This window comes from Bordetella genomosp. 8, assembly GCF_002119685.1.
In the GTDB taxonomy this organism is placed as follows: domain Bacteria; phylum Pseudomonadota; class Gammaproteobacteria; order Burkholderiales; family Burkholderiaceae_B; genus Bordetella_C.
Window position 1 is genome coordinate 2,506,986 of the sequence record NZ_CP021108.1, and the last position, 115,343, is coordinate 2,622,328.

A 115,343-nucleotide genomic window follows, 5' to 3' on the forward strand; every position below is an offset into this window, starting at 1 on the left:
TCCACGATAGGCGCGCAGGCCCGCGAGACCAACCTGTTGTCGCAGCTCTCGCTGATGGAACAGACGCTGCGCGGCCTGCCCATGCCGGTGACTTTCCTGCGCGCCGGCTGGTTCATGGAGAACGCCGTGTGGGACGTCGCAGCGGCGCGCGACCAGGGTGTGATCCCCAGCTATTTGCAGCCCCTGGACCGCGCGGTGCCCATGGTCGCGACCGAGGACGTGGGGCGTACCGCCGCCGCGCTGCTGCGGGACACCTGGACAGGCGCGCGCGTGGTCGAGCTGGAAGGGCCGCGCCGCGTCAGTCCCAATGACATCGCCGCCGCTTTCGCCAGGATACTGGGCCGCCCCGTGCGTGCCGAGGTCGTCGAGCGCGAGGACTGGGAATCCCTGTTCCAGGCCCAGGGCATGAACAACCCCACGCCGCGCATGCGCATGCTCGACGGGTTCAACGAAGGCTGGATCTGCTTTGAAGGCCCCGACGACCAAATCGTCCGTGGCCGTGTCGGCCTGGACAGCGTCCTCGGTGATCTCGTCGCGCGGGCTCAGTAGCCGCTCGCCAGCTGCACGCTGGATCGATGGCGCGCGACCGCTCGGTCATGGATTGCCTCGATCACCATGGGCTCGAGTTCGGGCGGAATGTCGTGGCCCATGCCTTCGACCGGAAGGTAGATTGCATCCGGGATCGCGAGCGCCGTGTCATGGCCGCACGCCGGCGGGATCAACGGGTCGTCCGTCCCGTGAATGACGAGGGTCGGCGCTGTAATCGTCGACAGACGTGCACGCCGATCGCCGGCTACCGCCATGGCCGCGATCTGGCGCGCCGTCCCGCCGGGATTGTGGCAACGCCGCGCTTCCTCCAGCAAGATGGCGCGATGGCGAGTTTCGTCGAACGGATAAGCAGTCCCGGCAATGCGACGCGCGAAAGCCATGCGTGCCGCCAGAAAGCCTTCCGTATCGGTGGCGGGATGTGGCGTGGGACGGACCATCATCGCCATGACGTCGGCCGCTGCCTGTGGCAGCGCCGGATTGCCCGTGCTCGACATGATCGAGGTGAGGGAAACCACCCGATCGGCGTGTTCGCTTGCCAGGACCTGCGCGATCATTCCTCCCATCGACCGCCCGGCGACGTGTGCACGCGCGATGCCAAGCGCATCGAGCAGGGCGATCGCGTCGGCCGCCATGTCGTACAGCGTGTACGGAACGCCAGGCCGGCGCCCGGCCATCATCTCGGCTGCCAGTGCGCCAAAGTCCGGTGGGGCCAGGGCGTTGAGATGCGTCGAGCAGCCGGCGTCGCGGTTATCGAAGCGGATGACGCGATAACCCTTGGCGGCCAAGCCCTTACAAAAGGGTTCGCTCCATCGGATCATCTGCGTTCCCAGGCCGGAAATCAGCAGCATCGCCTCTGCATCGACATGTCCGAAGCTATCCCAGGCGAGCTCGATACCATTTTGCTGGCGAATGATCTGCATATCGCGCCTATCATTTGAAGGCGCCATATTGCCCGGGTAAAAATACGGTGTCAATTTTGGCCGGGTAATAATAGCCTGCAGGCCGTCGCGAAGGCTCCCGGTGGCCGAAACGAAAACAGCGCCGCAAGGCGCTGTCTAAAACAAAAACAGCGCCTTGCGGCGCTGTCTTGTGACTTGCGGGAAGTCGATCGAATCTGGTTGGTGGAGCGGAGGAGGATCGAACTCCCGACCTTCGCATTGCGAACGCGACGCTCTCCCAGCTGAGCTACCGCCCCACATCAAGCAAGTCCGCAACTATACCAGAAAAGTTTTGGATTGGGCCGCTCGCGGCGAGTCGTATGGTCCCTGGCCTGTTGCCGCCCCATTTTTGAAAATTCCCGGCAAGGGCGAAAGTTTTGTATGTATCAATAGATGTTGTTACATTGCCACGATGTGGCGCGAGGCCAACAGCGTTACATATTACTTTTGCGGCGTCCATCGAAGTTACACACATAATGGAGCGATTCGGTGGAGTAATTCGGCGATTTTAGGAGAGATTGTCGACAATAAGCAGAATTTGATACGGCTGAGCATCCTATCGGCCAAAAGCCTTTACAACTGCGCTATCCACCTCAGCCTTTTCCTAACCATAATATTTACATTCGGTTGATAGGCAATGAAATAAATCGCGTTTTTTCGGAGTTGATCGGGCGTTGAACGCCACTGACAATGCCGGCCGCAGTTTCTTCATAGCTGTTTCGTCGACCGTTCCTCTTATAAAAATACCTGTATGCGGAGCGGCACGTGCTGAGCGCGAAGTATTACAGCCGGGAAATCAGCTGTTACTCAACCACGAATACGCATTACGGGAATGCCATGCAATCGTTTCGTTTGAAGCATTTAGTTGCCGTCCTGGCAACTTTTGCCACCGCCGCCGCCGTCGCTCAACCGACGCAGTCCGCTCAGCCAAATAGCCAGCTCGCGAAGCCGCCGGTCGCCCCCGCGGCTGGCGCGCCCGTGTCGCAGGCGACGAACGTCAAGGGTTCCGCCTCCCTGAATCAAGTGGTCGAGCAGACGCTGCTGACGAACCCGGAAATCCAGGCCCGCTACAACGACTTCCGTTCCTCGCTGGAAGGCCAGAATGTCGCCAAGGGCGGCTGGCTGCCGCAGGTCAACGCGCAGGGTTGGGTCGGCCACGAGTGGCAGAGCAACCTTCCGGGTGAAGGGTCCGCCAGCTGGAATCGCCCGGGTTATACCCTGGAACTGCGCCAGCTGCTGTTCGATGGCTTCAAGACGAACAACGATGTGAAGCAGGCCGGCTTCGAAAAGCTGTCGCGCTATTACGATCTGCTGGCCACCAGCGATGAAATGGCGTTCAACGCGACCCAGGCCTACCTGGACGTCGAGCGTTATCGGGATCTGGAGCTGCTCGCTCGCCAGAACTACAGCCTGCACGACGAAACGATGAAGCAGATCCGCGAGCGCGCCGATTCCGGCGTGGGCCGTCGCGTGGATCTGGAGCAGGCGGGTGGCCGCCTGGCGCTGGCCCAGACCAACCTGATGACGGAAAGCGCGAACCTGAATGACGTGACGCAGCGCTTCCGCCGTGTGACGGGCCTGGACGTGCCGGCCACGCTGGCACCGCCGCCACGCCTGGACGACAAGCTGCCCAAGGATCCGAAGAATTTCAACGATTCGCTGCGCGGCAACCCGTCCTTCCTTTCCAAGCAGGCGCTGCTGCAGGCCGCCGATGCCGGCGTGCAGTCGTCGAAGGGCGCGTTCTCGCCCAAGTTCGAATTCGTCGCGTCGACCGGCACGGATACGTCGCAGCCCGGCCCTGACTACAAGAACACCCGCAGCACCAACGTGCAGCTGGTCATGTCGTACAACCTGTACCGCGGTGGCGCGGATTCGGCGCGCTTCCGCCAGACGTCGGCGCAAAGCTACGCGGCGCGCGACGTACGCAACTACACTTGCCGCAATATCCAGCAGGATCTGGCGATCGCGTGGAACAACGTCGTTCACCTGCGCCAGGCGCTGCCTTTTCTGCGTGACCACGAAGTGGCGACGACCAAGGTGCGCGATGCCTACCGCCAACAGTTCCAGATCGGCCAGCGCACGCTGCTGGACTTGCTGGACACCGAAAACGAACTGTTCGAATCGCGCCGCGCGCTGACCAACGCCCTGTACGACCTGCAGGTTGCCCAGTATCGCTGGCTGACCCTGTCGCACAAGCTGCTGCCGACGCTGGGCCTGCGTCCCGCGAACGACGAAACGCCGGAAGAGAAGTCCAAGCTGGAAGTCAGCGACGACGTCATCAAGCTGTGCAATTCGACGGTGCCGGACGCGACGCGCCTGGAGCCGGTCAAGGTAATCTACAACAACGGCACCACGCCGCCGGACTTTGTCCCCTCGGGCAGGTCCCCTCAACCCAGCCCGGCACAGCCGGGTTTCACCCCGAAGTGGTGATCTGCCATGGCGAATCAAGGCGACAATCATCGAGACGACGGCTTTTCCAGGCTGGACCTGGATTTCGTACGGGTACTCGAAGACCTCATCGACGCCTTGATCGCCAATGGCACGCTGCGGCTGACCGATTTGCCGCCGCACGCGCAGCGCAAGCTCAACGAGCGCAAGCAGCACCGGGCCAGGTTATCCGAACATCTGGATTTGTTGGACGATGAAGACGGACAAGTTATTTGACCGCTCGGTGGACTCGTGGCGCGTTGACCCGCGCTCGACCCATGACGATCCCCTGCTGGAATGCCTGGTCGAGCTGACTCGGGTGCATGGTGTGCCGGCGACGGCGCAGGCGCTGTCGGCGGGCTTGCCGCTCGTCGACCAACGCCTGACGCCGGCCCTGCTGCCGCGCGCCGCGGCTCGCGCCCGCCTGTCCGCGCGCCTGGTCAAGCGCGACGTGGCCGAAATACCCACCGACATCCTGCCGGCCATCCTGCTGCTGCATGGCGAACGCGCCTGCCTGCTGTTGGAAGCGCGTCAGGGCAGCTACCTGATCAGCCATCCCGAGCTGGGAGCCGGCGCGGTGGAAATCAGCGCGGAAGAGCTCGCGCAGGACTACACCGGCATGGCCTGTTTCGTGCGGCCGCAGTTCCGTTTCGACGCGCGCTCGCCGGAAGTCAACAAGGTACGCGGCCGCCATTGGTTCTGGTCGGCGATATTCGAGAATCGCCGCCTGTACCGAGACGCCATCGTGGCGGCGGTGCTGATCAATATATTCGCCATGGCGATGCCGTTGTTCACGATGAACGTGTACGACCGCGTCGTGCCCAACAATGCGTTGGAAACGTTGTGGGTACTGGTGGTCGGCATCGCCGTCGTGGTCATTTTCAATACCATCCTGACCACGGCGCGGGCCCATGTCATCGATAGCGCCAGCAAGCGTGTCGATATCAAGCTGTCCGCGCTGATCATGGAGCGCGTGCTGGACCTGCGCATGGAAGGCCGGCCGGTCTCGGTCGGCTCCTTCGCCGCCAACCTGCGGTCCTTCGAGTCCATCCGCGATTTCATCGCCTCGGCCAGTATCACCACGCTGGTGGACTTGCCCTTCGTCATCATGTTCCTGCTGGTGCTGGCCTGGATCTCGCCGTGGATGGTGATACCGCCGGTCGTCGCCATCGTATTGATCGTGCTGGTGTCGCTGGCGGCGCAGTTCCGCATGGAAACGATGACCATGGCCTCCTACCAGGCGTCGTCGCAGCGCAATGCGACCCTGGTGGAAGCGCTCACCGGTTTCGAGACCGTGAAGACGCTGAACGCCCAGGGCGCCATGCAGCGCAACTGGGAACGTTCGACCGAATACATCGCCAACATCAGCAGCAAGCTGAAGCTGATGTCCAGCACCACCGTCGGCTTCGTCGGCGCCATGTCTCAACTGGTGTCGGTCGCGGTCGTGGCGATCGGTGTCTATCTGGCGCACGACTCGGCCGTGTCCATGGGCGGCATCATCGCGGCGTCGATGATCTCCGGCCGTTGCCTGATGCCGCTGGGCCAGATCGCCGGGCTGCTGATGCAATACCAGAATGCCCGCACGTCGCTCGGCTCCATCGACAACTATATGCAGCTGCCCGTCGAACGGCCCGAGACCGCCGAGTTCCTGCATCGCCCGGTATTCCATGGATCGGTGGAATTCCGCGACGTCACTTTCTCCTATCCCGGCTCGGCGCAGCCCGTACTGCAGAACGTGTCGTTCAAGCTGAATCCCGGCGAAAAAATCGGCATCATCGGCCGCATCGGATCGGGCAAGACCACGCTGGAGAAGCTGATCCTGGGCCTGTACCAGCCCAGCGAAGGCACGGTGCTGCTGGACGGCGTCGATGTGCGGCAGATCGATCCGGCCGACCTGCGCCGTGCCATCGGCTATGTGCCGCAGGATCCGGTGCTGTTCTACGGCAGCCTGAAGCACAACATCGCCATGGGCGCGCCCTACGCGGACGACGCCAGCATCCTGGCGGCGGCGGAAGTCGCGGGCGTCAGCGACTTCGCCAATGTCCACCCGGACGGTTTCGACATGCTGATCGGCGAGCGCGGCGAGTCGCTGTCCGGCGGCCAGCGCCAGTCGGTGGCGATTTCACGCGCGCTGATCAACGATCCCCCGGTGCTGCTGCTGGATGAACCCAGCAGCAATATGGACCACCAGAGCGAGACGCGCCTGCGCAAGCAGCTGGCGGCGGCCAGCGCCAACAAGACCATGTTCCTGATCACCCACCGCACCGCGCTGCTGGAACTGGTCACCCGCCTGATCGTCATCGACGGCGGCCGGGTGGTGGCCGACGGTCCTAAAGAGCAGGTCGTGGAAGCGCTGCGAACTGGCCGGGTGGGACGGGGAGCCTGAGCATGAATACGCATGTTGCCAACTCGAACGGCTCGTTCCTGGGCGCGATCGTGCGCCTGCCGCGCACGATCTTCGTGAAGCTGTTCGACGTCCTGCTGGACGGCGAAGAGCGCGGCAAGCCCAAGCTCAGCACAGACTACACCGGCAATGCCGAATGGGCGATCTACCATTCCGACGCGCGAGGCGCGCGGGTGCTGCTGTGGACGTCGCTGCTGGTCGTCGGCATCCTGCTGGTCTGGGCCGGCTTCAGCCCCATCGATGAAGTCGTGCGCGGCGAAGGCAAGGTCGTGCCGTCGCGCCAGGTGCAGGTGGTGCAGAGCCTGGACGGCGGCGTCGTCAAGGAAATCCTGGTCAGGCCGGGCCAGACGGTGGAGCCCGGCCAGATCCTGCTGAAGATAGACCCGACGCGTTTCAATTCGTCCCTGGGCGAAAACCAGGTGGAGTACCTGTCGCTGGAAGCGAAGGCCGCGCGCCTGCATGCCTTGGCGACGGGCGATCCCTTCCAGGTGCCGGACGAGGTGCAGCAACAGCTGCCGGCGGCGGTGGAAGCCGAACGCAATGCCTGGATCCAGCGCACCAACGAATTGAACGCGACGGTCAACGTCGCCAAGGAGCAGGTCAAGCAGCGCCAGGAAGAACTGCGCGAAACGCAGGCCAAGCGCGATCAGGCCTCGACCACCTGCGCCTTGACGTCCCGGGAGCTGTCCGTGACCCGGCCGCTGCTGGCCAGCGGCGCCGTGTCGGAAGTCGATCTGCTGCGCCTGCAGCGCGACGTCGCGAAGAGCTGCGGCGACCAGAAGGCGGCGGAAGCGCAGATCGACCGCATCCAGGCGTCCATCCAGGAAGCCTTGAGCAAGACCAAGGAAGCGGAGCTGAACATCCGCAACCAGGCGCGCAACGACCTGTCCGACGTCAACACCAAGCTGCGCACGCTGCGCGAAGGCAAGCTGGCCCTGGCCGACAAGGTCAAGCTGGCGGAGATCCGTTCGCCGGTGCGCGGCACGGTCAAGACGCTGCTGGCGAATACGGTGGGCGGCGTGGTGCAGCCCGGCAAGGACATCATCGAGATCGTGCCGACCGACGACACGCTGCTGCTGGAGGTCCGTATCCAGCCGCGCGACATCGGTTTCCTGCATGCGCAGCAGAAGGCCGAGGTGAAATTCACCGCGTATGACTACTCCATCTATGGCGGCCTGGAAGGCGTCGTGGAGCAGATCAACGCCGATACGACGACCGACGAACGCGGAAATTCCTTCTATATCGTGCGGGTGCGCACGGAAAAAGGCTCGGTTGGCGACCAGCATCTGGCCATCATCCCGGGCATGGTCGCTGAAGTGCATATCCTGACCGGCAAGCGGACGGTACTGCAGTACCTGTTGAAGCCGATCCTGCGCGCCAAGGAAAACGCCTTCACGGAACGGTAGGCCGCGCGGCTGGTCCCGCAAGCCCCCTCCGTTCTCCTGGATCCGCATCCGCACACCTGCCGCGACGCGTCACGTCGCGCCGCGGCAGGCCACTAGAGAGGTATCGATGCACGTGGCACCGGTTCTGTTCGTCACCCATGACGATCTGCTGTGGAAACACTGGTCAGGCCTGGATGCGCGCCGCTGGTTGCCGGCGCGAGGCCGGGCGCTGACCGACCTGGCGCGCTGGCGCGAGCAGGGGCGGTCGCTGGTCGTGGTGGATGCGGACCTGCCCAAGCTGCCGGCCTGGACGTCCGAGCAGTGGACCGGCGCCATCGTCGGCTTGCGCACCGTCGTCGCCAGCGCCAAGCCGCATGACGAGCAGGGGACCAAGGTGCTGGCGTCCGGCGCCGTCGGTTATTGCCATGCCTACGCGCCGGCGTCGCTCATGAACCAGGTGCTGGAAGTGGTCGACGCCGGAGAAATCTGGATGGGCCGGTCCCTGGTGACCCGGCTGCTGCGCCTGGTGGAAAACAGGGCAGGAGGGGGGAAGGAGGAGTGGCACGCCAACGCCCTGACCGAGCGCGAGGGCGTGGTGGCGCGCCGGGCCGCGGTGGGCGAGGCCAACGTCGAGATCGCCGCGGCGCTGGGAATCACCGAGCGGACGGTCAAGGCGCACCTGTCGTCTGTCTTCGAGAAGCTGGGCGTCAGCGACCGCCTGCAGCTGGCGCTGAAAGTCCACGGCATCAGCCGTTGATCGTCGGGATACTCATCTAGTCCCTGAACCTGTCCTCCAGGACAATATCGGCCACTCGGCCCGGTCTATAGGATTACGCCATCCTAAACCGGAGCTAAACAAATGGCCTTCTCCACCCCCGCCGTAGTTACGCAAGTCGTCGGACGCGCCTGGATTCGCAGCAGCGATGGTTCGCTGGTCGAGCTGCACGCTGGCAGCCGGATCCCGCCCGACACTGAAATCGTGACCGCTTCGGGCGCCACCGTGGCCTTGCAGACCGAAGGCGGCATGCCGCTGACCATCGGCGAGAACCGCGACGTGGCCTTCAACGCCGACATGGCGGGGCAGCCGGTCGACCGCTCCGAAGCCGCCGTGGCCGCGCCCACCGGTACCGATTCCGACCGCCTGCTGGCCGCCCTGCAGAATGGCCAGGATCCGTTCGACAACCTGGATCCGACGGCCGCCCTGGTGGCGGGTGGCGGCGATGCCGGCGGCAGCAGCTTCGTGCGCCTGGCCCGCGTCGTCGAATCCACCACCCCCCTGGACCTGGCCTACCCCGGCGCCGGCACGCCCGCGATCAATCTGTTGACGCCGGCCGGCCTGGCGACGAACAACAACGCGCCGGCCAACGATCCCCCGAATGCCGGCAACGACACCAGCACGACGACCGAGAAGTCGTTCGTGACCGGCAACATCCTGACCAACGACACCGATCCCAACGGCGACGCGGTGTTCATTCAGACCGTGGGCGGCAGGCCCATGGCGACGGGCGGCGTGCAAGTGGCCGGCTCGACCGGCGGCACGTTCACCGTGTTTCCGGATGGCAGCTACATCTTCAACCCGGGTGATGCGTACCACAACCTGGGCGTCGGCCAGACCGCGACCAGCACGCTGACCTATACGATTTCCGATCCGTTCGGCAATACGTCCACCGCGACCGTCACCGTGACGGTGAACGGCCTGAACGACGCGCCGACCGCCACCGCGATCGACAACGTCAATGGCGTGGACGCCCAGCAGAACATCAGTGTGGACGTGTCCAGCCACTTCGCCGACATCGACAACGGCGACAAGCTGACCTACACGGCCAACGGCCTGCCTCCCGGCCTGACGATCAACCCGGAAACGGGCGTGATCACCGGCACGATCGACCATTCCGCTTCGCAAGGCGGCAATAACGGCGTGTACCAGGTCACGATCACGGCCACCGACGCCAGCGGCGCGACGGTTACCGAGACCTTCAACTGGAACGTCGCCAACCCGGCGCCGACCGCCGTCAACGACAACGGTGCGACCGACCAGGACCACGCCGTCACCGGCAACGTGCTGACGGGCGACACCCAGGGCGTGGGCCGCGACAGCGATCCCGATGGCGACGCGCTGACCGTCGTGCACGCCGGCGACAAGGACATGACCGCCGCGGGCATCGCCGTGGCCGGTTCGGGCGGCGGTGTCTTCACCATCCGCGCCGACGGTTCGTATTCCTTCGAGCCGGGCAAGGACTTCCAGAGCCTGGCCGCGGGCGAAACCAAGACCACGACGGTTTCCTACACGATTTCCGACGGCGAAGGCGGCACGTCCACCGCGACCCTGACCCTGACCGTCACCGGCACCAACGATCTGCCCGTCATCACGCCGGTGGAAGGCGGTCCGGATGCCAACCACGTCAAGGAAGACGAAGTCCTGACGACGGAAGGCAAGCTGAACATCGTCGATGCCGACCACGACCAGTCCTTCTTCCAGGCCCAGACCAATACGGCAGGACAGCACGGCACGTTCTCCATCGACGCCGATGGCCGCTGGACCTACCAGCTCACGAACGACGATCCGCAGGTTCAGCAACTGGCCGTGGGCGAGAAGCTGACCGAGACCTTCACGGTGAAGGCGGCCGACGGTACCGAAACCACCGTGACCGTCACGATCGATGGCACGAACGACATCCCGACGATCAGCGGCACCAGCGCCGGCGCCGCGACCGAGGACGTCGAGCAGACGGTGTCCGGCCAACTGGCGGTGTCCGACACGGACAAGAGCGACACCCACAGCTGGTCCGTCTCGGGCGAGCCCAAGGGCCAGTACGGCACCATCAGCGTCGATCAGACCGGCAAGTGGACGTACACCGTCGACCAGCAGGCGACGCAGGCGCTGGCCAAGGACCAGCAGGTCCAGGAAACCTTCCATATCCTGGTCGACGACGGCCATGGCGGCACGGCCGTCCAGGACGTCACCATCACCATCACGGGCACCAACGACGTGCCGGTGCTGAGCAGCGGCACGGGCGAAGTCACGGAAGACCAGAACGTCGGCAACGACGGCAACCTGGTGACCGGCGGCCAGCTGACGATCACCGACGTGGACACCGGCGAAAGCAGCTTCAAGCCGGGCGCGCATTTCGACGGTAGCACGGGCAACGGCAATGCGCCGCTGGGCACGCTGGCGTTCAATGCGGATGGTACTTACACCTACACGGTGGCCAACAACAATCCGACGGTGCAGGGCCTGCGCAGCGGCGAGAGCATCGTCGAGACGTACACGGTGACCAGCGCCGACGGTTCGGCCACGAGCACGATCACCATCACCATCAACGGCACCGACGACGTGCCGGTGATCACCCCGCACTCGCCGGACAGCGACAAGGGCACGGTGAAGGAAGACACGACGCTGTCGACCAGCGGCAAGCTGGACATCTTCGACGCCGACCATGACCAGTCGTTCTTCCAGGCGCAGGACAATGTCGAGCAGCAGCATGGCACGTTCAGCATCGACGCGAACGGCAACTGGACGTACAACCTGAACAACGCCGATCCGACGGTGCAGGCACTGGGCGTGGGCCAAAGCCTGACCGAGACGATCACGGTGCTGACTGCCGATGGCACGACGACCGAAGTGGTCGTGACGATCAACGGCACCAATGACATTCCGGTGATCAGCGGCGAAGCAACGGGCGCGATCAAGGAAGACGCCGCGCCGTCGGTGTCGGGCCAGCTGACGGTATCCGACGTGGACGTCGACGACGGCCACACCTGGTCGGTGCAGGGCAATCCGAAGGGCGTGTACGGCACGCTGTCGGTCGACCAGACCGGCAAGTGGACCTACACGGTCGACAGCAAGGCGATCCAGGCGCTGGCCGAAGGCCAGGTCAAGACCGAGACCTTCAGCGTCGTGGTCGATGACGGCCATGGCGGCACGGACGTGCAGCAGGTCACGGTCACCCTGACCGGCACCAACGACGTCCCGGTCGTGACCGGCTCGGCCCACGGCACGGTCTACGAGGATGTCCTGCCGATCACTGGCGGCGATCTGGATATCAAGGATGCGGATGCGGGTCAGGCGCACTTCCAGGCCGAGAAGGTCACCGGCGACCATGGCACGTTCGCCATCGGCACGAACGGCAATTGGGGCTATCTGCTCAACAACAGCGATCCCGCGGTGCAGGCGCTGGCCGTGGGCGAGAAGCTGACCGAGACCTTCACGGTCAAGACCGCCGACGGCACGCCGACCACGGTCACGGTCACCATCGTCGGTACCAACGACCTGCCGCATATCAGCGGCGTGAGCACCGGCGCGCTGAAGGAAGACGCGGCGACGACCGTCAATGGCCAACTGAAGGTCAGCGACGTCGACGCGACCGACACCCACAGCTGGTCCGTCGTCGGCGGCAGCCACGGCCAGTACGGCTCCATCGTGGTCGACCAGACCGGCAAGTGGACCTTCACGGCGAACCAGAACGTGCAGGCGCTGGGCGAAGGCGATACGGCGCAGCAGAAGTTCGTCGTCCAGGTCAGCGACGGCCATGGCGGCTTTGACTGGCAGACGATCACCATCACGCTGACGGGCACCAACGATGTGCCGGTGATCACCCCGCACGATCCAGGCACCCCGGGCCAACCGGGCACGGCCAGCGACCACGGCACGGTGGTGGAAGACGCCACGCCCGACACCACCGGCGGCAAGCTGGATATCAAGGACGCTGACGCGGGCGAAAGCAAGTTCACCCCGCAGAACAACCAGGCCGGCGACCATGGATCGTTCTCCATCGACCAGAACGGCAACTGGACCTATCACCTGAACAATGCCGATCCCGCCGTGCAGGCCCTGGCGGCCGGCGCGACGCTGACCGAGCAGTTCACGGTGACATCGGCCGACGGCAGCGCCACGCACCAGGTCACGGTGACCATCATCGGCACCAACGACGTGCCGGTGCTGAGCAGCGGCGCGTCCGCCGTGACGGAAGACTTGAACGTCGGCAACGACGGCAACCTGGTGACGGGCGGCCAGCTGACGATCACCGACGTGGACACCGGCGAAAGCAGCTTCAAGCCGGGCGCGCACTTCGACGGCAGCACGGGCAACGGCAATGCGCCGCTGGGCGCGCTGGCGTTCAACGCCGATGGTTCGTACACCTACACGGTGGCCAATAACAATCCGGCGGTGCAAAGCCTGCGCAGCGGCGAGAGCATCGTCGAGACCTACACGGTGACCAGCGCCGACGGTACTGCCACCAGCACGATCACCATCACCATCAACGGCACCGATGACAAGCCGGTGATCACCCCGCACTCGCCGGACAGCGACAAGGGCACGGTGAAGGAAGACACGACGCTGTCGACGAGCGGCAAGCTGGACATCGTCGACGCCGACCATGACCAGTCGTTCTTCCAGGCGCAGGACAACGTGGCCCAGGCGCACGGCACGTTCAGCATCGACGCCGACGGCAACTGGACGTACAACCTGAACAACGCCGACCCCAAGGTCCAGGCGTTGGGCGTGGGCGAAAGCCTGACCGAGACGGTCACGGTACTGACGGCCGACGGCACGACGACCGAAGTGGTCGTGACGATCAACGGCACCAACGACGTTCCGGTCATCAGCGGCCAGGCGACTGGCGCGATCAAGGAAGACGCGGCGCCGTCGGTATCGGGCCAGCTGTCCGTGGCGGACGTGGACGTCAACGACGGCCACACCTGGTCGGTGCAGGGCAATCCGAAGGGCGTGTACGGCACGCTGTCGGTCGACCAGACCGGCAAGTGGACCTACACGGTCGACAGCAAGGCGATCCAGGCGCTGGCCGAAGGCCAGGTCAAGACCGAGACCTTCAATGTCCTGGTCGATGACGGCCACGGCGGCAAGGACGTGCAGCAGGTCACGGTCACCCTGACCGGCACCAATGACGTCCCGGTCGTGACCGGCGACGATTCCGGCACGGTGAAGGAAGACGCGCCCTTCCAGCAGTGGACTGGCGGCGACCTGAACATCAGCGACGCCGACGCGCAGCAGTCGTACTTCCAGCCCAATATCATCAACACGCCCCACGGGACTTTCGCGGTCGCCAGCAATGGCAACTGGATTTTCACGCTGAACAACAGCAATGCCGATGTGCAGGCGCTGGGCGCCGGCGAGAAGCTGGTCGAGACCTTCACGGTCAAGACCGCCGACGGCACGCCGGAAACCGTGACGGTCACCATCCTGGGCACCAATGACGCGCCGCATATCAGCGGCGTGACCAGCGGCGCCATCAAGGAAGATGCCGCGACGGCGGTCAGCGGCCAGCTGAACGTCAGCGACGTGGACGTGCACGACAGCCACAGCTGGTCCATCTTCGGCAGCAACAAGGGCGACTACGGTACGCTCACGGTCGACCAGACCGGCAAGTGGACCTTCACGGCCAACCAGAACGTGCAGACGCTGGGCGAAGGCGCTAAGGCGCAGGACCAGTTCGTCGTCCAGGTCAGCGATGGCCATGGCGGCTTCGACCTGCAGACCGTGACGATCAACATCACCGGCACCAACGACGCGGCGGTGATCACCCCGCATCACCCTGGCGACGACCGCGGCACGGTGCAGGAAGACCGCGTCCTGACGGTGTCGGGCAATCTGGACGTGACGGACATCGACCGGAACGAAGCGTCCTTCCAGACCCAGAGCAAGACGCCGGGCGACTACGGCCAGTTCTCGATCAATTCGCAGGGCACCTGGACGTACCAGCTGAACAACAGCGATCCGCGCGTGCAGGCGCTGGGCGCGGGCGAGCACCTGAGCGAGACGTTCACGGTCAAGAGCGTCGACGGTACCCAGGCGACGGTGACCATCACCATCAACGGCACCAACGACATCCCCGTGATCAGCGGCGAGCACACCGGCGCGGTGACCGAGGACGGCGCGCCTTCGGTGCAAGGCCAGTTGACGGTTGCCGACGTGGACACGAACGACGGCCACACCTGGTCCGTGGTCAACGGTTCCAAGGGCGACTACGGCTCGATCAGCGTGGATGCCACCGGCAAGTGGACCTATACGGTCGACCAGCAGGCCGCGCAGGCCCTGAAGGAAGGCGAGAAGCAGACCGACACCTTCACCATCAAGGTGGATGACGGCCATGGCGGCACCGACACGCAGACCGTGACGGTGACGATCACGGGCACGAACGATGTGCCGGTCATCACGCCGCACGACCCGGGTACGCCGGGCCAGCCGGGCACGGCCAGCGACCACGGCACCGTGGTCGAGGACGCCACCCCCGACACCACCGGCGGCAAGCTGGACATCGTCGACGCCGACGCGGGCCAGAGCAAGTTCGCGCCGCAGGTCAACCAGCCTGGCGACCATGGCACGTTCTCGGTGGACCAGGACGGCAACTGGACCTACAAGCTGAACAACGGCGATCCCGCTGTGCAGGCGCTGGGCGCTGGCCAGACGCTGACCGAGACCTTCACGGTGAGCTCGGCGGACGGCAGCGGCACGCACGACGTGACGGTGACCATCGTCGGCACGAACGACGTGCCGGTGCTGAGCAGCGGCACGGGCGCGGTCACGGAAGACCAGAACGTCGGCAACGACGGCAACCTGGTGACCGGCGGCCAGCTGACGATCACCGATGTGGATACCGGCGAAAGCAGCTTCAAGCCGGGCGCGCACTTCGACGGCAGCACCGGCAATGGCGGCGCCGCGCTGGGCACGCTGACCTTCAACGCCGATGGCTCGTACAGCTACTCGGTGGCCAACGACAACGCGGTGGTGCAGGGCCTGAAGACGGGCCAGAGCATCGTCGAAACCTACACGGTGACCAGCGCCGACGGCTCGGCCACCAGCACCATCACCATCACCATCAACGGTACGGACGACGGCGCGACGATCACCCCGCACGATCCGGGCACCCCGGGCCAACCGGGCACGGCCAGCGACCACGGCACGGTGGTGGAAGACGCCACCCCCGACACGACCGGCGGCAAGCTGGACGTGCAGGACGCGGACGCCGGCGACGCGAAGTTCTCGACCACGCCGGATCACGCCGGCGAGCATGGCGCCTTCACGATCGACGAGAACGGCAACTGGTCGTACAAGCTGAACAACGGCGATCCCGCGGTGCAGGCCCTGGGCGCCGGCAAGACGCTGACCGAGACCTTCACGGTGAGCTCGGCCGACGGCAGCGCCGCGCACCAGGTCGTGGTGACCATCGTCGGCACGAACGACGTGCCGGTGCTGAGCAGCGGCACGGGGTCCGTGACGGAAGACCAGAACGTCGGCGGCGACGGCATGCTGAAGACCGGCGGCCAGCTGACCATCAACGATGTGGATACCGGCGAAAGCAGCTTCAAGCCGGGCGCCCACTTCGACGGCAGCACCGGCAACGGCGGCGCCGCGCTGGGCACGCTGACCTTCAATGCCGATGGTTCCTACAGCTACAAGGTTCCCAACTTCGACCCGGTGGTGCAAGGCCTGAAGACAGGCCAGAGCATCGTCGAGACGTACACGGTGACCAGCGCCGACGGTACGGCCACCAGCACGATCACCATCACCATCAACGGCACGAACGATGCGCCGACGGTGGTTGGCCACATCGATACCCAGATCGGCAAGGACGCCGACAAGGGCATCAACGTGGACACGGCCAGCCATTTCAAGGACGTGGACGCCGGCGACACGCTGACCTACACGGCCAGCGGCCTGCCCAAGGGCCTGACGATCGACCCGAACACCGGCAAGATCACAGGTACCATCGACCACTCCGCCTCGCAGGGTGGCGACAACCACGACGGCAAGTACACCGTCAGCGTCACGGCGACCGATCCCGACGGCAAGACCGCCACGCAGACGTTCGAATGGGACGTCACCAACCCGGCGCCGACGGCGGTCAACGATGTCGCCACGGCGGACAGCAACGGCCAGGCCGGCGGCAACGTCATCCTGGGCAATGCGGGCGCCGGCAAGGACACGGATCCTGACGGCGACACCCTGAAGGTCATCAGCGTCAAGGGCAATGGCAACGCGCAGTCCGTGGTCGACGGCCACGGCACGCAGGTCACGGGCGACCACGGCGGTACGTTCACCCTGAACGCCGACGGTACGTACAGCTTCAATGCCGGCCACGACTTCGACGGCCTGGGTTCCGGCCAGAGCAAGACGACCTCGGTCACCTACACCATTTCCGATGGCGAAGGCGGCACCAGCACGGCCCTGTTGACGGTTACCGTCGTGGGCAGCAACGTGCCCCCGGTGGCGAACGACGACAGCACCTCGACCCACCAGGGTATTGCGCTGCCGTTCGACGCCTCGCACAACGTGCTGGCCAACGATACGGACGCCAACTCCTCTGACAAGCTGGTGGTCAGCGCCGTCAACGGCCAGGCCGGCAATGTCGGCAAGACCATCCAGGGCGACCACGGCGGCAGCTTCGTCCTGAACGCGGACGGCACGTACTCGTTCAACCCGGGCAGCACCTTCGACTACCTGCCCCAGGGCCAGACCGCGACCAGCTCCATCACCTACACGGTCTCGGACGGCCATGGCGGCACGGATACGGCCACGCTGACGGTCACCATCAAGGGCACCAACGACGTGCCGGTGATCTCGGTGGGCCAGAACGGTTCGGACCAGGGCACGGTCTACGAAGACGGCGCCGCGCTGAACGGTACCCTGACCATCTCGGACAAGGACACCGGCGAAAGCAGCTTCCAGGCGAAAACCGTCCAGGACCAGTATGGCACCTTCACCATCGATGCCAACGGCAAGTGGACCTACACGCTGGATAACACCAATCCCGCGGTGCAGGCCCTTTCCGGGAACGACAGCCTGGGTACCCGTACCTTCACCGTGGTCTCGGCTGACGGCTCCGCCACGCACGACGTCACGGTGACCATCAAGGGCACCAACGACGCGCCGACCGCGGTGGACAATTCCGCCAACGTCGACCTGGGCGGCAAGCACACCTTCACGACTGGCGAATTCAACTTCGCCGACAGCAAGGGTGAGCATGACAGCCTGCAGAACGTCATCATCACCCGCGTGCCGGACAGCGGTTCGCTGACCCTGAACGGCAACGCGGTGACTGCGGGCCAGGTGATTTCGGCCGCCGACATCGCGGCCGGCAAGCTGGTCTACACCCCGGGCGCCGACGGCAAGGACACGTCCTTCGGCTTCAAGGTGCAGGACAATGGCGGGACGGCGCACGGCGGCCAGGACACGTCGACGGAGCACAACTTCGGCCTGTCGACCAACAACCTGATCCAGGGCGACAACACCGGCACGGGCGACAACAACGGCCACGGCGGCACGACCCCGCCGCTGAACGGCGGCTCGGGCAACGACATCATCCTGGGCGATACGGGCGGCACGGTCACCACGACCACGCCGGGCCAGAACTACAACATCGCCCTGATCGTCGACCACTCGGGCAGTATGGACGACAAGATCGGCAACCAGACCCGCATGGACCTGGTGAAGAGCTCGCTGACGCAGTTCGTCAAGCAGCTGGCCGGCCATGACGGCATCGTCAACATCACGCTGATCGGCTTCGGTAGCACCGCGGACAAGGCCATCACCATCCAGAACCTGAACCCGAACGATGTGGATCAGACGACGGACACGCTGATCAAGGCGATCAATGCCTTGAAGGCCAGCGGTACGACCAATTACGAAGATGCGTTCGATTCCGCGGTGGATTGGTTCAATGCCCAGGCGGCTTCGGGCAAGGGCCAGGCGAACGGTTACGACAACCTGAGCTTCTTCCTGACCGACGGCGATCCCACGGTGTACAACGGCGGCGGTAACGGCTCGTCCACCACGACGCCGGTCCTGCAGCACTCGGTCGACGCGTTCGCGGCGCTTAGCGCCATGAGCACGGTGCACGGCATCGGTATCGGGTCGGGCGTGAACGCCGACATCCTGAAGTTCTTCGACAACACGGACACGACGGGTACCGGCGTCGTCAGCGACACCACCAACACGACCAATCTGTCGACGTCCAGCACCTACAACCTGGATGCCAGCAGCTCGTGGACCACGGGCCAGAACGGCGGTGGCAGCGTAAGCGGCAACTACAGCTACATCAACATCACCGACAAGTACGGCAGCAATGGCACCAACGCCAAGTCGATGATCGTGGACACCAAGAACCCGATCACGATCGCCGCCGGCCATACCGGGCACTTCGAGTTCGACCTGAGCACGTCGAGCTGGAAGAACGGGTCGGACACGTTCACCTGGAAGCTGCAAATGCTGGTGGCCGATACCCAGCATCCCGGCCAGTACATCTGGTCGGATGTGCAGACGGGCAGCAGCACCGGCCACATCGTGACGAACGATGTCGCGGCGGGCCAGTACCGGTTCGAGTTCGAGGTCAAGGACAGCAGCGACAACGGCACGTGGCTGAACGACAACAACGCGACGCTGACGGTCGAGGACGTCACGCTGTACGATCACGTCGTCACCACCGCCCCCACCGGCGAGGTCGACATCGTCCTGCAGCCTAACGACCTGAGCACGGCGCTGAACGGCGGCGGATCGCACTCCGATCCCAACCCGGTGGGTGGCGATACGATCAACGGCGGTGATGGCAACGACATCATCTTCGGCGATACGATCAACACCGACGCGTTGAACTCCACGCAGCATCCGGCGGGCACGCACAACGGCCAGGGTCTGCAAGGCCTGTTGGACTACCTGACCGATACGCTGGGACATGCTCCGACGTCCAGCGATGTCTACAACTACGTCAGCCAGCATAGCGATACGCTGAACGTAGGCGGCGACACGCGTGGCGGCAACGACACGATCCACGGCGGCAACGGCAACGACATCATTTACGGCCAGGGCGGCAACGACACCCTGTACGGCGATGCCGGCAACGATATCCTGGTGGGCGGCGCGGGCAACGACACGTTGTACGGCGGCGACGGCAGCGACACCTTCAAGTGGTCGCTGCACGACGGCGGCACAACGGCCAATCCCGCGGTCGACACCATCATGGACTTCGATACCCGGGCGGCTTCGGCCGGCGGCGATGTCCTGGACCTGCACGAGCTGCTGAACAACCCGGCCGACTCCGACCTGACCAAGTACCTGCACTTCTCGAAGAGCGGTACGGACACGGTCATCAACGTCAGCACCACGGGCGGCGCCGCGCAACAGGCCTTCGACCAGAAGATCGTGCTGCATGGCGTGGATCTGAGCAACAACGGAGCGTTGCAGAACGATCAGGCCATCATCAATGACCTGATCCAGAAGGGCAAACTGCATGGCCACAGCTAAGCCCTAGTCGGGTCGTCCCGGCGCGCCAAACGATGGGCGGCGCGCCGGGCTGGCCTTACAATATGTTTCATGGCTAATTTCCACCCTTCGCGCGCCGTCCTGGCCCTGGCCAGGGCGGCTTTCTTCTGCCTGCTGTTCGGGTGGGGAATCAGCGGTGCGCTGGAGCTGGATACGGCCAGGCTGGAGCAGGTGGCGGCCAGCCGCTACGGCAGCAAGGGCGCTCATGCGGTCGCGACCTGGCTGCAACTACTGCAGGCCGATACGGCGCTGTCGGAAGCCGACCAGCTCACCAGCATCAACAATTTCTGGAATCGCAGCCTGCTGCAGGCCGAGGACCAGGCGGTCTGGGGCCAGGCCGATTACTGGGCCACGCCGCTGGAAGCGCTGGGCAAGGGCGCAGGCGACTGCGAGGATTTCGTCATCGGCAAGTATTTTTCCCTGATCAAGCTGGGCGTGCCCACCAGCAAACTGCGTTTCGTTTATGTGCGGGCACGCATCGGCGGCCCCGAAAGCAGCGAACAGATCGCGCACATGGTGCTGGCCTACTACCCCACGGCCAATTCCGTGCCGCTGGTACTCGACAGCCTGATATCCGATATCCTGCCAGCCAGCCAGCGTCGCGATCTGACACCTGTGTTCAGTTTCAATGCCGAGGGCGTGTACGTCGACGGCAAACACGCCGCCCCGGTCGACCGCATCGGCCGCTGGCGGGATCTGCTGCAGCGCATGGCGCGTGAAGGCATCCGGCAATAGGCGTTGAAGGAAATCCCATCCATGTCCATACTCCGACAACTACTGCTCAGTATCACCCTGGCGATCGCGATCATCCTGCTTGGCACGCTGGCGCTGAGCGTGAGCGCGGCGCGCGACTACCTGGCGGGCCAACTGCAGGTGCAGAGCAGCGATGCCGCCGTTTCGCTGGCGTTGTCCCTGTCCCAACCGGCCAACAGTTCGCGCGTCACCCAGGAGCTGCTGGTGTCGGCCTTGTACGACGGCGGGCATTTTTCGCTGGTGCGCCTGACCGATCCGCAGGGGCAGGTGATCATCGAACGCAGCGGCCAGACGCAAAGCAGCGTGCCCGGCTGGTTCCAGCGCCTGGTTCCGCTGTCGGCCAAATCGGCCAGCCACGTGGTCACCGACGGCTGGCGCCAGATCGGCGAGGTCACGCTGACGTCCAATGACGTCTATGCCTGGGAAACGCTGTGGGAAAGCAGCGTACAGATGATCCTGGTGATCATCGCGGCGGGGCTGGTGTGGGCCTTGTTCGCCTTCGCCTTGGTGCGCTGGATCGAGAAACGCCTGCTGGCCGAGGTGGGCGAGCACATGCTTGCCATCGGGCGCGGCCAGTTCGGCGGGCCCCTGACGGCGCGCGTGCCGGAACTGTCGGGGATCACGCAGGCCTTGAACCAGACGCGCGAACAGCTGCGCGCGACCGCCGAGGAACAGACTGCCCGTATCGAATCCCTGGAGATCGAGGTCAACCAGGATCCGGTCACGGGCCTGGCCAATCGCAAATACTTCATCAACGAATTCCTGCGAGCGCTCGACGTGGAGGCCGGCAAGCCCAGGGACGGCCAGACGCCGCCCGAGAGCGGCCACGTCATGGTTTTCCGCCAACGCGACCTGGCCGCCATCAACCGCCATATGCCGCGCGAGTTCGTGGATCAGTGGCTGGCCGGGCTGGGCAGCCGGGTGACCGCCTTGCTGGAGCAATTCCAGCTGAACGGGACCCTAGTGGCCCGGCTGAACGGTTCGGATTTCGCCGTGCTGATGCCTGGCTGCCCCGCGCCGACCGCCATGCTGGTCGCCGAGCGCCTGCGCACGGAATTGCGCGAGGCGCGCATCCCCGTCGGCGAAGGCGGCCTGTGCCGTTGGGCGCTGGGCATGACGGACTACCAGCGCGGCGCCATGGTGGGCGACCTCCTGGGACGCCTGGATTTCGCCCTGATGCGCGGCGAAAGCGCGGGCGACGACCACGTCCAGCTGGCGACCGACGATGCCCAGGCCTTGTCCGCGCATGGCGAATCGGCCTGGCGCCAGGCGATTACGGACGGCATCGAGCGGCAGCGTTTCACGCTGGCGCTGGAGCCGCTGCGCGGCCTGGACGGGGCGGTCATCCGCCAGGAAGCCACCCTGATGCTGCATAGCCAGGACGCGCCCGAGCCCATCCCCGCCAAGCTGTTCATTCCCGCGGCGACACGCCTGGACCTGACGGCGGAGTGCGATATCCAGGCGGTTCGCCTGGCCGTCAGCTGGCTGATGATGAACGAGGGCGATCTGACGGTGCGCATCGCGATGCCGTCCCTGTCGCACCCGAATTTCCTGCTGCAGGTGGAACGCATGCTGACAGAGCGCAAGGCGCTGGCGGCGCGGCTCTATCTGGAAGTGGATGCGCATGCGGTGGCGGAGCGGCGGGATGCCGTCGCCGAGCTGTGCCGCATCGCGCGCGACTGCGGCGCCCATGTGGGCGTACGGCGGCTGGCGCAGCAGCTCAGCGCCGTCAGCCAGCTGCACAGCCTGTCGCTGGCCTATGTCAAGCTGGGCGGTGGTTTCGTGACCGGCATGGCGCGCAGCCTGGGCAGCCAGCAGCTGGCGGTGTCCGTGCTGGAGACGGCCCGTTCGCTGGGGATCCAGGTTTATGCCGAGGACGTTCCGGACGAGGCGACGCGCGGCATACTCGGGAAACTGGGTGTGTCCGTGATGCGCGGCCCGGGCATCGTCCTGGCGAACCCGGCAGCCTGAGCGGCCGGGGCTGGGTCCGCCAGGGACCGCTACGCCAACTGCCGCAGCGCGATACGGGACGCCGCGGCGATCAGGTCTTCATCCGCCTTTGCCTTGCTGTCGCGGGCGGTCGTATAGATCGCCAGCACGATCGGCCGCCGGCCCGGCGGCCAGAGGACGCCGATGTCGCTGGCGCTGGCGTAATCGCCGGTGCCCGTCTTGTCGGCCACTTTCCAATCCGCCGGCGTGGCGGCCCGTATGCGACGGTCGCCGGTCCTGTTGCCCAGCATCCAGTCGGCCAGCGTGGCCTGCGCCCGCGCGGGCAGGGCGTCGCCCAGCATGAGCGCGCGCAGCAGCACGCCCATGTCGCGCGGCGTCGACGTGTCGCGCGGGTCGCCCGGGATGGCGGTGTTCAACGCCGTCTCGTAACGGTCCAGCCGGAAACTGGCGTTGCCGGCGGCGCGCGCGAAAGCGGTCAGGGCGGGCGGCCCGCCGATCAGGTGCAGCAGGAGATTCGCGGCGGTGTTGTCGCTGTACCGCAGCGTGGCGGCGCACAGGTCGGCGACACGCATGTCGTCGCCCGCATGGTTCTGCGTGACAGGCGAATAGGGCGCCAGGTCGTGCCTCGTATAACTGATGCGACGATCCAGCACACCGGGCTGCCGGGCATCCCTTGCCAATACCGCCGCCGCCAGCACGGCCTTGAAACTGCTGCAGAAGGGGAAGCGCTCGCCCGCCCTGTACGCGATTTCCTTCCCGCTGGCGGTGTCGACCGCGTGGAGTCCCAGCCGCCTGTCATGCGCGCGTTCCAGGTCGGCGAATTCGGTATTGCAAGCACTGTCCTTAGCGTTCGAGCCGGTATCGGCCACGGCCAAGGCCGGCCGCGTCAACAGGAAGGGCGCGGCGGCCGTCCATGCCAGCGCCTGTCGGCGGGTAATCAGGGTAGGGTGGTGTCGAATCATTGATGAACCGTTGAATTGCTGTGGTGATGTGATGAAGCGATAGCGACCCGCGGTGCTCGGCCGTTCGATAATTTCACAGGAAATTACGTGGCACCCCATCGCCGCCGGGAAAAAATAGGTCCCGGGGTAATGTCTTGAACCAGGAGTATTCATCATGCCCACCCACCGCGTCGGCCGACTGGAAATGCACTATGAGATACACGGCGCGGGCGACCCCATCGTTCTGATCGCCGGCTATACCTGCGACAGCACCTTCTGGGATGCGGTGGTGCCAGGCCTTGCGAGCCGGCATCAGCTTATCGTTTTCGACAACCGGGCGGTGGGCCGCACGCGCGATGACGGCCGTCCGTTCACTGTCGATACCATGGCGGCGGATACCGTTGGCCTGATCCGCCACCTGGGGCTGTCGCGGCCCGGACTGGTGGGGCAGTCGATGGGCGGCGCCATCGTGCAGGCCATGCTGAACGCCTATCCCGATGCCTGCGGTGCATGCGCCATGGTCGATTCCACGCACGCTTTCAGCAGGACGACGCTGCTGGCGCTGGAAACCCTGCTGGCCTTGCGCAAAGCCGGCGCCGACCTGGGCTTGCTGGTGGATACGGCTCTGCCGTGGTTTGCTGGCAAGGATTGGTTGGCAGTCCCGGAAAACGTCGTCCAGCTCAAGACCGCGCTCGCGCGGCATCCCGCGCCGCAATCGTTGGCGGACCAGGAAAGACAGCTGCAAGCCTTGCGCACTTTCCACGCCGGCGCGCGCGACGCGCCGTGGCGATATCCCGCCCTGGTCGTGTCCGCCACGGAAGACGTGATCACCACGCCCGTCGAAGGCCAGGCCCTGGCCGCCAGCCTGGGCGGCACCTACGTCGAGGTCCCGGGCGGCCATCAAACGCGCGTGGAGCAGCCGGCACGGCTGGCGGCGCTGCTGGATTCCTTCTTCACCTGCGGAAAGCCGTGACAGGTTCGGTGGGGGCGAACGAGGGCTGGCGCTCCCGCCCTCGCGGCGCAGCCTAGGTAAAACCCGCAGGCGCCGCCTTTTCCGTTGACGCGTGGCGGGGGCGGCCTCTACCATGATGTGCATACGTAGTCACATCGGCGGTCAAATCGGCAGGCACGACGCGCGCCGATGCGGCCGCGGGCAGGGGTAAACGAGCAAATGAGCGTAGTCACGCAACCGGCGCCGTCGCGGCCTGCCGGCATGATCGAGGGCGAATGGGAAATCCGCTGCGACATGGCGGCCATCTTCCGGGCCATGAACCGCCTGGGCATGAACGAGCAGATCGCCAACCACTGCAGCATGATGCTGCCGGGCAGCGACAACCTGTTCCTGATCAATGCCCGCGGCTATCACTACAGTGAGATCACCGCCAGCAGCCTGATCGTCTGCGACCTGGACGGTAATGTGCTGCGCGGCGACGGCGAGCTGCGCAAGGTGGCTTTTCACATCCATGCGCGCCTGCACCTGAGGCATCCGCAGGCGCGCTGCATCCTGCACGTCCATCCGCAATACCTGACGGCGCTGTCCCTGCTGGAAGAGGGCAGGCTGGAGCTCGTGCATCAGAACAGCGCCATGCTGTACGACCGCGTCGCCTATGACGAAGTCCACAACGGCGTGGTGCTGTGGGACGAGGAAGGCGACCGCATCGCCGACGTGCTGGGCGACCGCACCATCCTGATCATGAAGAACCACGGCGTGACGGTGGTCGGCCCCAGCGTGGCCGAAGCTTTCGACGAGTTGTATATCGCCGAGCGCACCTGCATGTACCAGATGACCGCCATGAACACCGGCATGAAGCTGAAGAGCATCGGCGACCAGCTGCGGGACCGCTACAACGGGCCCTGGGGCGAACGCTTCGACGCGCGCCTGCACCTGGACGCCTGGCGCCGCATGCTGGACAAGCAGGAACCGGACTACGCGACCTGAGGCGGTCCGGGCCGCCGCCCGGCGAGCAGGACCAAGATCAAGATCAGTCTAAGGGGAAGTGAACATGAAGCGATTCTTTCCGTCCGCGGGCTTGCTCGCCGCGGCTTGCATGGCGGCCTTCACGCTCGCGGCTACGCCCGCCCAGGCGCAGAAGCGTGGCGGCGACGTGGTGGTGGCGCAGCAGGCGCAGCCGCCCAGCCTGGACGCGCAGATCACCTTCGCGCAGGCCGCACGCAACATCAACCTGCATATCTACGAAGCCTTGTTCGCCCGCAACGACAAGGGCGAAACCATACCGGAACTGGCGGAAAGCTATACGACCGCGCCGGACAGCCTGTCGTACGAGATCAAGCTGCGCAAGGGCGTCCTGTTCCACAACATGAAGGAAATGAAGGCGGCCGATGTGAAGGCCTCGCTGGAGCGCTATGCCCGCTACGGCGGCAGCGCGCAGAACATGACGCTGGTCGACCACATCGACGTCGTCGACGACTACACCATCAAGATATCGATGAAGAAGCCATTCCAGGGCTTCATCGAATTCCTGGGCTCGCCGCGCGCGCCGGTGGCCATCTATCCCGCCGAGGAAGCCGCCAAGGGACCGAACCAGATCAACGTCATCGGCACCGGACCGTTCCAGCTGGTCGAGTACAAGCCGGACAGCTACGTGAAGCTCAAGCGCTTCGACGCCTATTCCGCCAATCCGAACTACAAGGGACGCGACGGGCTGGGTGGGCGCAAGACCGCGTATTTCGACACGGTGACCTTCCGCTTCATGCCCGAGGCGGGGGCGCGTGAATCGGCCCTGCAGACCAACGAAGTGCAGGTGCTGGAGGCGATTTCGCCCACCGCGGCCAAGCGCCTGAAGAACGACAGCAACATCAAGGTTTACGAGATGATGCCGTGGGCCTTCCAGACCATCATCCTGAACGCCGGTGCGCCGCCCACCGACAATCTGAAAGTGCGGCAGGCCATCCAGGCGGCGCTGGACGACGAGGAAATCATGGCGATTTCCACTGACGGCCTGTATCGCATGACGCACGGCTGGCAGCATCCCGGCACGCCTTACTATGCCGGCGACGTCGGCAAGAGCCTGTACAACCAGCACAATGTGGAACTGGCCAAGAAGCTGCTCAAGGAATCCGGCTACAAGGGCGAGGAAATCACCTTCATCGCCGACAACGGCTTCAAGAACCACAACGATACGGCGGTCATCGCCACGCAGCAGCTGCAGGCGATAGGCATGAACGTCAAGCTGCGGATCGCCGACTGGCCCACCACGCTGGCGGCCCGCGACAAGCCCACGGGCTGGAACCTGTTCCCCATCATGGTTGGTATCGAGCCGTACGAAGGACCGAACGGGGTGGCGGTGCTGTTCACGGGCGACCAGAACTGGCAGCATCACAAGGACGCCGGCCTGGAAGCCGCCGTGGCCAAGCTCAACAGCGCGCCGGACTTCAACGATCGCAAGGCCGCCTTCGCCACCATCCAGCAGATCGTGTACGAACAGGTCTATGCCATCAAGGTGGGCGACATCGGCGTGCTGGAAGCCGCGCGGTCTAACCTGAAGAACTTCGTGCCGCATCGCGTTCCGCGCATGTGGGATGTCTGGTACGAATAAGCGCGGAAGGCGAGCGGTCGCGGCGCCTGGCATGCCGCGACGCCGCCTGAGGAGTTCGCATGTTGATGTATCTGCTGCGCCGTTTGTTGAGCGCCGTTCCGGTATTGCTGCTGGTGTCGCTGTTGACGCTCAGCCTGATCTGGCTGGTGCCCGGCGACGCGGCGGCCGAGCTGGCGGGTCCGGGCGCCAGCGCGCAGGAACTGGCGCGCCTGCGCGGTGAACTCGGCCTGGACCAGCCGGCCTATGTGCAGGCCTGGCGTTGGTACGTCAATGTCCTGCATGGCGACCTGGGGCGCTCCTTGCTGCTGAATCGTGGCGTGACCGAGGCCATCCTCGAACGGTTGCCGGTCACCGCGTCGCTGACTTTCCTGGCGCTGGTGATGACGATCGCGGTGGGCATGAGCGCGGGCGTGCTGGCGGCGGTGCGCCGCAACACCTGGGTGGACCAACTGGCCATGACCCTGTCGATGCTGGGCCTGTCGCTGCCGGACTTCTGGCTGGGACTGGTCGGCATCTATCTGTTTTCCGTGCAGCTGGGCTGGTTTCCGACGGGCGGCTACGTGCCCTTCATGCAAAGCCCGCTGGGCTGGCTGCACAGCCTGTTCCTGCCCGCGGCGGCGCTGGCCGCCACGCAGCTGGGCCTGCTCGCGCGCATGACGCGATCGAGCATGCTGGAAGTATTGAGCCAGGACTATATTCGTACCGCCCGTGCCAAGGGCGTACCGCCGCGCACCGTGGTGGGCCGGCACGCGCTGGTGAACATCGCGGTGCCGACCCTGACGGTGATCGGGGTCAACGTGGGCATCCTGATAGGCGGCGCGGTGATCGTCGAATCCGTTTTCTCCATTCCGGGCGTCGGTCGCCTGGTGATAGGCGCCATCCAGCGGCGCGATCTGCCGGTGATCCAGGGCGGCCTGTTGATGATCGCCTGTGCGATGGTGATCGTGAACCTGGTGGTCGACCTGCTGTACGCCGTTTTCGATCCTCGGGTGCGATATGGACGTTGATCTCGCGGCGGGCGGGGCGGCCGGGGCCGCGTCGGGCTGGCGCCAGCGCATCGCGCGGTCCCGCATGCTGGCGCGCCTGCGCGGACACCGCCTGTTCATGACGGGCCTGGTCCTGTTGACGGTGATCGTGCTGATGTCCCTGCTGGCGGGATGGCTGGCGCCGTATTCGCCGGTGGCCAACGATTACCGCTATCGGCTCGGCGCGCCGAATGCCGTGCACTGGATGGGCACGGACAGCTTCGGCCGCGATGTCTTCAGCCGGATGCTGTACGGCAGCCGGGTGTCGCTGCGGATAGGTTTCCTGGTGACGCTGTTCACAGGCCTGCTCGGGACGGTCATCGGCTTGTGCGCGGGCTACTTCCGCCGCCTGGAAAATCCGATCATGCGCGTGATGGATGCGCTGATGGCCTTCCCGGGGATACTGCTGGCCATCGCGCTGTCGTCGGTGCTGGGACCGTCGGAAATGAATGTCGTGATCGCCCTGGTGATCACCTACACGCCGCGCACGGCGCGCATCATGCGCGCGGCGGCGCTGGTCCTGTCGCAGATGGAGTTCGTGCAGGCCGCCAAGGTGGCGGGAGCGGGACACCTGCGTATCCTGGTTCGCCATATCGCGGCGAACAGCCTGGCGCCCCTGATCGTGCAGATGACGTTCATCTTCGCGATCTCGATACTCGCGGAAGCGGTGCTCAGCTTCATCGGCGTGGGGCCGCCGCCGCCGACGCCGACCTGGGGCAACATCATCGCCGATGGGCGCGACTTCATTCCCGACGCGCCGTGGATCTGCCTGTTTCCGGGGTTCGTCCTGGCCATGACCGTGCTGGGACTGAATCTTATCGGCGACGGCTTGCGGGATGTACTCGACCCGCGCATCCGGGTCGACGGCCGCTAGGTTCGGTTGAAGGCCGCGGAACAATAGCCGCGGGACAATAGAGCGGACCAGGGGCTGTCAGAACGACGACCGCCGCACGAGCTCGCCCTGCAGCACCTCGCGCACGGGCGGCTGGTCGGTCGGACCGTCCAGCAGATCCAGCGCCGCTTCTATCATGCGATCCAGCGGATTGCTGTACGTGGTGAGCATATAGGGCGGCCAGCTGGCATTGGGAATGTCGTCGAATCCCACGATGGACGGCGCCGCGGCCAGGCCGCCCGGCAAGCCCCGGTAGCCGTCGAGCATGCCGATGGCCACCATGTCGTCGCCGCAGAACACCGCGTCCACCGGAGGACGCCGCCGGTTCAGCAGGCCGGCCGCTTCGTAGCCCCATGCGTGGGTAAACGCGCCTTCCAGCACGACATCCGGGGTGACCCCTTGCTCGCGCAGCGCCTGCAGGAAAGCGTCCCGGCGGACCACGTTGGTCGGCGATCCGGGCAGCCCGCCGATATAGGCGATGCGCTGCTTGCCGGCCGCGATGAAATCCCGCGCGACCAGGCGGCTGCCGTGCACGTTGTCGCAGGACACGCCATGCACGGCTTTTTCTTCGACGTAGCGGTTCACCATGACGATGGGTGTGCCGCTCTGCCGTACCTGGCGCGCGGCGCGGCCGCCGATGCTGACGTTGGCGATCAGGATGCCCTTGACCCGGTAGCGCAAGGCCAGCGGCAATTGCCGATCGATGTCCTGGCCCGGCGGAGAATTGAGCAACAGCACTTCCTGCCCGCGCCGCTGTATGGCCAGCGTCATCTTTTCGAGCATCTGCGGCACGAAGGGATGGGTGATGTTGCTGGTGACCACGGCAACGATGTTCGAGCGGCCCTTGACCAGCGAGCGCGCCGCCATGTCCGGCAGGTAGCCCAGCTTGCGCGCGGCCTTTTCGATCTGTTGGCGGACATCGGCGGCGACATAGCCGCGGCCGGCGAATACGCGGGATACCGCGCTCTGCGATACGCCGGCTTCGCGAGCGACGTCCTTCTGCGTGTAGCCGTTTTTCCGGGTGCGTGGGCTGCGCGACTTCGGCAGGGCGGGGATGGGTCGCTGCGTGGACAAGTGGGCGTTCCGGGGTTGGCGGGCCGTCGGGCAGTATAGCGAGCTATGTGGCCTGCCGGTAGGGCAGGTCGCCGGCGGCTTCGTCCCAGTGGGGATTGCTTTCGATCAGGTCCGTCAGGAAGTCGACGAAAGCGCGCACCTTGGGAGACAGGTTCTTGCTGGGCAGGTACACCGCCGACACCTGCGGGCCCAGGGCGACGTAGTCGGTCAGGATGGTCCGCAGGCGGCCGTCGCGCAAGGCGTCGGCCGCGATGAAATTGCTGATCATCGCCACGCCCAGGCCGGCGGTGGCCGCTTCCAGCAGCGATTCGGCGTTGTTGATGTTCAGTCGGCCGGACACCGTCTTGCCGAAGGTAAGGCCGTCCTTGACGAACTGCCATTCGCGGTAGCGTCCGGTGTGCATCAGGACATAGGCCAGGCAGTGGTGGTGGTCCAGCTCCTCGATCGTCGCGGGCTCGCCGTGGCGCGCCAGGTACTCGGGCGCCGCGCAGGCGACGAAGCGCAGATTGCACAGGCGACGCGCGATGAGCCGCGCGTCGGCCAGTTCACCGATGTGCACGGCCACGTCGATGCCCTCGTAGGCCAGGTCCACCATGCGGTCGCTGAGCTCCGCATCCACGACCAGGTCGGGAAAGCGTTCGATGAAACCGCTCAGGTGCGGCACGATCACGCGCCGGCCGAAGCCCACGGGCATATGCACGCGCAGGCGTCCGTGCGGCGCGGCGCGGGAACGATTCAGCGCGTTCTCGGCGTCCTGGACGTCCGCCAGGATCTGCTGGCAACGCTCGAAGAAGCTGGCGCCGTCGTTGGTCAGTCCCACCGACCGCGTGGTTCGATGCAGCAACCGCAGTCCCAGCTCCTGTTCCAGGCGCGTGATGGCCTTGCTGACCGCCGAGGAGGTCAGGCCCAGGTGCTTGGCGGCGTCGGTGAAGCTGCGCGTTTCCGCGACCTTGGCGAAGACGCGCAAGGCGTTGAGGTTTTCCATGGTGTGACGGCAATAGCGGAACAGGGCAACCGGGTTAACTGTGCGATATGCAATTGCTGAATCTGATTCAGGAGTGTTTGTAATTCTACCTAATTGATCGATCTGAATGCGGAAATTAGACTGCTCGACATCACAAGAGCGCATTCATTGCAGCCGCGGCCACCACCAACCGTCGGCCGCGGCGATGCGCCGCCAAGGAGACGATCCCGATGCAGCAGCCGCACGCCGCCAGCCACGTCGCCGCGCCCCCGCAGGCGCTTTCCGCGCTTCGGGACGACCTGCCCACTTACCAGGTCTACGCCGTCAGGTACGCGACGCGCCCGGCCCGACGAACCGCGAATTTCCTGGGGGGCGATCCGCACGACGCCCCGATGCCCATGGACTACTACGTCTGGGTCATACGCGATGGGAGCCGCGTCGTGCTGGTGGATACCGGCTTCGCCCAGGACATGGCCGACAAGCGGCATCGCACCTTGCTGCGCCACCCCGCCGCGGCCTTGGAGCTGTTGGGCATCCAGGTAGCGGACGTCGGCGACATCGTCATCACCCATCTGCACAACGACCATGCCGGCACGCTGGGCGACTATCCCAACGCCCGATTCCATCTGCAGGACGGCGAGATGGCTTTCGCCACGGGCAGGCATATGTGCTGCGGCATGTTGAACCGCGCCTATGAACCCGATCATGTGTGCGGGATGGTGCGCCTGGTCTATGGCGATCGCGTGGTCTTTCACGACGGCGACGACGCCATCGCGCCAGGTATCAGCGTGCACCGGATCGGCGGCCATACCGACGGCCTGCAGGCGGTGCGGGTGCATACGTCGCGCGGCTGGGTGGTGCTGGCGTCGGACGCCAGCCATTACTACGAGCACTTCGAACAGGATCGCGTGTTTCCGCTGGTGTTCGACGTGGGCGACGTGCTGCAGGGGTATCGCCGCCTGAAGGCGCTGGCGGCCTCGCCCGAACACGTGGTGCCCGGCCACGATCCGCTGGTCATGCAGCGCTATCCCAGCGCCGGCCCCGGACTGGATGGCATCGCCGTGAGGCTGGACGCGACACCCGAACGCTGAGTAACGAAAAAGAAAAGGAGACTCGCCGATGCTGCTGCAACAGCCTGGGCTGATAGGGGGGCTGCGCCTGAAGAATCGCGTGGTGATGGCGCCCATGGGCACCAATTACAGCACCACGGACGGCCTGTCGACGGAGCGCGACAAGCAGTACTACGAGGAGCGGGCGCGCGGCGGGGTGGGCATGATCATGACCGAGGCCATGGTCGTGACGGAGCAGGCGCGCCCGCACAACAACTCCCTGTGCTGCTATCACGACCGCTTCATCCCCGGCCTGGCCAGCATCGTCGAAGCGATCAAGCGCCATGACTGCGCGGTATTCGGCCAGTTGAACCATCGCGGCGCGCTGCTGCGCCGTTCCGTGCTGAACATGGAACCGGTCGGACCGTCGTCGTGGGCCAATCCCAACACGGGCGACACCGTGCGCCCGCTGTCCGTGGCCGAGATCGCGGAGATCCAGAAATTGTTCGTGGCGGCCGCCCGGCGGCTGTGGCTGGCCGGCTATGACGGTGTGGAGATCCATGCGGCGAACGGCTATCTCTTCCAGCAGTTCTTCAGCCCGCGCATCAACCATCGCGACGACGCCTACGGCGGATCCATCGACAACCGCATGCGCTTCCTGCTGGAAACGATAGACCGCGTGCGCGTCGCGCTGCCCGAACTGCGGCTGGTCATACGCCTGAGCGCCAGCGAGTTCGCCGAAGGCGGTTACGGACAGGACGAGATCATCGCGCTGGCGCGGGCTGTGCAGGGCGCCGGCGCGGACGCCATCGACCTGTCCGGCGGCAGCAACGAAAGCCCCCAATTGTCCAAGTTCTGTATCCAGCCGCCGTCCTTTCCGCGAGGCTGCCTGGCGGACACGGCGCGGCCCATCAGGCAGGCTGTGGGGATACCGGTATTCGTGGCGGGCCGCATGGTGCAAGCGGAGGACGCGGAACAGGTGCTGGCCAGCGGCGCGGCCGACTTCGTTTCCATCGGCCGCGCGCTGTATGCGGACCCGCACTGGGCCGCCAAGGCCTTCGGCCAGATCGACGCGCCCATCCGTGCCTGTATCGCCTGCAACGTCTGCTTCGAAAGGCTGACGCTGGAAAAAGACGTCGCCTGCGTGCAGAACCCCATGATGGGAACGGAGTTCGAGCGCCTGGAATACGCCGAGCCGCAATTGTTCGCGCCCCCGGCGGGGCCGCGTGCCCGCGTGCTGGTGCTGGGCGCGGGCGTCGCGGGCATCGAGGCGGCGCGGGTGTTGAAGGGGCGTGGCCACGAGGTGGAAATCTGGGAGAACCGCGAGTATCCCGGCGGCCAGATGCCGCTGGCCACCGCGTCGCCGGACAAGCACGAGGTCGAGCCGGTCTGGAGCTATCGGTGGCAAACCGTGCAGCGCATGGAGATCCCGGTAAGGCTGGGCGTTTCCACCGATGAACAGGCCATCCGCGACTATGCGCCCGACTACATCGTCGTCGCCACGGGGTCGCGTCCGGCCGCGCCGCCCATGGACGTCGGTGGGCTGGCGCCTTCCGTGCAGGTCAGGCACGCCTGGGACGTGCTGGCGGACCTGGATGCCTTGCCCGCCGGCGCGCGCATCACGATCGTGGGCGGCGGCATGGTGGGCGCGGAAACCGCGGATGCGCTGCGGGTGCGGGGCGCGCGGGTCACCGTACTGGAGATCCAGTCCGCCATCGCCAATGGAATGGCGCGCAACAACAAGTTCGAACTGGTGGAGCGGCTGGCCGCGGACGGTGTCGCGCTGCTGACGCGTTGCCGCATCCTCAAGGCGCACGGCGTATCCCTGGATATCCAGGTGGCCGACGAAGCGCCGCGCACCATATCCGTGGGCGACATGCTGGTGTTCGCCACGGGACCGCGCCCGAATCTGGACGTGCTGCCGGCGGTCGAAGCCAGCGGCATTCCCTACGCGCGTATCGGCGATTGCAATGCGCCGGGCGATTTCCTGGCGGCGCTGCGCGATGCCTGGATGGTGGCCTTGAGCGTGGACGAGCGCAAAGCACGAATCACAACCACAGGGGGAAGACAAAGATGAAGAAGCTGACGCGTATCGCGACGGCCTTGCCCGCCGCGCTGGCGGTGGTGGCCGCCGCCTTGCTCGGGGTGCCGGCTGGCGCCGTGGGTGCATCGCCCGATGGCGCGCCTGGGAGCGCGGCCGGCAAGGGGGATGGCGCCGCGAATTTCCCTGATCGCCCCGTCAAGCTGATCGTGCCGTTTCCCCCGGGGGGCGGCACCGACATCCTGGCGCGGCCGCTGGCGCAGAAGCTGGGCGAAAAGTGGAAGCAGCCGGTGATCATCGAAAACCGCGCCGGCGCGGGCGGCAATATCGGCACCGAAGCCGCGGCGCGCGCGCCGGCCGATGGCTACACCATCGTGCTGGGCACGGTGGGCACGCACGCCATCAACCAGAGCCTGTATCGCAACCTGTCCTATGACGCCACGCGCGATTTCACCGCCATCACGATGGTGGCGAATACGCCCAATGTGCTGGTGCTCAATCCAGGCGTACCCGCGCGCTCCGTGCAGGCGTTGATTGCCATGGCCAAGGCCAGGCCAGGCACGCTGAACTACGCATCGCCGGGCAATGGCACGCCGCCGCATCTGGCGGCGGAAATCTTCAAGAGCATGGCGGACGTGTCGATCACCCACGTGCCGTACAAGGGCAGCGCGCCGGCCATGACGGACCTGCTGGGTGGCCAGGTGCAGATGATGATCGCCAACGCGCCCGTGGTGCTGCCTTACATCAAATCCGGCAAGCTCGTCGGCCTGGCGTCGACCAGCGCGACGCGTCCGGCCATGCTGCGCGACATTCCGACGCTGTCGGAAAGCGGGCTGAAGGGCTACGAGGCCGATACCTGGTATGGCCTGTTCGCGCCGGTGGGAACGCCGCCGGCGGTCGTCGCCAAGCTCAATGCCGATGTCGTCGCGGCCTTGAAATCGCCGGATATCCAGGCGTTCTTCGCCGAGCAGGGCGCCGAGGTCATCGGCGACAGCTCCGCCGACGCCAACGCCAAGGTCCGTTCGGAAGTTGAAAAATGGCGCGGCGTCATCCAGTCCATCGGCCTGAAGATGGACTGAGGAGCGCACCATGGGCCTGGACAGTACCGAAACCTTGGCGAGCCGGCTTGGCGGCTTCATCGCGCGCACGGACTACGACGCACTGCCCGCGCACGTGGCGGATGCGGTCAAGCTGCGCATGCTGGATCTGCTGGCCGCGTCCTGCGCGGGCGTGCTGGCCGGCAATCATGACGGGCCGTTGCGCCTGTTGCCGGATCCCGGTGCATGCGCGATCTGGGGCACGCCGCTGGGGCGTTCGCTGCGCGACGCGGTGATCATCAACAGTGCGGTGTCGCATTCGACTTACTTCGAGGACGGCTCGCGCTATACCGGCGGGCACCCCTCGTCCGCCGTGATCCCCGCCGCGCTGACCCTGGCCGCCGCGCGTGGCGCCAGCGGCCGCATGGTAGTGGCGGCCATCGCCAATGGCTACGAGGTGTTCCTGAGGCTGGGACGCGCGATCTATCCGGCCACGGTCCGGCGGGGCTTCCAGAGTACCGCTATCCTGGCCGCGCCCGCCACGGCCGCGGCGGTGGCGACCTTGCTCGATCTGTCCGCGCAGCAATCGGCGCACGCCGTCGCCATCGCTTGCAGCCATGGGGCAGGGCTCAAGGCGGCGCTGAAGAGCGCCGACAGCCAGCCTTTGCAGGTCGGCCGCAGCAGCGAAGGCGGCCTGCTGGCGGCGCTGTATGCAGCGCAGGGCGCGACTGGCGCGGCCGATATCTTCGAGACCGGCTTCCTGCCGGCCTTTGGCGGCGAGACGGCGGCGGCCGCGCAGGGTTTGGGCGACCGCTGGAGTATCGACGAAACCTACCTGAAGGCCCACGGCGGCTGCCGGGGCAATCATGCGCCCATCGACGCGGCCGCCGCCGCCATGCGCGGCGTGGATCCGTCCCGGGTCGCGCGCATCGACGTCAAGGTCGACACCGTGACGCGGGCAGCCGCGATCGAACCCCCGCGTGACGCCGACCAGGCGCAGTTTTCCATCGCGTTCTCCATCGCCGTGATGCTGGTGACGGGCGACGCGACGCCTGTCCGCTACACCGGCACCATGCTCGCCGATGAGCGTGTACGGCGCTTGATGGCCCTGACGACGGTCGCCGCCGACCCGGCGCTGGACGTCGGCTATCCGGAGCGCCGTCCGGCGCTGGTCACCGTCACCCTGGCGGACGGCCGCGAATTGCACCATGCCCTGGATCACGCCAGGGGCGAACCCGAAAACCCGATGTCCGGCGACGACATCGCGCGCAAGTTCGACACGATGGCCGCACCCATCTTCGGTTCCGGCAGCGCCCGCATCCGGGATGCCGTGCTGTCCATCGACGCCGGCACGACGCCCGCCACGCTGGCCGCCATGCTGGCTGCTCCGCTCGGGTGGGATGGCGACCATTCCGATTCTTCCACATGAACGCCGCACAGCCATGACCACGACGCACTCCGCAAGCCCCGCATATCTGCCCGACTACGAGGTCTACGCCATCCGCTACGCCACCCGCGATGCGCGGCGGCAGAACAACTTCGTCGGCGGCGATCCGCACGACGGCCCCATGCCCATGGACTATTACGTGTGGCTGGTGCGCGGCGACGGCCGCGAGTTCGTCGTCGATACCGGCTTCGGCCCCGAAGTCGCGGCCAGGCGCGGGCGCCAGCTGCTGCGCACGCCGGCCGAAGGCCTGGCGATGCTGGGCGTGGATGCCGCGCAGGTGCGCGACGTCATCATCACGCACCTGCACTACGACCACGTCGGCACCTTCGATACGTTCACGTCGGCACGCTTTCATCTGCAGGACGCGGAAATGGCCTATGCCACCGGCCGCCACATGCGCCACCGCCAGTTCAATCACGGCTATGAGGTCGATGAGGTCACCGGCATGGTGCGCATGGTCTACAAGGACCGCGTGGCCTTCCACGCCGGCGATGCCGAGCTGGCGCCCGGACTGAGCGTGCACCACATCGGCGGCCATACCCACGGCCTGCAATGCGTACGCGTGCATACGCGGCGCGGCTGGGTGGTGCTGGCCTCCGACACCAGCCACTACTACGAACATTTCGAGAAGCGCCGGGTGTTCACCACGGTGTTCCACGTCGGCCAGGCAGTCGAAGGCTACGAGACGCTGGAGCGTCTGGCCGACTCGCGCGCGCACATCGTGCCCGGCCACGATCCGCTGGTGATGCGCCGCTATCCCGCGGTGTCGCCTGAACTGGACGGCATCGCCGTGAGGCTGGACGTGGCGCCATCCGAATAGCGAGGCGGGCACAGCGCCCGCGTCGGACCATACGCTGCGCGGTAAGCAACGAGGACACAACGAGGAGACAATAATGACACCGATAAAGACCCTGGCGGCCGTCGCCGTGCTGGCCGTTGCCATGGCGCCCGGCGCCCACGCGGATACCTATCCGTCGCGGCCGATACGCACGCTGGTGGCTTTTCCCGCCGGCGGCAGCGCCGACATCGTCGCCCGCCTGGTCACGCAGAAGGTCGGCGAGATGTCCGGCTTCAGTTTCGTCGTCGAGAACCGCCCCGGCGCGGGGGGTAACCTGGCCTTCGATGCGACCGCCTCCGCCGCGCCGGACGGTTATACGCTGCTGTTCAGTACGCCCGGCATCGCCATCAACCCCAGCCTGTACCGCAAGGTGGAATACAAGCTGAGCGATTTCAAGCCGATCGCGCTGGTGGGCGAAGCCCCGCTGGTCCTGATGACGCGGCCCGACCTGCCCATCCACGACATCAACGATCTGGTCGCGGCGGGCAAGGAGAAGCCCGACGCGGTGCGCTTCGCCAGCTCCGGCAACGGCAGTTCGTCGCACCTGGCCATGGAGGTTTTGAAGTCCATGGCCGGCCTGCAATACCTGCATGTGCCGTACAAAGGCGGCGGCGCCGCAATGGCCGATATGCTGGGCAAGCGCGTCGACGTGACCATGCTGCCGATATCGGAAAGCATGCCGTATATCCGCGATAACCGCCTGCGCGCGCTGGGACAGACCGGCGCCAGGCGGTCACCCATCGCGCCCGACATTCCGACTTTCGCGGAAGAGGGCGTCAAGGGCTATTCCGTGACGACCTGGTACATGCTGCTGGGCCCGGCCAAGCTGCCGGACGCCGTCGTCGACACCCTGGCCCGGAAGTTCGACGAGGCCTTGAAGTCTCCGGACCTGCAGCAGAAGCTGCGCAACGCCGGCGTCAGCATCATCAACGAAGGCCCCGCCCAGACCAAGGCTTTCCTGGACCAGCAGGCAGCGAGCTGGTCCAAGGCCATCGCCGCGTCGGGCACGCGCATCGATTAACAAGCAGGAGTATGCATCCATGAGCAGTTCAAAACCGCCCTTGCTGGCGAACGCGACACGGGATCTGGCGGCGTTCGCCGCGTCGATCCGCTACGAGGATCTGCCGGCCGACGTGATCCAGCGCATCAAGACCAGCGCCCTGGACAGCATCGCCTGCTGCCTGTACGGCGCCACCTTGCCGTGGACGCGTAAAGTCGCCGACATGGTGCAGGAAGAGGGCGCCGCGCCGGTGGCGTCGGTGATGGGCACGGGACAACGCAGTTCGGTGGCCAACGCCGTGCTGGTCAACGCCACGGCGGGGCATGCCTTCGAGCTGGACGATATCCACAAGGAATCGATCCTGCACCCTGGCTCCATCGCGCTGCCGATCGCCATCGCCTACGCGGAACGCGACGGCGACTGGACCGGCCGCGACCTGATCACCGCCATGGCCACCGGCTATGAGATCGGCATCCGCGTCGGCAATGCGGCGACCATGGGCCTGTTCTTCCGCGGGTTCCATCCCCAGGGATCGTCCGGTGTCTTCGTGGGCGCGGCCTGCGCGGGCAAGAGCCTGGAACTGGACGCATCGCGCATGCAGCACGCCCTGGGCATCGTCGGCTCGCAAGCCGGCGGCCTGATGGCGGCGCAGGAAGGCGCGATGGTCAAGCGCTTCCACGCCGGGCGGGCGGCGCAGAGCGGCGTGTACTCGGCGCAACTGGCGGCGCGCGACTTCACCGGGATTACCGACGTGCTGGAAGCCAGCTACGGCGGCTACCTGGTGGCCTACTCGGATGCGCCCAACGCCGCGCGCCTGACCGACGGCCTGGGCAGCGTTTGGGAGACCGCCAAGGTGGGCTACAAGCCGCACGCCAGCGTCACGAGCATCCATTCCGCCCTGGATGGCCTGGCGCAGATCATGCGGGAGCATCGGCTGTCCCCCGACGATATCGGAGCGCTGGATGTCGGCGTCAGCGAAATGACCTTCGTGCACTGCGCCTGGGACTACAAGGCGCAGGGCGTGACGGCGGCGCAGATGAACCTGTACTACGGCCTGGCCGTCATCGCCCATGACGGCATGGCCTTCGTCAACCAGTATCGCGAGGACAGGCTGGCGGACCCGCGGCTGCTGGATTTCATCAAGCGCATCCATGCGCGCTCGGACGAATCGATCAACGCCATGGGACCGGCATTCCGCCACGCCGCCAACGTCAGCGTGCGTACCCGGGATGGCCGCACGCTGGACCAGCAGGTCCTCAATCGCCGCGGTAGCCCGGAAAACCCGTTGCAGCCGCAAGACGTCGAATTCAAGTTCCGCAACGTGGTCGAGTCCTGCCTTTCCCCGGCCGACGTCGACGCGGTCGTACGCATGTGCGACACGCTGCACGCCATGGAAGACCTGAGCCCCTTGATCGCCATGTTGGCCAAGCCCGGCAGGTCGGCCGCGTAACGCGAAGATTCCCATACCTATCGTTCAACGACAGACATCCAGGACCATCATGCCCCAGACGCTTTCCGAACAACTCGCCGATCATTTCACCGCCTTCGCCAGGAAAGAGCTCCCCGACGCCAACCGCAAGGCCGTCAAGCGGCTGCTGCTGGATTACCTCGGCGTGGCCGTCGCGGGTAGCCAGACCGGCAGCGGCGAAGTCGCCCGCCGTTTCGCGCAGTCCAGCGGCGGCCATGAAGAAGCCACGCTGATCGGCGAAGGCACGCGCGTACCCGCCATGCAGGCGGCCCTGGCCAACGCCATTTCATCGCACAGCGTGGAGCTCGACGATATCGACGTGCTCGCGCTCTTTCACTTCAGCCCGCCGGTGTACTCCGCCGCGCTGGCCACGGCCGAGCGCGAGAAGACCGATGGGAAATCGCTGCTGGCGGCCCTGGCCGCCGGTTGCGAAATGATGGAGCGGGTAAGCAAGGCCGCCAACAACTCGCTGCGCAACCGTGGCTATCACACCACGCCCACCTGCGGCATTTTCGGCGCCACGGTGGCGTCGGCCTGCCTGCTCGGATTGTCGGCCGAGCAGATGGTATCGGCCCTGGGCCTGGCCGGCGCGCAGTCCGGCGGCCTGATGGAAATGTACGGCCCGTCCATGCAGAAGCGCTTCAATCCCGGGCCGGCGTCGCGCAGCGGCGTGACGTCGTCGCTGATGGCGCAGCTGGGCTTCACCGGCGCGGCCACGATCTTCGAAGGCGAACGTGGCTTCCTGAAGGCCTTCACCGACAGCAACGATCCCGCGCAGCTGGTCAAGGACCTGGATCGGCCCTATCAGCTCGACATCGAATTCAAGCCGTATTCCTGCGCGCGGCCCATCCACAACGCCATCGATTGCGCGCTGGAGATCCGGCGCAAGCACCAGCCCGATTTGCAGCGCATCAAGCGCATCCGCATGGCCCGCCATCCGGACTGGGCCCTGTACCACCAGAATGCCCACCCGACGACTTACCACGAGGCCCAGGTCAGCCTGCCTTATTCGGTGGCCGTGGCGCTGACCGATGGCCAGGCCCTGTTCCCGCAGTACAACAATGCGCGCCTGAAGGAGCCCATGCTGAAGAAGCTGTCGGAGATGGTGGAGATCACCGTGGACGAGAGCTTGCCGCGCGGCGTGTCATGCCTGATGACGATGGAAATGGATGACGGCGCGAGCTACCGTTCGCAGGTGGATTATCCGAAGGGATCGATCCAGAACCCGATGTCCGACGACGAATTGCGCGCCAAGTTCGACAGCCTGGCCACCCCCGTGCTGGGCGCCGAGCGCGCGGCGCAGGTGGCCGAACAGGTGGCGAACATCGAGGCTTGCGCCGACGTGGGCGCCTTGATGCGCCTGCTGGCGCCGGCGCGCTGACGCCCGGGCGCGGGAAAACAAGAACGAGCCGCGCGGCGCGGCGCCGGACCGCCCTATGCGACCCGGCCCGCCCTCGCCGCACACCAAAGGAGACCGATATGCTGCAATCCCTGAAACCTCTGGCCGGCCTGTTCGCCACGGCGGCCCTGGCCCTGGCCGCCATGCCCGCGCTTGCGCAGGATAAATACCCGTCGCGGCCCATCCACCTTGTCGTCGGCTTCCCGCCCGGCGGCTCCAACGATATCGTCGCCCGCATCCTGGCGCCCAAGCTCGGCGAGTTCATCGGCGCCAGCGTGGTGGTCGAAAACCGCCCGGGCGCCAATGCCATCATAGGCACCGATTACGTCGCGCGCGCGGCGCCGGACGGCTATACCATCACGCTGGGCAGCGCCAGCCCATTGGCCATCAGCCCGCATACCTACAGCAATATGCCCTTCGATCCGCTGAAGGATCTGGTCGGCATCACCACGGTCGCGCAGACGCCCGAGCTGATCGCCGTCAATCCCAAGGTGCCCGCGAAAACCCTGCAGGAGCTGGTCGCGCTGTCCAAGACGCGCGACGTGACGTTCTCGTCCTCGGGCAATGGCGGACTGCCGCACCTGGCCATCGAGCTGCTGAAGATCGCTTCCAAGGGCCGTATCGTGCACGTGCCGTACAAGGGCGCCGGGCCGGCCATTACCGATGCCGTGGGCGGCCACGTCGACGGCATCATCGTCGACCTGCCGGCCCTGTACACCATGGTGAACGAAGGCAAGCTGCGCGCCATCGCCGTCACCAATACCCATCGCGCCGACGTCATGAAGGACGTCCCGACCTCGGCGGAAGGCGGGCTGCCCAGCGTGCTGGCCTTCAACTGGTTCGCCGTCATGGCGCCTGCCAAGACGCCCAAGCCCATCGTCGACAAGCTCTACAAGGCGCTCGTGCAGACGGTCCAGTCGCCCGACGTCAAGGCCAGCCTGGAAAAGCTGGGCATCGAACCCTACGCGCAATCGTCGCCCGAAGCATTCGCGAAGTTCATGCAGACGGAACTGGTGCGGTGGGGCGACGTGGCGCGGGCGTCGGGCGCCAGGGCCGACTGAATCCTTCCAGGGAGGCAACCGTGGACGATCTGAAATCATGGAAAGCACTGGCGAGCGAACATCGCGGCATCACGATGGCGCTGGCGGAATTCATCGCCGGCCTGAAGCCCGCCGACGTGCCGGCGGCGACGCGCGAAGTCCTGGAAAAGGCGCTGGTCGATGGCCTGGGCTGCGCCTTGTACGGCCTTGCCACGCCCTGGGGCCGCATCATGCGCGAGTACGCGCTCGACCGGCAGGGGCCGGCGGAAGCCGCGTTGTGGGGCGGGCAGGCGCGCGTGAGCGTGGGCAACAGCGTCCTGGCGGCGGGCACCGCCATACACAGCTTCGACTTCGATGACCACAGCCGCGCCAAGATCCATCCCGGCGCCGTCGTGCTGCCCGTGGTGCTGGCATTGGGCGAGCGCGAAGGCGTGGACGGCGCGACGCTGATGGCCGCCATGGCGGCAGGCTACGAAACCATGAACCGCGTCAGCCAGGCCGCCAACCCCGGGCGTACCCGCATGCGCGGCTGGCACCTGACCGGCACCACGGGCACCTTCGCCGCCGCCGCCGCTGCCAGCGTCATCCTGGGCCTGGACGCCTCCACCACGGCCAGCGCGCTGGGCCTGGCGGGCACGCAATCGGCCGGCCTGTGGGCTTTCACCGCCGATGGCGGCATGAGCAAGCGGATGCATCCCGGACGCTCGGCGGAAGCCGGCGTCACCGCCGCGCTCCTGGCCGCGCGCGGTTTCGCCGGGCCGCGCTACATCCTGGAGGCCGAGGACGGCAGCTTCCTGTTCGGCATGTCCGACAGCCCGCGTCCCGGCATGATCACGCAGGGCCTGGGCACGACCTGGCATACCGACGTCACCTGCTTCAAGCCGCATTCCTGCTGCGGCAGCAACCACGCCTGCGTGGACGCGGCCCTGGCATTGATGCGCGAACATCGCATCGACCTGGAGGATATCGACCGCATCGTGGCAGGCATCCCGTCGGTGGTGAACACGCAGACCGGTTTCGAGTATCGCGCCGATTCGGTGTTGAACGCGCAGATGAGCCTGCGCTACAACATCGCCGTGGCGCTGATGGATGGCCAGGCCTATCTGGAGCAGTTCACGCCCGCGCGCATCGTCGAGCCGCGCGTCGTCGCCCTGTCCCGCCGCGTCGATATCGAGATCGATCCGGAGATCGATCGCGCCTATCCCGACATCTACGGCGGCCGTGTCACCCTGCATCTGCGCGACGGGCGCACGCTTGCGCAGCGCGTGGACTATTCCCTGGGCATGCCGGAGAATCCCATGCCGCGGGCGGAGATCGAACGCAAGTACATGTCGCTGGGCACCGCGTCGGTAGGCGAGGAGACGGCGGGGCGCATATTGCGCCTGGCGAACGGCCTGTTCGATGGGCCGGGCGCTGCGGCGCTGGGCCGGGCGTTGGAGCAGGCCACGCCCGCGATGCAGGATCCGCCGGCAGCCGGCTAGCGGCCGTGGGTGGCCATGGCCGCGGGCTGCATGCCGCCCGCGTGCCGACGGCCCGTCGCGGCTTGTCCATCGATCCGCGGTTTCAACAACCGCAGGCCGTTGGCCACCACCAGCAGGCTGGTGCCGACGTCGGCGAAAACCGCCATCCACAGCGTGGCCAGGCCTGAGAGCGCCAGGACCAGGAACACCGCCTTGATACCCAGGGCCAGCACGATGTTCTGCACCAGCACGCGATGCGTGGCGCGCGACAAGGCGACGAACTCGGCGATCTTGCGCGGATCGTCATCCATCAAGGCCACGTCCGCGGTTTCGATGGCCGTGCCGGTACCCGCCGCGCCCATGGCGAAGCCGATATCCGCCCGCGCCAGGGCGGGCGCGTCGTTGATGCCGTCGCCCGCCATGCCGACCAGTCCGTCGCGCATATGGCTTTCCAGCGCGGCCAGCTTGTCCTCGGGCAGCTGATCGCCGCGCGCATCGCTGATGCCCAATTCGCCGGCGATGGCGCGCACGGCGGCCGCGTTGTCACCGCTCAGCATCAAGGTACGCACGCCCTGCGCATGCAGCTGGTCGATCGCCGCGCGGCTTTCGCCCCGCACCGTATCGGCAACGGCCGCCACCGCGATGGCGCCGCCGGCGTCGCACAGCACGACGGCGGTCTTGCCTTGGGCTTCCAGGGCATCCAGCGCCGCCGTCACCGCCGGCGTGTCCCATCCCTGTTCCCGCATCAGCCGGCGATTGCCCAGGTGATACAGCTTGCCGTCGATGCTGCCGCGCACGCCGCGGCCGGGCAGGGCGGTGAAGTCCTCCACCTGCCGCAGCGGGCCGCCGCCATAACCCGCCGCGATGGCCCGCGAGACAGGATGGTCCGAGCGCGCGGCCAGGCTCGCGGCCAGGCCCGCGTCCACGTCCTGCCCATCGATGCCGCGCAGTTCGGTCAGCACGGGCTTGCCGTGCGTCAGCGTGCCCGTCTTGTCGAAGGCCACCCAACGCAGCTTGCGGCCGTTCTCCAGATAGACGCCGCCCTTTATCAGGATGCCGCGCCGCGACGCCGCCGTCAGCCCGCTGACGATGCTGACCGGCGTGGAGATGACCAGGGCGCAGGGGCAGGCGATGATCAGCAAGGCCAGGGCGCGATACACGGCTTCGGCCCAGGGCTGCGCCCACAACAGCGGCGGCACGCAGGCCGCGAGGATGGCGACGATGACGACCGTGGGCGTGTAGATGCGGGAGAATCGGTCGATGAACCGCTGCATCGGCGCGCGCGATGCCGCCGCCTGTTCCACCGCGTGGATGATGCGCGCCAGCGTGGTGTCCTGCGCCGCCGCGGTCACGCGGTATTCGAAAGAGCCTTCGGCGTTGACGGTGGCGGCGTAGACCTGGTCGCCCGCCGTCTTGTCGGCCGGCATGCTTTCACCCGTGATGGCCGATTGGTCGACCGACGATCGGCCGTTCAAGACCACGCCATCCGCGGCGATCCGTTCGCCGGGACGCACGCGCACGATGTCGTCCGCGGCGAGCTCGGCCGCGGGAACTTCGCTCCATGTGCCATCGGGCTGCTGCCGCGTGGCATTGGGCGGCGCCAGGTCGAGCAGGCCGCGCACAGCGTTGCGCGCGCGATCCAGCGAACGCGCTTCGATCTGTTCCGCGACATTGAACAGGAACATCACCATGGCGGCTTCGGGCCATTGCCCGATTACCGCGGCGCCGGTGACGGCGATACTCATCAGCGCATTGATGTTCAGGTTGCCGTTGCGCACCGCGATCCAGCCCTTGCGGTAGGTGTTCAGGCCGCAGGCCAGCACGGAAGCCAGGGCCAGGACCGCGGAGGCCGCCGGGGGCATGCCGGCGAAGTGCGCGATCTCGGCCAGCGCGGCCAGGACGCCGGCCATCGCCAGCAGCTTCCAACGCGGTTTTTCGGCGGGCGGCGTCGACACGGGCGCCCGGCCGGCCAGGACTTCCGGCGTCATGCCGACGGCGCGCACGCCGGCCAATACCTGGTCCTGGCCGCCTTCCGCGTGGACCACGGACAGTACGCGGCGCATGAGGTCGAAATGCAGGTCGCCCACGCCGGGCAGCGTGCCGAGTTTCTTGCGCAGCAGCGCTTCTTCGGTCGGGCAGTCCATCTGGCCGATGCGCATACGGGTCAGCGTCATGCCGGCCGGGACGTTCAGGGTCGATTCGGCGCCGGCCGGCTGCGCCGGGGCGCCGTGGCAGCAGTCCGCGCCGTGGGCGTGCCCGTGTCCGTGATCGTGCCCATGATGATGCGCATGCGCATGTCCGTGCGCATGTCCGTGCGTATGGTCGTGCGTCTGCGGACGATCCTGCTCATGATCGTGTCCATGATCATGAGCATGCCCTTCCGAATGAGCGTGTGCATGATCGTGGCAGCAGCCGTCCCCGTGCCGATGCGCCGACGGCTGGATGGCGATGATTTTCTTGTCCATGGGGCGTATTGCACACCCTGGGGTTACTATAGGGTCAAGCCCAACCCAGGAGCATCTCCATGAAAATCGGAGAATTGGCCAAAGCCGCCGGTACGACGGTCGAGACCGTCCGCTACTACGAAAAGGAAGGCCTGCTGCCCGCGCCGGATCGCGGCGCCAACAACTATCGCAGTTATGGCCCCGTGCACGCCGAACGCCTGCGGCTCATCCGCAATTGCCGGGCATTGGATATGACGCAGGACGAAATCCGCGCCATCCTGACGCTCGCGGACAGGCAGGCCGCCGACTGCGGCCCCATTAACGAGATCTTCCAGGACCACATCCGGCACGTCGACGAACGCATCGCCGAGCTCATGCACCTGAAAACGCAATTGTCTGCGCTGCGCCAGCGCTGCATGTCGGCCCGACCCCACGCGGAGGACTGTGGGATCCTCCACGGCCTGGCGGAAATGCAGGTCGAGGAGCGCCCCGAACGCCATACCCACCTAGGCTGACCTCTTACCGACACCATGACTTCGACACTGAATTCGGCACCCATACACGCGCTGCATACGCGTCGTTCGATGAAATTCCTGCGCGCGCCGGCCCCTCGGCCGGAAGAACTGGAGCAGATGCTGCAGGCCGCCATGGCGGCGCCCGACCACGGCGCCCTGCGGCCCTGGCGGTTCAAGATCATCCGAGGCGAGGCCATCGGCCGCCTGGCGGACCTGGCCCTGGACGAGGTCAAGCGCAGCGGCGACAAGCGCATGACCCCGGAGAAGGAAAAATCCGTCCGCGAATGGCTGGCGGGCGTGCCGGTGCTGATCGCGCTGGCGCAGAAAATCAATCACGACAACCGGAAGGTGCCCGAGCAGGAGCAACTGCTGGCCACCGGCGCATCGGTCATGAACATCCTGAACGCCGCGCACATGCTGGGCTACGGCGCGTTCTGGAGCACCGGGCTGGGCACCTACCTGGAGCCGGTGCAGGAGGCCCTGGGTTTCGACGCGCTGGACTACCGGTTCCTGGGGTTCCTGGCCATCGGCACGCCGGCCTGCGCCGTGCCGCCCGCCAACCGGCCGGACTTCCATGAGTTCGTGTCGGAATGGACGGGCCCGACCGCCGCCTAGCCGGGGGGCGCCTAGCCGGGGGTGCCCAGCCGGGGGCCTGGCTGGAAGCGCCTAATCCTTCGCCAGCTCTTCCATGATGGGACATTCCGGCCGATCGTCGCCATGGCAATGGTCGGCCAGATGATGCAAGGTGTCGGCCATCTGCTGCAGCGCCTGCGCCTTGCTCTCCAATTCGGCCACGTGCCTCATGGCGATCCGCTTGACGTCGGCGCTGGCGCGGCTGCGGTCGCGCCACAAAGCGAGCAGGTCGCGCATCTGCTCCACCGAAAAACCCAGGTCGCGCGCCCGGCGCAGGAAGCGCAGCGTGTGCACGTCGTTGTGGCTGTAGATGCGGTAGCCCGCGTCGGTGCGTTCCGGCGACCGCGTCAAGCCTATGCTTTCGTAGTAGCGGATCATCTTGGCCGTAATGCCGGACGCCGCCGCTGCCTGGCCGATATTCATGACGCACCGCCCCCTGCGATAAGTGTGGATGTCCCGTGGCCGGATCGATCGGCGGCGGCCGGCGTCGCCGATACCGGCGCCCGGAACGTCCGCAGCCGCAATGCGTTGCCGACCACGAAGAGACTGGACAGGGCCATCGCCGCGGCCGCGAAGACGGGCGACAGCGACGGACCATGCAGCAGCGCCAGGGCGCCCGCCGCCAGCGGTATCAATGCCACGTTGTACACGAAGGCCCAGAACAGGTTCTGGCGGATATTGGCCAGGGTCGCCCGGCTGATGGCGATGGCGCGCGGCACGCCGGCCGGGTCGCCGGCCATCAGCACGACCGACGCTGCGTCGATCGCGACATCGGTACCCGTTCCGATGGCGATGCCCACGTCCGCCGCGGCCAGCGCCGGCGCATCGTTGATGCCGTCGCCGACGAACGCCAGCAGAGGACGTTCCGCGGCGCCCGTCGCATCGCCTTCCCGCAGTTCGCGGACCGCCCGCACCTTGCCTTCGGGCAGTACTTCCGCGCGCACGTCGTCGATGCCCAGGATCCGCGCGACCGCCTGCGCGGTGTGGCGGTTGTCGCCGGTGATCATCACCGTACGGATGCCCGCCGCGCGCAGGGCTGCGATGGCGGCGGCCGAGGTCGGGCGAACGGGATCTTCCACCGCCATGACCGCGGCGGCAACGCCGTCGATGGCCACGTAGATGGCCGTCTTGCCGGCACGGGCCCAGTTCTCCGCCCGATCCCGCAGCCCGGCCACGTCCACGCCATGCTCGCTCATCAGGCGCTCCGCGCCGACCAGCAGTTGCCGGCCTTGCGCCTCGCCCCGTACGCCGGCGCCCGAAATCGCCTGGAAGCCGCTGACGGCCGTGGCCTGCACGCCGTCCGCGCGCGCCGCCGCCACGATGGCCGAGGCGATCGGATGTTCAGAAGCGGCCTGCACCGACGCCGTCCACGCCAGGACATCTTCGCGCTGAAAACCGGCGGCCAGCGCCATGTCGGTCATGGCGGGCTTGCCCTGCGTCAACGTGCCGGTCTTGTCGAAGGCCACCGTTCCGACGTCTCGCAGGCTTTGCAGCGCATCGCCCTGGCGGAACAGCACGCCCATGTCGGCGGCCCGGCCGGTGCCCACCATGATGGACATCGGCGTGGCCAGCCCCATCGCGCAGGGGCAGGCCACGATCAGCACGGCCACCGCGTGCACCAGCGCCTGGGGCAGGGCGGGCGACGCCCCCCACGCCAGCCACGCAAAGAACGTCACGGCCGCGATTGCCATGATGGCCGGCACGAAGCGATAGGTGATACGGTCCACCAGGCTCTGTATGGGCAGCTTCGCGCCCTGTGCGTCCTGCACCATGCGGGCGATGCGCGCCAAGGCCGTGTCCGCGCCGGTGTGCGTGACCTGCACGGTCAATGTGCCTTGCGTATTGAGCGTGCCGCCCGTCACGGTGTCGCCGGCGGCTTTCTCCACCGGTACGGGCTCGCCCGTGATCATGGATTCGTCCACGAAGGACGCACCGTCGCGCACCACGCCGTCGACCGGAATTTTTTCGCCGGGCCGGATGCGCACCACATCGCCCGACCGGACCTCTTCGATGGGCAGGTCCACGGTGTCTTCGCCACGCAGCACACGGGCGCGCCGCGGTTGCAGCGAGGCCAGCCGCGCGATCGCGGCGCCCGTGCGGCCCTTGGCGCGCGCTTCCAGCAGGCGGCCCAGCAGGATCAGCGTGACGATGACGGCGGCCGCTTCGAAATAGACGTGGCGGGCTTCCGGCGGCAGCCAGTCCGGCATGAACGTCGCGACCGTCGAATACAGCCACGCGCTGCCCGCGCCCACGGCCACCAGGGAGTTCATGTCCGGGCCGCCACGCGCCAGGGCCGCGCCGCCTTTCAGGAAGAAGTCCCTGCCGGGACCCGCCAGTACCAGGCTGGTCAGCAGCCATTGCAGCAGCCACAAGCGCTCGGGTCCCACATGCGCGTCCAGGGCGTGGTGCAGGGCAGGCACCAGGTGGCCGCCCATCTCCAGCAGGAAAACCGGCAGGCTCAAGGCCAGCGCGATGGCGAAGCGGCGGCCCAGGCGGCGCGCTTCCTGTTCGCGCGCGGCTGCGTGGCGCGCCGTTTCGTCGTTTTCCGGCACGATGGGATGGGCGCCATAACCGGCCTTGGCGACGGCGGCCACCAGGGCGTCCGCCGTCGCCACGCCCGCCTGGTCCCACGTCACGCGGGCGCGTTCGGTCGCCAGGTTCACGCTGGCGCCGCGCACGCCGGGGACGGCGGCCAGGGCGTTTTCGACGCGCTTGACGCAGGAGGCGCAGCTCATTCCTTCTATGGCGAGCTCGACAGGGGAGGTTTGCGGTTCGGTTTTCATAGTCGCTGCTGCGGTATGGGCAATGACCACAGTCTGATCCTTCCCATCATGGTAAGGTCAAGCGGCTCGAGGTCAAGTGCGCCAGATCAAATATTGACCTTGCCATGATGGGAAGGTGTACTGTTCCAGGCATCGGGCGGCATGCCGTTCGCCCAGCGCTACAAGGAGTCATCATGACCATGCAATATCAGGTCCCGGACATGTCGTGCCAGCACTGCGTCCAGAGCATTACCCGCGCCGTCGCCCAGGCCGTGCCGGGAACATCGGTTCAGGTGGATCTGTCCAACCATCGGGTTACCGTCACCGGTACGGAAGACCAGGCGCGGGTCGAAGGCGCCATCCGCGAAGCCGGGTACACCGCCATACCCGCTTAAGCGTATCGTGGTTGGCAGGGCAGCGTGGGGGCATCGACAGGGGCCTCATTGAGGAAGACTATCGATTAATAAGAATAATTAAATTTGATGTATTGATAGCTGATATTTATTATTCGTCCATGGCGTTTCGCCTTTGAACCGAACAGGAGATATACCCATGCTGCAAGCCCGCGAAGGACAACGCGTCCCGAACGTGACTTTCCCCGTCCGCGAAGACAACGCCTGGAAGCAGGTCACCACGGACGACATTTTCAAGAATAAGACGGTGGTGGTTTTCTCCCTGCCGGGCGCCTTCACGCCTACCTGCTCGTCCACGCACCTGCCGCGCTACAACGAACTGGCGCCGGCCTTCCGCGCGAACGGCGTCGACAGCATCGTCTGCGTCTCGGTCAACGATACCTTCGTCATGAACGAATGGGCCAAGGACCAGGAGTCGGCCAACGTGACGCTGCTGCCCGACGGCAACGGCGATTTCACCGAAGGCATGGGCATGCTGGTCGACAAACGCAACCTGGGCTTCGGCAAGCGCAGCTGGCGCTATTCGATGCTGGTGCGCGATGGCGTCGTCGAAAAGATGTTCATCGAACCGGAGAAGGACGGCGACCCGTTCGAGGTTTCCGATGCCGACACCATGCTGAACTACATCGCCCCGGCCGCGCGCAAGCCTGACCAGGTGGTGGTGTTCTCCAAGCCGGGCTGCCCATTCTGCATCGAAGCCAAGTCGCTGCTGGACAGCAAGGGCTATGACACGATCGACATCCCCCTGGAAAACAAGGTGCGCGGCCGCGTGATCGGCGCCGTTTCCGGCAAGGCCACCGCGCCGCAGGTGTTCATCAACGGTTCGCTGATCGGCGGCCTGGATGAACTGAAGGCGCACTTCGCCTGAGCCGCGCCGACGCGTGCATGACCTCGCCATTCATATCCGAGCATCATAAGGATTACACATGAAAACCTTGCAAACCGATGTGGCCGTGATCGGCGCCGGCACGGCCGGCCTGGGCGCCTATCGTGCGGCGGTTGCCGCGGGCAAGCGCGCGCTGATCATCGAAGGCGGGCAGTACGGAACGACTTGCGCCCGCGTTGGCTGCATGCCGTCCAAGCTGCTGATCGCCGCCGCCGAGGCCGCGCATGCCGCCGGACACGGTGCGCCCTTCGGCATCCACGTCGACGGCAAGGTGCGTGTGGATGGGCGCGAGGTCATGGACCGCGTCAAGCGCGAGCGTGACCGTTTCGTCGGGTTCGTCGTGGAAGGCGTGGAGAGCATCCCCGCCCAGGACAAGCTGCGCGGCTTTGCGCGGTTCGTGTCCGACACGGTGCTGCGCGTCGACGACCATACGGAAATCCATGCGCGCACCGTGGTGATCGCCACCGGCTCCACGCCGGCGGTGCCGCCGCCGTTCCAGGCGCTGGGCGACCGTCTGGTCGTCAATGACGACGTGTTCTATTGGGACGACCTCCCTTCCAGCGTCGCCGTCTTCGGCCCCGGCGTGATAGGCCTGGAGCTGGGCCAGTCACTGGCGCGGCTGGGCGTGCGCGTAAGGGTGTTCGGTGTCAGCGGCAGCGTGGGCGGCATCACCGATCCGGCGGTGCGGCAAAGCGCCAAAAAGGCCTTCCAGGAAGAGTTCTACCTGGATCCGGATGCGCGCGTGCTGGAAACCACGCGTGACGGCGACCGCGTACGTGTGCGCTACGTCGCGCTGGACAACACGGAACGGGTGGAGCATTTCGACTACGCGCTGGTGGCGACCGGCCGCCGTGCGCACCTGGGCGGCCTGGCGCTGCAGAACACCAGCCTGAAGCTGAATCCGTCCGGCGTGCCGGAGTACGACCGCTACACCTTGCAGGCGGGCGATGCGCCGATCTTCATCGCGGGTGACGCGAATGGCGATCTGCCCTTGCTGCACGAAGCCGCGGACGAAGGGCGCATCGCGGGAGAAAACGCGGCGCATTTCCCCAACGTCAAGGCGGGAACCCGCCGCGCGCCGATGGCGGTGGTGTTCTCCGATCCGCAGCTTGCGGTGGTGGGCACGCCCTACAACCGCCTGCCGGAAGGCACTTACGTGACCGGTGAAGTGGACTTCGGCAACCAGGGGCGCTCACGCGTCATGCTGAAGAACAAGGGCCGCCTGCACGTCTATGCCGATCGGGCCACGGGTCGCTTCCTGGGCGCCGAAATGGCGGGCCCCAGCGTCGAGCATCTGGCGCATCTGCTCGCCTGGTCCTTGCAGCAGGGTATGACGGTGGGCCGCATGCTGGAGATGCCTTTCTACCATCCGGTGGTGGAAGAGGGCTTGCGCACGGCTTTGCGCGACGCCGACGCGCAGGTGCGGGAGCATGGCCTGAAGTTGGCCAACGCGGCGTAAGCGATATACAAAGGCCCCGCCTGTGAGCTGACCCCCGAAAGTTGGACCTCGATCCAGCCTTCGGGGGTTTTGCGTTTATCGCGCGGCGCGCGTTTCCAGCGCGCGGGACAGGGCCTGCAAGGCGGGCACCGCGCGGGCGGTGTCGTCCAGCGCCGACAGCAGGTGCCTGGCTTGCCGCGCCGGCGGCGCCAGGCGGTCGAGCGCTTTCGCGCACAGCATGCTGGCGGTGCCCGCATCGGGCGCGTACGTATCCAGGCACGCCGCCAACGCGGCAATTGCCGCCGGCAGTTCGGCTTCCCGGCGCCGGTTGCCGGCCAAGGTCTCCATGACCTTGCCGACGGCTCGCGTCGCATGCCTGATCGCGGGCTCCCGGCCCAGTACGGTTTCCATCGCCCGCAGATGCCGCAGTTGTTCGACCATGTCCGCGGCCGGTGCGCCAGCAGGTTCGAGCAGCCATTGGTAGCTGTCCACCACATGATTCAGGCTGACGCATTCCGCGGGCGATAGCGTGCGCACGCAGGCTTCCACCACGTCTTCATAGCGCGCTGGAGCCGCTTGCAGGCGCGCGATGTCCTTGATCGCCGATTCCAGCAGCTTCCATTGCGAGCGGGTCAGTGGCCGGGACGCCGCTGCCTGCTGTTTCAGGGATACGGCGACCTGCCGGTGAGCCCGCGCCAGCCGCGCGGATCGGGACGCCGATGCCGGCCACCACGTGCGGCCGGATATCGTGCGCGCGCGGCGCCAGATATCCCGGGCGATCGTGCCGGCCAGCGGCTGCTGCACGGCCGGCATATCGCGCAGCGCATCCAGCGTGCGTACCGCCGCGATCTCGGGCGCGGGGTCGTTGGCCGCCCCGCGTGGCGGCATGGCGCGCGCACCCGTGCCGTGTTCCGGTGGCGCCGCCTTGCGCACAATGGCGGCCAGCCCGCGCAGCGCGGGCATCAGCCTCAACGCTTCGTTCCGGCGCTGGGCATGCCCACGGAACAGCGGGATCATGTCGCGCTCGCGTTCGTCCAGGGCGGCGCGGTCGTGGATGCGTGCCAGGGCCGCTTGCACATCCTGCCGCGGCAGGTCCAGCCGATGGACGGCGAGTTCGCAGAAGGCGAAGGCTACGCCGACACTGCCGGCGGATTGCATTTCGTATGTGAGGCTATCGAGCGCGTCGGCCAGGACGCGTGGGCTCGCACCGTCGCGCAAGGCCACCAGGACGTCCTTGACGGCAGGCATGTAGTCATTGCGCAACGCGAATTCACGCGTCACGGCGGCGTCGATGGCCCGCAGCCGGCGTGCATCGGCGTCGTCGATCTTCACGACATCCGGAACCTGGGTCATGCGGTGCAGCGCGCGCAGATCGGCGGGCCGCAACGTGCGGACATAGGCTTGCGCGGCATCGGCGTAGGCTTGCGGTGCGTCCTGTGCGCCGAGCCGGTTCCCGGTCGGGGCCTTCATCGTGCGAGCGATGGCCCTTTGCGCGCGTTCCAGCGACGATGGGCGGACCGCCGTGCGCAGCGCGCGCCTGATGCGGCCGGCGACGGTATCGCGGCGCGGCACCCGGGTCGCGGGTGCGAGGGGTGGCGGCGTATCGGCAGGCGCGGCTTCCGGCGCCGCGTCCATGGCGGACGACGATGAAGTGGTGCGATAGGGCATGACGTTGGCGTCGTCGCCGCGCAGGATGGCCGCTGTGGTGAACAGGTCGGTGATCAGGCGCCGTTGGTCATAGCGCAGTCCTTCGCTCATATAGCCGCCGGGAAGGGTGTTCGCACGACTGGATTCGAGATAGGCATGGATGCCGCGGGTAGGCGTGCCGCGCGCCGCGTCCCTGTCCATTGGCATGAAGGTGTCCATGAACTGCTGGCGGACGGCTGGCGGCAATAGCCTGACGAGCAATACGTGGCGATCGAGGTCGGACGCGTCATCCGGGGCGGAAGACCGGTACATGCCATATAGATGCTCGATCGCCCCATGCATGCCGCCGATGTCGTGGCGTTCGCTTGCCATCAGCAAGGCGGACATGGCACGACGGGGGTAGGCTTCATGGGCGATTTCCGCCATGACGTCGACGATGCGCCGGGCAATCCGGCGGACTCGCGGCGCGGCCTGCAGCGCCGGGTCGGCATCCAGGGCGGCGTCCAACCGTTGCCGCGCGTCGTGATCCAAGGCACGCAGCCGTCCCGCCCTGTCCAGGGCGGGGAATTGCGCGATGGTCGCGTTGTCCGTATGAAAGGCCAGGGCGAGTTGCACGAAGGCCATGTCGATATCGGTGGGTGCGGCGCCACGCGCCAGCCGCGTCGCCGCGCTGGCGATGGCCGGGCTCGCATTGCGCGGCCAGTCCTTGTCGTCGGCCAGCATGGCGGCGTGCACCCCGCGGCCTAGCGCGTACAGCTCGGCGGCGTCGGCGACTGCCTTTGCGGCCGCGTCCCGATATGACAGCGTGTCGTCCTGCATCGAGCCGGCATCCCGCGCATCGACGCAATCCTCGATCAAGGCATCGACCGCGCCGCGTATGGCCGCGGTGCTGGTGCGGAAGCGCGCTGCCGCCGGCAAGCCGGGGGTGGATGCCGGTGGGGTTGGAACGGGGCTGGCCCTGTCGAAGACGTTATCGGAGACGTTATCGAAGACGTTATGGGAGACGTCATGGGAGACGTTGCCGAAGGCATGGTCGGAGACGTTGTCGCTGCCGTTATCACCGCTGTGGTAGCCGCTGTGATAGCCGCTGGATGTGGCACTGTAGCCGCTGTCCTGGCTGGCGACGGAATGGTTGCGCCTGGGTTGATGGGCGTCTGGGCTGGCAGCGCTGCTGTCGCTGGGCGAGCATGGTCGCATGAAGGCCGCGACGACGGACAGCTTGATACCGCCGGGCCGTGCGGGCGCGTGCCGCAACAGGGCCGGGGCGTTCAACGCCAGCGTCAGCCGCGGCTGTGGGCGTGACGCCGGCAGGAAGATGGATGCCGTGGACGCGTAGCCGGGCGCCCGGCTGCGGGAAGCGCGGGTGTGGGATCCGGCTTCCGCCCTGAAAGCGGCCGGCGCATGTTCGCCGTCGGTAGCCTCGGGCGGAATCGCGTAGCTTGCGGTCAGGGGAATATTGAAGATGGTGTTCTCAGGCATCGAAAGCTTCCAGGGAATTGAGGGACGAGCGGACGAAAATCCGGGGATCGCCAGCTGCAGTGGGACGCCGCCGTCTCCAACGCGCATGCGTGCGATTCCCCGTCCGTTGATTCCTTTGCCGGCCAACAGGATTGACGGGCGATTTTGCGCCTGGCCGGGCGCGATGGCGTGCCGCCGCCTGCCCGCATGCATGTGGACATCAAGACGCGAGGGAAATCGGACCCTTCGCCGCGAACGGCGCGACGCTGGTTTCCAACCTACCCGCGCATCGCTGTTGATGCGTGTTCAGGAGCACACCCATGTCTGTTGCCGCAATTCATTCGGCCCCGGCCCCGGCCCTTTTCCCCGTCGTGAACGCGAGCCCGCCTGCTTCGCCCTTCGGACAAGGCGCGGCGGCCGAAAGCTTCGCTTCATACGCCACTGGGTCGACGCAGCCGGAGCGCGCGGGGTGCACGCTGGCGGACGCACAGTCCGCCGCCACGCAGCGGGAATTGAACACGCGCGTGCTCGCGCATCTGCACGACACCATCGGGTTGCAGAACAATGTGAAGCTGCTGAAGCGAGCTTCCGCCGAACTGGCCGAATCCATCCGACGCGTGCTGGACGACCGCGGCTCGGGCACGACGCCGGGCGCCACTCAGCCGGTGGCAGGGCGCCAAGCCGCGTTCGACTTCATCGTCGCCGACGCCAAGCGGACCGGCTTGTTCGATGAACTGAAGTCGGCCGGCATCCAGCGCCTGAAAGACTCCGGCAATCATGAAGCCATGATCGAACAGGTCATGGCGCGCGAAGCGGACGCGGGTCGTCCGCGCGATCGCGCGTGGGCCGAAAGCTGGATCGAGCGACAGTTCGATCCCAGCGGCATCGACGCGGCATACCGGGCCGGCGAGCCTTATATGGACCTGTCGGCCATGTACGAAGGCGCGTGGGCGTATGGCGGAAACAAGGGCTGTGCCGCCGTGTATGGCGACAGGACCGACGTCCAGGCGGCGGGCCCCTACAAGGTCAGATTCATCGCAAGCCGGAGCGCCAGCGACAACAGGTCGGCGATGTCCTATATCGTCGAAAACCAGCTGACCGGTGAGACGACGGCGCCGCGTCCCTACGATGAGCGCGGCACCATCATCGAAGTGCAAGGCTTGCGTGCCCGCATGTTCGGCGCGCCCGCGGATGGCGATATGTTCAGCTTCGACACGCCGGCACGCTACCGCCTGCGCTATCCGGACGGCAACAACAGGATCCTCAGCCTGGATGACCAGAAGGCGCTATACAAGTCCCTGGTGTTCAACCGGCTGTTCGAGCCGGTCGTGCGAGGCCCCAACATGGAGACCCCGGAAGAGACGGTGGACGAGGCCTTCCGCCAGCCTGTGGCCGCGGTCGATCGCTCGCGATAGGGGCGCCGAAGGCCGCGACAGGACGCAGCAGGGCGCGATGGCACACGCCCAAAAAAACACCCCCAAGGGGCGATTCCCCTGGGGGTGTCTGGTTCGCCGCTTGTCCGCCTGAGCGCGGACTTTTTTCACGGCGAGACTGGCTGGGCGCGCTACGCTCGGCGACGGGTGAACATGCCCACCACGAACAACACGATGATCGCGCCGACGACGGAAGCGATCCATCCCGCCGGCTCTCCAGCGGCATACCAACCCAGCGTCCGTCCCAGGAAGCCCGCCACGACGGCGCCGACGATACCCAGGATGGTCGTCAGGATGATGCCCATGGATTGGTCGCCAGGCATGAGCGCACGCGCGATCAGGCCGACGATGAAACCCACGATGATCATGATAATGATGTCCATACGTGCTCCTTCCGTTGTGATACGCGTCTAAGGGAAACCGCAACACGGGCATGATAGCGGCGGCCGCAGGGCGGATCCGTCGATGTCATGTAACAACAAATTGCCCTGTTGTTTTAACGCCGCGCGTCGTCGATCAGCTTCCGCAGTGCATCAACCATCTGGTCGCTGGAGCTGCTGTCCGACACCAGGAGCCTGGCTGCTCCGGTGCCATCGAACACATAAACGCCGCGGCTGTGCGTGACGTTGTAGGTCTCCGGGTCGGCGCCAGGCTTGGGCTTGTCGATCTGGTACGAGACGCGATAGCGGCGCGCCACGTCCGCGATCTGCCGCTCCGTGCCGGTCAGCCCGATGGCATTGTTGTTGAAAGCGTTCACATAAGCTTGCAATCCGTCCGGGGTGTCGCGATGCGGATCGACGCTGACGAACAGGATGCGTACGGCATCCGCGTCCTTGCCGAGCCGGCCCATCACGTCCGCCAACTGCGCCATGGTGGTCGGGCAGACGTCGGGGCAGCTGGCATAGCCGAAGAACAGCAGGACCGTCTTGCCTTTCACGTCGTCCTGGCTGACGGTACGCCCCTGCGCGCCGGACAAGACGAACTTCAGGTCGGGCAGGTGGCCATGGATATCGTAGATGGGCGGTGGGGCGGCGGCGTGGGCCGCGGCGGGAACGGCCGCGCCCACCAGCATGGCGAAGGCGAGCAGGATACGGGCGGCGGCCGCTGGCATGGGTTTAGTCCTGTTGGGCGATCATGCCGCTGTGGCGCAGCAAGGCGTCGATGCGGGGCTCGCGGCCACGGAAGGCCTTGAACGATTCGGCGGCCGGGCGGGCGCCGCCCACGGCCAGGATCTCGCGCCGGAACCGCGCGCCGGTGGCGGCGTCCAGCGTCCCGTGCGGGGCGCCGCGGGCGGCTTCCTCGAAGGCTTCGTAGGCATCCGCCGACAGCACTTCGGCCCATTTGTAGCTGTAGTAGCCCGCGCCGTAGCCGCCTGCGAACAGGTGCGAAAAACTGTGCGGCATGCGATGCCAGGCTGGTGGCGTCAGCACCGCGACTTCGCCGCGGACCTGGTTGAGCAGGTCCAGCACGGACTGGATGTCGGCGCCTTCCGGCCGGTCGTGCAGCAGCATGTCGAACAGCGCGAATTCGATTTGCCGGACGGTTTGCATGCCGCTCTGGAAATTGCGCGCGGCCAGCAGCTTGTCGAAAAGCGCGCGTGGCAGCGGCTCGCCGCTGTCCACGTGGGCCGACAGGCGCTGCACCACCGGCCACTCCCAGCAGAAGTTCTCCATGAACTGCGACGGCAGTTCGATGGCGTCCCATTCCACCGCGGCGAAGGCGGCGGCGCCCGGTTCGTCCACTTCGGACAGCAGGGCGTGCAGGGCATGGCCGGTTTCGTGGAACAGCGTGATGACGTCATCGTGTGTCAGCAGCGCCGCCTTGCCACCATTCGGCCGCGAGAAATTGCAGGTCAGGTAGACCACCGGCGTATGCAGGGTGCCCGAAGCCAGGCGGCGGCTGCGCTCGCTATCCACCCAGGCGCCGCCTTGCTTGCCGGCGCGCGCGTACAGGTCCAGGTAGAGATAGCCGACCAGTTCGCCGTCCGCGCGCTCAACGCGCACGCCACGCACGTCGGAATGCCAGGCGGATACCGGGAATTCCTTCAGGCGCACCGTGAACAGGGTCTCGATGACCTCGAACAGCCCAGCCAGTACACGCGGTTCGGTGAAGTATTGCTTGATGTTGTCTTCCGAATAGGCATAGCGCGATTCGCGCAGGCGTTCGGAAGCGTAGGGCACGTCCCAGGGCTGCAGCTCATCCATGCCCAGTTCCTGGCGCGCGTATTCGCGCAACTGGGCCAGGTCGCGTTCCGCGTAGGGCCGTGCGCGGCCGGCGAGGTCGCGCAGGAAGCCGATCACCTGTTCGGCATCGCGCGCCATGCGGGTCTGCAGGCGCAGCTCGGCGAAGTTGCGGAAGCCCAGCAGGCGCGACTCTTCCGCCCGCAGGGAGAGGAGTTCTTCGATCAGCGGCGAGTTGTCGAACTTGCCTTCGCCGTGTTCCGACGCCACCGTTCCATAGGCGCGGTATAGCGTTTCGCGCAGGGATCGGTCGCGGGCATATTGCATGATGGGCAGGTAGCAGGGCATTTTCAGCGTCAGCTTCCAGCCCGTCTTGCCATCGGCCTCAGCGGCTTGCCGAGCGGCCTGTTTGACGTCGGCGGGCACGCCGTCCAGGCGGGCTTCGTCGTCGACCAGCAGCGACCAGGCGTCGATGGCGTCCAGCACATTTTCGGAGAACTTCTGCGACGTCTGGGCTTCGCGGTCCGAGATTTCGGCGTAGCGCTCGCGGTCCGCGCCCTGCAGTTCGACGCCGCTGAGCCGGAAATCGCGCAAGGCCAGGTCGATGACGCGCTGGCGCACCGGGCTCCATGACGCGAAACCCGGGGCGGCGAGCAGCCGCTGGTACTGCTTGTACAGGCCTTCGTGCAGGCCTACCCAGGTGGAGAACTCGGTGACCTTGGGCAGCGCGGCGTTGTACGCCTCGCGCAGTTCAGGCGTATTGACGACCGCGTTCAGGTGCCCGGCTACCGACCAGGCGCGCCACAGCCGCTCGGAAGTCGAATCCAGCGGCTCCAGTATGGCTTCCCACGTCGCGGGCAGGGCGGGGTCCGCGGCCTGGTCCACCGCTTGCCGCGCGGCGGCCAGCAAGGTATCCACCGCCGGCACGATATGCTCGGGCTTGACGGCGGCATAGTCCACCAGGTCTTCGACAGGGGCGAGTAGCGGGTTGGCGCTCATAGACGGGCTCGATCCAGGATAAACAACGATGCAGTTTAGATGGAGACGAACCGCCCAGGTTGCAAGGCCTTGCCCTAGCCTAGCCTAGCCTTTCCGCCGCTTCGACGGTATTGACCAGCAGCATCGCGATGGTCATGGGACCGACGCCACCCGGCACGGGCGTGATCGCGCCGGCGACCTGCACCGCGCTATCGAATTCCACGTCACCGCGCAGCTTGCCGTCTTCGCCGCGGTTGATGCCGACGTCGATGACCACGGCGCCGGGCTTGATCATGTCACCCTTGACGATGCCGGCCTTGCCGGTGGCGACGACCAGAACATCCGCGCGCCGCGTGTGCGCCGCCAGGTCCCGCGTCTTGGAGTTGCACAGCGTCACGGTGGCACCCGCGGCCAGCAGAAGCATGGCCATCGGCTTGCCGACGATATTGCTGGCGCCCACGATGACGGCTTCGGCGCCGCGCAGCGCCACGCCTTCGCTCTCCAGCATTTTCATCACGCCGTAGGGTGTACACGGGCGGAACAGCGGCTGGCCCGTCATCAGCAGGCCCGCGTTGCTGATGTGGAAACCGTCCACGTCCTTTTCCGGGGCGATCGCTTCGATCACCTTGTGCGCATCCATGTGCGGCGGCAGTGGCAGTTGCACCAGGATGCCGTGTATCGTCGGATCGCCATTCAGCACGGCGATCCGCTGCAGCAGTTCGGCTTCGCTCATGGTCGCCGGATACTGTTCTTTCACCGAGTGCAGGCCGGCTTTCTCGCAGGCCAGCACTTTATTGCGCACGTAAACCTGCGAAGCCGGATTTTCGCCGACCAGCACCACGGCCAGGCCGGGTTGGACTCCCTGTTTCGCCAGTTCGGTGACGCGATGCGCGACTTCGTCGCGTATGCGCTGGGAAAGCGCCGAACCGTCGATGATCCTTGCCGTCATGCGTGCGCCTCGGGTTTGGCCAGGGCCACCTTCATCAGGTCGGCCACGGTGGTGACTTCCAGTTTTTCCATGATGTTGGCGCGATGCGCCTCCACGGTCTTGATGCTGATTCCGAGGTCGTCGGCGATCTGCTTGTTCAGGCGGCCCGCCACGATCCGTTCCAGCACCTGCTGCTCGCGCGCCGTCAGGCGGGCCAGCATGGCTTCGTGATCGCGCTGCGCCTGGAACTTGGACACGCGCTGCGTGGCCTGTTCCAGCATGCGCGCGACGATTTCGCGCAGGTCCGATTCGTTGAAGGGCTTTTCCAGGAAGTCGATCGCGCCTTTCTTCATGGTCGTCACCGCCATGGGCACGTCGCCGTGGCCGGTGATGAACACGATGGGCAGCGGCGCCTTGCGGGCGATCAGCTGTTCCTGCAGTTCCAGGCCGCTCATGCCCGGCATGCGGACATCCGCGATCAGCACGCCCACCTGGTTGGGGTCGTAGTCTTCCAGGAAGCTTTCCGCGCTGCTGTACGCGCGCACACGATAGCCGTTGGCTTCCAGCAGCCAGCGCAGCGAATCGCGTACCGCTTCGTCGTCGTCGACGATGAATACCGTGCTGGACGGATTGGGGGTGTTCATGCGTGAAGCTCCTCGGACTGGTCATTCTGCGACTGCGCTTGCGGCGCCGCGCAGGGCAGGGTGAAGCGGAAGATCGTGCCGCCCGCGGGATTGGGATCCGCCCAGAGGCGGCCGTGGTGCGACTCGATAATGGTACGGCAGATATTCAGTCCCATGCCCAGGCCCTGGGCCTTGGTGCTGAAAAACGGTTCGAACAGCCTTTCCGGATCGGCCAACCCATGGCCGCGGTCCACCACGGCGACTTCGATGTGCTGTTCGTGCAGGATGACGGCGACCTTCAGTTCATCGGAATCGCTGTTCTCCATGGCTTCCAGGCCGTTCTTCAGGAGATTCAGCAGCACCTGTTCGATCAGGATCGGATCGGCCAGCACGTCCGGCGCGTTCGACGGCACGAAACGTTCGATGCGGATGCGCCGCTTGCGGGCGTCGATTTCGGCGAAGCCGATGGCGTTGTCGACAATCCCGGCGATGGCGACGCGCTGGCGGCGCGGTTCGCTGCGCTTCACGAACTCGCGGATGCGGCTGATGATCTTGCCGGCGCGCTCGGCCTGCGCGGCCGCCTTTTCCAGCGCCGGCAGCAGCATGCGCGGATTGGTGTGGCCCGCCTTGACCAGGGCGACCGCCCCCATGCTGTAGTTGGTGATCGCGGTCAGCGGCTGATTCAGTTCGTGCGCCAGCGACGAAGCCATTTCACCCATCGTGGTCAGGCGGCTGGTGAGCTGGATCTTTTCCTGCTGGACGCGCGACGCTTCTTCGTGCTGGCGGCGTTCGGTGATGTCGCGCGCCACCTGCAGGCGCACGCGGCGGCCGTCGGTCCAGGCCAGCATGCGGTGGTGCACTTCGAACCAGCGCTGCACCGACGGCGCGAAGACTTCCACCGACTCATCCGTGAAGCGGCCACGGCGGCCCGCCAGCAGTTCGTCATGGCCGCCGGTCTGCGCGCCGAACACGCGCCGATAGGTGCGATTGGCGAACAGCAGCTCCAGGCCATCGTGGGTATCGGCCGTGACCGAGATCGCGTCGTCCAGGCCTTCCAGCACCGTCATGAAGCGCTCGTGCGCCGCCGTCAGGGCCTCGCGGATGCGCTTGGGCTCGGTGATGTCCGTCATCGACGTCATCCAACCGATCTGGTTGCCGTTGGGGTCCAGCAGTGGCGACACATACATGCGCGCCGTGAAGCGCGAGCCGTCGCGCCGCTGGGCTTCCACTTCCAGGCCGCTGCTGGGCGTCTTGCCCGACAGCAGGATGTCCAGGGTGTGCTGGTGCTGATCGTGGCGCCCGGGGACCCAATAAGGGAAGGGCGGGCTGCGGCCGATCAGGTCGGCTTCGTTCCAGCCTATCATCCGGCAGAAGGCCGGATTGACGTAGGAGATGCGGCCTTCCATGTCGAGCACGCGCATGCCGGTGGACATGGAGTTTTCCATGGCCCGCCGGAAGCCGGTCTCGGCGATCAGGGCGGCCTCCGCATGCGAGCGGAAGCGGGTATAGCGCCACAGCATGAGCAGGCTGATGACGATCACGCAGGACAGCGCGAGCACGATCCACAGCAGGCGCTGCTGCCGCATCTCCTGGTCTATGGTCACGAACATGACGCTGTCGTCATGGATGCGCTGCAGCCAGAAGAACACACCCATCACACATATATAGAGTATGAGTACGACGACGGGCGTCAGCCAATAGAGGCCGCGCCTGCGCAATCGGGCATGGTCGTGAAACGGCGTGGGTATATTCGACTTGGGGACGCTGGCCATGGCTATGTCGCGGGAACTTGAGACATTTTAGTCGCTTGTTTCGCTAGTCGAGATTTTCATATTATGAAATGCCGTACCGCAACATGAAATTTCTCTTGCGTCACGGTAATCTTGTTTCCTAGAATGCGCCGCATAAGTTGCCCTGGGCTAGCGGTCTGGCGCGGAAACGCGCGGCAGGCCGGTTATCTGCGGGCGTTTTCAGTGCCCCTCGCGCCGGCACAGGCGCACGGCTACAACCCTCTCTGCTCGGAGACACACGATGTCCTCTAACGCCCTGGCTGGCGCCCAAACGGCTGCCAATGACGAAGACACCCTGGAAACCCAGGAGTGGCTCGAAGCGCTGGCGGCGGTGCTCGACCGCGAAGGTCCGGAACGCGCCCACTACCTGCTGGAACGCCTGATCGACGAGGCTCGCCGTTCGGGTGCGCATATTCCGTATTCGCCCAACACCGCTTATGTGAACACGATACCGCCGGGCCTGGAGCCCGCGCATCCGGGCAACCTGGAGCTGGAATCGCGCATCCGCGCCTACGTGCGCTGGAACGCCATGGCGATGGTTGTGCGGGCCAACCGCCACTCGCCCCCGGACGGCGGCGACCTGGGCGGCCACATCGCGTCGTTCGCCTCGCTGGCCACCATGATAGGCACCGGCCAGAATCACTTCTGGCATGCGGAAAGCGAAGACCACGGTGGCGACCTCGTGTACTTCCAGGGCCACTCGTCGCCCGGCGTGTACGCGCGCGCCTTCCTGGAAGGCCGGCTGACCGAAGAACAATTGAACCATTTCCGCCAGGAAGTGGACGGCAAGGGCCTGTCGTCGTATCCGCATCCCAAGCTGATGCCGGAATTCTGGCAGTTCCCGACGGTGTCGATGGGCCTGGGCCCCATCACCGCCATCTACCAGGCGCGTTTCCTGAAGTACCTGCACGCGCGCGGCCTGGCCAACACCGCCAACCGCAAGGTCTGGGTCTTCTGCGGCGACGGTGAAATGGACGAACCGGAATCGCTGGGCGCGATCGCCCTGGCGGCCCGCGAAAAGCTGGACAACCTGATCTTCGTCATCAACTGCAACCTGCAGCGCCTGGACGGTCCGGTGCGCGGCAACGGCAAGATCATCCAGGAACTGGAAGGCGATTTCCGCGGCAGCGGCTGGAACGTCATCAAGCTGATCTGGGGCGGCTATTGGGATCCGCTGCTGGCGCATGACAAGGAAGGCATCCTGCGCCGCGTGATGGAAGAAACCGTCGACGGCGAATACCAGGCCTACAAGGCCAACGACGGCAAGTTCGTGCGCGAGAAGTTCTTCGGCAAGCACCCCAAGCTGCTGGAGATGGTCGCCCGCATGAGCGACGAAGACGTGTGGCGCCTGAATCGTGGCGGCCATGATCCGCACAAGGTGTACGCGGCGTTCGAGTCGGCCTCCAACCACAAGGGCCAGCCCACGGTCATCCTGGCCAAGACCATCAAGGGCTACGGGATGGGCCAGGTCGGCCAGGCCAAGAACCCCACCCACCAGCAGAAGAAGCTGGACGTCGCGGCGGTGCGCGAGTTCCGCGACCGCTTCGGCATTCCCATCCCCGACGACAAGCTGGAAGAACTGCCGTTCTTCAAGCCCGCCGAGGATTCGCCGGAAATGAAGTACCTGCACGAACGCCGCAAGGCGCTGGGCGGCTATCTGCCCAAGCGCCGGGTCAAGGCCGACGAGCAACTGAAGGCGCCCAAGCTGGAAGCCTTCAAGCCGGTGCTGGAGCCCACTGGCGAAGGCCGTGAGATCTCCACCACACAGGCCTTCGTGCGTTCGCTGAACCAGATCCTGCGCGACAAGGAACTGGCGCCGCGCGTCGTGCCCATCCTGGCCGACGAATCGCGCACCTTCGGCATGGAAGGCCTGTTCCGCCAGATCGGTATCTATGCGCCGGAAGGGCAGAAGTACATCCCGGTCGATAAGGACCAGGTGATGTACTACAAGGAAGCGGCCGACGGCCAGCTGCTGCAGGAAGGCATCAACGAAGCGGGCGCGATGAGCTCCTGGATCGCCGCGGCGACGTCGTACTCGACGAACAACCGCGTCATGATCCCGTTCTACGTGTACTACTCGATGTTCGGTTTCCAGCGCATCGGCGACCTGGCCTGGCTGGCCGGCGACATGCAGGCGCGCGGCTTCCTGATCGGCGGCACCGCGGGCCGCACCACGCTGAACGGCGAAGGCCTGCAGCACGAGGACGGCCACAGCCACCTGATGGCGGCCACCATCCCGAACTGCCTGCCCTACGACCCGACGTACGCGCATGAAGTGGCGGTCATCATCCAGGACGGCCTGCGCCGCATGGTCGAGAACCAGGAAAACGTCTATTACTACCTGACCGTGATGAACGAGAACTACCCGCACCCGGGCTTGAAGCCGGGTGACGAGGAAGGCATCGTGCGCGGCATGTACAAGCTGAAGACGGTGGGCAAGGGCAAGCAGCGTGTGCAACTGATGGGCTCCGGCACCATCCTGCGCGAAGTCGAGGCCGCCGCCGACCTGCTGGACAAGGACTGGGGTGTTGCGGCCGACATCTGGAGCGTGACCAGCTTCACGCTGCTGCGTCGCGAAGGCCAGGACGTCGATCGCCACAACATGCTGCATCCGGCGGAAAAGAAGCCGAAGGTGGCCTATGTCACCGAGCAACTGGCGAAGACGGAAGGCCCGATCATCGCGTCGACCGACTATATGAAGCTGTACGCCGACCAGATCCGCCCGTTCGTCCCGAAGGGCCGCGAATACCGCGTGCTGGGCACGGATGGATTCGGCCGTTCCGATTTCCGCTACAAGCTGCGCGAGCATTTCGAGGTGGATCGCCACTTCGTGGCCGTCGCTGCCTTGAAGGCGCTTGCGGACGAAGGCGCCATTCCGGCTTCCAAGGTGGCCGAGGCCATCAAGAAGTACGGCATCAACCCCGAAAAAGCCAACCCGCAATACGCCTGAGGCCCGAACGACATGAGCAATACGGTGGAAATCAAGGTACCTGACATCGGCGACTTCAAGGAAGTCGAAGTCATCGAAGTACTGGTGGCGGCCGGCGACACGATCAAGGCCGAACAGAGCCTGATCACGGTGGAGTCGGACAAGGCTTCCATGGAGATCCCGGCGTCCGAAGGCGGCGTGGTCAAGTCGGTGAAGGTCAAGGTCGGCGACAAGGTGGCAATGGGTACCGTCGTCCTGGAACTGGAAGCGGGCGGTGCGTCCGAAGCCGCCGCGGCCGCGCCGGCCAAGGCCGAGGCGAAGGCGGAAGCCAAACCGGAAGCCGCGCCGCAGGCTCAGGCGCCCGCGCAGGCCGCCGCGCCCGCGCAAGGCGGTGGCCAGCAGGTCATCGAAGTGCCCGATATCGGCGATTTCAAGGAAGTCGAGGTTATCGAAGTGATGGTCGCGGTCGGCGACACCATCAAGGCTGAACAGAGCCTGATCACGGTGGAGTCGGACAAGGCCTCGATGGAAATTCCGTCGTCGCAGGGCGGCGTGGTCAAGGAAATACGCGTCAAGGTCGGCGACAAGGTCTCCAAGGGCACGCCGGTGGTGGTGGTGGAAGGCGGCGAAGCGCCCGCGGCACAGGCCGCCGCTCCGGCCCAGGCTCCGGCCGCCGCGCCGGCGCAGGCGTCCGCGCCCGCCGCCGCGCCTTCCGGCGCCGCGTCGTCGGCGCCTGCCGCCGGCCGTGCCGCTCCGGCGGCGGCGCTGCCCGAAGCCGAACTCAAGCCCGGCCAGCTGCCGCATGCCTCGCCTTCGGTGCGCAAGTTCGCGCGCGAACTGGGCGTGGACCTGACGCGCGTGCAGGGCAGTGGCCAGAAGGGCCGCATCACGCAGGACGACGTACGTGGCTTCGTCAAGCAGGCCCTGGCCGGCGGCGCACCCGCCGCGGCTGGCGCGGCTGCCGGCGGCAATGTCGGCGGCTTGAACGTGCTGGCCTGGCCGCAGGTGGACTTCAGCAAGTTCGGTCCGATCGAAGCCAAGCCCTTGTCGCGCATCAAGAAGATTTCCGGCGCGAACCTGCACCGCAACTGGGTCATGATCCCGCACGTCACCAACAACGACGAAGCGGACATCACCGACCTGGAAGCGCTGCGCGTCACGCTGAACAAGGAGAACGAGAAGTCCGGCATCAAGGTCACCATGCTCGCCTTCCTGATCAAGGCGGTGGTCGCGGCGCTGAAGAAATTCCCGGAGTTCAATGCCTCGCTGGATGGCGACAACCTGGTGCTGAAGCAGTACTACCACATCGGTTTCGCCGCCGATACGCCCAACGGGCTCGTGGTGCCGGTGATCCGCGACGCCGACAAGAAAGGCATCCTGGACCTGGCCAAGGAAAGCTCGGACATGGCCAAGAAGGCGCGCGACGGCAAGCTGTCGCCCGCGGAAATGCAGGGCGGCTGCTTCTCGATCTCGTCGCTGGGCGGCATCGGCGGCACGCACTTCACGCCCATCATCAACGCCCCCGAAGTGGCCATCCTGGGCGTGTCGCGCTCGGAATTCAAGCCGGTATGGGACGGCAAGCAGTTCGTGCCGCGCCTGAAGCTGCCGCTGTCGCTGTCCTATGACCATCGCGTCATCGACGGCGCCGCCGCGGCCCGCTTCAATGCCTATCTGACCGCCTTGCTGGCCGACTTCCGCCGCATCGCGCTGTAATCGGGGATCGATATGAGCAATACGGTGGAAATCAAGGTACCCGACATCGGCGACTTCAAGGAAGTGGAAGTCATCGAAGTGCTGGTGGCCGCTGGCGACACGATCAAGGCCGAACAGAGCCTGATCACGGTGGAGTCGGACAAGGCTTCCATGGAGATCCCGGCGTCGGAAGGCGGCGTGGTCAAGTCGGTGAAGGTCAAGGTTGGCGACAAGGTGTCCATGGGCACGGCCATACTGGAAGTGGAGCCCGCCGCGGGCGGCGCCGCGCAGCCCGAAGCGTCAGCGGAAGCGGGCAAGGGCGCTGGTTCGTCTTCGGACGGACAGAAGAGCGCGCCCGTTCAATCAGGCAGCGCGGCCGGCTCGCAGGCCATCGGCTCGCCCGCCGCCGACAAGTCGCCGCCGCCTCCGCCCGCGGCGGGCGCCGCCGCTGCTCCGGCTGCGGCAAGCTACTCCGGCAATGTCGATATCGAATGCGACATGCTGGTCCTGGGCGCGGGACCTGGCGGCTATTCCGCCGCCTTCCGCGCCGCCGACCTGGGCATGAAAACCGTGCTGGTCGAGCGCTACTCGACCCTGGGCGGCGTCTGCCTGAACGTCGGCTGCATCCCGTCCAAGGCCTTGCTGCACGTCGCGGCGGTCATGGAGGAAGCCAAGGCGCTGGCCGACCACGGCATCACCTTCGGCGAGCCCAAGATCGACCTGGACAAGCTGCGCAGCTTCAAGGACAGCGTGGTCGGCAAGCTGACCGGCGGACTGGCCGGCATGGCCAAGATGCGCAAGGTCACGGTGGTGACGGGCGTGGGCGAGTTCGCCGATCCCAACCACATGACGGTCAAGGGCGCCGACGGCAAGACGCAGACGGTGCGCTTCAAGAACGCGATCATCGCGGCCGGCAGCCAGGCGGTGCGCCTGCCCTTCATGCCCGATGACGAGCGCGTGGTGGATTCCACCGGCGCGCTGCTGTTGCGCAGCATCCCCAAGAAGATGCTGATCGTCGGCGGCGGGATCATCGGCCTGGAAATGGGCACGGTGTACTCCACGCTGGGCGCGCGCCTGGACGTGGTCGAAATGCTGGACGGCCTGATGCAGGGCGCCGACCGCGACATGGTCAAGGTGTGGCAGAAGATGAACGCGCCGCGCTTCGACAACATCATGCTCAAGACGAAGACCGTGGCCGCCGAAGCCCGCAAGGACGGCATTTACGTCACCTTCGAAGGCGAAGGCGCGCCCAAGGAACCGCAGCGCTACGACCTGGTGCTGCAGGCGGTGGGCCGTTCGCCCAACGGCAAGAAGATCGGCGCCGACAGGGCCGGTATCGCGGTCACCGACCGCGGCTACATCCCGGTGGACAAGCAGATGCGGACCAACGTGCCGCACATCTACGCCATCGGCGACATCGTCGGCAATCCGATGCTGGCGCACAAGGCCGTGCATGAAGGCCACGTGGCGGCGGAAGCAGCGTCGGGCGAGAAGTCCTTCTTCGACGCGCGGGTGATCCCGGCCGTGGCCTACACGGATCCGGAAGTCGCCTGGGTCGGGCTGACGGAAGACGAAGCCAAGAAGCAGGGCATCAAGATCGAGAAGGGCGTGTTCCCCTGGGCCGCCTCCGGCCGCGCCATCGCCAATGGCCGCGACGAAGGCTTCACCAAGCTGATCTTCGACGCCGAGAACCACCGCATCCTGGGTGGCGGCATCGTCGGCACCCACGCGGGTGACCTGATCAGCGAACTGGCCCTGGCCGTGGAGATGGGCGCGGACGTCGTCGACATCGCCAAGACCATCCACCCGCATCCCACGCTGGGTGAGTCGGTGGGGATGGCGGCGGAAGTGGCGGAAGGGGTCTGCACGGACCTGCCGCCGACGCGCAAGAAGTAAGGCGGACGCGCCCGCGCTCGCGGGCGCCGCCAGCCCGCGCCCCGGCCTGCCGGGGCGCGCGGCTTACACCCGCTTCAGCCAGGCGCCCGGCCAGTGCGTGATGTTCTGGTCGAGCGCGCTTTCGTTGAACGGCCAGGAAGGCGTGGCCACCTTGAATTCCGGATGTTTCTTCGCGAAGTCGCGCGCGGCGTCCGTCGGATTGTCCGTGGTCCAGGTGGCCGTGCCGCGCGGTACGTCCGCCAGGTCGTACATGATGCCGTCCGTCGCCACGATGTACGACCCTGGCGTGACCAGTCCGGAGTACAGCTCCAGTTCCTGCAGCACGTGGTCGTAGGTGTGGTTGGAATCCAGGATGACCAGCACCTTTTCGCCGGGCTTCACCAGCGATTCGACGTGGCGCACGGTTTCCGGCGCGGTCGAGCTGCCTTCCACTAGGGTGATGTACGGCATCAGGGGATGCGCCTCGATGGCCGCGCGGTTGTGCGGGCGGATCTCGATATCGATCCCGACGATGCGGCCGCGTCCCATCGCCTTGCACAGGGATGCGTAGAAAACCAGCGAACCGCCGTGGGCCACGCCGGTCTCGATGATCACGTCCGGCTGCAGTTGGGTGATGACTTCCTGCATCCGCACCATGTCTTCCGGCAGCTGGATCACGGGACGACCCATCCAGCTGAAGGTGTAGTGGTATTTCTGGTCCCAGCCCACCCGGACCCATTGGCGCGAGATGGCTTCGAAGGCTTCCTTCGAATACAGGTCCAGGGAGCGCGTTTCCTTGCCCTCGGTGAGGGTCAGCAGCTTCGCATCGGTATCTATCAGCAGCTTCATTGTTTGCTCCAGTCCGCGAGATCCATCCGGATATTCTGTTCCGCGAGGATTTTCAGATTTTCACTTCTGTAGTTGGGGTTCATGAGGACGGCCATTTCCACGCCTCGCCGCGCGGCCTGCGCGGGGCTGACGATAGGATGGCCGGTGCCGGGTACGAAGCGACCCTGCTTGTTGGGGTTGAGGTCGATGACGCAATCGATGCGCGTGCCGTCCGGGTCCAGCAGATTGGCCAGCGTCACGCCTTTGGCACCGGCGCCCCAGACGGCGATCTTCTTGCGGCCGCAGGCATCGTCCAGCTGCGCCTTCAAATGCCCGATGAGCCGCGCTTCGGCGTCGGCGTACGCCTGGGTCAGCGCGACCAGTTCCGCGGCATCGGCCGGCGGAACCGCTCCGGTGGCCGGTTCCGTCGGCGTGGCTTCGACCCACAGGTATTGTTCGCCGAAGATGTAATGCACGTCCTCGACGCGGAAGCCGGTGCGCTGGAATGCGGCGCGGATGGACGTCGCGGAGAACAGCGAGCAATGTTCGTAGAAGAAGTCCCAGATCACCTGCCCGCGCAGTATCCATTCGACGGCGGGGGTTTCGAAGAACACGCGCGCATTGCGTGCCTGGGACAAGGCGGCCCTGACCGAATGCAGCAAATCCAGCGGCGTCTGTATATGCTCGATCACGTGGCGGCAGATGACGACATCGGCGGGTACGGCCGCGCAGGAGGCGTCGTAGTACGACTTGCGGAACGACAACCGGCCGTCCAGCTCCGTTTCCGGGCCGATATAGCTCGGATCGAACCCTATGCCGCGGTTGCCGGCGCCGGCGTCGCCGACCAGCTTGCGCAGGAATTCGCCCTTGCCGCAGCCGACTTCGACGATCGTGCAGTCGCGCACCTGCCTGTCGCGCACCAGCATCCCGGCCAGGCCATCCAGATACGCGTCGAAATGCGCGGAATGCGATTGCGCATTGTCATAGCTCTGTCCATACGACAGCCTGGCGGGGTCGAAACTGCGATTGAAGACGAATCCGCAGGAAGGGCAGGCGGCCATGTCCAGGCGGCCCCGCGCGATGCGACGCGCTTCCTCGGCGGTCTCGTAGACCAGATGCTGGTGGCACGGCACGTCCGGACGGCTGACGAAAGGCGGGGAAGCCGGCGTGCCGCAGAGCGGGCAGGTCGCTATATGCATTCGAGTGTTCTCTTCAGGCCTTCCCGCAGCGCGAGCGCCTGCCGCCAACCCAGGCTGGCAAGCCGTTCATTTCGGCCGATGAGGCTTGCGGGGCCCCTGGCGCCGCCGGGAGTCAGGTTGAGTACGGGGTCGGGGCTGGCGCCCAGCACCTCGGCGATGTCGCGGACGATGGTCTCTATCGCCGTGGCCCGGCCCGAGCACAGGTTGTAGCAGCCATGTGCCCGCTCGCCGAGCAGCGCGTGAAACGCCGAGGCGACGTCCGACACGTGCATGAAGTCTCGTTGGGCGCCATGGTGCACGCCGAAGGGCGCGACGTGGCCACGCAGCGCATCGGCCAGCGCGGGTACCAGGCGGCGACGGCCTTCACCCTGCCCGTACAGCAGGAAGATCCGGCCCCATGCCCAAGCGACGCCATGCGATACGCAGATGTCCCTCACCCGCCGCTGGGTATCCCGCTTGGCCTTGCCGTAGGGCGTGGACGGCTCGACGGGCGTGTTTTCCTCATCGCAGGGCGTGTCGTCGTGGCGGTACTCGTAGCAGGTGCCGGCGGCGACGACCCGCGTGCCGCCGCCGCGGCAGAACGCTTCGACGAGTTGCGCGGTGGCATCGCCCCACGCTTCATTGAGCGGCGAATCCCAGAATTTGCCATGCTCCACGTACCAGGCCAGATGCAGCAGGTGCGTGGCGCGCGCGGCGTCGACGATGCGGGCGTGATCGCTCGCGTCCAGCAGGTCGGCTTCGATGAAACGGATGTTGCCCGCGCCATCGGGCCGGCGCCGTCCGAGCGCGACGACCTCGATCCCGCGCGCGACCAGGAGGTCGAGCACGTGGCGGCCGATGAAGCCGCTGGCGCCGGTCAGCAGCACTTTCATCCGGCGTTCTTCACGGGGATGTCGTATCCCATGAAGGCCTCGCCCAGGAAGGCGCGTTCCGCGTCCTTGGGCGACATGTTCCGCACGGGCAGGGGCCATGAAATGCCCACGCGCGGGTCCAGCGGGTGCAGGCCGGCCTCGGCGCCAGGCGCATAGGCGCGCGTATTGCAGTAGACCAGTTCGGTGTCGGGCGCGAGCGCCTGGAAGCCATGGGCAAAGCCTTCCGGCACCAGCAGCGCGACGCCGTTCGTCGCCGACAACTTCTCGGCATGCCATTGCAGGAAGGTCGGCGAGCCCTTGCGCATGTCCACCGCGACGTCCCACAGTTCCCCACGCAGGCACATCACCAGTTTCATCTCGGCATGGGGCGCAAGTTGCATGTGCATGCCGCGCACGGTGCCGGGATGGATGGTCAGGCTGTGGTTGACGTGCGCGATGGGGCCGTCCCACCCTGCTTCCCGCAGGGTATCGGCGCAGAACAGCCGCTCGAAGTAACCGCGATCGTCGGCGTGCGCGCCGCGATGGACGGTATGGACGCCGGGCAGTGCGCACGGCCTGATTTCGAGATTGCTCATGACATACGCTCGAACAGATCGATGTGGGCGTGACAGAGCGCGCGCGCGTCGCCGCCCTGTTTCACTTGGCGATACCATTCCATGGTCAGTCGTACGGCCTCGGCGGCGGACCAGTGAGGCGCGATGCCCAGGATGTGCCGCGCCTTGGCGGTTTCCAGCGCGAGATGGTGGGTTTCGTGCGGACCGTCGGCGTCGGCCTGGCCGAATTCGACGGCGCCCTCGCCGTAGACCTCGCGCGCCAGGTCGACGATCTCCCGCACGCACAGCACGTCGTGCGCGGCGGGGCCGATGTTGTAGGCATCCGCCAGGGCCGGCTCGTGCCACAGCCTTTCAGCGAGGCAGAGATAGGCGTTCAGCGGCTCCAGCACATGCTGCCATGGGCGTACCGCCGCCGGGTTGCGGACCTGCAGCGTGCGGCCGGCCTGCCAGGCGCCGACGGCGTCGGGAATCAGCCTGTCCTGCGACCAGTCGCCGCCGCCGATCACGTTGCCGGCTCGGACGCTCGCCAGCGGAACGCCGGCCGAGCGCAGGAATGCGTCCCGATAGCTCGCGATGACGATCTCGGCGGCCGCCTTGCTGGCGCTGTAGGGATCATGGCCGCCCAGCGTATCGGTCTCGCGGTACGGAAAGAAGGTGCGCTGGTCCCGATACACCTTGTCGGTGGTCACGGCGACGATGGCGCGCACCGATCCCGCGCGGCGGGCCGCCTCCAGTACGTGGACGGTGCCCATCACGTTCGAGCCGAAGGTGAACACAGGGTCGCCGTAGCTGGCCCTGACCAGCGGCTGAGCGGCCAGGTGCAGCACCACTTCCGGCTCAAAGGCGCCGATGAAGCGGTCCAGCGCCGCCATGTCGCGGACGTCGCACAGGTGGCTACGGAGTCCTTCCGATACCCGGGCCAGTTCGAACAGGTTCGGAGTCGTGGCCGGCGGCAGCGAAATCCCGCTCACCGTCGCGCCCAGGCGTTGCAGCCATATCGCCAGCCAGGCGCCCTTGAAACCGGTGTGGCCGGTCAATAGCACCCGGCGACCGCGCCAGAACGCGGGCGAGGGAATCGGTGTCACCATAGTTTCCACGGCGCCTGGTTGCGCGCCCACAGATCCTCGAGCAGGTTTTTCTCGCGCAAGGTGTCCATGGGTTGCCAGAACCCGTGGTGCTCGTAGGCCATCAAATCGCCCTGCCTGGCCAGTTGTTCGAGGGGCTTCAGTTCCCAGGGACTGTCGTCGTCGTCGATCAGGGAGATGGTCTTCGGCGACAGGACGAAAAAGCCGCCATTGATCAGGCCGCCGTCGCCAGGCGGCTTTTCCTGGAAGCCCGTAACCTGCGCATTGTCCAGCATCAGCGCGCCGTAACGGCCGGGCGGCCGTACCGCCGTGACGGTGGCGGCGCGGCCATGTTCGCGGTGGAACCGGATCAACGATGAAATATCGACGTCGGCCACGCCGTCGCCGTAGGTGAAGCAGAAGGCTTCTTCGTCCTTGACGTACTGGGCAACCCGCTTCAGGCGGCCACCCGTCATCGTGTTTTCGCCGGTATCCACCAGGGTGACGCGCCAGGGTTCTGCCTTGCGCTCGTGGACGACCATCTCGTTCTTCGCCATATCCAGCGTAATGTCGGACATGTGCAGGAAGTAGTTGGCGAAGTACTCCTTGATCATGTAGCCCTTGTAGCCGCAGCAGATCACGAAGTCGTTCACGCCGTGGGCGGAATAGATCTTCATGATGTGCCACAGGATCGGACGGCCGCCGATTTCTATCATGGGCTTGGGCCGCAGATGGGTCTCTTCCGATATCCGCGTCCCGAGGCCGCCGGCCAGGATAACCGCTTTCATGATGGCTAGTTCCCGAAACGCGCTTTCAGAATCCGCAGGATCTCTTTCCGCAGCTTGTCGAACTCGGCCGCCGGCAAGGCCGGCTGCGCCAGCTTGGTGAAATCCTTCAGGTAGTAGTCGTAGAAGTCCGCACGGGGCAGGGCCTGCTTCTGGCCCGTCATGCGCTGTTCAGTGCTGGTGTCACGCTGGCCGAAGTAGCGGCGGTAGTACGTGGCATCGTCGACGTACTGGAGCTTGCCGGTCCACAGCAGGCGGCTGATCAGGACGTGGTCCCAGGAAATGGTGCCCGTGATCTCGAAGCCATCCAGGGCGGCGCGGCGGAAGACCGAATGTAGGATGGTGCAGTTGGCGACCTTGGCAACCGAGTTCATGTAGCGCACGACCGGCGATTCGTCGGAGAAGTCATACACCGCCGCCGGCACCGGGCCGGTACGGCCGTCCATGACCGAATGCGGCATGCCGCAGGCCATCGCCGTGCCGGGCGCGGCCGCGATCGCATTCAAGGTTTTCCGGAGGTAGCCATCCGACAGATAGTCATGGCCGCCCAGCCACATGAAGTATTCCGAGCTGCTCTGCTCGAACAGGAACTTCCAGTTCTTCAGGGCGCCGATGTTTTCCGGCTGGCGTACCAGCTCGAAGCGCTCGTCGCCGGCGGTCAGGTCGCGCAGAATTTCCGCCGATCTGTCGGAAGAGGCATTGTCCGAGACCAGGAAGCTGACCGAGTCGACATCCTGCTTCTTCAGGGAAAGAATGGTCTGTTCGAGGTACTTGTCCTCGTTGTAGACCGGGATGCCCAGGCAAAGCCGGTGCGTCACGTCCTTGCCTGTCAGCACGGCCGGAGCGGCGATGGCGTCGGTCGCCGTCTCGGCATGGGCTGGTGCCTCGGCTGGCGCGGCCACGGGCTTGGCTGGCGCCTTGGGCAACTGGGTGGCCAGGTAACTGGCGGCAGCCTCCGCGCTGGTGGCCTGCAGCACGCGATGGGCCAGGTCCGGCGATCGATACGCCGTGTGCAGGATGAAGGCAAGCTTGGCCCGCTGGTTGTCATCCAGCGTCTTGATGCGCTGGTCGTCCGGCACGAAGATGGCATCGCCGCTCAGCAACTGCGAATGGACATTGGCATGTTGCTGGCGCAGCACGGGATCGGAAAACAGGCTGGCCGCGCGGTGATTGTCCAGCCGCAGCAGGCGGAAGCCATGCTTGGCGACCAGTTTGCCTATCGTGCCCAGGTCCGTCTGCTTCTTGAAGACGTCCACGAACATCACGCGGACATGGACGATGAGCAGGTTGGCCAGCAGATCTTCCGCGCCCTGCAGGATCTTCTTGTTGTCGTGGGTATCGTTCAGGACCAGCCAGTCCAGGGTTTCCAGGCCGTCGATGCGATCGAGCCGGACGGTGCCGATGGGCAGCTTGGCCAGCACGCTGGCGGGCTGTTGCATGAAGGGCTGCTGCTTGCTGGCGGGCAGGGGTTCGAGCGTCCCGCTCAGTTCCGAATTCAGGCAGGTGTACAGGACGCCAGGCTCGCCATCTCCCAGGGCGATATGGCCCTGGTGGTGATGCAGGACCTTCTCGTACTTCATGCGCGCCACGTCCTGGATCCGGCTGGCCGGATCCAGCACCACGATGGACAGGGCCTTGGTGCGGTTCGGGATCTGGAAAATCGGCGTGTTGAAGAGCGTCCCGCCATGGTCCACGGCGACGACCTTGCCCTTGATGCCGAACTGGAAGGATTCGCTTTTCTCGGGCGCCGGGGGCAGGGCGTCGACATCGGGCCGCACCACCTGCATGGGCGCATCCTCGTCCTCGAACCACGGATTGCCTTCGGCGGTGAAGGCGACCGCGCCGGGCGCCTTGCCGGCGCAATAGCGTTGCCAGATGGCGCGGAAAGCCGTCGCCAGATGGCCGGCGAAGCGCGGCGCGTTGCAGACCGGCGATTCCAGCAGGATCTGCCGGAGATGGCGGCGGATGGTCGCGAGGCTGTCCAGGTCGCTGACCAGACCGACGCAGCGGGCGCGGTACTCGTCCCAGTCCTTGACCACCAGTTCGGGCATGTTCACGTTGGCCAGGTGGGTGGCGGAGTGTCGTCCCGCGAAAGTCGGGCCGGGCAGCGTCACCACCGGTACGCCCATCAGCAGCGCTTCGCAGGTGGTCAGGCCGCCTGAGTACGGCCAGGGATCGAGCGCGACGTCGACGTCGTTGTAGCACTCGAACAGCTGGTAATGCGGGGACTGGCCTTCCATGCGTAGGCGGTCGGCCTCGATGCCGTGGCCGGCCATGAAGTCCTGGATGCGCTTGCGCATGGATTCCGTGCCGTAGCCCGCCCCCTTCAGGAACAGGTGCGACCCGGGCACCGCCTGCATGAGCTCGGCCCATCGCGTCAGCAGGACGTCGTTGATCTTGGTCGGGTTGTTGAAGCAGCCGAACGTCACATAGCCGTGCTTGCTCGCCGGGAGCGGGCCCACTTCCGGCAGCCGTGGCGGCGGCACGTAGCAGATATAGTCGTCCGGCATGCGGATCAGCTTTTCCGTATACATGTGATCGCTGCCGGGGGGCGATTCGACGCTATCGGTGATCAGATAGTCGATCGTCTCCAGCCCCGTCGTATTGATCAGGCCGCCCACCCACTTGACCAGGATGGGCGCCGGCTCCAGCGTCATGGTGCGCATGTGGGTGCCGGCGTTGTAGCCCGCCAGGTCGATCAGGATGTCGATCGCGTCTTCGCGGAAGATCTCGGCCAGGGCATCGTCGCCGACCTGCATGATGGGCGTCCACTTGGCCGCGACGGCTTGCAGCCGCTTGGTGATGTGGTCGACCGTAGAGGTGGTCGTATAGAGATAGAGCTCGATGCCGTGCTGGCTGAGTTGCTCGAGCGCGGTGGTGGTCATCGCCCCCACCGGGTGCTGGCGGAAGCCGTCCGAAAACATGCCGATCCGCAGCTTGCGGCTCGGGGACCGGTCGGCCGGGACCGGCCGCTTGACGTCCTTGTTGGGCGGGTAGTAGGCCGCCCATTGCTTGCACGCCTCAAGGATCTCTTCCGCCGTTTTCTCCGGCATGTAGTGCAGCAGCGTCAGCCAGTTGGAGAACGCCGACGCATTGTGTTTCGGCGATAGCTTGATCGCTTCGCGATAGGTCTCTTCCGACTCGTTAAGCAGCCCCAGGTCGCGCTTGGTGCTGGCCAGGTTCGTCATGTGCGAATACCGGGCCTGCGGATCGCGCCTGATCAGCTCTTCCTGCAGGGCGATGGCTTCCTCGAAGCGGAAGGTGCCGACCAGCAACTGCGCCTTGGTCCAGATGGCCGCCAGCGAGTTCGGGTTCAGCTCCAGCGAGCGGTTGATGTGCTTCAAGCCCTCGTGGCTGTTGTTCATGCGCCAGAACACGTCGGCCAGCCCGTGGTGGGCGCCGGCCAGCTTGTCATCCAGCGAGATGGCGTGTTCGAAATGCTTGCGCGCGACGGGGTCGTTGCTGCATTGCGTTTCCACCTGGGCCAGCAGTACCCAGCCGTGGGGGTCTTCCGGGGCCAGTTCGACGACCTTTTCGGCCGCGTGGCGAGCGCCTTCCAGTTCCTTGGCCTTGGACAGCATGGTGCCCAGCGCCAGCCAGGCCTTCACGTCGTCGGGCGACTTTTTCGTCAGGGCGCGGAGCTGGTCGACGGTCAGCGGAACCTGTACGACGGGAGCAGCGCCGGGGCCGGATCGGCGAGCGGGCGGAGAAGGGCGGTGCGATTTTGCCATGGCGGGACGCGATGCGGGTGGGTACAGAAAGTGACGAATGCCAGTCTAAATGCAGGCCAGCGGGCCAAATTCGATGGTCAGCGGCGAAAAATAGCGGCTTTTCCCCGGGCAGGCCGGGCATGAAAAAAAGACCCCGCGGCACGGGGCCGGGGGGTCTTTCGGTACTGCGGGTGCCTGACGGGCAGCGAGCCGCCCGTCGGCCTGCTGGCGATTAGCGCAGCAGGGACAGCACCGTCTGCGGCACTTGGTTGGCCTGCGCCAGCACCGAGGTGCCAGCTTGTTGCAGGATCTGCGCGCGGGTCATGTTGGACACTTCAGTCGCGTAGTCGGCATCTTCGATGCGCGAACGCGAGGCCGACAGGTTGTTCACCGTGTTGTTCAGGTTGGCAACCGTCGATTCGAAGCGGTTCTGCACGGCACCCAGGGCGCTACGCAGATCGTCCACTTGCGACAGGGCGGCGTCGATGGCGTCCAGCGGATCGACCACGGTGGCCGACTTGTCCAGCGTCAGCTTGCCGGTGGTGGTGCTGGTAGCTTCAACCTTGAAGTAGCTGACCGAGCCGTCCGTACCGGTGTGCTGGATGTACAGCGCGGCGGTGTTGGCGGCCGAGGCGCTGCCCGTGGCGTCAGGCGTGTAGCGGACCAGCTTGTTGGTGCCGCTGCTGAAGCCCAGTTGCGAGTTGACGTCGGAGTAGTCGACGCTGACCGCGAACGAGGTGCCGGTGTGCACGGTGGTCGTGCCGGTGTAGGTCGTGCCGCCGTTGGTGGTGATGCCCTGGGCGCTGACCGCGGCCGACGTGGAGACGATGGCGGAAGTCGCCGTCGTGACATCCAGGCTGACCTTGCCGGTGGTGCCGTTGAAGCTGGCGGCGTAGTACGTGCCGCCGACCTTGGCGTAGTAGTTCGTCGAGCCGGCCGTGGCTTGGTACAGCGTGGCGTTCGACAGGTCCAGGCTGGTCAGCTTGTACTCGCTCTGGTCCACCGCGTTCAAGTCCACCAGGCCGTCGGCGCTGTTGGAGTTGTACTGGGTGATCGTGGTCAGCGTGCTGTAGCTGGTGACCGCACCGATTTCGATCGTGTTGGACGTCGAGTTCCAGCTGGCCGAGAACGTCGTGCCGCCTTGCTGCACGTACAGGTTGCCGTCGCCGCCGACCTTGGCAGTGTAGGCAGCGGTGCTGCCGCCCGTGGCCGAGAAGCTGAACGACGTGTAGTTGAAGCTGTGGTGCGTACCGATGTTGGCGGTCGTGGTGCTGGCGTACGTGGTGCCCGACAGAGCGGCGCCGACGTCCGTGAAGTTCGAGGCGCCGTCGCTGTTCTTCGAGGTCATCTGGTGACCCATGTTCAGCTTGTTCAGGCCCAGCGTCGTCGCATTGATCTGGTGCAGATCGATGTTGATGGTTTCGCTGTCGTTGGCGCCGACCTGGATGCTCAGGCTTTGGTCGCTGGCCAGGACCTTGACGCCGTTGAATTGCGTCTGGTTGGCAACGCGGGTGATTTCATCCAGGCGCTGGGTGATTTCAGCCTGGATCGAGTCCAGGTCGCTGCCGCTGTTCGTGCCGTTGGCGGCTTGAACCGACAGTTCACGGATGCGCTGCAGGTTGTTGTTGATTTCGTTCAGGGCGCCTTCGGTCGTTTGCGCGATCGAGATGCCGTCGTTGGCGTTGCGAGCAGCCTGGGTCAGGCCGTTCACGTTGGCCGTGAAGCGGTTGGCAATGGCTTGGCCGGCGGCGTCGTCCTTGGCGCTGTTGATGCGCAGGCCCGAGGACAGGCGTTCGATGGCCGAACCGAGGTCCGACTGGGACTTGTTCAGGTTGTTTTGCGCAACCAGCGACAAGTAATTGGTGTTGATAACTGCAGCCATGAATAGCTCCCAAGAGAGAAAGGCATCTTCAAACCGGGCAGCCAGGCCGCCCTGCGGGCACGGAATCGTCCACCGGAGGTGATGGCCGCATGCCGCGCCGCTGACTGGGTAACGGCAAGGCTCCGTAAACCTTTAGGGGGATGGACAGCGAAAAATTTCGGAATGTGGCGGAGCGCCGGTTTTCGCCGGCCAGCGGGCCCGGCCAACGGGCCCCCCCGGGGCGGGGCGGTCGCTGGCGCCTGGGAAGGAGGCGGGGAGCCTAGGCCACGGAGGCGATGCGCACGTCTTCCGGCAACTGCTGCCAGGCGCCGTCCTTGAGCTTGGCGCGCAGGCGGCTCATGGCCTGGGAGCGCAGCTGGCAGACGCGGGCCTCGGTGACGCCCATGACGGCGCCGACTTCCTTCAGGTTCAGCCCCTGCTCGTAACAAAGGGACAGCAGGAGTTTTTCCCGGTCGGGAAGGGCGCCGATGGCTTCGGCCAGTGCCTGGCGGAAGTCCGCCGCCAGCAGGCTGTCCAGCGGATTGCCCGAGGGGCCGGAGTCCGCCGCGCCGGCCGCCCAGTCGGCGTCCCGGGCCTCGGCGCCGTTCTCGGAGCCGAAATCCTCGTAATGGACGATCTGGGCGCCCTGGGCGTCGTAGAGCAACTGATGGTATTCCGCCAACGGCAATTCCAGGTGGCTGGCGATTTCCGTCTCGTTGGGCGGGCGCATCAACTGTTGGGTCAGCTGGGCCACCGCCTGGTCGATGCGCTTGGCCTTGCTGCGCACGCTGCGCGGCAGCCAGTCCTGGTTGCGCAGTTCATCCAGCATGGCGCCGCGGATGCGGGCGGTCGCATAGGTTTCGAACTGCGCGTCGGCCACTTCCTGGTAGCGCCGGGCAGCATCCAGCAGGCCGATCATGCCAGCCTGGATCAGGTCGTCCAATTCCACGCTGGCGGGCAAGCGGGCCAGCAGTTGCAGGGCCAGCTTGCGCACCAAGGGCGCGTATTCAGCCAGGCGGTCTTCGGAAAGGGGCATTGCACTCGACTAAAAGGGTTGGCCCGCGGCGCCGCCATTTTGAATTGTTGCCTGTACGCGACATTGCTGCTCTGCCGTTTACCCGTACAAGGACGATGGCTCGCCCACGATTCACCCCTGCATTGTGCGTACTTCGCCTGGATTCATTGGCACAAAGACACAAGCTTTCTAATGCTTGTTTACGGAATTGACTTACACTTGCGAAAGTCTTTGTTGCTATATATGTCCCAGAAGTGCGATATTTCACCAAGCACAAAGAATTGTCATGTCTGTAATACAAAATGACATTGCACATGGTAAATTGTATGACTTGTGGGAACAAAAGAAATATTTAGAGATTTGTTGCACACACGAAGTAACCGGTCGGCAGGGGGCTGACCGGTCCCGGGACAGAACTGATTAGTGAACAAGGGATATCCATGAAACAGCCTGAGAACACTTTGCTCGCCGACATTCGCGAAGTGAACCTGTCCTACCTGCTCCTCGCCCAGCGCATGCTGCGTGATGACTATGCGGCATCCATGTTTCGCCTGGGCTTTAGCGAACAGGTGGCCGACATCCTGATGCGACTGTCGCCGGCCCAGCTGGTGAAGCTGGCAAGCTCCAGCTCGCTGCTCTGCCGTTTCCGCTTTGACGATTACAGCCTGCTGTCGGCGCTGACCCACGATGTGCTGGGCGGCGCGCTGCAACAGGCGCATGCCACCATTCTGCTTGCCAAACAGCCGGTCGAGCAACTGGCCTGATCTTTCCCGCACCCCCTCGAGATCATGGCTATCAAAAGCGTATCCCAAGAAGCCGACGAGATCCTCCTGGCCAGCGCCATGATCGGTCTCGGCGCCCGCCTCCAGGTCCTGGAGTCGGAAACCAGCCTGAGCCACGACAGGCTCGCTCGGCTGTACCGCGAAATCCGGGGCTGCTCGCCCCCAAAGGGCATGCTGCCGTTTTCGGTGGACTGGTTCATGACCTGGCTGCCGAACATCCATTCGTCGCTGTTCTACAACGTTTATAAGTTCCTGAACGAACACACGGGCAGCAAGGGCGTCCGGGCCATCATCGACGCCTACCGCCTGTACCTGGAGCATGCCGGCGTGGCCGATCCGGACCAGAGCGAGCCGGTGCTGAGCTTCACGCGGGCCTGGATGCTGGTGCGATTCTTCGACGGCAAGATGCTGCAGCTGTCGGAATGCCGCCAGTGCGGCGGCCATTTCATCGCGCACGCTCACGACCCGCGCTCCGATTTCGTTTGTGCGATCTGCCGGCCGCCTCCACGCGCGGGCAAGACCCGCGCCGCCGCCAAGGAGCGCGCGGGCCGGCGGACCGCCCCGGCCGCCGCCATCGGGGTGTGAAATCCTCCGGGCCGGCCATTGCCGGCCCGGTGTTTCATTGAGAGCCGCCGTGCTCAATAACCCCAAATGCCGCTGAAAATTCCCCGTAAACCACGCTTTCGCGGTGCCGCTCTCGGGGGATCATGGGCGCTTGGGTAATACGTCTACGCTTGGCAGGGGCCTGATGTGCTGATTGTTATTGGTTATCTCGTGGTGATCGCGTCCGTCGTCGGCAGCTTCGTTGCCTTGGGCGGCCATCTGGGCGCGCTGTACCAGCCCTTCGAATTCACCCTGATCGCCGGCGCGGCGGCGGGTGCGTTCCTGGCGGGCAACAGCCGCAAGTCGCTGAAGCTGATCAAGTCCGCGATCCCCAATGCCCTGCGCGGCGCGCGCTACAGCAAGGACGTGTACATGGAGCTGATGTCTCTGATGTACGTGATCCTGAACAAGGCCCGGCGCGAGGGCCTGATGGCCATCGAATCCCACATCGAGGATCCGGCGTCCAGCCCCATCTTCACCGAGTGCCCGCGGATCATGAAGGACGAAAAGCTGATGGAGTTCATCACGGACTACCTGCGCATCATGATCAGCGGCAACATGAGCTCCTTCGAAATCGAAACCCTGATGGACGAGGAAATCGAGACCTTCCGCCATGAGCGCCAGGTGCCCGTGCACGCGCTGCAGAACATGGCCGACGGCATGCCCGCCTTCGGCATCGTGGCCGCGGTGCTGGGCGTGATCAAGGCGCTGGCGGCCGTGGACCAGCCGCCGGCGGTGCTGGGCGACCTGATCTCCAAGGCCATGGTCGGTACTTTCCTGGGCATCCTGCTGGCCTATGGTTTTGTCGGGCCGCTGGCCTCGCGCGTCGACCGCCAGACCAGCGAAGCGGTCAAGATCCTGGAATGCATCAAGACCACGCTGCTGGCCAGCATGAACGGCTACCCGCCGCAGCTGGCGGTGGAATTCGGCCGCAAGGTGCTGTTCTCCGGCGTGCGACCGTCGTTCGCCGAGCTGGAAGAGCACGTGCGGCAAGCCAAGACGTCCACCTCCAAGGCTTGACGGAGACAGGTCCGCATGGCTCCGGTCAATAACCACCGCGTGGTGATACGCCGCAAGAAGGGCGCGCACGGCGGGCACCACGGCGGCAGCTGGAAGATCGCCTACGCCGATTTCATCACCGCGATGATGGCCTTCTTCCTGGTCATGTGGCTGATCAGCGTCGTGCCGCGCGAAGAACTTAAAGGAATTGCCGAGTACTTCCGCATGCCGCTGGCCGTGGCATTGACGGGTGGCCCCAATAACTCCGCCAATACCAGCGCCATCCCGGGCGGCGGCGCCGATCCGGTGCGCAGCGACGGCGACGTGCGTCGCGCCGACGGCAACCGGGTCGAGGCGCAGGTCAGGGGCGACGAGGCGCAGCGGCGCGACCAGCGCCGCCTGGAAGACCTGCAGAAGCGCCTGAACAACCTGATCGAAAGCAGCCCCGTGCTGAAGAATTTCCGCCCGCAGCTGCTGATCGACATGACCACCGAAGGCCTGCGCATCCAGATCATCGACAACAAGAACCGGCCGATGTTTGCCACCGGATCGGCGGAAGTGCAGCCCTATATGCGCGACATCCTGCGTGAATTGGGGCCGGTGCTGAACGAAATCCCCAACAAGATAAGCATATCCGGCCACACCGACGCCACCCAGTACGCCCGCGGCGAGCGCGCCTACAGCAACTGGGAGCTTTCCGCCGACCGCGCCAACGCGTCGCGCCAGGAATTGGTGGCCGGGGGCATGAACGAAACCAAGGTGGCCCGCGTCATGGGCCTGTCATCCAGCGTCAGCCTGGTTAAGGATGACCCTTATGCTGCCGTTAACAGACGTATCAGCCTGGTGGTGCTCAATCGGGCCACGCAGGAAAGGCTGGAGCGCGAGAACGCGGCGGCGGCGGATATTTCGGCAAGCGATGCGAAGCAGGCCGGTAGCAGCCTGACCCGTTCGCTGTCGAACGCGGCCAGCCAGGGCAGCGGTGTGGTGCAGGAAATTCCGGCCCCCCGTCCCGCACAATAGGAGCAGTTCGACCATGACGGCGACGATACTGGTCGCGGACGATTCCGCGACGATGCGCATGATAGTCCAGGCCACCCTCACGGGAGCCGGCTGGAAGGTGCTGGCCGCGGGGAATGGCAAGGATGCGCTGGCGCTGGCCCTGGAACAGGCCGAACCGGTGGACCTGGTGGTCAGCGACTGGAACATGCCGGTCATGGGCGGGCTGGACCTGATACGCGGCCTGCGCCAGATGGAGCGCTACGAAGACGTTCCCGTCCTGGTCCTGACGACCGAGGACGACGTGGAAAGCAAGACCGCCGCGCGCGACCTGGGCGTGTGCGGCTGGTTGCAGAAACCGGTGGATCCGGACTTGTTGGTAGAGATGGCGTCGGAGCTCGTGGGCGAGCCCGGCGAGCCCTCGCATTGAGAACAGAAGGGCGTCATGAGCGGTCTTGACCTGAGCCAGTTTTACGAGACGTTCTTCGATGAGGCGGACGAGCTGCTTGCGCAGATGGAGCAGTTGCTGCTCGAGCTGGACGCCGGCCAGCCGGACATCGAACAGCTGAACGCGATATTCCGGGCAGCGCATTCGATCAAGGGCGGCGCGGCCACCTTTGGCTGCTTTACGCAGCTAGCGGAAACCACCCATTTGCTGGAAAACCTGCTCGATGCCATCCGCCGCGGCGAAATGGCGTTGCGCACGGACATGATCGACATCTTTCTGGAAACCAAGGACGTGCTGAAAAGCCAATTGGACGCCTACCGCGCCTCCGAGGAGCCCGACGCCGCTGCGTACGAGCGCATCTGTGGCGTGCTGCGCCAGTTGGCGCTGGAACAGCAGGGCGGGCAAGCGGCCCCCGCCGCGCCGGCTGCCCCGGCGGTGGCTCCGTCCGTGCCCGCGCCGGCGCCTGCCGCAACGGCCCCGGCGGCTGCTTCGGCGCCCGCCCAGAGTCCCGCAGCCGCCGCGCCAGCCCCGGCCGGCGGCGCCGACCTGCCGTTGCGCGTGCGCATCAATCGCGTCTCGGCCAAGGATGCGCAGTCGCTGCTCGAGGAGATGAACAACCTGGGCCATGTGCTGGCCAGCGACCAGGCGGGCGGCGGCCTGACGGTGTGGCTGGAGAGCACCTGCTCCGCCGACGATATCGAAGCCGTCTGCTGCTTTATCGTCGATGCCGACCAGATCGCCATCGGCCGCGAGGCCGTGCCCGCCGCCGGCCAGGCGGTGGACGACTTCGCGCAGGCGGCCGCGGATTTCGCCGCCCAGGCCCAGGCCCAGAGCGCCCCTCCGGCGGCGCCCGCGCCCGTGGCCGCGGCGCCCATCGAGGCTCCGCCCGCGGCCCCGCCTGCCGCGAGCATGCCGGCCGCCGCCGCATCGGGGGCCGCCAAGCCCGCCGCGCCCGCCAGTGCCCAGCGCGCCGCCACCGGCGCTCCCGCCGCGGACAAGGAGTCGACCTCGATCCGCGTCGGCGTGGAAAAGGTCGACCAGATCATCAACCTGGTCGGCGAACTCGTGATCACGCAGGCCATGTTGGCGCAGACCGCGTCGACGCTGGATCCGGTGCTGCACGACCGCCTGCTCAACGGCATGGAGCAGCTGGAACGCAACGCCCGCGACCTGCAGGAAGCGGTGATGTCCATACGCATGATGCCGATGGACTATGTGTTCAGTCGCTTCCCGCGCCTGGTCCGCGACCTGGCCGGCAAGATGGGCAAGCAGATCGAGCTGCAGACCTTCGGCCGCGCGACGGAGCTGGACAAGAGCCTGATCGAACGCATCATCGATCCGCTTACCCACCTGGTGCGCAACAGCCTGGACCACGGTATCGAGACGCCCGAAAAGCGCGTCGCCGCGGGCAAGGAGCCGGTGGGGCAGCTGGTGCTGTCCGCGCAGCATAGCGGCGGCAACATCGTGATCGAGGTCAGCGACGACGGCGGCGGCTTGAATCGTGAACGCATCCTGAAGAAAGCCGTCCAGCAGGGTATCGCCGTCAGCGAGAACGCGACCGACGACGAGGTGTGGCAATTGATCTTCGCGCCGGGCTTTTCGACGGCGGAACAGATCACCGATATTTCGGGCCGGGGCGTCGGCATGGACGTCGTGCGCCGGAACATCCAGGACATGGGCGGCCACGTGCAGCTGTCGTCGGTACCGGGCAACGGCACCACCACCCGCATCGTGCTGCCGCTGACCCTGGCCATCCTGGATGGCATGTCGGTGCGCGTCGGCGCGGAAACCTTCATCCTGCCGCTGAATCACGTCACGGAATCGCTGCAGCCCACCAACGAGCAGATCTATTCGGTGGCCGGCAACGAGCGCGTGATGCACGTCCGCGGCGAATACCTGCCCCTGGTCGAAATGCATCGGGTGTTCTCGGTGGGCGGAGCGCAGGACGATCCCACGCAGGCCATCGCCGTCATCATGCAGGCCGAGGACCGTCGCTTCGCTCTGCTGGTCGATCACCTGGTCGGGCAGCATCAGGTCGTCGTGAAGAATCTGGAATCCAATTACCGCAAGGTGCCCGGCGTGTCGGCGGCCACCATCCTGGGCGATGGCAGCGTGGCGCTGATTATCGACGTGTTCGCCATGGCCAGGGCGAATCGCGAAAAGTGGACACCGGCCGAAGCGGTTATGAACTGAGGGAGTAAATACATGGCAGCCAAACCGCAATCGCAAGGCGCCCGTGTCGAAGACATGGGCCGCGAATTCCTGGTGTTTACGCTGGGTGAAGAGGAATACGGCATCGATATCCTGAAGGTGCAGGAAATCCGCGGCTATGACGCCGCCACGGTGACCCGCATCGCCAATGTGCCGTCCTTCATCAAGGGCGTGACGAACCTGCGCGGCATCATCGTGCCGATCGTCGACCTGCGCATCAAGTTCAACCTGGGCAAGGTCGAATACAACGAGCAGACCGTCGTCATCATCCTGAACCTGGATCGCCGCGTCGTCGGCATCGTGGTCGACGGCGTGTCGGACGTGCTGATGCTGGGCGCCAGCCAGGTGCGGCCGGCGCCGGAATTCGGCGCCACCCTGTCGACGGAATACCTGACCGGGCTGGGCACCGTGGACGAACGCATGCTGATCCTGGTCGATATCGAAAAGCTGATGACCAGCGACGAAATGGCGCTGGTGGAGAAAGCCGCCGTTTGAGCGGCACCACTTGCAGGGGCGGGGGCGGGGGCCAACCGGTTCGTTAGAGGGATGCAGATGCGCAAATTTTTTTCCAACATGACAATACGCGCGAGCCTGCTCTTGGTGTTGGTGTTCTTCTCGCTGATGCTGGTGCTGGGCGCGGCGCTGGGGGTGCTGTCGCTGAAGGTGGGCGACGCCACGATGCGCGACATGCGGCGCAACCAGGCCATCGGCATCGTCCTGGAAGAAATGGTGAGCGACTACAAGACCGCCATGGTCGGTCTGGGACGAGCCGCCACGCTGCACCTGAGCGACGTCATCAAGCAGATCGGCCAGCCCAACATCCCACAGCCGGGCTTGAGCGCTTCCGCCAAGCCCGCGCTGGACTTCGCCCGCATCTCCTATGACAAGGCCCAGGCGGACTTCAAGCGCTACCAGGCCTTGCCCAAGCCCCCTGGCCTGGAAAGCGAGTTCAAGGCGATCGACGACGCGTTCTCCGCCCTGATGGGCCAAGGCCTGAAGGCCATGTTCGACGATCTGGCCAAGGGCGACCTGCCGTCCTACCAGAACCACGCACAGATGGTCGCCGATGTCATGGAGGATCGCCTGAGCCTGGCGATCAGCCAATTCATGACTTGGCGCATGAGCACCAACGAGCAAGCGTTCGACGACGCCGAGCAGCGCTACAACTTCGTGCTGATCGCCGTCGCGGCCGGCGGGGTCGTCGCCCTGCTGCTGGTGCTGGCGACTTATATGTTCCTGCGCAAGCGCGTGGTCCAACCGCTGGCCGGCGCCGTGCAGCATTTCGACCGCATCGCCGCCGGCGACCTGACGCACGTGGTGACCGTCGACTCGAGCAATGAAATCGGCGCCCTGTACGGCGCGATGAAACGCATGCAGGAAAGCCTGACGCGGACGGTGTCGGCGGTGCGCCGTGGGGTGGACGAGATCAACGTAGGCTCGCGCGAGATATCGGCGGGCAACACCGACCTGTCCAGCCGCACCGAGCAGCAGGCGGCGTCGCTGGAAGAGACCGCGGCGTCGATGGAAGAGCTGGCCTCGACCGTCAAGCAGAATGCCGAGAATGCGCGCCAGGCCAACCAGCTGGCGGCCAGCGCGTCGGACGTCGCCGAGCGCGGCGGTTCGGCGGTGGCCGAGGTGGTGAACACGATGCAGGAGATCTCGGGCAGCTCGCGCAAGATTTCGGAAATCGTCAGCGTGATCGACGGCATTGCGTTCCAGACCAACATCCTGGCGCTGAACGCGGCGGTGGAAGCGGCGCGCGCGGGCGAGCAGGGCAAGGGCTTCGCGGTGGTGGCGGGCGAAGTGCGCTCGCTGGCCCAGCGCAGCGCGCAGGCGGCCAAGGAAATCAAGTCGCTGATCGAGGATTCGGTGACCAAGGTGGGCGCGGGTTCGCAGCAGGTGGAACGTGCCGGCGCGACCATGCAGGAGATCGTGGCCTCGGTGAAGCGGGTGACCGACATCATGGGCGAGATCTCGGCGGCGTCGGAAGAGCAATCCAGCGGCATCGACCAGGTCAATCGTGCGGTGTCGCAGATGGACGAAGTGACGCAGCAGAACGCGGCGCTGGTGGAAGAAGCGGCCGCCGCGGCGGGTTCGCTGCAGGAACAGGCCCAACGCCTGGCCGAAGCGGTGGCGGTGTTCAAGCTCAGCCAGGGCCAGGTGATCGACGTGCCGGCGCGCGCCATCGCGTCGCCGGCCGCGCCGCGGCTCGCGGCGGAACCGGCATAGGGCGCAGAGGACCACGTGGCGACAGCGACTGCAACAGCGGCATCCGGCCAGGTCGAGCGGCAATTCGAGTTCCGCGAGGCGGATTTTTCTCGCGTGCGCCGCATGATCCATGAGCGCGCCGGCATTTCGCTGGGGACGCACAAGCGCGAGATGGTATACAGCCGCCTGGCCCGGCGGCTGCGCAGCCTGGGCGGGGCGGATTTCGCCAGTTACCTGGATCGGCTGGAATCGTCGCCCGCCGATCCGGAGTGGGAAGAGTTCGTCAACGCGCTCACCACCAACCTGACCGCCTTCTTTCGCGAATCGCATCATTTCCCCATCCTGGCGAAGTTCGCGCAGGAGCGGCCGCAGCCCGTGTCGATCTGGTGCTGCGCGGCGTCCACCGGTGAAGAACCTTATTCCATCGCCATTACCCTGATGGAAGCGCTGGGCGCGCGAGCCTCGTCGGCCAGCGTGCTGGCGACCGACATCGACACGAACGTACTGCAACGCGCCCGTGGCGCCGTCTATCCCTTCGAGCGCGTGGCCAAGATTGAGGAAGCGCGTCTCAAGCGCTTCTTCCTGAAAGGCAAGGGGCCGGCCGCGGGGCAGGTGCGCGTGCGGCCGGAGGTGGCCGGCATGGTGCGTTTCGATACCCTGAACCTGCTGGCGCCGGACTGGCCCATCCAGGAAAAGTTCGATGCCATCTTTTGCCGCAACGTGATGATCTATTTCGACAAGCCGACGCAGGGGCGCATATTGGAGCGCTTCGCACCGCTGTTGAAGCCTGGCGGCCTGTTGTTCGCGGGCCATTCCGAAAACTTCAGTTATATCAGCCGGGATTTCCGCTTGCGCGGACAGACGGTATACGAATGCTTGGGCAGGCCGTAAAGGACTGCCCATCGGCGAAAACGACATGCAGAAAAAAATAAGCGTTTTGTGCGTCGACGATTCCGCGCTGGTGCGCGGCCTGATGACGGAGATCATCAACAGCCAGCCTGACATGGAGGTCGTGGCGACGGCGCCCGATCCGCTGGTGGCCCGTGACCTCATCAAGAAGCACAATCCCGACGTGCTGACGCTGGACGTCGAAATGCCGCGCATGGACGGGCTGGATTTCCTGGAAAAGCTGATGCGCCTGCGACCGATGCCGGTGCTGATGGTGTCCTCGTTGACGGAGCGCGGCTCGGAAATCACGTTGCGCGCGCTGGAGCTGGGGGCGGTGGACTTCGTCACCAAGCCCAAGCTGGGAATACGCGACGGCCTGCTCGAGTACACCGAGGTCATCGCCGACAAGCTGCGCGCGGCGGCTCGCGCCCGCCCCAAGGCTTTGCAGGTGGCCCCCGAAGTCCCCAAGCAGGTGCTGCGCTCGCCGCTGTCCAGCTCGGAAAAGCTGGTGATCATCGGCGCTTCCACCGGCGGCACGGAAGCCATCCGCCACGTCCTGCAGCCCTTGCCGCCGGATAGCCCGGCCATCCTGATCACGCAGCACATGCCGGCGGGTTTCACGCGTTCGTTCGCGCAGCGCCTGGACTCCCTGTGCAGCCTGACGGTACGCGAAGCCACGCATGGCGAACGCGTGCTGCCCGGACACGTCTACCTGGCGCCGGGTGGCGATTGCCATATGCGGCTGGGCCGCAGCGGCGCGAACTACATCGTCGAGCTCGATCCTTCCGAGCCAGTCAACCGCCATCGGCCTTCGGTGGACGTGTTGTTCCATTCGGTGGCGGTATCGGCCGGGCGCAACGCCGTGGGCGTCATCCTGACCGGGATGGGCAAGGACGGCGCGGCGGGCATGCTGGAAATGAAGCGCGCGGGGGCCCGCACCCTGGCGCAGGACGAAGCGAGCTGCGTGGTGTTCGGCATGCCGCGCGAGGCGATCGCGCTGGGCGCCGCCGACGAAATCGTGCCGCTGGGCGCAATGAGCGAACGTATCCTGGCCAACGCCGGAGACCGTGGACACCGCGTATGATGCCGGGCGCCCAGCGTCCCGGTGGAGAATGAATTTTTTGGAGTCGATGAAATGGTTGACAAGAATTTGAAGATTTTGGTGGTTGACGATTTCCCGACCATGCGTCGCATCGTCCGCAACCTGCTCAAGGAATTGGGGTTCGAGAACGTCGACGAAGCCGAGGACGGTCAGATGGCATTGGACAAGCTGCGTACCGGCGGCTTCCAGTTCGTGGTGTCGGACTGGAACATGCCCAACCTGGATGGACTTTCCATGCTGCAGCAGATCCGCGCGGACGCCAATCTCTCCAAGCTGCCCGTGCTGATGGTGACGGCCGAAGCCAAGAAGGAAAACATCGTCGCGGCCGCGCAGGCCGGCGCGAACGGCTACGTGGTCAAGCCCTTCACCGCTGCCACGCTGGAAGAGAAGCTGACCAAGATTTTCGAGAAACTCGGCGGCTGAGGATGCCATGGAAGCCACGCAAAGCCCGAACAGCGATCCCGGCGAACTGATCCATCGCATCGCGTCCCTGACCCGCATGCTGCGCGACAGCATGAAGGAGCTGGGGCTGGACCAGGCGATCAAGGATGCGGCGGAAGCCATCCCCGACGCGCGCGACCGCCTGCGCTATGTAGCGCAGATGACGGAACAGGCCGCCCACCGGGTGCTGAACGCCATCGACCAGGCCCAGCCCATCCAGGACGGCATGGCCAAGAGCGCGCAGGCGCTCGACGCGCGCTGGAACGAGTGGTTCGACAAGCCCGTGGAGCTGGCGGATGCCCGCGAGCTGGTCAAGGACACCCGCGCTTTCCTGCAGGAAGTGCCCAGGCAGACGCAGGCGACGTCGTCCAAGCTGCTGGAAATCATGATGGCGCAGGATTTCCAGGATCTGACTGGCCAGGTCATCATGAAGATGATGGACGTGGTGGGAGCGATCGAGAAGGAATTGCTCCAGGTGCTGATCGACAGCGTCCCGACCGAGCGCCGCGACGAGGCGAACTCGCTGCTGAACGGCCCGCAGGTGAATCCGACCGGCAAGGCGGATGTCGTCACCAGCCAGGACCAGGTCGACGATCTTCTGGCCAGCCTGGGGTTCTAGGCCCACCCCCGAAGCGCTGCGCGTCGGGGGGATTACCACTGGATGGTATCCCTATGGGGAAAAAGCGCCGCTTTCCCCGGCTTGATCGCGGATTCGCTTTTCGCTGCTTTTCCTAAAATTTCGTTGCCACGGCTTGTTTATCCGAAAGGAGGCTCTCGAGAGAGCGCCAGCAGGCCTGGCCGACGTCCGGAACAGCGCGCAGTATGGCCGAAGATAGCGATCTCGAAAAAACCGAAGCCGCCTCACCCCGGCGCCTTGAAAAGGCGCGCGAGGACGGGCAGGTACCCCGCTCGCGGGAGCTCAGCACCTTTCTGGTGCTGGCCACCGGCGTGGCGATCCTGTGGGGCGGCGGCGCTTACATCTACGGTTCGCTGAACGGCATCATGCGCCACGCGTTGGGTTTCGAGCCCAACCTGAGCCGCGACACCAACGTCATGATCGCCAGCGCGGTCGCCAACGGCTGGCAAGCCCTCTTGATGCTTTTGCCCATCCTGGTCCTGCTGGCCATCGCCGGCATCGCCGCCGGCTTGGCGCTGGGCGGCCTGGTGTGGTCCGGCAAGCCCCTGGAATTCAATCTCGGCAAGCTCAATCCGCTGTCCGGCCTGGGCCGCATGTTCTCCTGGCAGACGGCCGTGGAGCTGACCAAGGCCGTCTTCAAGGCGCTGCTGGTGGGGGGCGTGGGCGCCGCCGCGATCTGGAGCTACCACGACGATCTGATCGGCCTGATGCACGCCGCGCCTGCGGCGGCGCTGGCTCGCATGCTGAACATCGTCGGACTGATCTGCGCGCTGGTGGTGGGCGCGCTGCTGCTCATCGCTTTGATGGACGTGCCCTGGCAGATCTTCAGCCATGCCAAGAAATTGCGCATGAGCAAGGAAGACCTGAAGCAGGAATTCAAGGAAAGCGAAGGCGACCCGATGATCAAGGCGCGCATGCGGCAGTTGCAGCGCCAGGCGGCGCGCCGCCGCATGATGGCCGAAGTGCCCAAGGCCGACGTGGTCGTCACCAACCCGACGCATTACGCCGTCGCCCTGCGCTACAGCGACGGCGACATGGCCGCGCCGCGCGTGGTGGCCAAGGGCATGGGCGAGATCGCCGCGCGCATCCGCGAGCTGGCGCAGGAAAACCGCGTGCCGATGCTGGAGGCGCCGCCGCTGGCGCGCGCCCTGTACCGCCACGTCGAACTGGGGCAGGAAATTCCCGCCACCCTGTACACCGCCGTCGCCGAGGTGCTGGCATGGGTGTTCCAGCTGCGCTCCTGGCGTCCGGGCTGGGCGCCGCCGGTGGCGCCGACGAATCTGCCGGTGCCTGACGGGATGGACCCGCAGGCCGGGCTGGCGGCCGCCCCGGCCGCCCCGGCCCCTGAAGGAGCTTAAGGAATGGCCGCGTTGATCGCGATGTTCAAGAATAACGGTGGCGCGCAGGCACGAATGCTTGCCGGCCCGTTGCTGATCGTGCTGGTCCTGGGGATGATGATCCTGCCGTTGCCGGCGTTCATCCTGGACCTGCTGTTCACGTTCAACATCTCGCTGTCGATCATGATCCTGCTGGTCGCCATGTTCACGCGCAAGCCGCTGGACTTCGCGGCTTTTCCGTCCGTGCTGCTGTTCGCCACGCTGTTGCGGCTGTCGCTGAACGTGGCATCGACCCGCGTCGTCCTGCTGAACGGCCATACCGGTCCCGACGCCGCCGGCAAGGTCATCGAGGCGTTCGGCCACTTCCTGGTGGGCGGCAATTTCGCCATCGGCATCATCCTGTTCGCGATCCTGACGATCATCAACTTCATCGTCATCACAAAGGGCGCCGGCCGGATCGCCGAAGTCGGCGCGCGATTCACCCTGGACGCGATGCCCGGCAAGCAGATGGCCATCGACGCGGACCTGAACGCCGGCCTCATCCGCGAGGATGAAGCACGCAAGCGCCGCAGCGAGGTCGCGCAGGAAGCCGATTTCTACGGGTCCATGGACGGCGCCAGCAAGTTCGTGCGCGGCGACGCGGTCGCCGGCCTGCTGATCATGGCGATCAACATCATCGGCGGCCTGATCGTGGGCGTGGCGCAACACGGCCTGTCCATAGGCGACTCGGCACGGGTGTATACGCTGTTGACCATCGGCGACGGCCTGGTGGCACAGATCCCGGCGCTCATCATTTCCACGGCCGCCGGCGCGGTCGTCTCGCGGGTGTCGAGCGAGCAGGACATCGGCCAGCAGATCATCGGCCAGCTGTTTTCCAATCCCGCCGTGCTGTTCCTGACCGCGGGCATCATCGGCGTGATGGGCCTGATCCCCAACATGCCGCACGTGGCCTTCCTGGCGCTGGCCGCCGTGTTCGCCACCGGCGGCTACATGCTGCAGAAAAAGCAGGCGCGCGAAGCCGCCGAGAAGACGCGCGCGCCTTCGCCGGCGCAGGAACAGGCCAAGATCGCCGCCGCGGAGGCCAGCTGGGAAGACGTGTCCATGGTCGACCAGCTTGGCCTGGAAGTGGGCTACCGCCTGATCCCCCTGGTCGATCACTCGCAGAACGGCGAGCTGTTGCATCGCGTGCGCAGCCTGCGCAAGAAATTCGCGCAGGACGTGGGCTTTCTGCCGCCGGTCGTCCACATCCGCGACAACCTGGAGCTCAAGCCCAACGACTACGTCATCCTGCTGTCCGGGGTGGAGGTGGGCCGCGGCGTGGCCATGCCTGGCCAGTGGCTGGCCATCGATCCGGGCGGCGTGACAATCAAGCTGAAGGGCACGCCGACCACCGATCCGGCCTTCGGACTGCCGGCGGTGTGGATCGATGCCTCGTTGCGCGACCAGGCCCAGGTGGCGGGCTACACGGTGGTGGATGCCAGCACCGTGGTCGCCACGCATTTGAACCACCTGATGCACCGCCATGGCTCCCAGCTGCTGGGCCGCCAGGAAGTGCAGCAGCTGCTGGACCGCATCGCCCGCGAAGCGCCCAAGCTGGTCGAGGACCTGGTGCCGAAGACCATTTCGCTCACCGTGCTGCAGAAGGTGCTGCAGGGGCTGTTGAGCGAAGAGGTGCCGATCCGCGATATGCGTTCCATCGTCGACACCATGTCCGAGCACGCGCCGCGCCTGTCGGCCTTGAACGCCACCACGGGTGGACAGCCGGAGGTGGGCGAGCTGATCGCGCTGGTGCGGCGCGCGCTGGGCCGCGCGATTACGCAGCAATGGTTCCCGGGCGACGGGGAAGTCCGTGTCATCGGGCTGGATGTTCGCCTGGAGCGCGTACTGTCGCAGGCCATCGGCACCAGCGGCGTGCTGGAGCCGGGCCTGGCCGATACGCTGCTGCGCGAGGCGCGCGCCGCGGTGGGTCGCCAGGAAGCCCTGGGCAATGCGCCGGTCCTGGTGGTGTCGCCGGTCCTGCGTCCGGCGCTGTCCCGTTTCCTACGCCACCACGTGCCGCAACTGGGCGTGCTGGCGAATACCGAAATTCCAGATGAACGCATCGTGCGCGTCACGGCGCTGATCGGGGGTAACACGTGAAGATCACCCGCTTTTTTGGGACGACGCACCGCGAGGTGATGCGCGAGGTGCGCATGGCCCTCGGGCCGGATGCGCTGATCATTTCCAGCCGCAGCATGGATGGCGGCATCGAAGTGATGGCCACGGATCCGTCGGCCATCGACGACGAAGGCAGGATCGTTTTCCAGGAGCCGGAAACCGTTGTCGCCGAGTCCGCCGCGTCCCTTGCGGCGCCGCCCGTTCCGGTCATCGAACAGCCGGCCTACGCCCGAGCCTACGCCGCGGAGACACCCGCCGCGCCGCCGCGCGCGCCCGTCGCGCCGCCGCCTCCGGCCGGCCCGGCGGACCACACCTTCGCGCTGGTCGACGAAGATAGCTCCCAATACCAGCCGCTGGGCTCTGGCACGCCTGACGTGACGCAGATGACCGAGGCGCTCAACGCGCTGCGCGGCGCGTTGGAAACCCGCATAGACGGCCTGATGTGGGGCAAGGGCCTGAGCCGCGAACCGGTGCCGACCACGCTGTTCCGCACCTTGATGGAAGCCGGCTTCAGCGCCGGCCTGGTCCGCGCCATGCTCTCGCGCCTGCCGCCGCGGATGACCTTCGCGGCCGCCATGAACTGGGCGCGCAATGAACTGATCAAGCACCTGCCCGTCATCGGCGACGAAGACGAACTGCTGGGCAGCGGCGGCGTATTCGCGCTGGTCGGCCCGACCGGGGTCGGCAAGACCACCACGCTGGCCAAGCTGGCCGCCCGCTGCGTGGAGCGCGTGGGCCGCGACCAGGTCGCCATGCTGACCACCGACAATTTCCGTATCGGCGCCCACGAGCAATTGCAGATCTACGGCCGCCTGATGGGCGTGCCCACGCGCTCCGTGCGCGACGTCGGCCAACTGCGCGAAACCCTGGCCGAGCTGGGCGCGCGCAGGATCATCCTGATCGACACGACGGGGATCAGCCAGCGCGACCGGCACGTCGCCGAACAGGCCGCCATGCTGTGCGGCGCCGGCCGGCCGGTGCAGCGCCTGGTCGTGCTGAACGCGGCCAGCCAGGGCGACACGCTGGACGAAGTGGCGCACGCCTACCGCAACGGCGCCGACGAAGACGTGCGCGGCTGCATCATCACCAAGATCGACGAAGCCTCGCGTTATGCCGCGGCGCTCGACACCGCCATACGCCACCGCCTGCCGATCCACTACGTCTCGCGCGGCCAGCGCGTGCCGGAGCACATGGAAGTGCCGACGGCCGCCGAGCTGGTGGACGGCGCCTTCGCCTGCCTGCGCCGGCCTGCCTTGTACGCCCCCAGCGAAGCCGACCTGGCGGCGCTCTGGTCGGCGTCGCGCGAAGAGGCCGGCGGCCTGCTCGGCATGGACCCCGTGCGTCGGCGGCAACTGCTGGCGTCGGCCATGCTGCGTCCGCAGGGTGCCAACGCCGAAACCGAACAGAATATGGATGCGGCGCTGGCCTGGATCAATACCGATCCGGCCTGCGTACAGGCACGCGAACTGTGGCGGGGCCTGAGCGGCGGCCAGACCTTGCCCACGCCGTCGTTGTCGCGCATGCCCCTGGACATGGTCCGCGCCGAATTTTCCGCGACCTGCTCCAGGCACCTGCTGGTGCTGCACGGACAGATCGCCATGAGCGGCCCCGGCATGCCCGGCGGCACGCTGGCGTCTTCTCTGCTGATGAGCGACCGCGGCGCCGCGCTGGCCGCGCCTGTGCAGCAGCTGATGCTGGAACACGGCACCGTTTCCAGCATCGACAGCGGCGCCAGGCCGGCCGCCAACGTGGCCGACGCGCTGGTCGCGCGAGCGGACTGGCTGCAGGCCGCGCTCAAGCCGCTACCCGTCGTGCACCTGATCGCCGCCGGTACCGCGGCCCTCTGGCAATCCTTGTCCGCGCAGGGCATGGACTGGATGTCCCGTTGCACGGGCGCGTTCCGCGTGGTCCAGGACGAAACGCCGACCACCTTGCAGGCCATCGGCAAGACGCTGGGCTATGTCCCGGTGGGCGAGGCCGGCGACATGGTGGGCCTGACGCACATGGCGGGCGACAAACTCGTCCCGTTGCGCCTGTGGGCAGCGGGCACCGAGGTCACGCAGGCGGCGCGCGGCGCGGACACGGCGCCGCTGCGCGCCGTATGCGCCAAGCTGATCGACCCGTCCGGACGTGTGGTGCAGCAGGTCTATGGCCTGACCAACGTGGGCGTGGCCCATGCCGACGCGGCCACCATCGCGCGCTGGCTGGTCCTGCACGATCATGCCAAGGGCGCTTTCCGCTACATGGCGCATTCCTGGCAGCCCTTGACTGGCGCCAGCATGGGCGACGACTCTACCCTGCGCCAGGTGCTGATGGCCGGGCAGATGGGCGCCGCGTGCTGGCAACTGGCCCACGCGCCTTCGGCGTCCGTCATGCGCAAGCTGCTGCAGGACCTGATGGGGCCGGAGCGCAAGCTCCCCGCGCGCCTGGTGCCGCCGGCCTTGCTGCGCTTCCTGGCCATGGTGGAAATGGCGGGTGAGGGCGGCGCGGCCTGACCCGCCGCCGTCGAACAAAAAGGCCGGCATGTGCCGGCCTTTTTGTTTCAGCGATCGCTACCGTCAGGTCGCGATGATGGTCTTGCCCGTGTTGCCCTGGCGCGCACGGCCGTTGGGTTCGTACAGGCTGGACCGTTTGGTCAGGGACTGCAGCGCGTCCAGCGCTTCCTCGGTATAGCGCAGGTGCATATCGATCAGCGCGCCGTTGCGGTCGTTGATGCCCGCGGCGGCGGCGCAGCGGTCGAGCAGCTGGCGCCAGGTCCCGGCGATTTCCGGGTGCTGCGCGGCGGCTTCGGTGGTGCCGTCGTGCCCCGGACCGAAACCGAGCTCGGCGAGCAGGGCGTCGCGCCGTTCGCTCAGTTCATGCAGCCGCGCGGCGATCCCGTTCTTCGAAACGGTGATCTGGTTCAATGCATTGAAGGACTGGCGCTCCGTCAGGGCGACCGTTTCGGAACCGAGCAGCTCGGCGAATTCGGCGACCACCGCATCTTCTTCCCGCAGGCAGGCGTGCAGCTTTTCCGTGGCACTCATGACGCTCACTTCAACAGTTCCTGGGCGCTGGCGATCAGGCCATCGGCGATTTTGGTGGGATCGATCTTGAGCTGGCCGGCCGCGATGGCGTCGCGGATGGCCTGGACCTTGGCGGTATCGATGTCGCCGGCGCCGTTCTGCAGGTCGATCAGCTTGCGGGACATGGGGCTCAGGTCCACCTGTGCGCTGCTCGACCCGCCGCCGGCGACGCCGCCATAGGCCTGGGCGACCGCGCTGCGCGCGCCCGTGGTCTCCGCGGGGGTGGTCGAAGGCCGGGTAGTCGAGGAATTGATCTTCACGTCAAAATCCCGCCGGAACGGGCTCCTGGCTGTGCGGGCGGAAGCGCCTGCGTATGTCCCTGTAACGGCATCGGCGCCCCAAACTTTAGGGCGGGCTTGCGGGACGGGTTCCCCAGTTTACCGGCCTGGGCCTCGGCCGCCAAAATGGCCGATCGGCGGCCAACGTGCCCGCATATGTTCAGAATAATGTCAGGATTCGCCATTTTTATAGCGGTACTTCCACGATGCCGGTGGGCTGCAGGATGCCGCTGACGACCTGGCCGGAGGACGTCTTGACTTCCACCGTCGACCCCGGCGTGGCGTTCTGCATCACCTGGCCTTCGCTGCTGACCACGAAACCCGCGCCGCGCGCCGTGATGCGCACCGTCTGCCCGCGCTGCACCGAGCCGGCGCTGCGCAGGTTGTTGGCCCGCACGGGTTGCCCCATGCCGACGCGGTAGCCCACGGTCATGCCGATCACGCTCTGGGGATCGGTGATGGCGCCCGGGGGAAGGTTGATCAGGTCGCCGTCGCGCGGCGCCAGGTCTTCCATGCGCAGGGTCTCGCCCGCATTGATGGGACGCGCGGCCACGTAGTACTGGCCAGGCAGGCTGACGGTGGCCTGCACATACACATTCCACGGCTTGGGAGAAGCGCAGCGCACCCCGACGCTCATGCGGGCACGCGGCCGCATCGGCCCGGCCATCGAGGCGGTCAGGGCGTCGCAGGCGGGCAGGCGTTCCGTGTGCACCTCGTCCATCTGGATGTTGGGCTGCGCCGGCAGCGATGCCAGCTGCTGCAACAGATAGTTCTGCGCGACCTGCTGGACCGCCGCGGGATCCTGCGGCCGATCGACCGCCTGGGCCTGGGCGCGCGCGGCGCCGGGCAGGGTGCCCAGCGCGGCGAGCGCCAGGGCAAGGATCGGAATACGTCGGATCATGGGCATGGACGGAATTGTAGAAGTCCGGGCGCATAAGCAATACCCGAATTGGCGGACGAATAGTCGGTTATTTGGATGATTGTGCGTTGCCCGCCGCACCTATGATTCCTTCCGTGCCGAAAGGTCCGCCCCGCAGCGCCGTTCCGCAAGGAGCGCGCGCCATTCGCCTTGGGGTTGGCCCGTACGCACCGGCCCGGCAACCGCCCGGCTGGATGGCCGCATGGCCCCGTACGACCAGGGACGCGACCCGGAATGATAGACCGCCTCAGCCAGGATCTTGGCTTTTTCCAGCAATCGCTGGGCCTGCGCGCGCAGCGCCAGGAAGTCCTGTCGGCCAACATCGCCAATGCCGATACGCCCAACTTCAAGGCGCGCGACTTCGATTTCCGCTCGGCGCTGGAAGGCGCGATGGGCTCGAACCTGAACCTGCCGGCGGTGAGCCTGTCGCTGACTTCGCCGCGCCACATTCCGGCGCAGGGCCCGACCCAGCCGACGGTGGACCTGCTGTACCGCAATCCGTACCAGGCCAGCCTGGACGGCAATACCGTGGACATGGACGGCGAGCGGGTGCGCTTCGCCGACAACACGCTGCATTACCAGAGCACCTCCACCGTCCTGACCTCCAAGATCAAGGACATGCTGCTGGCCATCTCCGAATAACGCGGAAACGGGATAGACCATGGGTTTGTTGAGCATTTTCGATATCGCGGGTTCGGCGCTGACGGCGCAGTCGCAGCGCATGAACGTGGCGGCCAGCAACCTGGCCAACGCCGATAGCGCCGTCGGTCCCGACGGCCAGCCGTACCGGGCCCGCCAGGTGGTTTTCCAGGTGAATCCGTCGCAAGGCCAGATGACCGGCGCCGAAATCGGCGGCGTGCGCGTGGCCGGCATCGTGCAGAGCGATGCGCCGATGAAGCGCCTGTTCGATCCGTCCAACCCGCTGGCCGACAACCAGGGCTACGTCACCATGCCCAACGTCGACCCGGTTGCCGAAACGGTGAACATGATTTCGGCGTCGCGTTCGTACCAGGCCAACGTCGAAGTGCTGAACACGGCCAAGACGTTGATGCAGAAAACCTTGCAGATCGGCCAGTAGCGCGACCCGCGCGGCGATCCCGGATACCGGAGTCTTGCATGACCACCACCAGTAACGTCAACAACAGCAACAACACCGCCAACACCGCCAACACGGCGACTTCGGGCGGCGCGTCCAGTGCGCAGTCCCTGCAGGACCAGTTCCTGACGCTGCTGGTTGCCCAGTTGAACAACCAGGATCCGCTCAATCCGATGGACAACTACCAGTTGACCTCGCAATTGGCGCAGATCTCCACCGTGCAGGGCGTGCAGGACTTGAAGAGCGTCCTGCAGACCATCAGCAGCCAGGTCGACCTGGGCCAGTCGATGGACGCCGTGTCCATGATAGGCAAGCAGGTGCTTTTCCCGGGCGACTCGCTGAAGGTCGATACCGATGCCACCGGCACGCGCGTCATGACGCCGATCGGCATCGACGTGCAGAACGACGCGCACGACGTCTCGATCAAGGTCCTGGACAGCACGGGCCGCGTGGTCCGCTCCATGGACCTGGGCGCGCAGGACGCCGGCGTCATCATGCCGTCGTGGGATGGCAAGGACGACACGGGCAACGCGGTGCCGGACGGCAAGTACACGTTCACCGTCAAGGCGACCGATGCGAACGGCAACGCCGTTACGGCCGAGGCGCTCACCTACGGCCAGGTGGGCGGGGTTTCGTACGGGACGCAGGGCGTGCGGCTGGACGTGGGCCTGGCCGGCCAGGTCAGCCTGCTGGATGTGCGCAAGGTTTTGGGTACCTGATAGACAGCGGCGGCCTCGGCCGCCCTTTGCCGGTCTTCCGGCTTCCATCAATTTTCTGAAAAAAGCGAGAGAACATGGGCTTCGGACAAGGACTTAGCGGCCTGGATGCCGCGTCGCAGAATCTGGACGTGATCGGCAACAACATCGCCAACGCCAATACGGTGGGTTTCAAGTCCGCCACGGCCACGTTCGCCGACATCTACGCCACGTCGCGCGTAGGCCTGGGCGTGAAGGTCGCCTCGATCGACCAGCGCTTCACGGTGGGCAACGTGACCTCCACCGGCGGCCAGTACGACCTGGCCATCGACGGCGCCAACGGGTTCTTCCGCATGGTCGACGGCAGCGGGGCGGTTTCCTATACCCGCAACGGCCAGTTCGGCATCGACAAGGACAACAACATCATCAATGCCGCAGGCCAGCAATTGACCGGCTATGGTCCGGGCGGCATCGGTACCGCGCCCGTCCCGCTGTCGCTGCCCACGGCCAATATCGCGCCGGCGGCGACGACCAAGTCCGGCTTCACGGCCAACCTGAACGCCAATGCGACCGTGATTCCCACGACGACGGCCTTCGATCCGGCCAATACCGCGACCTATACGGATTCGCAGCCGATGACGGTGTACGACTCGCTGGGCAACTCGCACCAACTGACCACGTATTTCGCCAAGCGCCCCGGCGTTGCCGGTCCCCCGGCCACCAGCGTGTACGACGTGTACTACACGCTGGACGGCGCCGCGATGGCGCCCACCACGCCGCCGGACGCCACGACCACGCCGGCCACGCCGTGGGGCGGCGCGACCCAGTTGACCTTCGACACCTCGGGGCGCCTGCTCAATAATCCGCCCACGGTGAACCTGTCGTTTGCCACGCCCGGCGGCACGGGTTCGCCCGCGGCCCCGCTGGCCATCGCGATGGACTACACGGGCACCTCGCAGTTCGGCGGCGACTTCTCCGCCGGCTTCACCCCGGACGGCAACACCACCGGCGAGTTCAGCAGCATCAGCTTCGGCAAGGATGGCAGCATCATCGCCAACTACACCAACGGCAAGACGCAGACCGTCGGCACCGTGGCGCTGGCCAGCTTCAACAACGTCAACGGCCTGCAGCCCATCGGCGACAACGCCTGGAGCGAAACGTCGGAATCCGGCCAGGCCGTGCTCGGCCAGCCGGGCACCAACGGGCTCGCCAGCCTGCAAGGTCAGGCGGTGGAAGCCTCCAACGTCAACCTGAGCACCGAACTGGTCAACATGATCGTGGCGCAGCGCACCTACCAGGCCAACACGAACACGATCAAGACGCAGGACCAGGTGTTGCAGTCGCTGCTGGCCATTCAGTAAGCGCGACGGTAAACGGAACCCAGGCAGGATAGGCAGGCATGGATCGAGTCATTTACACCGCGATGAACGGCGCTGTTCGCATCAACGAGGAACAGGCCGTTCTGACCAACAACATGGCCAACGTGAATACGCCCGGGTTCCGGGCGCAGATGGCCATGTACCGGTCGGTGCCGGTCAACGACGGCACCAGCCTGCCCACTCGCGTTTCCACCGTCGCCGCCACGCCCCGCAACGATTTCGCGCCAGGCGTGATGGATGCCACCGGGCGCGACCTGGACATCGCCGTGACCGGCGATGGCTGGATCGCGGTGCAGACGCCGCAGGGCGAGGCCTACACGCGCGCTGGCGATCTGCAGGTCGGCGTCAACGGCCTGCTGCAGACGGCCCAGGGCATGCCGGTGCTGTCCAACCAGAACGGCCCCATCGACGTCCCGCCCAACGCGACGCTGACCATTGCGTCGGACGGCACGATCACGGCCATCGGCGCCGGCGACCCGCCCAACACCATCCTCAACCTGGGGACCATCAAGCTGGTCAGTCCGCCGCTGGCCTCGCTGGTGCACGGCGACGACGGCGTGTTCCGCCGCGTCGCGGCCAATGGCCAGCCGGCGCCGGCCATGCCCGCCGATCCGACCTTGCGCGTGATGCCCGGCGTGCTGGAAGGCAGCAATGCCAACGCCGCGTCCTCCATGGTCGGCATGATCGAGAATTCGCGGCGTTTCGAGATGCAGATGCAGGTCATCCGCGACGCGCAGACCAACGAGGACAAGGCCAACACCTTGCTCTCCGTCGGCTAAGTATTTCAGCAAAGCATATATCGTGACGCGGCTTTCGCGCCGCGCACCCAGGAGCCCTAAACACCATGCTACGTTCGCTGTGGATCGCCAAGACCGGCCTGGAAGGCCAGCAGACTTCGCTGGACGTCATTTCCAACAACCTGGCCAACGTCAACACCAATGGCTTCAAGCGCGGCCGGGCCGTGTTCCAGGACCTCATGTACCAGACGCTGCGCCAGCCCGGCGCGCAGGTCGGCGACGCGAACCAGCTGCCGTCGGGCCTGCAACTGGGCACCGGTACGCGCGTGGCCGCCACGGAACGCCTGCACACCGAAGGCAACCTGACCAACACCAGCGATCCCATGGACATCGCGATCCAGGGGCAGGGTTTCCTGAACGTCCAGCTGCCTGACGGCACGGACGCCTATACGCGCGACGGGTCGCTGCAGGTCGACCAGAACGGCCAGCTGACCACCGCCGGCGGCCTGGTGATCCAGCCGCCCATCAACGTGCCCAACAATGCGCTGTCGCTGACCATCGGCAAGGACGGCACCGTTTCGGTGACCCAGCCCGCCGCGCCCGGCACCAACGTGCAGATCGGCCAATTGCAGCTGGCCAATTTCATCAATCCCAACGGATTGCAGGCGGTCGGCGATAACCTGTACCTGGAAACGGACGCCTCGGGCGCGCCCAACATCGGCCAACCCACGGTGGACGGCCTGGGCAGCATCCTGCAGCAGTACGTCGAAACCTCCAACGTCAATGTCGCGGAGGAACTGGTGAACATGATCACCACCCAACGCGCCTACGAAATGAACAGCAAGGCAGTCGAAACGTCCGACCAGATGCTCGCCCGCCTGACCCAGCTTTGATGAAACGACCCATGCGCGCCGTGCTTTTCCTTCGTTCCGTGTTTTTCCTGGCGGTGGGCAAACCGGCCTGGCGCGGCGTGGCGGCGTCTTTCCTGTTGACCGCCGGACTGGCGGGTTGTTCGCTGGTGCCGCCCGAGCCGGTCGTGCTGGGGCCGACCACGGCCATGCCGCCCATGCCCACGGCGCCGACGCCCGTGCCGGATGGGTCCATCTACCAGCCCACCGTCTACGGCAACTACCCGCTGTTCGAGGATCGCCGTCCGCGCAACGTCGGCGACGTCGTGACGGTGGTGCTTGAAGAAAGAACCGCAGCCGCCAAGAACGTCGCGACCAATACGACGCGCACGTCCAGCACCGACAATTCCATCGCCGCTTCGCCGGGTTTCCTGGGCAGTTGGTTCAACGCCAAGCTCGATACGAATACCACCGGCAGCAATGTGAACAAGGGCGCGGGCGACAGCAGCGCCAACAATACCTTCACGGGCGTGCTGACGACCACGGTGGTCGGCGTCCTGCCGAATGGCAACCTGCAGGTGGCCGGCGAAAAGCAGATCGCGATCAATCGCGGCAGCGAATACATCCGTTTCTCCGGCGTGGTGGACCCGCGCTCGGTGACCGGGGTGAATACCGTGTCATCGACCCAGGTGGCCGACGCGCGCATCGAGTACCGCAGCAAGGGCGTCATGGACGAAGTCCAGACCATGGGCTGGCTGCAGCGCTTCTTCCTGATCGCGAACCCGTTCTAATTCCGATATGACTTATCTCACAGCCTATCCCGACGCGCTCCGCCGCCTGGCGGGGGCGCTGCTGGCGGGCGTGCTGCTGGCCGCGGCCGGCCTGGCGCATGCCGAGCGGCTGAAGGACCTGGCCAGCATCCAGGGCGTGCGGGGCAACCAGTTGATCGGCTACGGCCTCGTGGTCGGCCTGGACGGGACCGGCGACCAGGTGCGCCAGGCGCCGTTCACCCAGCAGAGCGTCACGAACATGCTGTCGCAGCTGGGCGTGACCATGCCGAACAACAGCAATATGCAGCTCAAGAACGTCGCGGCGGTCATGGTGACCATGAGCCTGCCGGCGTTCTCGCGGCCCGGGCAGACCTTCGACGTCAACGTGTCGTCGATGGGCAACGCCAAGAGCCTGCGTGGCGGCACCCTGTTGCTGACGCCGATGAAGGGCGCCGATGGCCAGGTCTATGCCCTGGCCCAGGGCAATATCCTGGTCGGTGGCGCGGGTGCGTCCGCCGGCGGATCGAGCGTGCAGATCAACCAGTTGAACGGCGGCCGCATCAGCAACGGCGCCGTCGTCGAGCGCGGCGTGCCAACGACCTTCGCGCGCAACGGCAATATGTTCGTGGAGCTGAACGAGCTGGATTTCGGCACCGCTCAGAACGTCGCGGCCGCCTTGAACCGGCATTTCGGCGGCGGCGTGTCGCAGGTCGTCGACGGCCGGACGATACGCGTGCAGGCGCCCACCGATCCGGCCGCTCAGGCCGCCTTCATTTCGCAGATGGAAAACCTGCAGGTGACGCGCGCGCCGGCCACCGCCAAGGTCATCGTCAACGCCCGTACCGGTTCGGTGGTGATGAACCGCACCGTGATGCTGGAAGAATCCGCCGTCGCCCATGGCAACCTGTCGGTGGTGGTCAACCAGACCAATGCGGTGTCACAGCCCAACACCCCGTTCGGCGGCGGCCAGACCGTCGTGGTGCCGAACACGCAGATCGACGTCCGCCAGGAAAACGGCTCCCTGCAGCACGTGCGCACCAGCGCCAACCTGGCCGACGTGGTGCGGGCGCTCAACGCCCTGGGCGCCACGCCGCAGGATCTGCTGGCCATCCTGCAAGCCATGCAGACGGCCGGCGCCTTGCGCGCCGAGCTGGAGATCATCTAAGCCATGGCGCTCGGCTCCTCCCACACCGCAGGCGCCGGCCAGCCCTCCATTTTCGATTTCGGCTCGCTGTCCAGCCTGCATCGCGACGTGACCACCCAGCCGGGCTCCGCCGAGAAGCAGGCCGAGGTGGCGCGCCAGTTCGAAGCCGTCTACATCCAGATGCTGCTCAAGCAGATGCGCCAGGCCACCATGAAAAGCGGCCTGCTCGATTCCAACGAGTCGCAGATGATGCAATCCATGGCCGACCAGCAGCTGGCGCTGCAACTGGCCAATCCCGGCATCGGGCTGGCGCAGTCGCTGCTGAAGCAGATGCAGGCTAACCTGCCCGGGGCTAACCAGCCCGCCGCCGGACAGGATGGCGCGGCGCAGGACGGCGGCGCCCAGGATGGCGCCCAGGCCATGAAGCCCCTGGACCTGGCCGCCCGCACGGTGACCTCCGGATCGTCGAACCCGGAAATCGCCGCCCTGCTGCGCGTGCTGCGGCGGGGCGGGGCATCCGACCGCGCTTTGGCCGCGGCGGAGGGCGCGCCCGACCATGTGGTGGACTTCGTCGCCCAGATGGCGCCGGCCGCGAAAGCCGCGGAACGCCAGAGCGGCGTGCCGGCCCGCCTGATCCTGGGCCAGGCCGCCCTGGAATCCGGCTGGGGCCAGCGCGAGATCCGTTACCCCGACGGCCGCACCAGCTACAACCTGTTCGGCATCAAGGCCGGCGACAGCTGGAAGGGCAAAACGGTCAATGTCCTGACCACCGAATACGAGAACGGCACGCCACGCAAGGTCACGCAGGCGTTCCGCGCCTACAACTCCTACGAGGAATCCTTCGCCGACTACGCGCGCCTGCTGGGCACCAATCCGCGCTACGACGCGGTCGCCGACGCGCGCGACGAAATCGACGCGGCCCGCCGCATCCAGGCAGCCGGCTATGCCACCGACCCCCGTTACGCGGACAAGCTGATCGGCGTCATGGGACAGCTGCAGGGCGCCGGGCGGCTGGCCAAGGTGTCCGACGCGACCGGCCTGGACGGCAAGGCAGAGCTGCTGGGCAGTGATTTCGAGGGCGCCGGAGACCCCTAGGACAGGGAAACGCGGCGGCCGCACTGCCGGCGCCGAGCATCACCTTGCATTTCATTAAGTTTCGAACGCGCTTGCCGTTAAGCCAATATCCAGACGTTTCAACACGGTTATTCGAGAGGCATCCCGACCATGAGTTTGTACAGCCTGGGCCTGAGTGGTCTGAATGCGGCGCAAGCGGGGTTGACCACCACCGGCCATAACATCGACAACTCCACGACGGACGGCTACAACCGCCAGCGCGTGCTGACGTCGACGGCGGGCTCGACGCCCAGTTCGGCCGGCTTCTACGGCCGTGGGGTGCAGGTCGACACGGTGCAGCGCCAGTACGACAGCTTCCTGTACAAGCAACTGGTCGGCTCGCAGAGCACCAGCTCCTCGTACTCGACCTACCTGGACCAGGTCACCCAGATCGACAACATGATGGGTGACGAGACAGTGGGCATCTCCCCGGCGCTGGCGGATTTCTTCGCCAGCGTGAATGCCGTGGCCAGCAAGCCGGCGGATGCCGCCACGCGGCAGGACCTGATCGGCAAGGGCCAGGCCCTGGTATCGCAGATCAATTCCGCCTATCAGGACCTGCAGACCCAGCGCGACGGCCTGAACCAGCAGATCAGCCAGACGGTCAATTCCGTCAACGGTTACCTGAACCAGATCAACAAGCTGAACCAGGAAATCGTGGTGGCTCGCGGCCAGGGCGGCGGCAATGCGCCCAACGACCTGCTGGATCAGCGCGACCAGCTGCTGTCGGAACTGTCGAAGACGGTGGGCATCCGCTATACCACCCAGGGCGACACGGTCAGTATTTCGCTGGAGTCCGGCCAGGCCTTGCTCTCGGGCACGACGGTTTACTCCCTGCAGGCCATTCCGTCGGCCGCGGACCCGACCCGCACGGTGGTGGCCTACAACCTGCCGTCCGGCCCGGGCGGGGCCACGACCCCGGTCGAACTCAACGACGCCAAGCTCACCAACGGCACCCTGGGCGGCCTGCTGCAGTTCCGTTCGAACTCGCTGGACGTGGTGCAGAACCAGCTGGGCCAGATGGCCGCCGGGCTGGCGGTGACCTTCAATGCGCTGCACCAGCAGGGCGTCGACCTGCAGGGCAATGCCGGCGGTGACTTCTTTTCGCTGCCGTCGTCCACCGCGCTGACGGGCGCCAAGAACACGGGCAATGGCAGCCTGACGGCGACCTACACCGACGCCAGCCAGCTGACCGCCAACGACTACAAGATCACCTACGACGGCACCAACTATACGGTCACGCGCCTGCCGGACAACACCTCGGTGACGGCGACGCCCACGGGCACGCCGCCCACCGCGCTGGATTTCGACGGGCTGACGGTCAGCATCACCGGTACGCCGAACGCCGGCGACAACTGGACGCTGCAACCTACCCGCAACGCGGCGCGCGACCTGGGGATGGCGATCACCGATCCGGCCAAGATCGCCGCGTCCAGCACCACGAATCCGGGCTCGGCCAACGGCGACAACGCCCTGGCCCTGGCCAAGCTGCAGACCACGCGCAACCTGGCGGGCGGTTCGCTGAGCGTGACCGACCTGTTCTCGCAGATCGTCAACAACGTCGGCCAGCAGACCGCCGACGCCAAGGCCAACGACAAGGCGCAGACGTCCGTCGTCAACCAGCGCACGGCGAACAATGCATCGATTTCGGGCGTGAACCTGAACGAAGAGTACGTGAATCTTTCGCAGTACCAGGAGCAGTATCAGGCCGCCGCCAAGATCATCGACGTGGCGAGCACCGTCTTCGACGCCTTGCTGGGCCTGAAGTAATCCTGCCACCCGTATCAAGATAAAGCGCATCCGGAGTAACACAGCATGATCCGCCTGAGCACCTCGACGATTTACCAGAGTGGCCTGAACGGCATTCTGAAGAACGAGTCGGACGTCAACTACCTGCAACAGCAGCTCAGTTCCGGCCGTCGCGTCGTGACGCCTTCGGACGATCCTCTGGCGGCCGGGCAGGCCATCACGGCGTACCAGAACCTGAACATGGCGCAGGCGTACGGCAGCAACCGCGACGACGCCAACAACTCGCTGGGCAATGAGTCCAACACGCTGTCCACCGTGGTGTCCACGCTGACCGACGTGTTGACGCGGGTGGTGCAGGCCGGCAATGGCACACTGGCGGACCAGGACCGCAACACGCTGGCCACGGTGCTCGAGCACGCGCGCGACGCCTTGTTCGCCCTGGCCAACACCACGGACGGTAACGGCCAGTACCTGTTTTCGGGCACCGCCGGCAACGCCGCGGCCTATGTCAAGGATCCGACCACCGGCGCGGTCACCTACAACGGCAACAGCGGCCAGCGCGTGGTCCAGGTCGAACAGAGCCGGCAGATGAACATCTCCGACGTCGGATCGGACATCTTCAATCGCGCGACGCCAGGCAGCAACGCTTACGTCGCCTCGGCCGCCGCAGGCAACACGGGCACGGCGACCTTCCTGACGCCCAGCGTGGCGTCGGGCGGCGGCTCGGGCAACAACTTCAAGATCGACTTCGCGGCCGACCCGGTGACCGGCGACATGATGTACACGGTCACGACGACGGACGCCGCCACCGGCGCCACCACCACCAGCACGCCGGCCGCTTATACGCCGGGCGAGGCCATCGACACGGGCGGCGGCGTCACCATGGTGGTCAACGGCGCTCCGGCCGATGGCGACAGCCTGTCCATCAATACCGCCGGCACGCCGTCCTACGTCGCGGCGCCTGGCGCGACCAACGCGGGGACGGCGACGAGTTCGCAGTTGACCGTCGCACCCGGTGGCGCGTCCGGCAACAACTTCCAGATCGATTTCGCCAAGGATGCGGTGACCGGCGACGTCACCTACACGATCACCACCACGGACCCCACGACCGGCACCAGCACCACAACCGCGCCGACGGCGTTCACGCCGGGCGATGCCATCGATACCGGCGGCGGGGTCAGCGTCGTCATCGACGGCAATCCGGAAGACGGCGACAGCTTCACGGTCAATCCGACCAATAGCGCCAGCGTCGATATGTTCGCCACGCTGGGCGAGCTGATCACCGCGCTGAAGGCCCCGGCGCAGAACGATCCCGCGGCGCAGGCCAAGCTGGTGAACCTGCTGGCGACGGCCAACAAGACCTTGTCGATCAACCTGGACAACGTGTCGACCGTGCAGGCCTCCGTCGGCGCGCGCCAGAACGAGCTGGACGCGTTGGACACGACCGGCACGCAACGGACCCTGACGTTGAACAAGACGTTGACGGACCTGACGCAGATCAACTACTACGACGCGATCTCCAACATGAGCATGCGCCAGTTGTCGCTGCAGGCCTCGATGTCGGCATTCAATGCGGTCAAGGGCACCACGCTGTTCAGCATGAACAAGTAAGCGAGCGACTTTCCTTTTTTATGAGACAAATGTTTCCCGATCGGGAACGACGGTTCTGTGGATAGATAACGATATGTTCACCAATATGAAAATCCGCACGTCCATCATCGCGTTGCTGGCGTTATACCTGGCCGCGATGCTGGTATCGAATGCCGTCGCATGGCTGGGATTGCAGTCGAGCAACACCAAGCTGGACGCGGTCAACAATATCTATAGCGACCAGGTCGTCAACCTGTATGCGTCCTATGCCCAGGTGTTGCGTGCGCGGCAGGTACTGAACAATGCCTACGAAATGGTCCAGGCCAACCGCACCGACGAGGGTATGAACCAGATCTCGCGCGCGGCCGCCTTCAAGGCCGATGCCGACAAGCGCATGAACCTGTTCAGCCAGTCGCCCAAGCTGCCCGCGACGGTGGATATGTCGCAGGCCATCATGACGAACTACAAGACCTACGCCGGCCTGATCGAGGAACAGATCAACACGCTGCGCTCGAAGCAGATCGATGCCTATCTGGCGTCGTCCAAGGCCTCGTCGGCGGCCAACCAGACGCTGGACAAGTCGGTCCAGGGCATGCTGGACTACCTGGACAAGGCAACGGACGAAATGGTGACGCTCGGCCATGGCGATTTCTCGCTCGCGCGTACCGTTACCGTGGTCATGGTCATCTTCGCGCTCCTTCTGACCGTCGCCTGCTGGCTGGTCCTGAGCCGCCTGGTGTTGCGTCCGCTGCGTGAAGCCGGCCAGCACTTCGACAGGATCGCCGCCGGGGACCTCAGCCAGCATGTGGAGGTGCGCAGCACCAATGAAATCGGCCTGCTGTACAGCGCCGTCAGGCGCATGCAGGAAAGCCTGACGCGTACCGTGTCGTCGGTGCGCCGTGGCGTGGATGAGATCAACGTGGGTTCGCGCGAGATTTCCGCGGGCAATACCGACCTGTCCAGCCGCACCGAGCAGCAGGCGGCGTCGCTGGAAGAGACCGCGGCGTCGATGGAAGAGCTGGCCTCGACGGTCAAGCAGAATGCCGAGAACGCACGCCAGGCCAACCAGCTTGCAGCCAGCGCGTCGGACGTCGCCGAACGCGGCGGTTCGGCGGTGGCGGAGGTGGTGAACACGATGCAGGAGATCTCGGGCAGCTCGCGCAAGATCTCGGAAATCGTCAGCGTGATCGACGGCATTGCGTTCCAGACCAACATCCTGGCGCTGAACGCGGCGGTGGAAGCGGCGCGCGCGGGCGAGCAGGGCAAAGGCTTCGCGGTGGTGGCGGGCGAAGTGCGCTCGCTGGCGCAGCGCAGCGCGCAGGCGGCCAAGGAAATCAAGTCGCTGATCGAGGACTCGGTGACCAAGGTGGGCGCGGGTTCGCAGCAGGTGGAGCGTGCCGGCGCGACCATGCAGGAGATCGTGGCCTCGGTGAAGCGGGTGACCGACATCATGGGCGAGATCTCGGCGGCGTCGGAAGAGCAATCCAGCGGCATCGACCAGGTCAATCGCGCGGTGTCGCAGATGGACGAAGTGACGCAGCAGAACGCGGCGCTGGTGGAAGAAGCGGCCGCCGCGGCCGGTTCGCTGCAGGAACAGGCCCAGCGCCTGGCCGAGGCGGTGGCGGTGTTCAAGCTCAACCAGGGCCAGGTGATCGACGTGCCGGCGCGGGCGATCGCGTCGCCCGCCGCGCCGCGCGTGGCCGCGCCCGCTCCGGCGCCGGCTGCCGAGCCCGCCGCACAAGCGCCGCGCCTGAATCACGCGACCCCGGCGGCCCCGGCGACGCCCGCGGCGCCGGCTTCCGCCCCGCCCCGCGCAACCCGGACCGCGCCTCCGCGGGCAGCCGCCGCGCCGCGCAGCCGTACCCCGGCCGCCAATGACAACGCCGCGCCTCGCACGGCTGCTGCCGCCAAACCCCGCGCCGTTGCCGCCGGTGGTGCAGCCGCCGCCCTGAGCGACGACGATTGGGAATCCTTCTAGGACTGCCATGATCCGCACTATGCATCTCATCGTGAAATGGCGCGCTGGCCTGCTTGCCTGCCTGGCGAGCTCGGCCCTGCTGGCCGGTTGCGCGACGGGACAGTATTTTTCCAGTGACGCGGTGGCTGGCCTGCAACCGGGCAAGACCACGCTGTCCGACGCGGTCTACGCATTGCAGGGTATGCCGCAACAGGTCTTGCCGCAGTCGGATGGGTCGACCATCGCACTGTGGTCCTACAAAACCACCGTGGTGACGGACGCCATCTATTTCCGCCGTGAAGCGATGCTGCAGTTCGCGCCCGACGGCCGCCTGGTCCGGGTGCTGGACACCACCAACGTTCCGCTACAGGGGACGACGCGGCAAAGGCTGCTGGGAGCCACGTCTTTGCCGCAGGATCCCGCGCTGGCGTCAGCCGAGCCGGGGCAGGCGCCCGCCACGCAGGGCGACATGACCACGACCGGGGCGACGACCAGCGGTACGACGGCGATACCCGTGCCCGCGCGATAGCGCGCGGCATCCGAGCACCGGAAAACCGGCCTTGAAAAAGGACGGTCGTCCCGGCGAATTTTTCGAATCTGATTGCGAGTTTGGAGGGCCTCATGGAAACCACCGTAGAACCGAGCCGTAAGGCCAAGGCCGGCAAGCGCAAGGCGGCCCGTCCGCCCAAGGTCAAGCGCAAGTTCTCCGTCCGCGATACGCGCGTCGGCACGCTGCTGATGATCGTCCTGGCGATTTTCGCCCTGCT

89 protein-coding genes and 1 tRNA gene (2 of these 90 cut by a window edge) are annotated in these 115,343 nt (G+C 66.0%); 62 read left to right on the forward strand and 28 right to left on the reverse strand.

Features of this window, described 5'->3' with window-relative positions:
* Positions 1-549, forward strand: the 3' portion of a protein-coding gene (locus tag CAL12_RS11440) for an NmrA family NAD(P)-binding protein (protein ID WP_086064558.1). Its footprint begins 318 nt before the window's first position; only the last 549 of its 867 coding nucleotides appear in the window; its start codon lies beyond the left edge, outside the window; it ends in the stop codon at positions 547-549.
* Here the strand turns inward: CAL12_RS11440 and CAL12_RS11445 are convergent.
* Both CAL12_RS11445 and CAL12_RS11450 read right to left on the reverse strand, forming a co-directional pair.
* The gene (locus CAL12_RS11445) at positions 543-1,469 is read right to left on the reverse strand and encodes an alpha/beta fold hydrolase (RefSeq protein WP_086064559.1); all 927 of its coding nucleotides are present in this window, start codon (positions 1,467-1,469) and stop codon (positions 543-545) included. The genes CAL12_RS11440 and CAL12_RS11445 overlap by 7 nt on opposite strands.
* A gap of 199 nt (positions 1,470-1,668) precedes the next feature.
* Positions 1,669-1,744: transfer RNA gene (locus tag CAL12_RS11450), tRNA-Ala, on the reverse strand.
* Between the two features lie 580 nt (positions 1,745-2,324).
* Here CAL12_RS11450 and CAL12_RS11455 point away from each other — a divergent pair.
* From CAL12_RS11455 to CAL12_RS11565, 8 genes are all read left to right on the forward strand, one after another.
* Positions 2,325-3,917: a TolC family outer membrane protein gene (locus CAL12_RS11455; protein ID WP_086067829.1), complete on the forward strand. Its 1,593-nt coding sequence runs from the start codon at positions 2,325-2,327 to the stop codon at positions 3,915-3,917.
* 6 nt (positions 3,918-3,923) lie between these two features.
* Positions 3,924-4,151 (forward strand): hypothetical protein, encoded by a 228-nt coding sequence (locus CAL12_RS11460; RefSeq protein WP_086064560.1) that lies wholly within the window; start codon positions 3,924-3,926, stop codon positions 4,149-4,151.
* Entirely contained in the window at positions 4,129-6,300 is a 2,172-nt protein-coding gene (locus tag CAL12_RS11465; RefSeq protein WP_086064561.1) for a type I secretion system permease/ATPase, read from the forward strand. Before CAL12_RS11460 ends, CAL12_RS11465 begins: the two co-directional genes overlap by 23 nt.
* Before the next feature lie 2 nt (positions 6,301-6,302).
* Complete coding sequence (locus tag CAL12_RS11470) at positions 6,303-7,724, forward strand: HlyD family type I secretion periplasmic adaptor subunit (RefSeq protein WP_086064562.1); 1,422 nt, start codon at positions 6,303-6,305, stop codon at positions 7,722-7,724.
* Between the two features lie 106 nt (positions 7,725-7,830).
* Positions 7,831-8,460, forward strand: coding sequence for a helix-turn-helix transcriptional regulator (locus CAL12_RS11475; protein WP_086064563.1), 630 nt, complete (start codon positions 7,831-7,833; stop codon positions 8,458-8,460).
* Positions 8,461-8,562: 102 nt separating this feature from the next.
* Entirely contained in the window at positions 8,563-19,962 is an 11,400-nt protein-coding gene (locus CAL12_RS28435; RefSeq protein WP_157792963.1) for a retention module-containing protein, read from the forward strand.
* Between the two features lie 69 nt (positions 19,963-20,031).
* The gene (locus tag CAL12_RS11560) at positions 20,032-20,715 is read left to right on the forward strand and encodes a transglutaminase-like cysteine peptidase (protein WP_086064564.1); all 684 of its coding nucleotides are present in this window, start codon (positions 20,032-20,034) and stop codon (positions 20,713-20,715) included.
* A 21-nt stretch (positions 20,716-20,736) separates the two neighbouring features.
* The gene (locus tag CAL12_RS11565; RefSeq protein WP_086064565.1) at positions 20,737-22,704 is read left to right on the forward strand and encodes a bifunctional diguanylate cyclase/phosphodiesterase; all 1,968 of its coding nucleotides are present in this window, start codon (positions 20,737-20,739) and stop codon (positions 22,702-22,704) included.
* Positions 22,705-22,733: 29 nt separating this feature from the next.
* Here the strand turns inward: CAL12_RS11565 and bla are convergent, their stop codons facing one another.
* Complete coding sequence (gene bla, locus CAL12_RS11570; protein WP_420042790.1) at positions 22,734-23,642, reverse strand: class A beta-lactamase; 909 nt, start codon at positions 23,640-23,642, stop codon at positions 22,734-22,736.
* 157 nt (positions 23,643-23,799) lie between these two features.
* Here bla and CAL12_RS11575 point away from each other — a divergent pair, with 157 nt between their 5' ends.
* The 5 genes from CAL12_RS11575 (at position 23,800) to CAL12_RS11595 (ending at position 29,080) form a co-directional block, all read left to right on the forward strand.
* A complete protein-coding gene (locus tag CAL12_RS11575) occupies positions 23,800-24,597 on the forward strand; it encodes an alpha/beta fold hydrolase (protein WP_086064567.1) in 798 nt (265 codons plus the stop codon).
* A gap of 198 nt (positions 24,598-24,795) precedes the next feature.
* Positions 24,796-25,563, forward strand: a complete 768-nt coding sequence (locus CAL12_RS11580; protein WP_086064568.1) for a class II aldolase/adducin family protein — start codon at positions 24,796-24,798, stop codon at positions 25,561-25,563.
* Between the two features lie 64 nt (positions 25,564-25,627).
* A complete protein-coding gene (locus CAL12_RS11585; protein WP_086064569.1) occupies positions 25,628-27,181 on the forward strand; it encodes an ABC transporter substrate-binding protein in 1,554 nt (517 codons plus the stop codon).
* A gap of 59 nt (positions 27,182-27,240) precedes the next feature.
* Complete coding sequence (locus CAL12_RS11590) at positions 27,241-28,188, forward strand: ABC transporter permease (protein ID WP_086064570.1); 948 nt, start codon at positions 27,241-27,243, stop codon at positions 28,186-28,188.
* A complete protein-coding gene (locus CAL12_RS11595; RefSeq protein WP_086064571.1) occupies positions 28,178-29,080 on the forward strand; it encodes an ABC transporter permease in 903 nt (300 codons plus the stop codon). Before CAL12_RS11590 ends, CAL12_RS11595 begins: the two co-directional genes overlap by 11 nt.
* A gap of 57 nt (positions 29,081-29,137) precedes the next feature.
* Here CAL12_RS11595 and CAL12_RS11600 read toward each other — a convergent pair whose 3' ends face one another.
* Entirely contained in the window at positions 29,138-30,172 is a 1,035-nt protein-coding gene (locus tag CAL12_RS11600) for a LacI family DNA-binding transcriptional regulator (RefSeq protein ID WP_086064572.1), read from the reverse strand.
* Positions 30,173-30,215: 43 nt separating this feature from the next.
* Positions 30,216-31,157 (reverse strand): LysR family transcriptional regulator, encoded by a 942-nt coding sequence (locus CAL12_RS11605; protein ID WP_198298431.1) that lies wholly within the window; start codon positions 31,155-31,157, stop codon positions 30,216-30,218.
* A 209-nt stretch (positions 31,158-31,366) separates the two neighbouring features.
* Between CAL12_RS11605 and CAL12_RS11610 the strand changes: the two genes are divergently transcribed.
* From CAL12_RS11610 to CAL12_RS11655, 10 genes are all read left to right on the forward strand, one after another.
* Positions 31,367-32,227, forward strand: a complete 861-nt coding sequence (locus tag CAL12_RS11610; protein ID WP_086064574.1) for an N-acyl homoserine lactonase family protein — start codon at positions 31,367-31,369, stop codon at positions 32,225-32,227.
* Positions 32,228-32,255: 28 nt separating this feature from the next.
* Entirely contained in the window at positions 32,256-34,262 is a 2,007-nt protein-coding gene (locus tag CAL12_RS11615) for an NAD(P)/FAD-dependent oxidoreductase (RefSeq protein WP_086064575.1), read from the forward strand.
* Positions 34,259-35,305 (forward strand): tripartite tricarboxylate transporter substrate binding protein, encoded by a 1,047-nt coding sequence (locus tag CAL12_RS11620; RefSeq protein WP_086064576.1) that lies wholly within the window; start codon positions 34,259-34,261, stop codon positions 35,303-35,305. Before CAL12_RS11615 ends, CAL12_RS11620 begins: the two co-directional genes overlap by 4 nt.
* A 10-nt stretch (positions 35,306-35,315) precedes the next feature.
* Positions 35,316-36,692: an MmgE/PrpD family protein gene (locus CAL12_RS11625; protein ID WP_086064577.1), complete on the forward strand. Its 1,377-nt coding sequence runs from the start codon at positions 35,316-35,318 to the stop codon at positions 36,690-36,692.
* 13 nt (positions 36,693-36,705) lie between these two features.
* Entirely contained in the window at positions 36,706-37,530 is an 825-nt protein-coding gene (locus CAL12_RS11630; protein ID WP_086064578.1) for an N-acyl homoserine lactonase family protein, read from the forward strand.
* A gap of 73 nt (positions 37,531-37,603) precedes the next feature.
* The gene (locus CAL12_RS11635) at positions 37,604-38,569 is read left to right on the forward strand and encodes a Bug family tripartite tricarboxylate transporter substrate binding protein (RefSeq protein WP_086064579.1); all 966 of its coding nucleotides are present in this window, start codon (positions 37,604-37,606) and stop codon (positions 38,567-38,569) included.
* Between the two features lie 19 nt (positions 38,570-38,588).
* Positions 38,589-39,998: an MmgE/PrpD family protein gene (locus tag CAL12_RS11640; protein WP_086064580.1), complete on the forward strand. Its 1,410-nt coding sequence runs from the start codon at positions 38,589-38,591 to the stop codon at positions 39,996-39,998.
* A gap of 49 nt (positions 39,999-40,047) precedes the next feature.
* Positions 40,048-41,397, forward strand: coding sequence for an MmgE/PrpD family protein (locus CAL12_RS11645; RefSeq protein ID WP_086064581.1), 1,350 nt, complete (start codon positions 40,048-40,050; stop codon positions 41,395-41,397).
* Positions 41,398-41,495: 98 nt separating this feature from the next.
* The gene (locus CAL12_RS11650; protein ID WP_086064582.1) at positions 41,496-42,476 is read left to right on the forward strand and encodes a Bug family tripartite tricarboxylate transporter substrate binding protein; all 981 of its coding nucleotides are present in this window, start codon (positions 41,496-41,498) and stop codon (positions 42,474-42,476) included.
* 20 nt (positions 42,477-42,496) lie between these two features.
* Positions 42,497-43,936, forward strand: a complete 1,440-nt coding sequence (locus CAL12_RS11655) for an MmgE/PrpD family protein (RefSeq protein ID WP_157792964.1) — start codon at positions 42,497-42,499, stop codon at positions 43,934-43,936.
* Here the strand turns inward: CAL12_RS11655 and CAL12_RS11660 are convergent.
* Entirely contained in the window at positions 43,933-46,089 is a 2,157-nt protein-coding gene (locus CAL12_RS11660) for a heavy metal translocating P-type ATPase (protein WP_232464784.1), read from the reverse strand. The two genes, CAL12_RS11655 and CAL12_RS11660, sit on opposite strands and share 4 nt — an antisense overlap.
* A gap of 14 nt (positions 46,090-46,103) precedes the next feature.
* Positions 46,104-46,265, reverse strand: a complete 162-nt coding sequence (locus CAL12_RS28445; RefSeq protein ID WP_232464785.1) for a hypothetical protein — start codon at positions 46,263-46,265, stop codon at positions 46,104-46,106.
* 174 nt (positions 46,266-46,439) lie between these two features.
* Between CAL12_RS28445 and cadR the strand changes: the two genes are divergently transcribed.
* On the forward strand, positions 46,440-46,874 hold the full coding sequence (gene cadR, locus CAL12_RS11665; protein WP_086064585.1) for a Cd(II)/Pb(II)-responsive transcriptional regulator: 435 nt from the start codon (positions 46,440-46,442) through the stop codon (positions 46,872-46,874).
* Positions 46,875-46,889: 15 nt separating this feature from the next.
* A complete protein-coding gene (locus tag CAL12_RS11670) occupies positions 46,890-47,489 on the forward strand; it encodes a nitroreductase family protein (protein ID WP_420042769.1) in 600 nt (199 codons plus the stop codon).
* Between the two features lie 51 nt (positions 47,490-47,540).
* Here the strand turns inward: CAL12_RS11670 and cueR are convergent, their stop codons facing one another.
* Both cueR and CAL12_RS11680 read right to left on the reverse strand, forming a co-directional pair.
* Complete coding sequence (gene cueR / locus CAL12_RS11675) at positions 47,541-47,930, reverse strand: Cu(I)-responsive transcriptional regulator (protein ID WP_086064586.1); 390 nt, start codon at positions 47,928-47,930, stop codon at positions 47,541-47,543.
* The gene (locus CAL12_RS11680) at positions 47,927-50,290 is read right to left on the reverse strand and encodes a heavy metal translocating P-type ATPase (RefSeq protein ID WP_086064587.1); all 2,364 of its coding nucleotides are present in this window, start codon (positions 50,288-50,290) and stop codon (positions 47,927-47,929) included. The genes cueR and CAL12_RS11680 overlap by 4 nt, the downstream gene beginning before the upstream one ends.
* 173 nt (positions 50,291-50,463) lie before the next feature.
* Between CAL12_RS11680 and CAL12_RS11685 the strand changes: the two genes are divergently transcribed.
* The 3 genes from CAL12_RS11685 to CAL12_RS11695 all read left to right on the forward strand — a co-directional run bounded on the left by CAL12_RS11685 (position 50,464) and on the right by CAL12_RS11695 (position 53,027).
* The gene (locus CAL12_RS11685; protein WP_086064588.1) at positions 50,464-50,664 is read left to right on the forward strand and encodes a heavy-metal-associated domain-containing protein; all 201 of its coding nucleotides are present in this window, start codon (positions 50,464-50,466) and stop codon (positions 50,662-50,664) included.
* A 157-nt stretch (positions 50,665-50,821) separates the two neighbouring features.
* Positions 50,822-51,550: a glutathione peroxidase gene (locus tag CAL12_RS11690; protein ID WP_086064589.1), complete on the forward strand. Its 729-nt coding sequence runs from the start codon at positions 50,822-50,824 to the stop codon at positions 51,548-51,550.
* A 58-nt stretch (positions 51,551-51,608) separates the two neighbouring features.
* Positions 51,609-53,027, forward strand: a complete 1,419-nt coding sequence (locus CAL12_RS11695; RefSeq protein ID WP_086064590.1) for a dihydrolipoyl dehydrogenase — start codon at positions 51,609-51,611, stop codon at positions 53,025-53,027.
* A gap of 75 nt (positions 53,028-53,102) precedes the next feature.
* On the opposite strand, the gene CAL12_RS11700 is transcribed toward CAL12_RS11695, so the two are convergent.
* Positions 53,103-56,132, reverse strand: coding sequence for a hypothetical protein (locus tag CAL12_RS11700; protein ID WP_086064591.1), 3,030 nt, complete (start codon positions 56,130-56,132; stop codon positions 53,103-53,105).
* 299 nt (positions 56,133-56,431) lie between these two features.
* Between CAL12_RS11700 and CAL12_RS11705 the strand changes: the two genes are divergently transcribed.
* The gene (locus CAL12_RS11705) at positions 56,432-57,526 is read left to right on the forward strand and encodes a hypothetical protein (protein ID WP_086064592.1); all 1,095 of its coding nucleotides are present in this window, start codon (positions 56,432-56,434) and stop codon (positions 57,524-57,526) included.
* A 149-nt stretch (positions 57,527-57,675) separates the two neighbouring features.
* Here the strand turns inward: CAL12_RS11705 and CAL12_RS11710 are convergent, their stop codons facing one another.
* The 6 genes from CAL12_RS11710 to CAL12_RS11735 form a co-directional block, all read right to left on the reverse strand.
* The gene (locus tag CAL12_RS11710; RefSeq protein ID WP_086064593.1) at positions 57,676-57,927 is read right to left on the reverse strand and encodes a GlsB/YeaQ/YmgE family stress response membrane protein; all 252 of its coding nucleotides are present in this window, start codon (positions 57,925-57,927) and stop codon (positions 57,676-57,678) included.
* A 113-nt stretch (positions 57,928-58,040) separates the two neighbouring features.
* Positions 58,041-58,616, reverse strand: coding sequence for an SCO family protein (locus CAL12_RS11715; RefSeq protein WP_232464867.1), 576 nt, complete (start codon positions 58,614-58,616; stop codon positions 58,041-58,043).
* Between the two features lie 43 nt (positions 58,617-58,659).
* Positions 58,660-60,723, reverse strand: coding sequence for a M3 family metallopeptidase (locus CAL12_RS11720; protein WP_086064595.1), 2,064 nt, complete (start codon positions 60,721-60,723; stop codon positions 58,660-58,662).
* Positions 60,724-60,802: 79 nt separating this feature from the next.
* The gene (folD, locus tag CAL12_RS11725) at positions 60,803-61,651 is read right to left on the reverse strand and encodes a bifunctional methylenetetrahydrofolate dehydrogenase/methenyltetrahydrofolate cyclohydrolase FolD (RefSeq protein WP_086064596.1); all 849 of its coding nucleotides are present in this window, start codon (positions 61,649-61,651) and stop codon (positions 60,803-60,805) included.
* Positions 61,648-62,274 (reverse strand): response regulator transcription factor, encoded by a 627-nt coding sequence (locus CAL12_RS11730; RefSeq protein WP_066348896.1) that lies wholly within the window; start codon positions 62,272-62,274, stop codon positions 61,648-61,650. The genes folD and CAL12_RS11730 overlap by 4 nt, the downstream gene beginning before the upstream one ends.
* Positions 62,271-64,025 carry a PAS domain-containing sensor histidine kinase gene (locus CAL12_RS11735; RefSeq protein ID WP_086064597.1) on the reverse strand — a complete coding sequence of 585 codons (1,755 nt, stop codon included), beginning with the start codon at positions 64,023-64,025 and terminating at the stop codon, positions 62,271-62,273. The genes CAL12_RS11730 and CAL12_RS11735 overlap by 4 nt, the downstream gene beginning before the upstream one ends.
* A gap of 259 nt (positions 64,026-64,284) precedes the next feature.
* Between CAL12_RS11735 and aceE the strand changes: the two genes are divergently transcribed.
* The 3 genes from aceE to lpdA are packed head-to-tail and all read left to right on the forward strand — an operon-like array spanning position 64,285 to position 70,560.
* Positions 64,285-66,993 carry a pyruvate dehydrogenase (acetyl-transferring), homodimeric type gene (gene aceE, locus CAL12_RS11740; RefSeq protein ID WP_086064598.1) on the forward strand — a complete coding sequence of 903 codons (2,709 nt, stop codon included), beginning with the start codon at positions 64,285-64,287 and terminating at the stop codon, positions 66,991-66,993.
* Between the two features lie 12 nt (positions 66,994-67,005).
* A complete protein-coding gene (gene aceF, locus CAL12_RS11745; RefSeq protein WP_086064599.1) occupies positions 67,006-68,685 on the forward strand; it encodes a dihydrolipoyllysine-residue acetyltransferase in 1,680 nt (559 codons plus the stop codon).
* A gap of 12 nt (positions 68,686-68,697) precedes the next feature.
* Positions 68,698-70,560, forward strand: a complete 1,863-nt coding sequence (gene lpdA, locus CAL12_RS11750; protein ID WP_086064600.1) for a dihydrolipoyl dehydrogenase — start codon at positions 68,698-68,700, stop codon at positions 70,558-70,560.
* Between the two features lie 63 nt (positions 70,561-70,623).
* On the opposite strand, the gene CAL12_RS11755 is transcribed toward lpdA, so the two are convergent.
* The 9 genes from CAL12_RS11755 to CAL12_RS11795 all read right to left on the reverse strand — a co-directional run bounded on the left by CAL12_RS11755 (position 70,624) and on the right by CAL12_RS11795 (position 82,448).
* Positions 70,624-71,388 carry a cephalosporin hydroxylase family protein gene (locus CAL12_RS11755; protein ID WP_086064601.1) on the reverse strand — a complete coding sequence of 255 codons (765 nt, stop codon included), beginning with the start codon at positions 71,386-71,388 and terminating at the stop codon, positions 70,624-70,626.
* The gene (locus CAL12_RS11760; protein WP_086064602.1) at positions 71,385-72,566 is read right to left on the reverse strand and encodes a class I SAM-dependent methyltransferase; all 1,182 of its coding nucleotides are present in this window, start codon (positions 72,564-72,566) and stop codon (positions 71,385-71,387) included. The genes CAL12_RS11755 and CAL12_RS11760 overlap by 4 nt, the downstream gene beginning before the upstream one ends.
* Positions 72,557-73,438 carry an NAD-dependent epimerase/dehydratase family protein gene (locus CAL12_RS11765; protein ID WP_086064603.1) on the reverse strand — a complete coding sequence of 294 codons (882 nt, stop codon included), beginning with the start codon at positions 73,436-73,438 and terminating at the stop codon, positions 72,557-72,559. Before CAL12_RS11765 ends, CAL12_RS11760 begins: the two co-directional genes overlap by 10 nt.
* The gene (locus tag CAL12_RS11770; RefSeq protein WP_086064604.1) at positions 73,435-74,013 is read right to left on the reverse strand and encodes a dTDP-4-dehydrorhamnose 3,5-epimerase family protein; all 579 of its coding nucleotides are present in this window, start codon (positions 74,011-74,013) and stop codon (positions 73,435-73,437) included. Before CAL12_RS11770 ends, CAL12_RS11765 begins: the two co-directional genes overlap by 4 nt.
* Positions 74,010-75,080: a CDP-glucose 4,6-dehydratase gene (rfbG, locus tag CAL12_RS11775; RefSeq protein WP_086064605.1), complete on the reverse strand. Its 1,071-nt coding sequence runs from the start codon at positions 75,078-75,080 to the stop codon at positions 74,010-74,012. The genes CAL12_RS11770 and rfbG overlap by 4 nt, the downstream gene beginning before the upstream one ends.
* A complete protein-coding gene (gene rfbF, locus CAL12_RS11780) occupies positions 75,074-75,844 on the reverse strand; it encodes a glucose-1-phosphate cytidylyltransferase (RefSeq protein WP_086064606.1) in 771 nt (256 codons plus the stop codon). The genes rfbG and rfbF overlap by 7 nt, the downstream gene beginning before the upstream one ends.
* 5 nt (positions 75,845-75,849) lie before the next feature.
* Positions 75,850-79,572 (reverse strand): O-linked N-acetylglucosamine transferase family protein, encoded by a 3,723-nt coding sequence (locus CAL12_RS11785; protein WP_086064607.1) that lies wholly within the window; start codon positions 79,570-79,572, stop codon positions 75,850-75,852.
* Positions 79,573-79,783: 211 nt separating this feature from the next.
* Entirely contained in the window at positions 79,784-81,433 is a 1,650-nt protein-coding gene (locus CAL12_RS11790) for a flagellin N-terminal helical domain-containing protein (protein ID WP_086064608.1), read from the reverse strand.
* 259 nt (positions 81,434-81,692) lie between these two features.
* Entirely contained in the window at positions 81,693-82,448 is a 756-nt protein-coding gene (locus CAL12_RS11795) for an RNA polymerase sigma factor FliA (protein WP_086064609.1), read from the reverse strand.
* A gap of 419 nt (positions 82,449-82,867) precedes the next feature.
* Here CAL12_RS11795 and flhD point away from each other — a divergent pair, with 419 nt between their 5' ends.
* From flhD to flhF, 15 genes are all read left to right on the forward strand, one after another.
* The gene (gene flhD, locus CAL12_RS11800) at positions 82,868-83,191 is read left to right on the forward strand and encodes a flagellar transcriptional regulator FlhD (RefSeq protein ID WP_066348928.1); all 324 of its coding nucleotides are present in this window, start codon (positions 82,868-82,870) and stop codon (positions 83,189-83,191) included.
* A 24-nt stretch (positions 83,192-83,215) separates the two neighbouring features.
* Complete coding sequence (gene flhC, locus CAL12_RS11805) at positions 83,216-83,794, forward strand: flagellar transcriptional regulator FlhC (protein WP_086064610.1); 579 nt, start codon at positions 83,216-83,218, stop codon at positions 83,792-83,794.
* A 165-nt stretch (positions 83,795-83,959) separates the two neighbouring features.
* Positions 83,960-84,832 (forward strand): flagellar motor stator protein MotA, encoded by an 873-nt coding sequence (gene motA, locus CAL12_RS11810; RefSeq protein WP_086064611.1) that lies wholly within the window; start codon positions 83,960-83,962, stop codon positions 84,830-84,832.
* A 15-nt stretch (positions 84,833-84,847) separates the two neighbouring features.
* On the forward strand, positions 84,848-85,831 hold the full coding sequence (motB, locus tag CAL12_RS11815; RefSeq protein ID WP_086064612.1) for a flagellar motor protein MotB: 984 nt from the start codon (positions 84,848-84,850) through the stop codon (positions 85,829-85,831).
* A 13-nt stretch (positions 85,832-85,844) separates the two neighbouring features.
* Entirely contained in the window at positions 85,845-86,237 is a 393-nt protein-coding gene (locus tag CAL12_RS11820) for a response regulator (RefSeq protein ID WP_086064613.1), read from the forward strand.
* Positions 86,238-86,252: 15 nt separating this feature from the next.
* Entirely contained in the window at positions 86,253-88,448 is a 2,196-nt protein-coding gene (cheA, locus tag CAL12_RS11825) for a chemotaxis protein CheA (protein WP_086064614.1), read from the forward strand.
* A 12-nt stretch (positions 88,449-88,460) separates the two neighbouring features.
* Positions 88,461-88,961: a chemotaxis protein CheW gene (gene cheW, locus CAL12_RS11830; RefSeq protein ID WP_086064615.1), complete on the forward strand. Its 501-nt coding sequence runs from the start codon at positions 88,461-88,463 to the stop codon at positions 88,959-88,961.
* A gap of 57 nt (positions 88,962-89,018) precedes the next feature.
* A complete protein-coding gene (locus tag CAL12_RS11835) occupies positions 89,019-90,695 on the forward strand; it encodes a methyl-accepting chemotaxis protein (RefSeq protein WP_086067832.1) in 1,677 nt (558 codons plus the stop codon).
* A 15-nt stretch (positions 90,696-90,710) separates the two neighbouring features.
* Positions 90,711-91,565 carry a CheR family methyltransferase gene (locus CAL12_RS11840; RefSeq protein WP_086064616.1) on the forward strand — a complete coding sequence of 285 codons (855 nt, stop codon included), beginning with the start codon at positions 90,711-90,713 and terminating at the stop codon, positions 91,563-91,565.
* A 25-nt stretch (positions 91,566-91,590) separates the two neighbouring features.
* A complete protein-coding gene (locus CAL12_RS11845) occupies positions 91,591-92,646 on the forward strand; it encodes a protein-glutamate methylesterase/protein-glutamine glutaminase (RefSeq protein ID WP_086064617.1) in 1,056 nt (351 codons plus the stop codon).
* A gap of 51 nt (positions 92,647-92,697) precedes the next feature.
* The gene (gene cheY / locus CAL12_RS11850; protein WP_086064618.1) at positions 92,698-93,087 is read left to right on the forward strand and encodes a chemotaxis response regulator CheY; all 390 of its coding nucleotides are present in this window, start codon (positions 92,698-92,700) and stop codon (positions 93,085-93,087) included.
* 7 nt (positions 93,088-93,094) lie between these two features.
* Complete coding sequence (cheZ, locus tag CAL12_RS11855) at positions 93,095-93,724, forward strand: protein phosphatase CheZ (RefSeq protein ID WP_086064619.1); 630 nt, start codon at positions 93,095-93,097, stop codon at positions 93,722-93,724.
* 203 nt (positions 93,725-93,927) lie between these two features.
* A complete protein-coding gene (gene flhB / locus CAL12_RS11860; protein WP_086064620.1) occupies positions 93,928-95,100 on the forward strand; it encodes a flagellar biosynthesis protein FlhB in 1,173 nt (390 codons plus the stop codon).
* A 3-nt stretch (positions 95,101-95,103) separates the two neighbouring features.
* Positions 95,104-97,218 (forward strand): flagellar biosynthesis protein FlhA, encoded by a 2,115-nt coding sequence (gene flhA / locus CAL12_RS11865; protein WP_086064621.1) that lies wholly within the window; start codon positions 95,104-95,106, stop codon positions 97,216-97,218.
* On the forward strand, positions 97,215-99,731 hold the full coding sequence (gene flhF, locus CAL12_RS11870) for a flagellar biosynthesis protein FlhF (RefSeq protein ID WP_086064622.1): 2,517 nt from the start codon (positions 97,215-97,217) through the stop codon (positions 99,729-99,731). The genes flhA and flhF overlap by 4 nt, the downstream gene beginning before the upstream one ends.
* 63 nt (positions 99,732-99,794) lie before the next feature.
* Here flhF and CAL12_RS11875 read toward each other — a convergent pair whose 3' ends face one another.
* From CAL12_RS11875 to flgA, 3 genes are all read right to left on the reverse strand, one after another.
* The gene (locus CAL12_RS11875) at positions 99,795-100,262 is read right to left on the reverse strand and encodes a flagella synthesis protein FlgN (RefSeq protein ID WP_086064623.1); all 468 of its coding nucleotides are present in this window, start codon (positions 100,260-100,262) and stop codon (positions 99,795-99,797) included.
* Positions 100,263-100,267: 5 nt separating this feature from the next.
* On the reverse strand, positions 100,268-100,561 hold the full coding sequence (gene flgM, locus CAL12_RS11880; protein WP_086064624.1) for a flagellar biosynthesis anti-sigma factor FlgM: 294 nt from the start codon (positions 100,559-100,561) through the stop codon (positions 100,268-100,270).
* A gap of 205 nt (positions 100,562-100,766) precedes the next feature.
* Entirely contained in the window at positions 100,767-101,480 is a 714-nt protein-coding gene (gene flgA / locus CAL12_RS11885) for a flagellar basal body P-ring formation chaperone FlgA (RefSeq protein ID WP_086067833.1), read from the reverse strand.
* 252 nt (positions 101,481-101,732) lie between these two features.
* Between flgA and flgB the strand changes: the two genes are divergently transcribed.
* The 14 genes from flgB to CAL12_RS11955 all read left to right on the forward strand — a co-directional run.
* Positions 101,733-102,140: a flagellar basal body rod protein FlgB gene (gene flgB, locus CAL12_RS11890; protein ID WP_086064625.1), complete on the forward strand. Its 408-nt coding sequence runs from the start codon at positions 101,733-101,735 to the stop codon at positions 102,138-102,140.
* 19 nt (positions 102,141-102,159) lie between these two features.
* Entirely contained in the window at positions 102,160-102,576 is a 417-nt protein-coding gene (gene flgC / locus CAL12_RS11895) for a flagellar basal body rod protein FlgC (RefSeq protein WP_086064626.1), read from the forward strand.
* Positions 102,577-102,614: 38 nt separating this feature from the next.
* Positions 102,615-103,313, forward strand: a complete 699-nt coding sequence (locus tag CAL12_RS11900; protein WP_086064627.1) for a flagellar hook capping FlgD N-terminal domain-containing protein — start codon at positions 102,615-102,617, stop codon at positions 103,311-103,313.
* 74 nt (positions 103,314-103,387) lie between these two features.
* Positions 103,388-104,650, forward strand: coding sequence for a flagellar hook protein FlgE (gene flgE, locus CAL12_RS11905; protein WP_086064628.1), 1,263 nt, complete (start codon positions 103,388-103,390; stop codon positions 104,648-104,650).
* A gap of 38 nt (positions 104,651-104,688) precedes the next feature.
* Positions 104,689-105,447, forward strand: a complete 759-nt coding sequence (locus CAL12_RS11910) for a flagellar basal body rod protein FlgF (protein ID WP_086064629.1) — start codon at positions 104,689-104,691, stop codon at positions 105,445-105,447.
* 65 nt (positions 105,448-105,512) lie between these two features.
* Positions 105,513-106,298 carry a flagellar basal-body rod protein FlgG gene (gene flgG / locus CAL12_RS11915; protein WP_086064630.1) on the forward strand — a complete coding sequence of 262 codons (786 nt, stop codon included), beginning with the start codon at positions 105,513-105,515 and terminating at the stop codon, positions 106,296-106,298.
* A gap of 11 nt (positions 106,299-106,309) precedes the next feature.
* On the forward strand, positions 106,310-107,044 hold the full coding sequence (locus tag CAL12_RS11920; protein WP_086064631.1) for a flagellar basal body L-ring protein FlgH: 735 nt from the start codon (positions 106,310-106,312) through the stop codon (positions 107,042-107,044).
* Positions 107,045-107,051: 7 nt separating this feature from the next.
* Entirely contained in the window at positions 107,052-108,188 is a 1,137-nt protein-coding gene (locus CAL12_RS11925; protein WP_086064632.1) for a flagellar basal body P-ring protein FlgI, read from the forward strand.
* Positions 108,189-108,191: 3 nt separating this feature from the next.
* Positions 108,192-109,262 (forward strand): flagellar assembly peptidoglycan hydrolase FlgJ, encoded by a 1,071-nt coding sequence (gene flgJ / locus CAL12_RS11930; protein ID WP_086064633.1) that lies wholly within the window; start codon positions 108,192-108,194, stop codon positions 109,260-109,262.
* A gap of 129 nt (positions 109,263-109,391) precedes the next feature.
* The gene (gene flgK, locus CAL12_RS11935; protein WP_086064634.1) at positions 109,392-111,050 is read left to right on the forward strand and encodes a flagellar hook-associated protein FlgK; all 1,659 of its coding nucleotides are present in this window, start codon (positions 109,392-109,394) and stop codon (positions 111,048-111,050) included.
* A gap of 45 nt (positions 111,051-111,095) precedes the next feature.
* On the forward strand, positions 111,096-112,640 hold the full coding sequence (flgL, locus tag CAL12_RS11940) for a flagellar hook-associated protein FlgL (RefSeq protein WP_086064635.1): 1,545 nt from the start codon (positions 111,096-111,098) through the stop codon (positions 112,638-112,640).
* Positions 112,641-112,713: 73 nt separating this feature from the next.
* A complete protein-coding gene (locus tag CAL12_RS11945; RefSeq protein WP_086064636.1) occupies positions 112,714-114,597 on the forward strand; it encodes a methyl-accepting chemotaxis protein in 1,884 nt (627 codons plus the stop codon).
* A 7-nt stretch (positions 114,598-114,604) separates the two neighbouring features.
* A complete protein-coding gene (locus CAL12_RS11950; protein ID WP_157792965.1) occupies positions 114,605-115,105 on the forward strand; it encodes a hypothetical protein in 501 nt (166 codons plus the stop codon).
* 92 nt (positions 115,106-115,197) lie between these two features.
* Positions 115,198-115,343, forward strand: partial view of a methyl-accepting chemotaxis protein gene (locus CAL12_RS11955; protein WP_086064638.1) — the beginning only. The gene runs 1,600 nt beyond the window's last position; 146 of the gene's 1,746 nt are visible here — the first part of the coding sequence; the start codon lies at positions 115,198-115,200; its stop codon lies off the right edge, out of view.

Excerpts from the sequence above, each read along its gene's own strand:
- CAL12_RS11445 (WP_086064559.1), bottom strand. The coding sequence starts at position 1,469 with ATGCAGATCATTCGCCAGCAAAATGGTATCGAGCTCGCCTGGGATAGC.
- CAL12_RS11455 (WP_086067829.1), top strand. The coding sequence starts at position 2,325 with ATGCAATCGTTTCGTTTGAAGCATTTAGTTGCCGTCCTGGCAACTTTT.
- CAL12_RS11460 (WP_086064560.1), top strand. The coding sequence starts at position 3,924 with ATGGCGAATCAAGGCGACAATCATCGAGACGACGGCTTTTCCAGGCTG.
- CAL12_RS11465 (WP_086064561.1), top strand. The coding sequence starts at position 4,129 with ATGAAGACGGACAAGTTATTTGACCGCTCGGTGGACTCGTGGCGCGTT.
- CAL12_RS11470 (WP_086064562.1), top strand. The coding sequence starts at position 6,303 with ATGAATACGCATGTTGCCAACTCGAACGGCTCGTTCCTGGGCGCGATC.
- CAL12_RS11475 (WP_086064563.1), top strand. The coding sequence starts at position 7,831 with ATGCACGTGGCACCGGTTCTGTTCGTCACCCATGACGATCTGCTGTGG.
- CAL12_RS28435 (WP_157792963.1), top strand. The coding sequence starts at position 8,563 with ATGGCCTTCTCCACCCCCGCCGTAGTTACGCAAGTCGTCGGACGCGCC.
- CAL12_RS11560 (WP_086064564.1), top strand. The coding sequence starts at position 20,032 with ATGGCTAATTTCCACCCTTCGCGCGCCGTCCTGGCCCTGGCCAGGGCG.
- CAL12_RS11565 (WP_086064565.1), top strand. The coding sequence starts at position 20,737 with ATGTCCATACTCCGACAACTACTGCTCAGTATCACCCTGGCGATCGCG.
- CAL12_RS11575 (WP_086064567.1), top strand. The coding sequence starts at position 23,800 with ATGCCCACCCACCGCGTCGGCCGACTGGAAATGCACTATGAGATACAC.
- CAL12_RS11580 (WP_086064568.1), top strand. The coding sequence starts at position 24,796 with ATGAGCGTAGTCACGCAACCGGCGCCGTCGCGGCCTGCCGGCATGATC.
- CAL12_RS11585 (WP_086064569.1), top strand. The coding sequence starts at position 25,628 with ATGAAGCGATTCTTTCCGTCCGCGGGCTTGCTCGCCGCGGCTTGCATG.
- CAL12_RS11590 (WP_086064570.1), top strand. The coding sequence starts at position 27,241 with ATGTTGATGTATCTGCTGCGCCGTTTGTTGAGCGCCGTTCCGGTATTG.
- CAL12_RS11595 (WP_086064571.1), top strand. The coding sequence starts at position 28,178 with ATGGACGTTGATCTCGCGGCGGGCGGGGCGGCCGGGGCCGCGTCGGGC.
- CAL12_RS11605 (WP_198298431.1), bottom strand. The coding sequence starts at position 31,157 with ATGGAAAACCTCAACGCCTTGCGCGTCTTCGCCAAGGTCGCGGAAACG.
- CAL12_RS11610 (WP_086064574.1), top strand. The coding sequence starts at position 31,367 with ATGCAGCAGCCGCACGCCGCCAGCCACGTCGCCGCGCCCCCGCAGGCG.
- CAL12_RS11615 (WP_086064575.1), top strand. The coding sequence starts at position 32,256 with ATGCTGCTGCAACAGCCTGGGCTGATAGGGGGGCTGCGCCTGAAGAAT.
- CAL12_RS11620 (WP_086064576.1), top strand. The coding sequence starts at position 34,259 with ATGAAGAAGCTGACGCGTATCGCGACGGCCTTGCCCGCCGCGCTGGCG.
- CAL12_RS11625 (WP_086064577.1), top strand. The coding sequence starts at position 35,316 with ATGGGCCTGGACAGTACCGAAACCTTGGCGAGCCGGCTTGGCGGCTTC.
- CAL12_RS11630 (WP_086064578.1), top strand. The coding sequence starts at position 36,706 with ATGACCACGACGCACTCCGCAAGCCCCGCATATCTGCCCGACTACGAG.
- CAL12_RS11635 (WP_086064579.1), top strand. The coding sequence starts at position 37,604 with ATGACACCGATAAAGACCCTGGCGGCCGTCGCCGTGCTGGCCGTTGCC.
- CAL12_RS11640 (WP_086064580.1), top strand. The coding sequence starts at position 38,589 with ATGAGCAGTTCAAAACCGCCCTTGCTGGCGAACGCGACACGGGATCTG.
- CAL12_RS11645 (WP_086064581.1), top strand. The coding sequence starts at position 40,048 with ATGCCCCAGACGCTTTCCGAACAACTCGCCGATCATTTCACCGCCTTC.
- CAL12_RS11650 (WP_086064582.1), top strand. The coding sequence starts at position 41,496 with ATGCTGCAATCCCTGAAACCTCTGGCCGGCCTGTTCGCCACGGCGGCC.
- CAL12_RS11660 (WP_232464784.1), bottom strand. The coding sequence starts at position 46,089 with ATGACGCTGACCCGTATGCGCATCGGCCAGATGGACTGCCCGACCGAA.
- CAL12_RS28445 (WP_232464785.1), bottom strand. The coding sequence starts at position 46,265 with ATGAGCAGGATCGTCCGCAGACGCACGACCATACGCACGGACATGCGC.
- cadR (WP_086064585.1), top strand. The coding sequence starts at position 46,440 with ATGAAAATCGGAGAATTGGCCAAAGCCGCCGGTACGACGGTCGAGACC.
- CAL12_RS11670 (WP_420042769.1), top strand. The coding sequence starts at position 46,890 with ATGACTTCGACACTGAATTCGGCACCCATACACGCGCTGCATACGCGT.
- cueR (WP_086064586.1), bottom strand. The coding sequence starts at position 47,930 with ATGAATATCGGCCAGGCAGCGGCGGCGTCCGGCATTACGGCCAAGATG.
- CAL12_RS11680 (WP_086064587.1), bottom strand. The coding sequence starts at position 50,290 with ATGAAAACCGAACCGCAAACCTCCCCTGTCGAGCTCGCCATAGAAGGA.
- CAL12_RS11685 (WP_086064588.1), top strand. The coding sequence starts at position 50,464 with ATGACCATGCAATATCAGGTCCCGGACATGTCGTGCCAGCACTGCGTC.
- CAL12_RS11690 (WP_086064589.1), top strand. The coding sequence starts at position 50,822 with ATGCTGCAAGCCCGCGAAGGACAACGCGTCCCGAACGTGACTTTCCCC.
- CAL12_RS11695 (WP_086064590.1), top strand. The coding sequence starts at position 51,609 with ATGAAAACCTTGCAAACCGATGTGGCCGTGATCGGCGCCGGCACGGCC.
- CAL12_RS11700 (WP_086064591.1), bottom strand. The coding sequence starts at position 56,132 with ATGCCTGAGAACACCATCTTCAATATTCCCCTGACCGCAAGCTACGCG.
- CAL12_RS11705 (WP_086064592.1), top strand. The coding sequence starts at position 56,432 with ATGTCTGTTGCCGCAATTCATTCGGCCCCGGCCCCGGCCCTTTTCCCC.
- CAL12_RS11710 (WP_086064593.1), bottom strand. The coding sequence starts at position 57,927 with ATGGACATCATTATCATGATCATCGTGGGTTTCATCGTCGGCCTGATC.
- CAL12_RS11715 (WP_232464867.1), bottom strand. The coding sequence starts at position 58,616 with ATGCTGGTGGGCGCGGCCGTTCCCGCCGCGGCCCACGCCGCCGCCCCA.
- CAL12_RS11720 (WP_086064595.1), bottom strand. The coding sequence starts at position 60,723 with ATGAGCGCCAACCCGCTACTCGCCCCTGTCGAAGACCTGGTGGACTAT.
- folD (WP_086064596.1), bottom strand. The coding sequence starts at position 61,651 with ATGACGGCAAGGATCATCGACGGTTCGGCGCTTTCCCAGCGCATACGC.
- CAL12_RS11730 (WP_066348896.1), bottom strand. The coding sequence starts at position 62,274 with ATGAACACCCCCAATCCGTCCAGCACGGTATTCATCGTCGACGACGAC.
- CAL12_RS11735 (WP_086064597.1), bottom strand. The coding sequence starts at position 64,025 with ATGGCCAGCGTCCCCAAGTCGAATATACCCACGCCGTTTCACGACCAT.
- aceE (WP_086064598.1), top strand. The coding sequence starts at position 64,285 with ATGTCCTCTAACGCCCTGGCTGGCGCCCAAACGGCTGCCAATGACGAA.
- aceF (WP_086064599.1), top strand. The coding sequence starts at position 67,006 with ATGAGCAATACGGTGGAAATCAAGGTACCTGACATCGGCGACTTCAAG.
- lpdA (WP_086064600.1), top strand. The coding sequence starts at position 68,698 with ATGAGCAATACGGTGGAAATCAAGGTACCCGACATCGGCGACTTCAAG.
- CAL12_RS11755 (WP_086064601.1), bottom strand. The coding sequence starts at position 71,388 with ATGAAGCTGCTGATAGATACCGATGCGAAGCTGCTGACCCTCACCGAG.
- CAL12_RS11760 (WP_086064602.1), bottom strand. The coding sequence starts at position 72,566 with ATGCATATAGCGACCTGCCCGCTCTGCGGCACGCCGGCTTCCCCGCCT.
- CAL12_RS11765 (WP_086064603.1), bottom strand. The coding sequence starts at position 73,438 with ATGAAAGTGCTGCTGACCGGCGCCAGCGGCTTCATCGGCCGCCACGTG.
- CAL12_RS11770 (WP_086064604.1), bottom strand. The coding sequence starts at position 74,013 with ATGAGCAATCTCGAAATCAGGCCGTGCGCACTGCCCGGCGTCCATACC.
- rfbG (WP_086064605.1), bottom strand. The coding sequence starts at position 75,080 with ATGGTGACACCGATTCCCTCGCCCGCGTTCTGGCGCGGTCGCCGGGTG.
- rfbF (WP_086064606.1), bottom strand. The coding sequence starts at position 75,844 with ATGAAAGCGGTTATCCTGGCCGGCGGCCTCGGGACGCGGATATCGGAA.
- CAL12_RS11785 (WP_086064607.1), bottom strand. The coding sequence starts at position 79,572 with ATGGCAAAATCGCACCGCCCTTCTCCGCCCGCTCGCCGATCCGGCCCC.
- CAL12_RS11790 (WP_086064608.1), bottom strand. The coding sequence starts at position 81,433 with ATGGCTGCAGTTATCAACACCAATTACTTGTCGCTGGTTGCGCAAAAC.
- CAL12_RS11795 (WP_086064609.1), bottom strand. The coding sequence starts at position 82,448 with ATGCCCCTTTCCGAAGACCGCCTGGCTGAATACGCGCCCTTGGTGCGC.
- flhD (WP_066348928.1), top strand. The coding sequence starts at position 82,868 with ATGAAACAGCCTGAGAACACTTTGCTCGCCGACATTCGCGAAGTGAAC.
- flhC (WP_086064610.1), top strand. The coding sequence starts at position 83,216 with ATGGCTATCAAAAGCGTATCCCAAGAAGCCGACGAGATCCTCCTGGCC.
- motB (WP_086064612.1), top strand. The coding sequence starts at position 84,848 with ATGGCTCCGGTCAATAACCACCGCGTGGTGATACGCCGCAAGAAGGGC.
- CAL12_RS11820 (WP_086064613.1), top strand. The coding sequence starts at position 85,845 with ATGACGGCGACGATACTGGTCGCGGACGATTCCGCGACGATGCGCATG.
- cheA (WP_086064614.1), top strand. The coding sequence starts at position 86,253 with ATGAGCGGTCTTGACCTGAGCCAGTTTTACGAGACGTTCTTCGATGAG.
- cheW (WP_086064615.1), top strand. The coding sequence starts at position 88,461 with ATGGCAGCCAAACCGCAATCGCAAGGCGCCCGTGTCGAAGACATGGGC.
- CAL12_RS11835 (WP_086067832.1), top strand. The coding sequence starts at position 89,019 with ATGCGCAAATTTTTTTCCAACATGACAATACGCGCGAGCCTGCTCTTG.
- CAL12_RS11845 (WP_086064617.1), top strand. The coding sequence starts at position 91,591 with ATGCAGAAAAAAATAAGCGTTTTGTGCGTCGACGATTCCGCGCTGGTG.
- cheY (WP_086064618.1), top strand. The coding sequence starts at position 92,698 with ATGGTTGACAAGAATTTGAAGATTTTGGTGGTTGACGATTTCCCGACC.
- cheZ (WP_086064619.1), top strand. The coding sequence starts at position 93,095 with ATGGAAGCCACGCAAAGCCCGAACAGCGATCCCGGCGAACTGATCCAT.
- flhB (WP_086064620.1), top strand. The coding sequence starts at position 93,928 with ATGGCCGAAGATAGCGATCTCGAAAAAACCGAAGCCGCCTCACCCCGG.
- flhA (WP_086064621.1), top strand. The coding sequence starts at position 95,104 with ATGGCCGCGTTGATCGCGATGTTCAAGAATAACGGTGGCGCGCAGGCA.
- CAL12_RS11875 (WP_086064623.1), bottom strand. The coding sequence starts at position 100,262 with ATGAGTGCCACGGAAAAGCTGCACGCCTGCCTGCGGGAAGAAGATGCG.
- flgA (WP_086067833.1), bottom strand. The coding sequence starts at position 101,480 with ATGATCCGACGTATTCCGATCCTTGCCCTGGCGCTCGCCGCGCTGGGC.
- flgB (WP_086064625.1), top strand. The coding sequence starts at position 101,733 with ATGATAGACCGCCTCAGCCAGGATCTTGGCTTTTTCCAGCAATCGCTG.
- flgC (WP_086064626.1), top strand. The coding sequence starts at position 102,160 with ATGGGTTTGTTGAGCATTTTCGATATCGCGGGTTCGGCGCTGACGGCG.
- CAL12_RS11900 (WP_086064627.1), top strand. The coding sequence starts at position 102,615 with ATGACCACCACCAGTAACGTCAACAACAGCAACAACACCGCCAACACC.
- flgE (WP_086064628.1), top strand. The coding sequence starts at position 103,388 with ATGGGCTTCGGACAAGGACTTAGCGGCCTGGATGCCGCGTCGCAGAAT.
- CAL12_RS11910 (WP_086064629.1), top strand. The coding sequence starts at position 104,689 with ATGGATCGAGTCATTTACACCGCGATGAACGGCGCTGTTCGCATCAAC.
- flgG (WP_086064630.1), top strand. The coding sequence starts at position 105,513 with ATGCTACGTTCGCTGTGGATCGCCAAGACCGGCCTGGAAGGCCAGCAG.
- CAL12_RS11920 (WP_086064631.1), top strand. The coding sequence starts at position 106,310 with ATGCGCGCCGTGCTTTTCCTTCGTTCCGTGTTTTTCCTGGCGGTGGGC.
- CAL12_RS11925 (WP_086064632.1), top strand. The coding sequence starts at position 107,052 with ATGACTTATCTCACAGCCTATCCCGACGCGCTCCGCCGCCTGGCGGGG.
- flgJ (WP_086064633.1), top strand. The coding sequence starts at position 108,192 with ATGGCGCTCGGCTCCTCCCACACCGCAGGCGCCGGCCAGCCCTCCATT.
- flgK (WP_086064634.1), top strand. The coding sequence starts at position 109,392 with ATGAGTTTGTACAGCCTGGGCCTGAGTGGTCTGAATGCGGCGCAAGCG.
- flgL (WP_086064635.1), top strand. The coding sequence starts at position 111,096 with ATGATCCGCCTGAGCACCTCGACGATTTACCAGAGTGGCCTGAACGGC.
- CAL12_RS11945 (WP_086064636.1), top strand. The coding sequence starts at position 112,714 with ATGTTCACCAATATGAAAATCCGCACGTCCATCATCGCGTTGCTGGCG.
- CAL12_RS11950 (WP_157792965.1), top strand. The coding sequence starts at position 114,605 with ATGATCCGCACTATGCATCTCATCGTGAAATGGCGCGCTGGCCTGCTT.